107 protein-coding genes, 1 tRNA gene, 3 rRNA genes and 5 pseudogenes (2 of these 116 running past the window's edge) are annotated in these 112,537 nt (G+C 62.2%); 55 read left to right on the forward strand and 61 right to left on the reverse strand.

Annotated elements, in window-relative coordinates; genetic code table 11:
* Positions 1-1,056, forward strand: the 3' portion of a protein-coding gene (locus AArcSl_RS14205) for an ATP-binding protein (RefSeq protein WP_193588473.1). Its footprint begins 834 nt before the window's first position; only the last 1,056 of its 1,890 coding nucleotides appear in the window; its start codon lies off the left edge, out of view; its stop codon occupies positions 1,054-1,056.
* A 90-nt stretch (positions 1,057-1,146) separates the two neighbouring features.
* Positions 1,147-1,575 carry a universal stress protein gene (locus tag AArcSl_RS14210; RefSeq protein ID WP_119820701.1) on the forward strand — a complete coding sequence of 143 codons (429 nt, stop codon included), beginning with the start codon at positions 1,147-1,149 and terminating at the stop codon, positions 1,573-1,575.
* A gap of 18 nt (positions 1,576-1,593) precedes the next feature.
* On the opposite strand, the gene AArcSl_RS14215 is transcribed toward AArcSl_RS14210, so the two are convergent.
* A complete protein-coding gene (locus AArcSl_RS14215; protein WP_161945976.1) occupies positions 1,594-2,715 on the reverse strand; it encodes a mechanosensitive ion channel family protein in 1,122 nt (373 codons plus the stop codon).
* A gap of 210 nt (positions 2,716-2,925) precedes the next feature.
* Between AArcSl_RS14215 and AArcSl_RS14220 the strand changes: the two genes are divergently transcribed.
* On the forward strand, positions 2,926-4,059 hold the full coding sequence (locus AArcSl_RS14220; RefSeq protein WP_119820704.1) for a hypothetical protein: 1,134 nt from the start codon (positions 2,926-2,928) through the stop codon (positions 4,057-4,059).
* 24 nt (positions 4,060-4,083) lie between these two features.
* Here the strand turns inward: AArcSl_RS14220 and AArcSl_RS14225 are convergent, their stop codons facing one another.
* On the reverse strand, positions 4,084-5,244 hold the full coding sequence (locus AArcSl_RS14225; RefSeq protein WP_119820707.1) for an NAD(P)/FAD-dependent oxidoreductase: 1,161 nt from the start codon (positions 5,242-5,244) through the stop codon (positions 4,084-4,086).
* Between the two features lie 107 nt (positions 5,245-5,351).
* Here AArcSl_RS14225 and AArcSl_RS14230 point away from each other — a divergent pair, with 107 nt between their 5' ends.
* Positions 5,352-6,350 carry an ornithine cyclodeaminase family protein gene (locus AArcSl_RS14230; protein ID WP_119820710.1) on the forward strand — a complete coding sequence of 333 codons (999 nt, stop codon included), beginning with the start codon at positions 5,352-5,354 and terminating at the stop codon, positions 6,348-6,350.
* A 67-nt stretch (positions 6,351-6,417) separates the two neighbouring features.
* The gene (locus AArcSl_RS14235; protein WP_119820713.1) at positions 6,418-6,927 is read left to right on the forward strand and encodes a universal stress protein; all 510 of its coding nucleotides are present in this window, start codon (positions 6,418-6,420) and stop codon (positions 6,925-6,927) included.
* A 236-nt stretch (positions 6,928-7,163) separates the two neighbouring features.
* On the opposite strand, the gene AArcSl_RS17820 is transcribed toward AArcSl_RS14235, so the two are convergent.
* From AArcSl_RS17820 to AArcSl_RS14260, 6 genes and pseudogenes are all read right to left on the reverse strand, one after another.
* A complete protein-coding gene (locus tag AArcSl_RS17820; RefSeq protein ID WP_217563461.1) occupies positions 7,164-7,436 on the reverse strand; it encodes a zinc ribbon domain-containing protein in 273 nt (90 codons plus the stop codon).
* Positions 7,437-7,466: 30 nt separating this feature from the next.
* Positions 7,467-8,153: a transposase gene (locus AArcSl_RS17255; RefSeq protein ID WP_217563462.1), complete on the reverse strand. Its 687-nt coding sequence runs from the start codon at positions 8,151-8,153 to the stop codon at positions 7,467-7,469.
* Complete coding sequence (locus AArcSl_RS14245; RefSeq protein WP_119820730.1) at positions 8,150-8,692, reverse strand: DDE-type integrase/transposase/recombinase; 543 nt, start codon at positions 8,690-8,692, stop codon at positions 8,150-8,152. Before AArcSl_RS14245 ends, AArcSl_RS17255 begins: the two co-directional genes overlap by 4 nt.
* 3 nt (positions 8,693-8,695) lie before the next feature.
* A pseudogene (locus tag AArcSl_RS14250) lies at positions 8,696-9,053 on the reverse strand (zinc ribbon domain-containing protein); the annotation flags it as partial.
* A 97-nt stretch (positions 9,054-9,150) separates the two neighbouring features.
* Positions 9,151-10,383 (reverse strand): CaiB/BaiF CoA transferase family protein, encoded by a 1,233-nt coding sequence (locus AArcSl_RS14255; protein ID WP_119820733.1) that lies wholly within the window; start codon positions 10,381-10,383, stop codon positions 9,151-9,153.
* Positions 10,384-10,387: 4 nt separating this feature from the next.
* A complete protein-coding gene (locus tag AArcSl_RS14260; protein ID WP_119820736.1) occupies positions 10,388-11,551 on the reverse strand; it encodes an acyl-CoA dehydrogenase family protein in 1,164 nt (387 codons plus the stop codon).
* 513 nt (positions 11,552-12,064) lie between these two features.
* On the opposite strand from AArcSl_RS14260, the gene AArcSl_RS14265 reads away from it, so the two are divergent.
* Positions 12,065-12,835 carry an IclR family transcriptional regulator gene (locus AArcSl_RS14265; protein WP_119820739.1) on the forward strand — a complete coding sequence of 257 codons (771 nt, stop codon included), beginning with the start codon at positions 12,065-12,067 and terminating at the stop codon, positions 12,833-12,835.
* Between the two features lie 120 nt (positions 12,836-12,955).
* Here AArcSl_RS14265 and AArcSl_RS14270 read toward each other — a convergent pair whose 3' ends face one another.
* The 3 genes from AArcSl_RS14270 to AArcSl_RS16870 are packed head-to-tail and all read right to left on the reverse strand — an operon-like array spanning position 12,956 to position 15,541.
* Positions 12,956-14,128, reverse strand: coding sequence for a CaiB/BaiF CoA transferase family protein (locus tag AArcSl_RS14270; RefSeq protein ID WP_119820742.1), 1,173 nt, complete (start codon positions 14,126-14,128; stop codon positions 12,956-12,958).
* 8 nt (positions 14,129-14,136) lie between these two features.
* The gene (locus AArcSl_RS14275) at positions 14,137-15,354 is read right to left on the reverse strand and encodes a mandelate racemase/muconate lactonizing enzyme family protein (RefSeq protein ID WP_119820745.1); all 1,218 of its coding nucleotides are present in this window, start codon (positions 15,352-15,354) and stop codon (positions 14,137-14,139) included.
* Positions 15,355-15,367: 13 nt separating this feature from the next.
* Entirely contained in the window at positions 15,368-15,541 is a 174-nt protein-coding gene (locus tag AArcSl_RS16870; protein ID WP_154670822.1) for a hypothetical protein, read from the reverse strand.
* Positions 15,542-15,919: 378 nt separating this feature from the next.
* Between AArcSl_RS16870 and AArcSl_RS14280 the strand changes: the two genes are divergently transcribed.
* Complete coding sequence (locus tag AArcSl_RS14280; RefSeq protein ID WP_119820748.1) at positions 15,920-17,221, forward strand: DUF362 domain-containing protein; 1,302 nt, start codon at positions 15,920-15,922, stop codon at positions 17,219-17,221.
* A gap of 437 nt (positions 17,222-17,658) precedes the next feature.
* On the opposite strand, the pseudogene AArcSl_RS14290 reads toward AArcSl_RS14280, so the two are convergent.
* Positions 17,659-18,247: pseudogene (locus AArcSl_RS14290) on the reverse strand (IS6 family transposase).
* A gap of 107 nt (positions 18,248-18,354) precedes the next feature.
* On the opposite strand from AArcSl_RS14290, the gene AArcSl_RS14295 reads away from it, so the two are divergent.
* Complete coding sequence (locus tag AArcSl_RS14295; RefSeq protein ID WP_119820753.1) at positions 18,355-18,888, forward strand: Rrf2 family transcriptional regulator; 534 nt, start codon at positions 18,355-18,357, stop codon at positions 18,886-18,888.
* A gap of 40 nt (positions 18,889-18,928) precedes the next feature.
* Here the strand turns inward: AArcSl_RS14295 and AArcSl_RS14300 are convergent, their stop codons facing one another.
* The 3 genes from AArcSl_RS14300 to AArcSl_RS14310 all read right to left on the reverse strand — a co-directional run bounded on the left by AArcSl_RS14300 (position 18,929) and on the right by AArcSl_RS14310 (position 21,954).
* On the reverse strand, positions 18,929-20,113 hold the full coding sequence (locus AArcSl_RS14300) for an NAD(P)/FAD-dependent oxidoreductase (RefSeq protein WP_119820756.1): 1,185 nt from the start codon (positions 20,111-20,113) through the stop codon (positions 18,929-18,931).
* 72 nt (positions 20,114-20,185) lie between these two features.
* Positions 20,186-21,403 carry a proteasome-activating nucleotidase Pan1 gene (gene pan1 / locus AArcSl_RS14305; RefSeq protein WP_119820759.1) on the reverse strand — a complete coding sequence of 406 codons (1,218 nt, stop codon included), beginning with the start codon at positions 21,401-21,403 and terminating at the stop codon, positions 20,186-20,188.
* A gap of 122 nt (positions 21,404-21,525) precedes the next feature.
* Positions 21,526-21,954, reverse strand: a complete 429-nt coding sequence (locus AArcSl_RS14310) for a universal stress protein (protein WP_119820761.1) — start codon at positions 21,952-21,954, stop codon at positions 21,526-21,528.
* Positions 21,955-22,229: 275 nt separating this feature from the next.
* Here AArcSl_RS14310 and AArcSl_RS14315 point away from each other — a divergent pair, with 275 nt between their 5' ends.
* On the forward strand, positions 22,230-22,493 hold the full coding sequence (locus AArcSl_RS14315; protein ID WP_119820764.1) for a MarR family transcriptional regulator: 264 nt from the start codon (positions 22,230-22,232) through the stop codon (positions 22,491-22,493).
* A gap of 117 nt (positions 22,494-22,610) precedes the next feature.
* Positions 22,611-23,342 carry an archaeal proteasome endopeptidase complex subunit beta gene (gene psmB, locus AArcSl_RS14320; RefSeq protein WP_119820767.1) on the forward strand — a complete coding sequence of 244 codons (732 nt, stop codon included), beginning with the start codon at positions 22,611-22,613 and terminating at the stop codon, positions 23,340-23,342.
* Positions 23,343-23,389: 47 nt separating this feature from the next.
* Here psmB and AArcSl_RS14325 read toward each other — a convergent pair whose 3' ends face one another.
* Complete coding sequence (locus AArcSl_RS14325) at positions 23,390-23,818, reverse strand: universal stress protein (protein WP_119820770.1); 429 nt, start codon at positions 23,816-23,818, stop codon at positions 23,390-23,392.
* A 106-nt stretch (positions 23,819-23,924) separates the two neighbouring features.
* On the opposite strand from AArcSl_RS14325, the gene AArcSl_RS14330 reads away from it, so the two are divergent.
* Complete coding sequence (locus tag AArcSl_RS14330) at positions 23,925-24,476, forward strand: hypothetical protein (RefSeq protein WP_193588474.1); 552 nt, start codon at positions 23,925-23,927, stop codon at positions 24,474-24,476.
* A 121-nt stretch (positions 24,477-24,597) separates the two neighbouring features.
* Here the strand turns inward: AArcSl_RS14330 and AArcSl_RS14335 are convergent, their stop codons facing one another.
* Entirely contained in the window at positions 24,598-25,866 is a 1,269-nt protein-coding gene (locus AArcSl_RS14335) for a GNAT family N-acetyltransferase (RefSeq protein WP_119820773.1), read from the reverse strand.
* Between the two features lie 95 nt (positions 25,867-25,961).
* On the opposite strand from AArcSl_RS14335, the gene cmk reads away from it, so the two are divergent.
* The 3 genes from cmk to AArcSl_RS14350 are packed head-to-tail and all read left to right on the forward strand — an operon-like array spanning position 25,962 to position 28,295.
* The gene (gene cmk, locus AArcSl_RS14340) at positions 25,962-26,540 is read left to right on the forward strand and encodes a (d)CMP kinase (protein ID WP_119820776.1); all 579 of its coding nucleotides are present in this window, start codon (positions 25,962-25,964) and stop codon (positions 26,538-26,540) included.
* 2 nt (positions 26,541-26,542) lie between these two features.
* On the forward strand, positions 26,543-27,511 hold the full coding sequence (locus AArcSl_RS14345) for an RNA-guided pseudouridylation complex pseudouridine synthase subunit Cbf5 (protein WP_119820779.1): 969 nt from the start codon (positions 26,543-26,545) through the stop codon (positions 27,509-27,511).
* 58 nt (positions 27,512-27,569) lie between these two features.
* Positions 27,570-28,295: a nucleoside phosphorylase gene (locus tag AArcSl_RS14350; protein ID WP_119820782.1), complete on the forward strand. Its 726-nt coding sequence runs from the start codon at positions 27,570-27,572 to the stop codon at positions 28,293-28,295.
* Here the strand turns inward: AArcSl_RS14350 and AArcSl_RS14355 are convergent, their stop codons facing one another.
* Positions 28,296-29,480 (reverse strand): NAD-binding protein, encoded by a 1,185-nt coding sequence (locus AArcSl_RS14355; protein WP_119820785.1) that lies wholly within the window; start codon positions 29,478-29,480, stop codon positions 28,296-28,298.
* Between the two features lie 161 nt (positions 29,481-29,641).
* On the opposite strand from AArcSl_RS14355, the gene AArcSl_RS14360 reads away from it, so the two are divergent.
* Positions 29,642-30,061: an S-layer protein gene (locus tag AArcSl_RS14360; protein ID WP_119820788.1), complete on the forward strand. Its 420-nt coding sequence runs from the start codon at positions 29,642-29,644 to the stop codon at positions 30,059-30,061.
* 24 nt (positions 30,062-30,085) lie between these two features.
* Here AArcSl_RS14360 and AArcSl_RS14365 read toward each other — a convergent pair whose 3' ends face one another.
* From AArcSl_RS14365 to AArcSl_RS14375, 3 genes are all read right to left on the reverse strand, one after another.
* Positions 30,086-31,891, reverse strand: coding sequence for a DNA mismatch repair protein (locus AArcSl_RS14365; protein WP_119820791.1), 1,806 nt, complete (start codon positions 31,889-31,891; stop codon positions 30,086-30,088).
* A 69-nt stretch (positions 31,892-31,960) separates the two neighbouring features.
* Complete coding sequence (locus tag AArcSl_RS14370) at positions 31,961-33,853, reverse strand: DEAD/DEAH box helicase (RefSeq protein WP_119820793.1); 1,893 nt, start codon at positions 33,851-33,853, stop codon at positions 31,961-31,963.
* Between the two features lie 76 nt (positions 33,854-33,929).
* Positions 33,930-34,571 carry a hypothetical protein gene (locus AArcSl_RS14375; RefSeq protein WP_119820796.1) on the reverse strand — a complete coding sequence of 214 codons (642 nt, stop codon included), beginning with the start codon at positions 34,569-34,571 and terminating at the stop codon, positions 33,930-33,932.
* Between the two features lie 200 nt (positions 34,572-34,771).
* Here AArcSl_RS14375 and AArcSl_RS14380 point away from each other — a divergent pair, with 200 nt between their 5' ends.
* The 5 genes from AArcSl_RS14380 (at position 34,772) to idsA3 (ending at position 43,471) form a co-directional block, all read left to right on the forward strand.
* Entirely contained in the window at positions 34,772-36,691 is a 1,920-nt protein-coding gene (locus AArcSl_RS14380) for a COG1361 family protein (RefSeq protein WP_119820800.1), read from the forward strand.
* A gap of 3 nt (positions 36,692-36,694) precedes the next feature.
* The gene (locus tag AArcSl_RS14385; protein WP_119820803.1) at positions 36,695-39,163 is read left to right on the forward strand and encodes an efflux RND transporter permease subunit; all 2,469 of its coding nucleotides are present in this window, start codon (positions 36,695-36,697) and stop codon (positions 39,161-39,163) included.
* A 75-nt stretch (positions 39,164-39,238) separates the two neighbouring features.
* Entirely contained in the window at positions 39,239-40,816 is a 1,578-nt protein-coding gene (gpmI, locus tag AArcSl_RS14390) for a 2,3-bisphosphoglycerate-independent phosphoglycerate mutase (protein WP_119820806.1), read from the forward strand.
* 220 nt (positions 40,817-41,036) lie between these two features.
* On the forward strand, positions 41,037-42,383 hold the full coding sequence (locus AArcSl_RS14395; protein ID WP_119820809.1) for a ribonuclease J: 1,347 nt from the start codon (positions 41,037-41,039) through the stop codon (positions 42,381-42,383).
* On the forward strand, positions 42,380-43,471 hold the full coding sequence (idsA3, locus tag AArcSl_RS14400) for a geranylfarnesyl diphosphate synthase (protein ID WP_119820812.1): 1,092 nt from the start codon (positions 42,380-42,382) through the stop codon (positions 43,469-43,471). The genes AArcSl_RS14395 and idsA3 overlap by 4 nt, the downstream gene beginning before the upstream one ends.
* Before the next feature lie 31 nt (positions 43,472-43,502).
* On the opposite strand, the gene AArcSl_RS14405 is transcribed toward idsA3, so the two are convergent.
* Positions 43,503-45,731, reverse strand: coding sequence for a DUF7527 domain-containing protein (locus AArcSl_RS14405; RefSeq protein WP_119820815.1), 2,229 nt, complete (start codon positions 45,729-45,731; stop codon positions 43,503-43,505).
* A gap of 140 nt (positions 45,732-45,871) precedes the next feature.
* On the opposite strand from AArcSl_RS14405, the gene AArcSl_RS14410 reads away from it, so the two are divergent.
* Positions 45,872-46,687: a prephenate dehydrogenase/arogenate dehydrogenase family protein gene (locus AArcSl_RS14410; protein ID WP_119820819.1), complete on the forward strand. Its 816-nt coding sequence runs from the start codon at positions 45,872-45,874 to the stop codon at positions 46,685-46,687.
* On the forward strand, positions 46,687-48,204 hold the full coding sequence (locus AArcSl_RS14415; RefSeq protein WP_119820822.1) for a small ribosomal subunit Rsm22 family protein: 1,518 nt from the start codon (positions 46,687-46,689) through the stop codon (positions 48,202-48,204). The genes AArcSl_RS14410 and AArcSl_RS14415 overlap by 1 nt, the downstream gene beginning before the upstream one ends.
* Before the next feature lie 12 nt (positions 48,205-48,216).
* Here the strand turns inward: AArcSl_RS14415 and AArcSl_RS14420 are convergent, their stop codons facing one another.
* From AArcSl_RS14420 to AArcSl_RS14430, 3 genes are all read right to left on the reverse strand, one after another.
* A complete protein-coding gene (locus AArcSl_RS14420; protein ID WP_119822018.1) occupies positions 48,217-49,377 on the reverse strand; it encodes an MFS transporter in 1,161 nt (386 codons plus the stop codon).
* Positions 49,378-49,535: 158 nt separating this feature from the next.
* Positions 49,536-49,802: an elongation factor 1-beta gene (locus AArcSl_RS14425; RefSeq protein WP_119820825.1), complete on the reverse strand. Its 267-nt coding sequence runs from the start codon at positions 49,800-49,802 to the stop codon at positions 49,536-49,538.
* Positions 49,803-49,804: 2 nt separating this feature from the next.
* The gene (locus AArcSl_RS14430; RefSeq protein WP_119820828.1) at positions 49,805-49,984 is read right to left on the reverse strand and encodes an HVO_2753 family zinc finger protein; all 180 of its coding nucleotides are present in this window, start codon (positions 49,982-49,984) and stop codon (positions 49,805-49,807) included.
* A 120-nt stretch (positions 49,985-50,104) separates the two neighbouring features.
* On the opposite strand from AArcSl_RS14430, the gene AArcSl_RS14435 reads away from it, so the two are divergent.
* Entirely contained in the window at positions 50,105-50,650 is a 546-nt protein-coding gene (locus AArcSl_RS14435) for a winged helix-turn-helix transcriptional regulator (protein ID WP_119820831.1), read from the forward strand.
* 58 nt (positions 50,651-50,708) lie between these two features.
* Entirely contained in the window at positions 50,709-52,925 is a 2,217-nt protein-coding gene (locus AArcSl_RS14440) for an AAA family ATPase (RefSeq protein ID WP_119820834.1), read from the forward strand.
* A 36-nt stretch (positions 52,926-52,961) separates the two neighbouring features.
* Here AArcSl_RS14440 and AArcSl_RS14445 read toward each other — a convergent pair whose 3' ends face one another.
* The 6 genes from AArcSl_RS14445 to AArcSl_RS17825 all read right to left on the reverse strand — a co-directional run bounded on the left by AArcSl_RS14445 (position 52,962) and on the right by AArcSl_RS17825 (position 57,680).
* A complete protein-coding gene (locus AArcSl_RS14445; RefSeq protein ID WP_119820836.1) occupies positions 52,962-54,140 on the reverse strand; it encodes a redox-regulated ATPase YchF in 1,179 nt (392 codons plus the stop codon).
* Positions 54,137-54,334 carry a DUF5800 family protein gene (locus tag AArcSl_RS14450; RefSeq protein WP_119820838.1) on the reverse strand — a complete coding sequence of 66 codons (198 nt, stop codon included), beginning with the start codon at positions 54,332-54,334 and terminating at the stop codon, positions 54,137-54,139. The genes AArcSl_RS14445 and AArcSl_RS14450 overlap by 4 nt, the downstream gene beginning before the upstream one ends.
* A gap of 9 nt (positions 54,335-54,343) precedes the next feature.
* On the reverse strand, positions 54,344-55,255 hold the full coding sequence (locus AArcSl_RS14455; RefSeq protein ID WP_119820840.1) for an ATPase: 912 nt from the start codon (positions 55,253-55,255) through the stop codon (positions 54,344-54,346).
* Between the two features lie 27 nt (positions 55,256-55,282).
* A complete protein-coding gene (locus AArcSl_RS14460) occupies positions 55,283-55,594 on the reverse strand; it encodes a DUF5827 family protein (protein WP_119820842.1) in 312 nt (103 codons plus the stop codon).
* Positions 55,595-55,718: 124 nt separating this feature from the next.
* Positions 55,719-56,321 (reverse strand): superoxide dismutase, encoded by a 603-nt coding sequence (gene sod, locus AArcSl_RS14465; RefSeq protein ID WP_119820845.1) that lies wholly within the window; start codon positions 56,319-56,321, stop codon positions 55,719-55,721.
* Positions 56,322-56,492: 171 nt separating this feature from the next.
* Positions 56,493-57,680 carry a ubiquitin-like small modifier protein 1 gene (locus AArcSl_RS17825; RefSeq protein ID WP_394337308.1) on the reverse strand — a complete coding sequence of 396 codons (1,188 nt, stop codon included), beginning with the start codon at positions 57,678-57,680 and terminating at the stop codon, positions 56,493-56,495.
* Between AArcSl_RS17825 and AArcSl_RS14475 the strand changes: the two genes are divergently transcribed.
* Entirely contained in the window at positions 57,594-58,109 is a 516-nt protein-coding gene (locus AArcSl_RS14475) for a CinA family protein (RefSeq protein ID WP_119820847.1), read from the forward strand. The two genes, AArcSl_RS17825 and AArcSl_RS14475, sit on opposite strands and share 87 nt — an antisense overlap.
* A 15-nt stretch (positions 58,110-58,124) precedes the next feature.
* Here AArcSl_RS14475 and AArcSl_RS14480 read toward each other — a convergent pair whose 3' ends face one another.
* The 6 genes from AArcSl_RS14480 to AArcSl_RS14505 all read right to left on the reverse strand — a co-directional run bounded on the left by AArcSl_RS14480 (position 58,125) and on the right by AArcSl_RS14505 (position 65,473).
* Positions 58,125-59,090, reverse strand: coding sequence for a DUF7504 family protein (locus AArcSl_RS14480; protein ID WP_119820849.1), 966 nt, complete (start codon positions 59,088-59,090; stop codon positions 58,125-58,127).
* A gap of 267 nt (positions 59,091-59,357) precedes the next feature.
* A 5S ribosomal RNA gene (rrf, locus tag AArcSl_RS14485) occupies positions 59,358-59,479 on the reverse strand.
* A gap of 138 nt (positions 59,480-59,617) precedes the next feature.
* Positions 59,618-62,532 (reverse strand): 23S ribosomal RNA (locus AArcSl_RS14490).
* Between the two features lie 209 nt (positions 62,533-62,741).
* Positions 62,742-62,813, reverse strand: a tRNA-Ala gene (locus tag AArcSl_RS14495).
* Between the two features lie 178 nt (positions 62,814-62,991).
* A 16S ribosomal RNA gene (locus AArcSl_RS14500) occupies positions 62,992-64,463 on the reverse strand.
* The 16S, 23S and 5S rRNA genes sit together here with 1 tRNA gene alongside, the layout of an rRNA operon.
* A 701-nt stretch (positions 64,464-65,164) precedes the next feature.
* Positions 65,165-65,473 (reverse strand): non-histone chromosomal MC1 family protein, encoded by a 309-nt coding sequence (locus AArcSl_RS14505; protein WP_119822021.1) that lies wholly within the window; start codon positions 65,471-65,473, stop codon positions 65,165-65,167.
* Positions 65,474-65,834: 361 nt separating this feature from the next.
* Here AArcSl_RS14505 and AArcSl_RS14510 point away from each other — a divergent pair, with 361 nt between their 5' ends.
* Both AArcSl_RS14510 and AArcSl_RS14515 read left to right on the forward strand, forming a co-directional pair.
* A complete protein-coding gene (locus tag AArcSl_RS14510) occupies positions 65,835-66,032 on the forward strand; it encodes a SymE family type I addiction module toxin (RefSeq protein WP_119820851.1) in 198 nt (65 codons plus the stop codon).
* Between the two features lie 62 nt (positions 66,033-66,094).
* On the forward strand, positions 66,095-67,150 hold the full coding sequence (locus AArcSl_RS14515; protein WP_119820853.1) for a quinone-dependent dihydroorotate dehydrogenase: 1,056 nt from the start codon (positions 66,095-66,097) through the stop codon (positions 67,148-67,150).
* Between the two features lie 87 nt (positions 67,151-67,237).
* On the opposite strand, the gene AArcSl_RS14520 is transcribed toward AArcSl_RS14515, so the two are convergent.
* Positions 67,238-69,883, reverse strand: coding sequence for a valine--tRNA ligase (locus tag AArcSl_RS14520; RefSeq protein WP_119820855.1), 2,646 nt, complete (start codon positions 69,881-69,883; stop codon positions 67,238-67,240).
* Positions 69,884-70,010: 127 nt separating this feature from the next.
* Between AArcSl_RS14520 and AArcSl_RS14525 the strand changes: the two genes are divergently transcribed.
* Positions 70,011-70,235 carry a DUF7569 family protein gene (locus tag AArcSl_RS14525; RefSeq protein WP_119820857.1) on the forward strand — a complete coding sequence of 75 codons (225 nt, stop codon included), beginning with the start codon at positions 70,011-70,013 and terminating at the stop codon, positions 70,233-70,235.
* A 288-nt stretch (positions 70,236-70,523) separates the two neighbouring features.
* Here the strand turns inward: AArcSl_RS14525 and AArcSl_RS14535 are convergent, their stop codons facing one another.
* The 4 genes and pseudogenes from AArcSl_RS14535 to AArcSl_RS14550 form a co-directional block, all read right to left on the reverse strand.
* Positions 70,524-71,024: an ACT domain-containing protein gene (locus AArcSl_RS14535; RefSeq protein ID WP_119820861.1), complete on the reverse strand. Its 501-nt coding sequence runs from the start codon at positions 71,022-71,024 to the stop codon at positions 70,524-70,526.
* Between the two features lie 70 nt (positions 71,025-71,094).
* Positions 71,095-71,328, reverse strand: coding sequence for a hypothetical protein (locus AArcSl_RS14540; protein ID WP_119820864.1), 234 nt, complete (start codon positions 71,326-71,328; stop codon positions 71,095-71,097).
* A 195-nt stretch (positions 71,329-71,523) separates the two neighbouring features.
* Positions 71,524-71,805, reverse strand: a pseudogene (locus tag AArcSl_RS14545) (hypothetical protein); the annotation flags it as partial.
* 10 nt (positions 71,806-71,815) lie between these two features.
* Complete coding sequence (locus AArcSl_RS14550; RefSeq protein ID WP_119820866.1) at positions 71,816-72,652, reverse strand: Rieske (2Fe-2S) protein; 837 nt, start codon at positions 72,650-72,652, stop codon at positions 71,816-71,818.
* A 130-nt stretch (positions 72,653-72,782) separates the two neighbouring features.
* Here AArcSl_RS14550 and ppc point away from each other — a divergent pair, with 130 nt between their 5' ends.
* Positions 72,783-75,488, forward strand: coding sequence for a phosphoenolpyruvate carboxylase (ppc, locus tag AArcSl_RS14555; protein ID WP_119820868.1), 2,706 nt, complete (start codon positions 72,783-72,785; stop codon positions 75,486-75,488).
* A 59-nt stretch (positions 75,489-75,547) separates the two neighbouring features.
* Here ppc and AArcSl_RS14560 read toward each other — a convergent pair whose 3' ends face one another.
* Entirely contained in the window at positions 75,548-75,823 is a 276-nt protein-coding gene (locus AArcSl_RS14560; RefSeq protein ID WP_245883274.1) for a hypothetical protein, read from the reverse strand.
* Positions 75,823-76,218, reverse strand: a complete 396-nt coding sequence (locus AArcSl_RS14565) for a Rid family detoxifying hydrolase (protein WP_119820870.1) — start codon at positions 76,216-76,218, stop codon at positions 75,823-75,825. The genes AArcSl_RS14560 and AArcSl_RS14565 overlap by 1 nt, the downstream gene beginning before the upstream one ends.
* A gap of 136 nt (positions 76,219-76,354) precedes the next feature.
* On the opposite strand from AArcSl_RS14565, the gene AArcSl_RS14570 reads away from it, so the two are divergent.
* Positions 76,355-77,017, forward strand: a complete 663-nt coding sequence (locus AArcSl_RS14570; RefSeq protein ID WP_119820872.1) for a riboflavin synthase — start codon at positions 76,355-76,357, stop codon at positions 77,015-77,017.
* Positions 77,018-77,080: 63 nt separating this feature from the next.
* Here the strand turns inward: AArcSl_RS14570 and AArcSl_RS14575 are convergent, their stop codons facing one another.
* The gene (locus AArcSl_RS14575; protein WP_119820874.1) at positions 77,081-77,983 is read right to left on the reverse strand and encodes a DUF7351 domain-containing protein; all 903 of its coding nucleotides are present in this window, start codon (positions 77,981-77,983) and stop codon (positions 77,081-77,083) included.
* A gap of 577 nt (positions 77,984-78,560) precedes the next feature.
* Between AArcSl_RS14575 and AArcSl_RS14580 the strand changes: the two genes are divergently transcribed.
* Positions 78,561-79,151 carry a 50S ribosomal protein L15e gene (locus tag AArcSl_RS14580; protein ID WP_119820876.1) on the forward strand — a complete coding sequence of 197 codons (591 nt, stop codon included), beginning with the start codon at positions 78,561-78,563 and terminating at the stop codon, positions 79,149-79,151.
* A gap of 252 nt (positions 79,152-79,403) precedes the next feature.
* On the opposite strand, the gene AArcSl_RS14585 is transcribed toward AArcSl_RS14580, so the two are convergent.
* The gene (locus AArcSl_RS14585; protein ID WP_119820878.1) at positions 79,404-79,727 is read right to left on the reverse strand and encodes a DsrE family protein; all 324 of its coding nucleotides are present in this window, start codon (positions 79,725-79,727) and stop codon (positions 79,404-79,406) included.
* Between the two features lie 138 nt (positions 79,728-79,865).
* Here AArcSl_RS14585 and AArcSl_RS14590 point away from each other — a divergent pair, with 138 nt between their 5' ends.
* From AArcSl_RS14590 to AArcSl_RS14605, 4 genes are all read left to right on the forward strand, one after another.
* On the forward strand, positions 79,866-80,975 hold the full coding sequence (locus tag AArcSl_RS14590) for a cysteine desulfurase family protein (protein ID WP_217563463.1): 1,110 nt from the start codon (positions 79,866-79,868) through the stop codon (positions 80,973-80,975).
* Between the two features lie 163 nt (positions 80,976-81,138).
* Entirely contained in the window at positions 81,139-81,717 is a 579-nt protein-coding gene (locus AArcSl_RS14595) for a hypothetical protein (protein WP_119820882.1), read from the forward strand.
* Complete coding sequence (locus AArcSl_RS14600) at positions 81,714-82,133, forward strand: universal stress protein (RefSeq protein WP_119820884.1); 420 nt, start codon at positions 81,714-81,716, stop codon at positions 82,131-82,133. The genes AArcSl_RS14595 and AArcSl_RS14600 overlap by 4 nt, the downstream gene beginning before the upstream one ends.
* 116 nt (positions 82,134-82,249) lie before the next feature.
* Positions 82,250-83,950: a 2-oxo acid dehydrogenase subunit E2 gene (locus AArcSl_RS14605; protein WP_119820886.1), complete on the forward strand. Its 1,701-nt coding sequence runs from the start codon at positions 82,250-82,252 to the stop codon at positions 83,948-83,950.
* A 17-nt stretch (positions 83,951-83,967) separates the two neighbouring features.
* Here the strand turns inward: AArcSl_RS14605 and AArcSl_RS14610 are convergent, their stop codons facing one another.
* The 4 genes from AArcSl_RS14610 to AArcSl_RS14625 form a co-directional block, all read right to left on the reverse strand.
* Complete coding sequence (locus AArcSl_RS14610) at positions 83,968-85,023, reverse strand: NAD(+)/NADH kinase (RefSeq protein WP_119820889.1); 1,056 nt, start codon at positions 85,021-85,023, stop codon at positions 83,968-83,970.
* Positions 85,024-85,061: 38 nt separating this feature from the next.
* Positions 85,062-86,063, reverse strand: coding sequence for an alpha-ketoacid dehydrogenase subunit beta (locus AArcSl_RS14615; RefSeq protein ID WP_119820891.1), 1,002 nt, complete (start codon positions 86,061-86,063; stop codon positions 85,062-85,064).
* On the reverse strand, positions 86,060-87,094 hold the full coding sequence (locus tag AArcSl_RS14620) for a thiamine pyrophosphate-dependent dehydrogenase E1 component subunit alpha (protein ID WP_119820893.1): 1,035 nt from the start codon (positions 87,092-87,094) through the stop codon (positions 86,060-86,062). Before AArcSl_RS14620 ends, AArcSl_RS14615 begins: the two co-directional genes overlap by 4 nt.
* 206 nt (positions 87,095-87,300) lie before the next feature.
* On the reverse strand, positions 87,301-88,287 hold the full coding sequence (locus AArcSl_RS14625; protein WP_119820895.1) for a GDP-mannose 4,6-dehydratase: 987 nt from the start codon (positions 88,285-88,287) through the stop codon (positions 87,301-87,303).
* Between AArcSl_RS14625 and AArcSl_RS16875 the strand changes: the two genes are divergently transcribed.
* From AArcSl_RS16875 to AArcSl_RS14640, 4 genes are all read left to right on the forward strand, one after another.
* Positions 88,287-88,427, forward strand: a complete 141-nt coding sequence (locus tag AArcSl_RS16875) for a hypothetical protein (protein WP_154670823.1) — start codon at positions 88,287-88,289, stop codon at positions 88,425-88,427. The genes AArcSl_RS14625 and AArcSl_RS16875 overlap by 1 nt on opposite strands.
* A 103-nt stretch (positions 88,428-88,530) precedes the next feature.
* Positions 88,531-89,001, forward strand: coding sequence for a pyridoxamine 5'-phosphate oxidase family protein (locus tag AArcSl_RS14630; protein ID WP_161945980.1), 471 nt, complete (start codon positions 88,531-88,533; stop codon positions 88,999-89,001).
* Positions 89,002-89,162: 161 nt separating this feature from the next.
* Complete coding sequence (locus AArcSl_RS14635) at positions 89,163-89,627, forward strand: type IV pilin (RefSeq protein WP_119822025.1); 465 nt, start codon at positions 89,163-89,165, stop codon at positions 89,625-89,627.
* 177 nt (positions 89,628-89,804) lie between these two features.
* On the forward strand, positions 89,805-90,122 hold the full coding sequence (locus AArcSl_RS14640; RefSeq protein WP_217563464.1) for an outer membrane protein assembly factor BamB family protein: 318 nt from the start codon (positions 89,805-89,807) through the stop codon (positions 90,120-90,122).
* Positions 90,123-90,178: 56 nt separating this feature from the next.
* Here the strand turns inward: AArcSl_RS14640 and AArcSl_RS14645 are convergent, their stop codons facing one another.
* Both AArcSl_RS14645 and AArcSl_RS14650 read right to left on the reverse strand, forming a co-directional pair.
* Complete coding sequence (locus tag AArcSl_RS14645; protein WP_119820901.1) at positions 90,179-90,421, reverse strand: amphi-Trp domain-containing protein; 243 nt, start codon at positions 90,419-90,421, stop codon at positions 90,179-90,181.
* Positions 90,422-90,514: 93 nt separating this feature from the next.
* Entirely contained in the window at positions 90,515-90,787 is a 273-nt protein-coding gene (locus tag AArcSl_RS14650) for a nucleotidyltransferase domain-containing protein (RefSeq protein ID WP_119820903.1), read from the reverse strand.
* A 331-nt stretch (positions 90,788-91,118) separates the two neighbouring features.
* On the opposite strand from AArcSl_RS14650, the gene AArcSl_RS14655 reads away from it, so the two are divergent.
* Together AArcSl_RS14655 and AArcSl_RS14660 are read left to right on the forward strand one after the other, a co-directional pair.
* Positions 91,119-91,313 (forward strand): hypothetical protein, encoded by a 195-nt coding sequence (locus AArcSl_RS14655; RefSeq protein ID WP_119822026.1) that lies wholly within the window; start codon positions 91,119-91,121, stop codon positions 91,311-91,313.
* A complete protein-coding gene (locus AArcSl_RS14660; RefSeq protein WP_119820905.1) occupies positions 91,306-91,605 on the forward strand; it encodes a type II toxin-antitoxin system RelE family toxin in 300 nt (99 codons plus the stop codon). Before AArcSl_RS14655 ends, AArcSl_RS14660 begins: the two co-directional genes overlap by 8 nt.
* Before the next feature lie 202 nt (positions 91,606-91,807).
* Here AArcSl_RS14660 and AArcSl_RS14665 read toward each other — a convergent pair whose 3' ends face one another.
* From AArcSl_RS14665 to mntA, 5 genes are all read right to left on the reverse strand, one after another.
* On the reverse strand, positions 91,808-92,038 hold the full coding sequence (locus AArcSl_RS14665) for a UPF0175 family protein (RefSeq protein ID WP_245883275.1): 231 nt from the start codon (positions 92,036-92,038) through the stop codon (positions 91,808-91,810).
* Between the two features lie 453 nt (positions 92,039-92,491).
* Entirely contained in the window at positions 92,492-93,907 is a 1,416-nt protein-coding gene (locus AArcSl_RS14670) for an ATP-binding protein (RefSeq protein WP_119820907.1), read from the reverse strand.
* A 219-nt stretch (positions 93,908-94,126) separates the two neighbouring features.
* Positions 94,127-94,276 carry a hypothetical protein gene (locus AArcSl_RS17150; RefSeq protein WP_154670824.1) on the reverse strand — a complete coding sequence of 50 codons (150 nt, stop codon included), beginning with the start codon at positions 94,274-94,276 and terminating at the stop codon, positions 94,127-94,129.
* Positions 94,277-94,315: 39 nt separating this feature from the next.
* Complete coding sequence (locus tag AArcSl_RS14680) at positions 94,316-94,675, reverse strand: MarR family transcriptional regulator (RefSeq protein ID WP_119820911.1); 360 nt, start codon at positions 94,673-94,675, stop codon at positions 94,316-94,318.
* A 235-nt stretch (positions 94,676-94,910) separates the two neighbouring features.
* Positions 94,911-95,351, reverse strand: a complete 441-nt coding sequence (gene mntA, locus AArcSl_RS14685; RefSeq protein ID WP_119820913.1) for a type VII toxin-antitoxin system MntA family adenylyltransferase antitoxin — start codon at positions 95,349-95,351, stop codon at positions 94,911-94,913.
* A 109-nt stretch (positions 95,352-95,460) separates the two neighbouring features.
* On the opposite strand from mntA, the gene AArcSl_RS14690 reads away from it, so the two are divergent.
* Positions 95,461-95,688, forward strand: a complete 228-nt coding sequence (locus tag AArcSl_RS14690) for a hypothetical protein (protein ID WP_119820915.1) — start codon at positions 95,461-95,463, stop codon at positions 95,686-95,688.
* 32 nt (positions 95,689-95,720) lie between these two features.
* On the opposite strand, the gene AArcSl_RS14695 is transcribed toward AArcSl_RS14690, so the two are convergent.
* The 3 genes from AArcSl_RS14695 to AArcSl_RS14705 all read right to left on the reverse strand — a co-directional run bounded on the left by AArcSl_RS14695 (position 95,721) and on the right by AArcSl_RS14705 (position 98,552).
* The gene (locus tag AArcSl_RS14695; protein WP_119820917.1) at positions 95,721-96,917 is read right to left on the reverse strand and encodes a Cdc6/Cdc18 family protein; all 1,197 of its coding nucleotides are present in this window, start codon (positions 96,915-96,917) and stop codon (positions 95,721-95,723) included.
* Positions 96,918-97,267: 350 nt separating this feature from the next.
* Positions 97,268-98,164, reverse strand: coding sequence for a glycosyltransferase (locus tag AArcSl_RS14700; RefSeq protein WP_119820919.1), 897 nt, complete (start codon positions 98,162-98,164; stop codon positions 97,268-97,270).
* A gap of 178 nt (positions 98,165-98,342) precedes the next feature.
* A complete protein-coding gene (locus AArcSl_RS14705) occupies positions 98,343-98,552 on the reverse strand; it encodes a hypothetical protein (protein ID WP_119820921.1) in 210 nt (69 codons plus the stop codon).
* A 101-nt stretch (positions 98,553-98,653) separates the two neighbouring features.
* Here AArcSl_RS14705 and AArcSl_RS17500 point away from each other — a divergent pair.
* Both AArcSl_RS17500 and AArcSl_RS14710 read left to right on the forward strand, forming a co-directional pair.
* Positions 98,654-98,843 (forward strand): annotated as a pseudogene (locus tag AArcSl_RS17500) (IS5/IS1182 family transposase); the annotation flags it as partial.
* 105 nt (positions 98,844-98,948) lie between these two features.
* Positions 98,949-100,052, forward strand: coding sequence for an AGE family epimerase/isomerase (locus AArcSl_RS14710; protein WP_119820923.1), 1,104 nt, complete (start codon positions 98,949-98,951; stop codon positions 100,050-100,052).
* A 29-nt stretch (positions 100,053-100,081) separates the two neighbouring features.
* On the opposite strand, the gene AArcSl_RS14715 is transcribed toward AArcSl_RS14710, so the two are convergent.
* Positions 100,082-101,557, reverse strand: coding sequence for a sulfatase-like hydrolase/transferase (locus tag AArcSl_RS14715; protein WP_119820925.1), 1,476 nt, complete (start codon positions 101,555-101,557; stop codon positions 100,082-100,084).
* Between the two features lie 308 nt (positions 101,558-101,865).
* Here AArcSl_RS14715 and AArcSl_RS17505 point away from each other — a divergent pair, with 308 nt between their 5' ends.
* The 11 genes and pseudogenes from AArcSl_RS17505 to AArcSl_RS14770 all read left to right on the forward strand — a co-directional run.
* Positions 101,866-102,591, forward strand: a complete 726-nt coding sequence (locus AArcSl_RS17505; protein WP_133412174.1) for a ParB N-terminal domain-containing protein — start codon at positions 101,866-101,868, stop codon at positions 102,589-102,591.
* A gap of 16 nt (positions 102,592-102,607) precedes the next feature.
* Positions 102,608-103,408 (forward strand): ParB N-terminal domain-containing protein, encoded by an 801-nt coding sequence (locus AArcSl_RS14730; protein ID WP_119820931.1) that lies wholly within the window; start codon positions 102,608-102,610, stop codon positions 103,406-103,408.
* 68 nt (positions 103,409-103,476) lie between these two features.
* Positions 103,477-104,937, forward strand: a complete 1,461-nt coding sequence (locus tag AArcSl_RS14735) for an oligosaccharide flippase family protein (RefSeq protein ID WP_119820933.1) — start codon at positions 103,477-103,479, stop codon at positions 104,935-104,937.
* Positions 104,938-105,269: 332 nt separating this feature from the next.
* A complete protein-coding gene (locus tag AArcSl_RS16690; RefSeq protein WP_133412175.1) occupies positions 105,270-106,415 on the forward strand; it encodes a hypothetical protein in 1,146 nt (381 codons plus the stop codon).
* A 48-nt stretch (positions 106,416-106,463) separates the two neighbouring features.
* Complete coding sequence (locus AArcSl_RS14740) at positions 106,464-107,240, forward strand: carboxylesterase family protein (RefSeq protein WP_119820935.1); 777 nt, start codon at positions 106,464-106,466, stop codon at positions 107,238-107,240.
* 89 nt (positions 107,241-107,329) lie between these two features.
* Positions 107,330-109,114: a GDSL-type esterase/lipase family protein gene (locus AArcSl_RS14745; protein WP_119820937.1), complete on the forward strand. Its 1,785-nt coding sequence runs from the start codon at positions 107,330-107,332 to the stop codon at positions 109,112-109,114.
* A 2-nt stretch (positions 109,115-109,116) separates the two neighbouring features.
* A complete protein-coding gene (locus tag AArcSl_RS14750) occupies positions 109,117-110,205 on the forward strand; it encodes a polysaccharide pyruvyl transferase family protein (protein WP_119820939.1) in 1,089 nt (362 codons plus the stop codon).
* Positions 110,202-111,107: a glycosyltransferase gene (locus AArcSl_RS14755; RefSeq protein WP_119820941.1), complete on the forward strand. Its 906-nt coding sequence runs from the start codon at positions 110,202-110,204 to the stop codon at positions 111,105-111,107. The genes AArcSl_RS14750 and AArcSl_RS14755 overlap by 4 nt, the downstream gene beginning before the upstream one ends.
* Positions 111,108-111,244: 137 nt before the next feature.
* Complete coding sequence (locus AArcSl_RS14760; protein ID WP_119820943.1) at positions 111,245-112,147, forward strand: glycosyltransferase; 903 nt, start codon at positions 111,245-111,247, stop codon at positions 112,145-112,147.
* Positions 112,101-112,325 carry a hypothetical protein gene (locus AArcSl_RS17270; RefSeq protein ID WP_217563465.1) on the forward strand — a complete coding sequence of 75 codons (225 nt, stop codon included), beginning with the start codon at positions 112,101-112,103 and terminating at the stop codon, positions 112,323-112,325. Before AArcSl_RS14760 ends, AArcSl_RS17270 begins: the two co-directional genes overlap by 47 nt.
* Before the next feature lie 102 nt (positions 112,326-112,427).
* A pseudogene (locus AArcSl_RS14770) lies at positions 112,428-112,537 on the forward strand (hypothetical protein) (it continues 702 nt past the right edge of the window).

Consider the following 112,537-nt stretch of genomic DNA (forward strand, 5'->3'; position numbering starts at 1 on the left):
GAGGACAGGCGATACCCGATGGACGACGGTCGACGGGTGGCTCCGGCGCTGGTGCAGTTCGACCCGCAAGACGAGTACGCCCAGATGCACGACGACAACCCCGAGATGGACGACGCGTTCCGGCGGCGGCTCGACAGGGAGGGAGTCGATTACGGCGGATACGACGACACGGTCGCGTTGATCCCGACCGAGGCGGGCGTCGAGTACGGCGGCGGCACTCACCGCGCCGAACAGCTCCGGTTTACGATCCCGTTTTCGATCGTCGACGAGTACGACATGCCGTGGCTGGTCGCGGGCGCGTCGCTCAACGACAACCAGTACGGGGCACTCACGCACCTGCTCTCGCGGTTCTTCCGACAGACAGGTGGCGCGGGAACCTATCGGGAGTTCTGTACCTTCCTGGACGACCCCGCGCTGAAGGAGGAACTCGACGAAACTGGACGGGTTCACGAGGCGACCTTCGACGCCGTGAAGCGTCGCGTTCACGGAGTGCCCTCGGGCGTGTTCGACGGCGACGCGGCGCCGATAACCGACCTCGATCACGAACTCGTCCGTCCCGGAGGGCTGTCGGTCGTGCCGACGTATCACCTCTCCTCGAGCCGGGCGAAAGAGCTCGTCGTGCTCGCGGTCTCGACGATGCTCGTGGACGACAAGCTCTCGAACAGCCCGAACAGCGAGCGCATCAAGCGGACGCCGATGATCCTCGGGATGGACGAGGCCCACAACTTCCTTTCGGAGGCCGACAACGTCCAGGCCCGGAAGGTTGTCCAGAAGTTCACCGAGGCGGCAAAGCAGGGCCGAAAGGAGCGGCTCGGCCTGTTTCTCATCACCCAGGACCCCCAGGACGTCGCCGAACCGGTGTTCAAGCAGGTGAACACGAAGGTCGTGCTCAACCTCGGCGACGAGGACGCCATCCAGAGCGTGAACATTCCGGCGAACCTCCAGCAGAAGGTGCCGTACATGGAGAAAGGCCAGATGGTCGTGTACTCGCCGGACAACTCTGACCCCGTCGAACTCATCGGGCTTTCGACGTGTCTGACCCGCCACGGGGATTGATCCGTCGTCGGGATGCGCGTGCGGCGATTTTCTCGCCACTTATTTTAAAATCCCCACCCGTTTTTGTAGCCGGACGGCGAACTGCCACACATGGTAGAACACGTGGTGATCGGGGTCGACGAGTCCGCGAAATCGAGAGCTGCAGTCCAGTTCGTCGTCGACGAGTGGGACGAGCTGAAAGTGACTCTCGTTCACGTGCTCAATCCCGGCGAGGCGGCAAGCGGCGGGAGCGTCGGTGGGTTCCCGTCGGGCGCCGAAGACTGGTACGAGGACGCAAACGAACGTGGACACCGGTATCTCTCGGACGCTGCTGAGACGATTCCCGACGGGTTCGAGGTGGACACCCGGGTCGAACTCGGCTCGCCGGCCGAACGGATCGTCGCCGTCGCCGAAGAGGAGGGCGCCGATCACATAGTCCTCGGGAGCCACGGTCGAAGCGGGGTTTCGCGGTTGCTGCTCGGGAGCGTCGCCGAACGGGTCGTTCGAACCTCGCCGGTTCCGGTGACGGTGATCAGGTAACTCCAACCGGACGCCAGCCTACTCTTCTTCGCGTGTTGCTTCCGTTTTCGGGCGGCTCGATCGCCGATCTCGGTGATCTGTATCGTGATCTCCGTGACCCTCCCTGTAGCTGAGCTCACGCTGTGGGTACGGGATGTCGATCCCCTCCTCGGAAAAGCGGTCGCTGATCGCGGCGATCAGTTCGCCGCGAGCCCTGGCCATCTCCCGGGGTGTGGGTTCCTCGACCCAGAGTCGAACGACGAACACCACTGCCGAGTCGTCGAACCGATCGATCACGACCTCCGGGGACGAGCCCGGAAACTCCTCGACGTCGACGAGGTCGCGTGCGACCGACAGCGCGACCTCCCGTGCGTGCTCGATGTCAACGCCGTAGTCAATCCCGACCTCGACTTCCGTCCGGAGCCGACCGTTCCGGGATCGGTTGGCGAGGATCTCGTTGCCGATGACGTCGTTCGGGACGACGACGTATTCCCCGTCGAACGCCTGGATTCGCGTACTCATCATCGTGATGTCGGTGACGATCCCCTCGTCGCCGTCGACGGCGACCCAGTCGCCGATCTCGAACGGGCGAGAGAACATGAGGACGAAGCCGGCGATCATCGATCCGAACGTCTTCCGCGCTGCCAGCCCGACCACGATCCCCAGGAACCCTGCGCCGACGAGTAGCCCGGCGATGTCGACGTTCCAGACGCCGAGTATCACGATGATCCCTCCGCCCCACAGTGTGAGCTGTGTCACGCGGAGGCTCACCTCGCGCTGGTGCCGGGTCAGCGCGTCGCTTTCGTCGGTAATATCATCGAGCAGTCGACCGGCGATCCCGGTGAACACCTGGACTGCGATCAGGACGATTATCGTGACGATCAGCTGGGGGGCGCGATCGTCGAGCCGGAGCACGCCGAACTGATCGAGAAGCGCCTCCGTCTGTCCCCAGATGTCCGCTAATGCAAGCGCCGTGAGGATCACGAGTCCGACGATCACCGCCGAACTCACCAGATCGACGCCAACAGGATGGAGTCGGCGGATGACCCGGCGACGTATGCTGCGAACCAGATACGCAAGGGCAATCGCCACCATCGGCACTATCACGGTGGCGAGCAGCTTCAGTTCCCAGGACGGGAATAGTTCCTGTAGTCCGAACATTCGATCGTGAGTTCCTGTCTTCGACGTCGTCTCTCGAAACCGCTGGCGGGGACTGTTCGCGTGGCGAAGGGAGTGGATTCGGGAGTACTCGGCCGTGAGTACACATGTATCCTCCGATATCGATGGACGAAAAGGCGGTGTCACCTGGCGTGAATCGACCCGGCGACTGAGAACAGTAGGTTTGAGTAGTTGCCTCGGGTTCTCCAGGGTATGGAGACGCACGGAACGACCGATCCCGACGATGGGGAAGTCGACTCCGGCGAACCGCTCCCCCGTCGGATCGCCGGACGGATCGCCGGGAGCGGGCGCGTTCCGACCTCGCTGCGGGCGGCGCTGGACCACTACGCCGACACGGGACGGCCCGCAATCGGGTCGATCCGAGCCCATCGCCGGGCCGAAGACCGGGTCGACGAAATCGTCGACGAGGCGTTCGGCGACGTCGAGCGAGCGATCGCGGCGGAGTTCGACCGGGGGGCCGAGGAGGTGACGTTCGACTACGGCACCAAACTCACGATGCCGGTCGAGTTGACGCTCGCACACGTATACGCCGATCGGGACGAACGCGGAGACGCCACCGTCGAAACCGCGGAGGCGGTCACGGAACTCGTGGTCGTGGCGCTGCTCGACGGCGACGTTCGGGACGCCCTGAACGACGGCGAGTACGATGATTTCCGGGTCAACTTCCCGCTGGAGGGCGAGACGGATCGTCGCCGACTCGCGGAGGTGGTCCAGGCGACGCTCCAGGCCGACGTCGACGCCCGGTTCGATGCGTTCGACGACGAGGTAAAAGCCGCATATGATCGCGCAGTAGAACTGTCTGAGGCTCACCAGGACAGGGATCCCCACTTCCGACAGCTCTTCGTGGACGCCAAGGAGGGCGAGGCGGAAGCACTCGACTCGATTCGCGAGGAGTACAAGTTCGCGGAGTTCGACGATCCGCCAGCGCTACTCTCGGAACTCCCAGTCGATCTGCCCTACTTCAAAACGCAGTACGGCCGTGTCGGCGTCATCTACGACGGGATGATCGACATGTACCGCGCCGCCGGAATCGACATCGACCCCGCCTTCGAACTGTCGATCGTGCTGTCGATCATCGGCGCACAGGTCTGGCTCGACGACGTCGACGACTATCGACGGGATCTCGCCGACGATCAACTGACTCCCGTCACCGCGGAATATCTGCTCGCCGAGTCGGACGCACAAGCGTACGACCGGATCGTCTCGATCACCGAGGCGTACCTCGACGCCGCGAAGCGCCGCGCCCTGGCGGCGGATTCGGACCTCGTCAGCATCGGCTCCCGGTACATCTACTACTCGGGTGACCCCGACGTTTTGCCGCGGTGAGGGGCTCGTTTCCTCTGGGTCACGTCAGGCGACGTTCCGCTCGACGTGGGTGAGGCCGGTTTCGAACCGGTCGCTCGCGAGCCCTGAGACGTCTATCGTCGACGCCTCGCCGTCGACGTACAGTTCGGCGACGACGGTGCCGGTCGCCGGGGCGTGCTGGAATCCATGGCCCGAATAGCCGACGGCGTTGATAAATCCGGGGACAGTCTCCTCGAGTATCGGGTGGTTGTCCGGGGTGACAGCGTACAGGCCGGCCCAACCGCGCCTGATCCGGGTTTCGGGACCGAAGTACGAGGCAACGTCGGCCGCCCGCTCGATCGCCGTCGCGGCCCACTCGAGGTCCGTTTTCTCGTCGTACCTGTCGGGATCCTGTTCCGGATCTTCGCCGCCGAATTCGCCACCGACGATCGCTGCCCCCTCCCGTTCGGGCCGGAAGTAGACGCCGACGTCGAGGTCGATCGAAAGCGGCGCGTCCTCGGGCACTGGCGTCGTGGGGTCCACCACGAGCGCCTGTCGCCGACGCGGCGAAACCGGCAGGTCAACCTCGGCCATCGCCGCCACTTCGCCCGCCCAGGGTCCAGCCGCGTTCACGACGGCGTCGGCGTCGACCTGTTCTCCGTCGGCAACCACGCCGGACACGGGGGCGTCTTCGTCGGACCCGTCCCGGAGCACGTCGGTCACCGGCGAGTGGGTGTGGATCGTCGCGCCTTCCTCGCGAGCGGCGGCGGCGTATCCCTGCAACGCGAGGTACGGGTCCGCAAACCCGTCACAGTCGGCGTAGGTACCGCCCTCGAACGCTTCGGCGTGGAGGTTCGGATACCGATCCCGGAGCTCTTCGGGTGCGAGAAACTCCACGGGGACGCCGAACTCCCGCTGCATGGCGACGTTTTCCCGGAACGTCGCCGCCGTTTTCTCCTCGCGGGCCAAGAAGAGATAGCCGACCTGTCGAAAGCCGATGTCGACGCCGAACTCTTCCTCGAAGGACTCCCAGACCGGAAGCGACGCCCGCGAGAGTTCGACGTTCACCGGAGTCGAGAACTGCGACCGGACGCCCCCCGCAGATCGGGCGGTGCTCCCGCCGCCGATCGATCCCGACTCGTACACGTCGACGTCGACGCCTCTCGAGGCGAGTTCGTACGCACAGGCCGCGCCGACGATCCCACACCCGACAACCACGACAGTCATACACTCACGTTCGTGCCGGCACGCAAAACCGTTGCGACGGCGGCGACGTCCACCGGACACGATCCAGCGGACGCAAACTCCTTGTCCTGGCGCGTCGTTTTCCCCCCATGCGCGTACTCTCCGACCACGACGTGAGCGCGGTTCTGGACCTTTCGGCGCTGCTTCCCGAGATCGCAGCGGCGTTTCGAAAGGACGCGGCCGGCGAGGTAGAGCGTCCCGAACGGCCTCACGTGCCGATCGGCGCGGGACTCGACGGCGACCGTCGAACCGATATGGATCCGCAGTCGATCGATGAACCGCTCGGGACTGGGCTCGTGATGCCGGCGTACATCCACGGATCGCCGTACTTCGTGGTCAAACTCGCGAACGTCCACGAGGGGAACCTAAAGCGGGGATATCCCACCGTGAACGCCACGATCTCACTTATTGCCGCCGATACTGGGCTTCCCGTCGGCTATCTGGCGGGCACTCGGATTACTAACGCGCGGACCGGCTGTATCGGCGGGCTCGCCGCGCGGGAACTCGCTGTCGACGGCCCGATCACGGTGGGAGTGATCGGCGCGGGTGCGCAGGCTCGATGGCAGGTCCGTGCGATCGCCGCCTCGAGGGAGCTCGAGGAAGTGTTCGTCTACTCGCCGAGCGACTCCCGGGACGTCTGTGCGTCCGATCTGCGGGACCGCGGGATCCCCGCCCGAGCAGTCGATACGACGGATGCCGCAGTCGAGGAAGGGGACGTCGTCGTCACGGCGACAACTGCGACCCGTCCGGTGTTCGACGGCGAGTCGCTCTCTCCGGGCACGCTCGTCGTCGCAGTCGGTGCCTACGAGGAATCGATGCGGGAGTTGGACGACCGGACGGTCGATCGCGCCGATCGACTGTTCGCCGACGTGCCGGAAGAGGTGGCAGAGACCGGCGACTTTCCACACCAGGAACCGGCGGATCTCACGCCGTTTTCTGCGGCGCTCTCCGGGGAGTCTGGCAGAACCGACGACGAGGAAATCATCGTGGTCGGCTCCGTCGGCACCGCCGTTCTCGATGCGGCCGCCGCCGCGTTCGTCTACGATCGTGCGGTCGACGCCGGCGTCGGCACGACAGTCGACCTGTGAACCGGCAATCTGTTCCGGGAGGAAAGATTAAGTCGTTCGGCCCGAAGATTGAGACGAGTTCACCCGAATGTACAGCCGTATCTTGATTCCGACGGACGGTTCGGCGGAAGTCGAACGCGCCGTCGACCACGCGCTCGACCTCGCCGAGGCCCACGGTGCGACAGTTCACGCGCTGTACGTCGTAAACACTGCAAGCTACGCGGGTCTACCGATGGAAACCGCCTGGGAGGGGGTCGACGAGCTGCTCCGGTCGGACGCAGAGGAGGCTGTCGAGACGGTTCGAGAGCGAGCCGAGGACCGTTCGATCCCGGTCGAAACGTCGATCGTGGAAGGGACGCCGAGCCGTTGTATCGTTCGGGAGGCCGAAGAGACCGGCTGTGATCTCATCGTGATGGGGACCCACGGTCGCGGGGGGATCGACCGTCTGCTGCTCGGCTCCGTCGCCGAGAAGGTCGTTCGTGCGTCTTCACTTCCCGTACTGACAGTCAGCGTCTCCCCGAGGGAAGACGATGCGATCGCCGAACGCCAGCCCGCGGAGAGTCGACCGTCCGACGCCGAAGCCGATCAGTCGTCTTGAGTTCCTCTCCGCGTGAAGGGCGAAGATTCCTCCGTGGGTAATCCACCCAGTCGATTACCCCGGCTGTGAACTTGCGGGTTCGCTGATGCTGGGTTGGTCAACTGAACCCGACTGTTCCCCAACCTCGGCGGGTCTCCAGTCGTGTTCGTTCCACTGCCAGTACGCTCCTTCACACTCATAATGATTATTGTAGCGATTTACCGGTCGATCGGCCACCCGGTGGGCCGATCGTCCGGTTACGGCCGAGAATAATCATTATCAGGGGAGTTCTCGGATGCGTCCCTGTCGCGTCCAGCAGACAGGCCAGCAGGCCGAGCCATCGGCCCCACTTCAGACTGCAACAGGTTCCACGCGCCTGCCACGTCACTGTGTGCCTCCAGCGCACAGTCGTGACAGCGGAATGAATCGCCACGCCGCGTCACCGTCTCACTCCCGTACGACGGGCACTCGCTGCTCGAGTCGGCTTCGCTCACCGCCTCGATTGCGATCCCACCGTCACCGAACGTCACTCGAATCCGGTCGAGCAGTTGGCGATGCGATCAGAACGCATGCGTCTTCTCGTTCACATCCGCCGGCCAGTGCGTCTCCAGTACATCAGTCAACTCGCCGACGTAGACGGTATCGACGTTGCGTGCAAGCAGCCACTCGGCGGCGTGTTTGATCGCCCCGTCCCGGCTGTGGTCCCGTGTGCGCGACCGCTGATCGTACAGGCGCTGGATCAACTGGCTCGTACACTGCTCGTCAGGGAGTGCTGACTGCAGTGTGGCAATTCGCTCGGTGTACTCCTGGAACCGTTCGAACTCGGGTCGGGCGTGGTAGACGGCCCTCTCACCCGTGTCGGTGACGATCGCGAGCGTGTTGTTCGTCCCGACGTCGATCGCGGCTGACTGCGTCGTGTTCTCTGAATCGAGTGTGCTCGTGGTCTCCTCCCAGTCGAAGCTGTACAGGTCGTTGCGGACGAGCCCGTGCAACTGGTAGCCGTCCTCCCGGGTGCCCCAGTATCCCGGTGGCGCTGGCTTTTCTGTGACTCTGGTGTCGGACGCGTCGTGGTAGGTCTCGAGCAACGAGAAGTGACTCCGCCAGGCCTCGCTGTTTTTGCGCGCGAGTTGCTGGCACGTCGCTTTCCCGAGGACCGGCGCGTACTCGTCGTAGAGGTCGGTGTATTCGGCATCCCACACGTCGCCGTTCTCAGCGAAGTACTGTTGCCGGCGTCGATAGGTAATCACGTTTCTGCGGTAGGTGGGTCGACGTGACTGAAACAGTTTGAAAACAAATGATTTCGTCGTTCTACTTCTCTAAATACATGTTCGACGGCGTTTCTGAAGCCGTGTTGTTCGACGCGATAGCTGTAGCCTTCACGGCGGAGCCCACCGATCAGATCGTCGGCGACATCGACGAGAAATACAGCATTTTCGATGTCGTGTTTCTCAGCTAATTCAGTAAGAAATTCTCGTGCGATCGAAATCGTATACGTCGGAAACAGCCCTGAGGGAAGGATCCTGTTCGTCTGTGGGTCGACAGCAGCGTACAGCCAGTACTGCTCGTCATTGAACCGGATCGCCTTTTGATCAACCGCAACGCGATCCGGATTATCACCGTCAGCTGGCTGTATATCGGCTTTTTGGATTCTGTTGTAAACAGCGACACGACTCCAGTCCACACCCAAATAATCAAGAAGAATAACTGTATTCGAGAGTGATAGTCCACCAAGATGGTGGCGAATACCCTTTTCAATGATCTTGCGGGGTGTCCGTTCTCGCTCCACAAATTAGTCGGACACGCCTCGGATACCATCGGGAAGATGCCCTCGGGCGGTATCAGAGGCCACGGTCGGGCCGTCCACAGGCCCCGATGCCTGCCGTCGCAACTCCCACTTCTGAACCTGCGGAAGTGTGTCGAGAGCAGGCACGGCAGTTGAACCGCTTTCCTCGCCGGTTCGCCCGTTCTGTGTGTCCGCAGACCGGGCACCGTTGACTGGTGGACTCAGAGTCAATATCGTCTGAAGGACTCCCCTGCCACGCCGCTTTGTACGTGATAACTCGCATATCTTTGAGGTCTTCAAAGACAATGACGGGTCGCCCGAACTGCTGTATCCACTCGACAACGCGCCGTGATACCGTGTGTAAGAGCAAGGACTCACAACCCCCGAGGTGGTGGTCGACGACCGAAGACTGCATAGCCACACGGTCAGGACCGGAACAACCACCACCGACCCGTCGCTGATCAGACGACTCCGTCCTCTTTCAGCCGTGCGACCTCGTCGTCGGAGTATCCGAGTTCGGCGAGCAGTTCGTCAGTGTGCTCGCCGAGTTCTGGCGGGTGTTTTCGGATCGATGTAGGTGTGCCGGAGAGATGCATCGGACATCCAGCCATCTCGATCGATCCGACCGACGGGTGATCGACCTGTCGGTGCATGTTCCGGGCTTCGACCTGGGGGTGGTCGAAAACGTCCGCCATGTCGTGAACTGCCCGCGCGGGCACGTCGTGGTCCTCGAACACCGCGAGGAGGTCATCAGTCTCGTAATCGGCCAGTTCTGCCTCGAGGAGGTCCTCGAGTGCCTCCCTGTGTTCCACCCGGTCGGCGTTCGTCAGGAACCGGTCGTCCTCGAGGAGATCCGGTCGCTCGAGGGCCTCACAGAAGTTCTCCCAGAGGTTCTCGGAGGCAGCCGCGACGACGACGTAGCCATCCCGAGTCGGAAAGGCCTGGTAGGGCGCGATAGTCGGGTGTTTGCTCCCCATTCGCTCGGGGGATTCGCCCGTCGCGAAGTAGTAGCTGGCCATGTAGGACATCCAGGCTACCTGGCCGTCGAAGAGGCTGACGTCCACCTTCTGACCGCCGGCGTCATGGAGTTCGCGGTGGAACAGCGCCGCGAGGATCGCCTGCGTTGCGTACATCCCCGCCCCGATGTCGGCGATCGCGACGCCGACCCGGACTGGCGTCTCGTCCGGATGGCCGGTGATGCTCATCAGCCCTCCTTCGGCCTGCATGATCAGATCGTATGCGGGCCGATCGGCGTAGGGTCCCCACTCCCCGTAGCCCGAAAGGGAACAGTAGACCAGATCGGGATTCTCGGCGGCGAGGTCCTCGTAGCCGAGACCCCACTCCTCGAGCGTTCCGACTCGGAAGTTCTCGACGAAGACGTCAGCCTCCCTGGCGAGATCACGTAGGATGTCACGTCCGCGTTCCGTCTTGAGGTTGAGGGTTACCGATCGCTTGTTGCGGTTCACACTCGCGTAGTAGGCGCTGACCGCGTTCTCACTCTCACCGAACTGCGGCGGATACCACCCGCGTGTCTGGTCGCCACCATCCGGCCGTTCGATCTTGATCACGTCGGCACCGAGGTCGCCGAGTTGCATCGTACAGAACGGCCCGACGAGGACCTGTGACGCGTCGACGACGGTGATTCCCTCGAGCGGCCCCGTCGTCCCTTCCGGTTTGCGTGCTTCGCCAACCATCGTCCTACTGGTAGGCCGGGATTCCGGTGAGGTCTTCACCGAGGATCAGCGTGTGGATGTCGTGGGTTCCCTCGTACGTGTAGACTGTCTCCATATTGGCCATGTGACGCATTGGGGAGTAGTCGGTAGTGATACCGTTGCCCCCGATGATCTCCCGGGCGACGCGGGCCTGGTCGCGGGCCATCCGGACGTTGTTGCGTTTTGCCATCGAGACGTGTTGGGGACGGAGGTCACCGCGTTCCTTGAGATCGGCCAGCCGGTAGACCAGCAACTGCCCGAGCGTAATCTGGGTGGCCATCTCCGCGAGTTTCTCCTGCTGGAGTTGGAACCGGGCGATCGGACCGCCGAACTGGTCCCGATCGAGCGCGTACTGGCGGGCTTGTTCGAAACAATCCCTCGCCGCCCCGACGGCCCCCCAGGCGATGCCATAGCGGGCCTGCGTCAGGCAGGACAGTGGACCTTTCATCCCTGTTACACCCGGGAGAACGTTCTCCTCGGGGACGATGACGTCGTTGAGGCCGATCTCACCTGTGATCGACGCCCGGAGGGAGATCTTGTCGGTGATCTTGTTGGTGGTGACCCCGTCGCGATCTGTCTCGACGAGAAAGCCCCGGACCGGCTGATCGTCGACTGAGCGGTCGCGGGCCCAGACGATCGCCACGTCCGATATCGGCGAGTTAGTGATCCAGGTTTTCGATCCGTTGAGAACGTAGTCGTTGCCGTCACGCTCGGCGGAGGTGTTCATCGCGGAGGGGTTCGAGCCGTGTTCCGGTTCGGTTAGGCCGAAGCAACCGACGGCCTCTCCCTGGCCGAGTTTCGGGAGCCACTCCGTTTTCTGCTCCTCACTCCCGTACGCGTGGATCGGGTACATCACGAGCGCACCCTGGACGGACACCATCGAGCGAAAGCCCGAGTCGCCCGCTTCCAGTTCCTGCATCAAGAGCCCGTAGGCCGTCTCGGAGACGTTCGGCGAGCCGTATCCCTCGAGGTTCGGGGCGTAGAATCCCAATTCACCCATCTTCGGGATCAGTTCCGTCGGAAACGTCCCCTCCTCGAAGTTGTCGCCGATGTCTGGTTTGACGTGTTCGTCGACGAACTCCCGGGCGGTGTCCCGGATCATTCGCTCCTCCTGGTCGAGGTCCGCCTCTAGAGAGACATAGTCTAACATTACAGGTGGAGATTCAAATACCAGCGCAATAATCTTTTTCGTCGGTCCGATCCAGTGCTGTTTTCGCCTCCGACGAAAGGCGATTGACGTGGTGATCGCCGCATCGTCCACGATCGCGAGGACCGCCGCCAGAACCCGAGAATGTCGACGGGACACCTCGAGGCCGGGGGGCCTGCCGTTTCACTGCTGGCGAAACTGGACTCCAGTTCGATGGTGGGACATCTCAAATCTGGGCTCAACTCCGTGACCGTGGCCACAGCGGTTCATGTTGTAGTGTTCATGTTGTAGTCTGGAGTGTTTCGGTATTGCCGAAATAAGACCGCTCCGGGTCTGGTTCTGTACTCCCGTTTTCCTCACCCCTCCCCGCCCACGTCCCCTTGTGAGAGACATATCTATTACAACCATAGATGCGTGATGTCCAACGACTTCGTTCAGGCGGAAACAGGTAACCAGTTCTAGGGGGTCATGACATAGAAACTACTATACGCCAAGTGCGGATACGATAGTACACCAATGGCCGACGAATCGGGTACAGGAACGGGGATCGGGGCGACGAAGACGACGTTCGCCATCGTCAAAACTCTCCACGAACTCCAGTACGCGCGACTGACAGAACTCGCCGAACGCGTCGGAATCGCGAACAGTACCGCACACAGCCACCTCGAAACGTTACAGGAACTGGATTACGTGATCAAAAAGGACGGGACGTACCGATTGGGGCTGAAGTTTCTCGGTGACGGGGTCCGTGCCAGACAGAACTACCAGGACCTCACGGAGGTTTCCCGACCGGTGCTCGAACAGTTGATCGAGCACACAGACGAAGCGGTGAATCTGCTCGTCGAAGAGTGTGGGTACGCAGTGTATCTGGATCGACTGACCGGCGATCGTGGCGTTCCGACCAACTCCTGGATGGGTCAACGAAAGAAGCTCCACACCCTCGCCGGGGGGAAGGCCATACTGGCCCACCTCCCCGACGAAACAGTCGACGAAATCGTCGAAACTCGCGGGCTCGCCCCGGTTACCGATCGGACGATAACGACCCGGGACCGGTTGCAGGAGGAACTCGAATCGGTCATCGACGACGGGGTCGCCTTCAACGACTGCGAGTCTCACGACAGCATCCGCGCCGTTGCTTCCCCGGTCATCCTCGAGGGAGAGGTCCAGGGCTCGGTTTCCATAGCAGGTCCCGCAAAACGACTGACTGGCACGTACTACCGGCGTGAAATACCGGACCTGTTGCTGGGCGCGGTCAACGAAATCGAGCTGAAACTATCCAACCGCTGACGGACTCGTTCGGGGCGTCCGGATCGGTGCTCACGTTCGCTATTCGGGGGTATGCTGCCGGATGACGAAATGGGTGCGGGGAACATCGGTTTCGGGTTGACGCGCCGACTGGCCAAGGCGTCACTCGCCTTGCTGGAGGAGTGCCGTCACGGTCTCTATAGGCAGTACTTCAGAGAGGACGGAATCCGTGTGCTCGCCGAGCCGTGGCTGTCCGTGACCCGACCGCTTCGTCGCGCCGGAGAATTCGATCGGGCAGACCGGAAACGGAAGGTCGACGCCGTCGATTTCGAGATCCGCAAGCGTCCCACTCGCCCGGAGGTGGTCGTCCTCGAACACTTCGATCGTGTTCCTCACCGGCGCGCCGGGAAGCCCATGATCGCGGAACAGTTCGAACCACTCCGCGGCCGTTTTCCGTTCGAAGATCCCCTCGAGTTCCGCAGCGAGAGCGTCTCGGTTTGCGACGCGGTCGTCGTTCGTCTCGAAGCGATCGTCAGTCATCAGGTCGGGACGGGCGATCGCGTCACAGAGTTCCCGCCAGGTACCCTCACTGCCGATCGCGACCGCGAACCAGCCGTCCGCTGTTTCGAATGCGCGGTATGGGGCCAGTGTCGGGTGGACCGTCCCCAGTCGGGGGTACGGTTCGTCGGTCACGAACGTCCGAGCCGCACGCTCGGTGAGCCAGGAAACGAGCCCCTCGAACATCGGGACCTCGACGCGACGACCGCCGCCTGAGTACAGCGCAGTCGTGATCCCAACGACGGCGTAAGTCCCGGCGCAGATGTCCCCGATCGGGATCCCCGGCCGCGCCGGTGGTCCATCAGGCTGGCCAGTGATGCTCATGCTGCCGGCGAGTGCCTGGACGACCATGTCGAACGCCGGGAGGTCCCGGTGCGGTCCGTTGAGAAAGCCCGTGATCGAACAGTAAATGAGATCCTCGTTGACCGATCGGAGGTCATCGTATCCGAGACCCCAGCCGGCCATCGTCCCGGGGCGGTAGTTCTCGACGAGAACGTCGGCCGTCTCTGCCAGCGACTCGAGTGCAGCGGCACCCTCTCCAGTGGACAGGTCCAGTTCGACGCTACGTTTACCCCTGTTCAGCGACGCGAAGTAGGCGCTGATCCCAGAATCGCCGATCTCGGGTCCGACGTTTCGCGTGATGTCTCCCTGGCCCGGCCGTTCGACTTTGATCACGTCCGCGCCGAGGTCAGCGAGCAACTGCGTCGCGAACGGCCCGGAGAGCATCTGGGTGCAGTCAATTACGGTGATGTCGTCGAGGGGTGGTGTTCCAGTCATGGTGGTGGTTAGAACGTCGTGGTCCCCTCGAGCGCATGTTCCGCGACGACGTCGCGATCGAGTTCGACGCCGATCCCCGGCGCTTCCGGTACCTCGACGTACCCGTCCTGGATGACTGGTTCGTCGCGAGCGAGTAGATCGTCCCACCACTCGACGTCCAAGGCGTGGTATTCCAGGACGTCGAAGTTGGGTATGGCGGCGCCAAGGTGCACGCAGGCCATCGTTCCGACAGGGGTGCAGACGTTGTGCGGAGAAATCGGAATGTAGTTCTCCTCGGCGCGATCGGCGATCCGCATCGTCTCGCCGAGGCCGCCGACGGTGGTCGGGTCCGGCGTCACGATATCGACCCCGTGCTCGTAGATCAGCTTCGAGAGTTCGTGGACGCGAAACCGGTTCTCGCCGGTCGCGACGGGGGTTCTGGTCGCCTTCGATACCTCGATCTGCGCGTCGATGTTCTCCGGCGGGATCAGGTCCTCCAGCCACATCAGGTCGTAGGGCTCCAGTTCTGTGCCGAGGCGTTTCGCGCTCTCGACGGTGTAGTCCCAGTGACAGTCGAAGGCAAGGTCAACCTCGTCGCCGATCTCGTCGCGGACGGCCCCGACGATCTGCCGTTTGTGCTCGATGGCCGCGTTCGAGAGCCGACCGTTGAACGGGTCCGGGTCGTTGTCCATCTCGAGGTCGAGGTCGAACTTGAGCGCGGTAAAGCCCATGTCGACGACGCGACGGGCCTCGTTGGCGTATGCCGCCGGCGAGTAGGCGTCGGCGTCGGCGTACTCGGTGTAGCCGTCCTCGACGGCGTAGGCTTCGCCGGCATGACAATCACAGTAAATACGGACCTCGTCGCGAAATTTTCCTCCCAATAGCTGGTAGACGGGCACGTCCAGTATCTTGCCCGCCACATCCCACAGCGCGATTTCGATTCCGGAGGCCGCTGTGACGACCTTTCCGGTCGTGCCGCCGTGACCTGACATCTCCTGGATGATTCGCCGGTAGAGTCGCTGGACGTCGAGGGGATTTTCGCCGATAAGGAATCGTTTCGTGTATTCGACCAGTTCGGGAATTCCGCCACCACGGTAGGCTTCGCCGATACCGATGACGCCCGCGTCGGTCTCGATTTCGATCAGGTTCCACTCGAAATTTCCCTCGACGACGCAGGTCCGGATGTCCGTGATCTTGACCTCGCGTCGCTCAGTTCGGTTCGTTATCTGGTTGGAGAAATCTTTCATTGGCGTAACGTCCTCAGTGGTCGGTCCTAAATCGGTCGATCGAGTCCCCGTCTATGGCCACACCGTCTCCCGGGTCGTCGGAGAGCGGCATCGTCCCGACGTCGGGCAAAAGGGGATCCTCGTCGACGAGCAGCGACACGATCGGCGGCTCGAACGTCTCGCCGAGTGGGTGTGCCCTTGTAGCCAAGCGTGTAGCCGATGTACTCACAGCAGCCGTCGGTCCGGGCTGACGAGATCGCGTGATCGCGATTGGTCAGCGTCCCCTTCGAGAACGAGGCAGGCCCCTCGAACGGTATCGCTACCGGTACGCTTTCGATCGTTGTGATCTCCACACCACTAGCAGGGCGGACTACTGCCAAAAGGGTTTACCCCTCGTCAAACGTTCGCACGGCAAACCACCGCCGTCGGAATTGTCCACCTCCTTCTCCGCTCCCTCTCCCCACTCCTTTCCACCGCCCCCATCTCCCCTCTCTCGCCTCATCGAACTCGGATCCTGATTTCGTGTGTCGCATTAGGCAGGTTCGAGAGTTCATACTATATACGTCGAGCCTCGATATATTTCAGTATGGAATTTCCCGATCGTTCCGAGATCGTCGATCTCATCGATCCCATATCTCATCCATCGTTCGTCAGGGTCAACTACGAACCGTCCACGATCAGCCTCGAGGACCCGCTCGCAGCGACGCGAGCGGAACTGGCGACCCTCCCGCTCGGCGACCTCGAGACTGGCGCAACGATCGCCATCGGCGTCGGCAGCAGGGGGATCCACAAAATCGACGACATCGTCGCCGAGACAGTCTCATTTCTCGACGATCGGGGATTCGAATCGGTCCTCGTTCCGGCTATGGGCAGCCACGGAGGCGCAACGGCTGCGGGCCAGCGCGAGGTACTCGAGGCGCTCGAAATCACGGAAGAACGCGTGGGAGCACCGATTGATGCGCGGATGGAGGGCGAACAGATCGGTACCGTTGATGTCGGCGGGTCGGAGACGGCAGTACATATCGCCGTCGCTGCCCTCGAAGCAGACGCGGTGATGGTGATCAACCGAGTGAAGCCACATACGAACTTCACCGGTCGAATCGAGAGCGGACTCTGCAAAATGCTCGCGGTCGGCCTCGGCAAACAGGCCGGGGCACGGATCTTTCATTCGACGGCCATCGAGCAGGGGTACGTCCCGACGATCGAATCGATGGTCGAAAGAATCCGCGAATCGGTACCGCTGCTTGGCGGACTCGCGATTGTCGAGAACTTCCACGAGGAAACGGGCCACGTCGAAGCGATCCCCGCGGATTGCCTCGAGGAGCGCGAGGAGGAACTGCTCGAATTGGCCCGCGAGGAAATGGCGACGTTGCCGTTCGAAGATCTCGACCTCCTCGTGGTCGACGAAGTCGGTAAAGAGATCTCCGGGGCGGGGATGGACACGAACGTGATCGGCCGTTACCGCGTCCTCAACGCGCCCGACCCAGCATCGCCAGACATCTCCCTGATATACGCCCGCAGCCTGACCGAAGGGACGAAAGGCAACGGAAACGGAATCGGGCTGGCCGACGTCACCCGACAGGCGGCGATCGAACAACTCGACCTGCAGAAAACCTACGCGAACGCGCTGACGAGCGGTTCTCTCGCAAAGTCGAAACTCCCTATCGTCGCGCCGGATGACGAACTGGCCCTGCGGATCGCGCTCAATGCACTCGGCAGGTACGACTCCGAGACGGTCCGGGTGGCCTGGATCGAGAACACGACCCATCTCAATGAGTTCCGCGTCTCCGAAGCGCTGCTCGAGGACCTGCCGGCCGACGCCGTCATCCGCGAGCACGAACGTCTCGCCTTCGGAAACGGGACCGCGACGTTCGAATCGGTCGAGTGAGTGAGGACCGAAGGCGGGCCGTCACGGACCGAGCCGCGTCGCGCTCGCGGACGGACTCGCGTTCCTACCCCGCGGACAGACAGTGGAGGTGGATCTGTAGGTGGCGGTGTATCCTCCGTTCGGGGTGATCGACGTGATCCGCGATCATCCAGAGCCAGGCAGGCCCGAACTCCCGGAGCCCCTGGACGATCACGAAGTTCGTTTTCGTATTCCGAATGCTTTGTAACCCCCTCTTCCGTTCGGAGTTAACATCACCGTTCGTTCGGTTCATATGATTATTGTAGCGATTTACCGGTCGGTCGGCCACCCGGCCCGCCGATCGTCCGGTTACGGCCGAGAATAATCATTATGATTCGCACCTTGTTCGTGCCGTATGATTCCACCCTGTTGGATTTGATTGTCGAAACGCAAACCGGCGGTGTTCAGATGAGCTGATTTCACGCAAAACTGAATGATCTGAACCAGCCGGCAGCAGATTTTTGCTTCGGCGTTTCTGAAGAAGTTTGCAAACAGGTAGGTACGTTATTTTACTATTTAGTAGATATGTTCGACGCTGTTGTGATCTTCGTGGCGTTCGACGCGGAGATCAAGGCCGTGTCGAGTGCATGCGTCTTTCAGAGAAAGCGAGCCGTCGGTGAGAAAGACAGCGTCGTCAACGTCGTGTTTCTCGCGGTGTTGTGCGAGAAACTGTTGAACGAGAACGCTGTTTGTTGTCGGCTCAAGCTGTGTATAGAGCAATTTGTTTGTTTGAGGACCGACAGCGGCGTACAGCCAGCATTGCTCGTCGTTGAGTCCGATCACAGTCTCATCAACCGCAACGTGATCCGGACTCAGTCCGTTCTCGTGCTGTAGATCTGCTTTGTGAACCCAATTATGGACCGTCGAACGAGCCCGTTTTATACCAAATATATCAAAAAGAGAAATAATATTCAAAAGAAATAATTCAGCAAGGTACAACTGAATACCGAGCTTCATCAGAAATCGCGGTGTCGCTTCGCGTTCATAAACGCAACCGTCCATATGCATGATTGCAACCTTCGACGCGTCAGCCCCCGACTGAGGCCCGCCAACCCCCTTTATGAAGCGATATATTGATCCACCGCTTTTAAGCAATCCCCACCCGAATCAGTGGTATGGCAGACATCGAACTCACAACCAGCCAGAAAACTATTCTCTCGGCACTCGTGAACCTCTATGGGGAATCGGAAGACGCCGTCAAGGGGGAGGAGATCGCCGAAGAAGTCGACAGGAACCCGGGCACGATTCGCAACCAGATGCAGAGCCTCAAAGCCCTCCAGCTCGTGGAGGGAGTCCCGGGGCCGAAAGGCGGGTACAAGCCGACCGCGACCGCCTACGACGCGCTGGAGATCCAGCGAATGGACGAACCCGCCTCGGTACCGCTGCAACACAACGGGGAGACGGTCGAAAACGCAAACGTCGAGGAGATCAACCTCTCTTCTGTCCACCATCCGGAGCTGTGCCGTGCCGAGGTCCACCTCCAGGGATCGATCCGTGAGTTCCACGAGGGCGACTCGGTGAGAGTCGGACCGACGCCGCTTTCGAAACTCGTCATCGAGGGGACCATCGACGGAAAAGACGACACCGCGAACGTGCTCGTCCTGCGGATCGACGACATGCGGGCCCCCGTGGCAGACCCAGTTCGCTGAGAAACCGACGACTATTCGACTACTTCTGGCGAGTGCAACGCTACATGTCCGGCCAGGCGTCCACGCTCCGCTTCGCCGAGGCGACGGTGTAGATCCACCTGGCGGCGATTGCCTTTTTCAACACTTTCGCCGGAAGGCCGCCGAACGTCGACACCGGGACACCCTGAACGTCGTGAGCGACCGCCTTCTCGCCGACGGAAACGACGGTCCCTTTGTCAGTGTGTGTCCATGTTTGCAGGGGTTCGCCACGGACGACACGCGCGAGGTTCTCCCCGGCGACCTCGGCTGCCTGCCAGGCCGCCTGTGCCGTCGGCGGGGCAAACTCTCGGTCGCCCTGGTCGACCAGTGCCGCGTCCCCGATCGCGAACACCCGGTCGTCGCTGGTGCGGAAATCCGACTCGGCGTACACCCGCCGGGATCGATCGTCCTTCTCGACGTTCACGTCGGCCATCTCTTCCTGGCCGGTTATCCCGCCGGTCCACACGAGCACGTCGTACGGGATAGGTTCGCCGTCAGCGTCCTCGCTTTGCCCATCGAGCGTAAGCGTGCCCTCGTCGACCTCGGAGACGAACTTCCCCGTACGGATCTCGATGTCGAGCGCTTCGAGACGGTTCCGGAGCGCCTCCTGGACTGCCGGATCCTTTCCGGGGAACACCTCGTCGAGCCCCTCCACGAGGGTGACCTCGATCGGGAGCTGCTTGTCGTCGCGGTAGGTCGCGATCTCACCGGCCGTCTGTATCCCCGAAAGGCCCGCACCGCCGACGACTACCCTGGCAGGCTCCGAGCGCGTTGCGTTCTTTCCTGCCTCAGTCACCTCGCTGTGGATCCGCTGGGCGTCCTCGAGCCCATTCAAGGTGACTGAGTGTTCCTCGAGGCCGTCGATTCCGTAAAACGCCGTCGTGGAGCCGATCCCGACGAGCAGGTAATCGTACGCGACCTCGCGACCGTCCGAAAGCGAGACGGTCCGCTCGTCGGTGTCGATCCCGGTGACGCGGCCGTGCAGGAAATCGGTGGCGTCGGACTTGATCTCCGACACCGGGATGGTGATCTTCGACGCGACATCGGGATCGCGGATGACGCGGTGGACCTCGTGTAACACGAGGTGATACTCGCGGTCCGAGATCCAGGTCAGTTCGGCTTCGCCGTCGCGAATGGCATCCTCGAAGGCCGTTACGGTCCCGGCACCGGCGTATCCGGAACCGACGACCACTACCTGGGCACCCATAGCAAGCGATGGGAAGCGATCGGATAAATGGCCTTTGAAACACCGTCGTGTGACGGCAAAAAATCGTGAAGATTAGGCGAACGCCAGCGCCTCGTCGGGATCGTCGTCGCCGGTCTGTGAGATCTTCTCGTAGGCGTCGAGGAAGTCCTGCATGTAGACTTCGGTCCGGTCGTCGCGGATCGCGAACATCCCCGCCTCCGTGCACATCGCCTTGATGTCCGCCCCGGAGGCCTCCCCGGTGAGATCGGCGAGCTCGGCGAAGTCGACGTCGACGTCGACGTTCATCTTCCGGGTGTGGATCTGGAAGATGACTTCGCGTCCCTCCTCGTCGGGCTTGGGGATCTCGATGAGCCGATCGAACCGACCGGGCCGCAGGATCGCCTCGTCGAGCATGTCGAAGCGGTTGGTGGCGGCGATGATCCGCACCTCCCCACGGTCCTCGAAGCCGTCCATCTCCGAGAGCAGTTGCATCATCGTCCGCTGGACCTCCGCGTCGCCGGAGGTCTTCGAGTCCGTCCGCTTCGAGGCGATCGCGTCGATCTCGTCGATGAAAAGCACAGCCGGCTCGTTTTCCCTCGCCACCTCGAACAGGTCGCGAACGAGCTTCGCGCCCTCGCCGATGAACTTGTGGACGAGCTCGGAGCCGGCCATCTTGATGAACGTCGCGTCCGTCTGGTTCGCGACCGCCTTCGCGAGCATCGTTTTGCCCGTCCCGGGCGGGCCGTACAGCAGGACGCCCGATGGCGGCTGGATTCCGACCTGTTCGAACATCTCCGGGCGATCCAGCGGCATCTCGACGGTTTCGCGGACCTCCTGCATCTGCTCTTCGAGGCCGCCGATGTCGGCGTAGGTGACGTCGGGGCTGTGTTCGACCTGCATCACGCGTGCCCGGACGTCGGTTTCGTTGTCCAGCCGCTTGACGATCGAAAGCGAGTTGTTGACCGCGACGCGCGAGTCCGGCTCGAGTTCCTCGCGCATCTCCTCGGTGACCTCGGTGAGCGCCTCCTGGTTGTTGCCGTGCTGTTTGATGACGACGCCCTCGTCGGCGATCTCCTGGACCGTCGCGACGAACAGCGGCGACTGCTTGAGCTTCTTGTTCTCGTGGGTCAGCCGCTCGAGTTTCTGCTGATATTTGTTGTTCTCCGCGTTCGCGTCGAGGAGTTGATCCCGCATCTCCTCGTTTTGTGACTCGAGGACCTCGAGCCGTTCACGAAGCGCCGATATCTTCTCCTGTTCGGACGAAACGTCTTCGTCGTACGGGAGATCTACGTCCTCAACCGTATCGCTCATTGGGGCTGGGTAAGGCCGTTGTGAATAAGAGGCTTCGGGTCACGACCCACCTCGCCGGTGACGAAACGGTTGCGTCCATGCGAAACGGTTCGCCAATCCGATCCCGTATCGCGGGACGGACGTCACCGGACGACTGTTACCGGGACCGGTGCACGCCGGACCACCGTTTCGGCGACGCTGCCGAGAAGGATCCTGGCGGTGCCGTCGCGACCGTGGCTTCCCATGACGATCGCGTCGAAGTCGTGGTCCTCCGCGTACTCGATGATCTCCTGGGACGGCTTGCCTTCGGCGGTCTCGGTCTCCAGTTCGCCCTCGTAGCCGGCTTCGCTCGCGATCTCGCCAGCCTGTTCGAACAGCTGTTCGGCGTGGCCGTACGCCCCCTCCAGCATCGGCTCCTCGAACGTGATCACCGACCCCTTGCCCGGGAGCGGTTCGAGGTGGATCACGTACAAGACTGTGATCTCCGCGTCGGGGTGGGTGTCGATCGCGTACTGCAGTGCTTTCTCCGCCACCGGCGATTCGTCCATCGGAACGAGGATCTGCTGTGTCATGGTTGCGTTGAGTCTGATTCCGTCTCTGTCGGTTCGTCGGCGAACTCGATACCTCTAATTCATAGTACACATACCCCGGTAATAACTGTACAGGTGTGTTGGACTCGAGCGAGAAAACGTTCACGTGGACAGAACCCGTGGGACCACGGTGAAACAACAACCATCGTTGGGTTCTCCCGCATGGAGCGGCTGCATCAATGCACCAATATATTACTATAAGACATATATAGAGATAGTAAATATTATCACACGGCATCTCATACGGGCTGGTACAGATGAGCGTAACCGAAGCCGTCCCGGCGGAAGAGGACAATAGAGATCGGTGGCAGGACGTCCGCGATCTCCCCCCGAGCGCGAAACTCGTCGCAAAAGTACTCGACTACAACGGCACTCTCACGCAGAGTCAACTGGCCGAAGAGACGCTGTTGCCGCCCCGTACGGTGCGGTACGCCCTCTCCCGGCTCGAGGAGGAGAACGTCGTCGAGTCCCGATTTTCCTTTTCGGACGCGCGCAAACGTCTATACTCACTTCAAGTGTGATTACTCGCACCGAGTGAGATCACTGAGGCAGTCTTTGGACTGTGATCCCTCGGAGGACCAGATCCGAAAGCAACCCGAAAGGTTGCCTTTATCAGCGTTCCGCCGCAACGACCGACCATGCGAAATCCGACCAGCGAGACAGGAGCGTTGGACCTCGGCGTCGACGAGTCGTCCGTCTTCGGCCCGGAGCTCGGTGAGTTCTCCGACTCCGAACGGCGGGCGGCCGAGATGGCCGAAGACAAGGAACTGAAGACGGGGACGACGACAGTCGGCCTGCGAACCGACGACGGAGTCGTCCTCGCGACGGACATGCGCGCGAGCATGGGACGGATGGTCTCCTCGAAGGACGTCCAGAAGGTCGAGCAGATCCATCCCACCGCCGCCTTGACGATCGCCGGCGGCGTCTCCGCCGCACAGTCGCTGATCTCTACCCTCCGCGCCGAGACGAACCTCTACGAGGCCCGCCGCGGAAAGCACATGTCGATGCAGGCGCTGTCGACACTCACCGGGAACCTGCTCCGGACCGGCGGGTTCCTCATCGTCCAGCCGATCCTGGGCGGCGTCGACGAGGAGGGCCCTCACGTCTACAGCATCGATCCGCTCGGATCGATCATCGAGGAGGAGTACACCGTAACTGGCTCCGGCAGCCAGTTCGCGCTGGGCGTTCTCGAACAGGAGTACGACGACGCGTTGTCCCTCGATGAGGCGAAACACGTGGCCGCAAAGGCGATCAAAAGCGCCCTCGAACGCGACACCGCCACCGGTAACGGCATCAACGTCGCCATCGTCACCGAAGACGGCGTCGAGGTATCCCGGCACAAGGACATCGACGAACTACTCGAAGACTGATTCTCTCGAACGACCGGACCTCACCGCGAAAGAAAGTCGACCGGGTTTCAGCAAGGTACGGAAACGACGGTCGTGTCCGCGGATCTGATCACCCGTTCGGTCGTACTTCCCAGCATGTCGGACGCGGCAGCACTCAACCCACGTTTGCCGAGCACGATCGCGTCTGCGTCGATCGATTCGGCGTAGTCGACGATCTCCCGTGAGGGAACTCCCTCGAGAATGGCGGTCTCGCAGTCGATTCCCGCTTCGTCCGCCAGGGTCGATGCCCGCTCGATCGCCGCTTCGGCACGGTCGTGTCGTTCCGGATCCCCCTCGTCGAACTTTCCGGCCTTGCCCGAGCGCCTGTACATCGGCAACTCCTCGATGACGAATAGCGCGTGGAGAACACCGTCGGCAGCCACGAGTTCGACGGCCTCCTCCGCTGCGCTATACGACTCGTCGCTACCGTCGATCGGAACGAGGATGGTGTCGTACATCGTTTTAAAATACACCCGGGGGGAAATTGTGCTTTTCGGCGGAACGGCTCGACACACGTGCGGCGGGACCGAAGTCGTTTTCGGCGGCGCAATCGATCGGTTCCGCATGGACGGGCCGATCGACGGAAATCAACTGGAGGAGTTCGTCGCCGAGAACCTCGACCGGTACGGCGAGACCCAGGGTGTGTTGCCCGACCGTCTCGACGAGTTCGGCACATTGTACCGCGAGCAGGGGCATCTCACCCGCGAACAGCTGTACGAGATCGCCTACGAGTCCTCGACACGGAGTGCATATCACGTCGAGCGAAACCCCGGGGACCGCTGCCGTGAGGTGACCGAAAACGCGCGCAGGGTCGATGGAGACTTCTCCACGATCCAGTTGCTGACCGGGCTGTACGGCTTCAAGGCGCCGACCGCCTCGTGTGTGCTCGCTGCGCTGGACCCGGATCGACACGCCGTCGTCGATACCCGCGTGTGGGCGTCGCTCGAGCGGCTCGGCTACCTCGAGGGGCCCAAGGAGTCGTTCGACGCCGACGACTACGTCACGATGATCGATCCGATCCGCGATATCGCCGCTGAAACCGGCTACACTGCAGCCGAGGTCGGCTACGCGCTGTTCGCGTACGACATCGAAGTCAGGGACGGTACGCTTCACTAGTCAAAAGAACACGTTGAACAGCCACAGGACGAGCGGGAAGAAGGTGCCCGATACCAGGCTGAACAGCTGACTGTTGTCGATGGGCTAGACCGGCGCCTGCGAGCGGATCCGCCACCCCGAGTCAGAAGAACTCTCTGAGACACACCCGCTGGGAAGGGAACGCTGCGGTCAACACTTCCCGCACGTCCGGTTCCCGGATCGTACAGTCGCCGACGCGTTCGGCAACCGGTACGTCGACGCTTCCCAGGTAGAGTCGAGAGAGCGTTCCGACGTCGAGTGACACGTCCGGCGTCACGTCGGCCGATGTGTCTCCGGCGGCCGATGTGTCTCCGGCGGCCGATGTGTTGCCGGAGGGCGCAGGTTCCACCGTCGCCGAGCCGTCGGAGACCCGAACCGCGAACCCACGGTCGTTGCGCTCCAGAAGTGGATCGTCGACGGCCAGGGAGAATCCGACGTCGACGCCGTCGGGCCATCCGTACCCCTCCAGGGCGGCCGCGACGTCGACGAGGCGGGCCATCGGCCCGACCCGAACGGTGCACTCCACGTCTCCGGGATCGTGGACCCGGTCGAGCAGTTCGGTCTCCGCCGCCCGGGGGAGTCGGACCGACGCCACCTGGGAGTCGTGGTCGGAAAGGAACGCGAGCAGCCCCAGGTATGCGTCGTCGTCGACGTGCGCGAGGTCCATCACCCGGAGCGTTCGATCGCCGTCTTCGGCGCGATCGACCGTGTACAGGACGTACCCACGGAGCTCGCCGCCGCGTTCGTAGCCGTACACGTACGGCTCGTTCCGTCCACTCCACGCCGACAACGTCCGATCCTGCCACCAGCGTTTCGAGCGGCGCATCGACAGCGCGGTTCCGGAGCCGAACGCGACCTCCACGGACCTGAGCCGCCCCCAGTCGTCTGGATCGAGCCGGTGGACCGTTCCCGCCGCCCCCCGGGCGAAGCGTAGCTGCTCGGGAGGGAGTTCGTAGACGGTGTACTTGTTCGCGATTCCCCAGCCAAGCTGCCGGTAGAAGGGTACTGAAAAGGGCCACAGCGTCACGACGTCGACGCCGACGTCCCGATACTCCGCGAGGGCCTCGGAAAGCAGCTGTCGGACGTACCCCTGTCTGCGGTGTTCGGGGGGCGTGGCGACGGCGCCGAGACCGCCGACAGTCGTGAACCCGTCGTGGAGATACGCGTCGAAATAGTACAGCTTGCAGACGCTGACGAGTTCCCCGTCGTCGAACAGCCCCCGGGGATCGAACAGCTCCGGCGGCCAGTCGTCCGTCTCCGGACCCGGGTCGTCCTCGTCGGCGCCGGGGCCCGCCTCGATATCGAAGGCGTGCTGGAGGACCGCCCAGTACTTCGCCGTTTGATCCGCCTCGATCGGGCGAAATTCGACCATGGAATACGATCCGGAGGGGACGACAAGAATCTGTCTCACCGCTCGTCCCGCGTGCGAACGACAACGCCTTTTACCGCGAGGGGCGCACGACCGGTATGTTACTGACCGTCTCCGGTCCGCCGGGCAGCGGGAAAAGCACCACCGCCGCCGCCCTGGCGGACGCGTTCGATCTCGAGCACGTCTCCGGGGGAGACATCTTCCGGGAGATGGCCGCCGAACGGGGGATGTCACCCGTCGAGTTCAACGAGCACGCCGAGGACGACGACACCATCGACCGCGAACTGGATCGCCGGCTGCGATCGATCGCGATCGAACGCGACGACGTCCTGCTGGAGTCGCGGCTCGCCGGCTGGCTCGCCGGCGAACACGCCGATCTCAAGGTGTGGCTCGACGCCCCCCTCACGGTACGGGCCGAGCGGATCGCCGACCGGGAGGACAAAGACGTCGAACTCGCACGGGTCGAGACCGCCCGCCGCGAGAAAAGCGAGGCGAAGCGGTACGAGGAGTACTACAGCATCGACATCCACGATCTCACGATCTATGACATCGCCTACAACACCGCCCGGTGGAGTCCCGAAGGGGTACTCGGCATGTTGACGACCGCGATCGACTCCTACGACCCCGACAGCGACGAGGGAAAGGCACCGGTCGAGGGCGTCAGCTACGACTTTTGAGTATGACAGACCCGACCGAAACCAGTGGTGCGCTCCGTCCGCCCCCGGACCAGCGAAGCCTCCCGGAACTGCTCCAGTTCGGCGTCGTCAACCTGGACAAACCACCGGGACCGTCGGCACACCAGGTCGCCGCCTGGGTCCGGGACCTCGCGGACGACGCGGTTCGGGAGCTGTCGGAGGGCACATCCGGGGAGACGGACGGCGTCTCCGAGGCCGCCCACGCCGGCACCCTCGACCCGAAGGTGACCGGCTGCCTGCCGGTGTTGACCGGCGCTGCCACCAGGCTGGCGCAGGCGTTCCTCGAAGGGGAAAAAGAGTACGTCACCGTCCTCGAACTCCACCGTCCCGCCCCCGCCGACCTGGAGTCGGTGCTCGACTCCTTCGAGGCGCCCCTGTACCAGAAGCCGCCCCGGAAAAGCGCCGTCTCCCGTCGGCTCCGGATCAGAGAGATCTACGAACTGGAGGCGCTCGAAACGCAGGAACGCCGGGTGCTCCTCCGGATCCGGTGTGAATCGGGGACGTACGTGCGGAAGCTGTGTCACGACCTCGGGCTCGCGCTGGGAACAGGCGCGCACATGGGCGACCTCCGGCGGACCGCGACGACCCCGTTCGACGACGCCACGCTCGTGACCCTTCACGACCTCGTCGACGCGCTGGAGTGGGCTATGGACGGTCACACGGAACAGCTCAGAACTGTCGTTCAGCCGGCCGAGCGAGCGATCTCGCATCTCCCCGCGGTGACGATCGCCGAGTCTGCAGCGAGGGAGGTCGCCAACGGCGCACCGGTGTACGCGCCGGGGGTGATCGCTGCCGACGACGACATCTACGCGGCGCTGGATGCCGATCCCGACGACGCTCCCCTCGTGGCGTGTTTCACGCCGGAGGGAACCGCAGTGTGTCTCGGTCGTCCCGTCGGCGACCCCGACGCGGACCAGGGGACTGTCGTCGATCTCGATCGCGTCCTTGTGTGAACCGGAGACGTCATCACAGATCGTACGGGTTTTTGGTCCACACCGACGAGTTCGGGATATGGCCAAACAGCCGCACCTGCTCGTCGAGGAGGGCGACGTAACCGACATCGCGATCATCCCGGGAGATCCGGGGCGCGTCGATCGAATCGCCGCCCAGTGTGAGAACGTCGAGGAGGTTTCACAGAATCGGGAGTACAAGGTCGTCAACGCCACCTACGACGGCCGCCCGGTGACGATCTGTTCGACCGGGATCGGCTGCCCCTCGGCGGCGATCGCCCTCGAGGAGCTCTCCCGCGTCGGCGTCGAGACGTTCCTGCGGTGTGGCACCACCGGCGCCCTCCAGGAGGGCATCGAGATCGGCGACATGGTGGTCGCCACTGGCGCTGCCAAAGAAGAGGGAACCAGCAAGCGCTACGAGCCCGAGGTGTACCCGGCGGTGCCCGACTACGGGGCGCTGTCTGCACTCGTCGACGCCGCCGAGGAGAACGACGAGGATGTCCACGTCGGACCGATCGTCTCAGACGACGCCTACTACAACGAATCCGACGAGTACATCGTCGACTGGGAGGACGCCGGACTGCTCGCGATCGAGATGGAGGCGGCGGCGGTGTTCTCGCTGGGCCGCCGGAAGGGGCTGGCCGCCAGCGCGATCTGTACCGTCGACGGCAATCTCGTCGAGGGCACTCAAAAGGGTGCGACCGACGACGAGGAACTCCCCGAAAAGGCCAAGAACAACGTCGAACGTGCGATCGCGATCACGCTCGAGGCAGCGACTGAATTGTAGTCAGTCTTCGTCGTCGGGGTCGGGAGAATCACCCAGGATGTCGGCGACCAGTCGGTCGGTGTCGTCGGTGTCGTCGGTGCCGAGCGCAGACTCGACGAGCAGGTGACCGCCGATCGCGGCTGGGCTCACCACCTCGTCTGCGCCGGCCCGGCGGAGCTTGTTCACGTTTTCCCGCTGGGTCGCGGCGGCGACGATCCGGACGTCGGGGTTGAGCTGCCGGGCGGTGAGGATCGCCAGCGCGTCCTGTGCGTCGTTGTTCGTCGCAACGAGCACCGCCCTGGCAGTGCCGATCCGAGCCTGCTGTAACGGCTCCACGTCGCTCGGATCCGCCGTCAACACCGGGATCTCCCGACTGGAGAGCTGCCGGGTAATGTTCTCTTCGGACGTGACGACGACGAATTCGATGTCGTCAGCCGCGGCGAGTTCTTCGAGTATCGGTTCCGTCAGTTCCCCGTACCCGAGCACGAGGACGTGGTCTTCCAGGAGTTCGAACTGTGTTTCTGTCATTCTTCCGAGTGCTTTCGAGAGCTGCGCTTCGATGGCAGGCGTGATCAGGACCCCGAGCGCGACCGCAAACGCAGCGACGTTCAAGATCAGCACCGAGAGGCTGAACAGCCGGCTGATCTCTGTCGTCGCGTGGACGTCACCGTAGCCGACGGTGCTCGCGGTGACGACCGTGTAGTAGAACGCGTCGGTGATGGTGACGATGCCCTCGAACTCATCGCGCAATGCATACGAGCCTAATGTGCCATACAGAAGCGCCGTCACGAGGGCCGTCCCAGCCGCCAGTTGCGTTGGCGAAGGGGAAACCGGGCGTCTGAACCGACGGCGGTTGATCACGAGTGCCGGGACAGCAAGCCCCGACAGCACGACCAGGGGATACGCGAACGGCGACGTCTGCAGGAGACCCTGGGCGGCCGTCACCGGGAGCAACACGATCGTCGCGTACCAGCCGAGGCGGTAGCCGCGCGCGAGGGCGAACGCGCCAAGCAGCATCACGAAGCCGGTGATGGTGCCGGTGAAGCCCACCGTCTGGCGGACGATCGGGGGGACAAACTCCACGAGCGGTCCCTCGACGCCGCCGGTGGCGATGTGGACGAGCCCGACGACGATCGACAGCACGCCCACGAGAAACGTGAGCACCACTGCCGCCCGCGCGGAAACCCACTCGCGGCTCCACTCCATGGCCGGCACCTCGGCGTCGGAGATATAAATGGCTGCGCTTCCCTCTCGGGAACGAGGCCAATCGCGATGATTGTTCACAAACGTCCACTGGGTACAGTTATCACCGTACAATATACAGAAATATCTGAAAATTCATCCGTGTGGGTTGGTTCGGTCACAACATGGGACGACAATCCCTTACCCGCCGACGCTTCGGTACAGGTCTCGCTGCCCTCACTGTTGTCGGTCTTGCCGGCTGTACGGGCGAGGATAACGGCGAAGAGACGGGGGACGAACAGGAGTTCGACCTCGATAACCCCGGAGATCTCACCATCCACCTCGAAAACGAGGACGGTGAACCGGTATCCTCCGGCGTGGTCGTGACGATCGAAAGCGTCGAGGAAGACTTCAGCGCCAACTTCCAGACCGCCATCCAGGACGGGGAACTCTCCGGTGCGAGCCTCATCTACGAGGGCGAGTACCGCATCACGGTCGAGAGCACCGAAGACGAGTTCGATCCCGTCGAGGAAACCGTCACGCTGGAGGAAGACGAAGACGAAACCGTGACGATCGTACTCGAGGGTGCAACCGGCGACGAATAGCGTCGAGCGACTCCGCGTTCCGTTTTATCTCTCCCATCGCGCGTCCGACAGCGTCCGCTGAACCGCCTCCTCGCCGACTGCCTCCGCCAACTTCTCGAACCCCTGTCGTGCGGCCCGGTCCCGGGCGTTCGCGACCAGCCGGGAGACGATGAACTCCGGGGTCGACTTGCCGATCGTTCCGAACCGGGGCTGGTAATCTACCTCGAGTTCGAGGTCCTGTGTGAGTCCCTCCGCGAAGATCCCGTCCACGCGGGCGGAATCGGGAAGCGGACTGAGATCGTCTGCGAGGTGGGTGACGTACACGCCGAGCGCGTCGCGGGAAACCGTAAGTTCGACGAGCCCGTTCAACAGGTCCGCCGCCCGGCCGGGTTCGGTGATCGCCTCGAACTCGTCGACCAGCATCAGCGTCCGGTCCTCGTCCGACAGCGGTGGCACGATACTTTTCAGTGTCGACTCCAGCACGCCGGCGTTGAAGGAAGCGTGACGTCGGTGAAAGACCACGGTGTCGAAGCGCCCGACAGTCGCCCGGTCGGCCGGCACCGGCAGCCCCATGTCGGCGAGCAAGGTCACCTGACACAGCGTCTCCAGGAGAGTCGTCTTCCCGCCGGAGTTGGCGCCGGTGAGGACCGCGACGCGATCGCCCGAGGGCGGCGCGGGTTCGCCTCCGTTCGAGGTGCCGGCGAGATCGTGCTCCCCCACCGCGTACGTCACCGGCTGGACCTCCCCCGAGAGGAAAAGGTTCCGCGCGTTCGAGACTGCAAGCACCGCCTCGTCGACCAGCGTCGGCTTCTGTAAGTCGTGAGCTGCGGCGAACCGCCCCAGCGAGAGCGCAAAGGCGATGTCGTCGACCGCAGCGATCGCCGCCTCGACGTCCTCGTCGGCGGTGGCGACGTCTTCCTGTAGCTCCGCGGCGACCTCCCGCTCCCGGTCGGTGACGCGCTCGCGCTGCTCGGCCACCAGTTCCCGGAGCGTCCGGCTGACGTAATCGGAGGCGTCGACTGCGTCGTCGGGCGCCGCCGACCGGATCTCGCCGGTCGAGAGGCCGGTTTCGCTTGCCACGTACTCCACGACGCCGCTTTGAAACGCCTCGAGATCCTGGGCCCCTCGTTCGCGAACCGTCTCGATCACGTCGAAGGCGGCGTTTTCCAGCTCCTCGACTGCCTCCAGCTCCTCCCGCAGCCGGTCGAGGCGACCATCGGTCCCGGACCGAACCGCCAGGTCGTCGGAATCCGCCTCGGCGACAGCGGCGCCCGGCGGGGCAGAATCCGCGAGTCTGACAGCTCCCAGGGCGTCGGCGGCGTCGGAGAGCCCACCCTCGTCGAGGTCGGCAAGCGCCCCGAAGGTCCCGCCCCGAAAGCCGGCCTCCCGGAGCGAAAGCGCAGCCCGCACTGCGGCCCGGTCGGTGGCGCCGGCGTCGTCGTAGGCGGCAAACGCCTCCGTGACCCGTTCGCGGGTCGGTTCCTCGAGGTCAATCCAGGCGTCCCGGGCTGCCGTCACCGTCTCGAGTCGCTCCCGTCTGGCCCCGTCGCTCGACAGGGGGGACATCACCCGAATCCGATCGCCCGCCCGTTCGGTCAGGGCATAGGAGGCCGCAAGCGACAGCAGCTCGTCGTACACGTCTCGGGCGTCGGAGGTACCGAACCGGTCGACGTCGCCGTCGGCGTTCGCGCGCCGCAGGATCCGAACCACGCGCCCCCGGGGGATCCCCGCGTCGACGAGCGCACCGATGTCCGCCGACTCGATCGCCTCGACGGCGCGTTCGGCCCCCAGTTCCGCTTCGAGCCGCTCGCGCGTCTTCGGCCCGACGCCCCAGTACGCTTCCAGTTGCATGTCCGGGGCGACGGGCGGTTTTTACTTATAAGATCGGATGCCGACCCGAGCAGCCCTCAAAAGGGCACCTCAGCCGCTCACGTTCGTCTCCCGCACGCGGATCCCCTTGCCAGCCAGGTGGCGGAGCTGCCGCCGGGCGAACTCCTCCTCGCGGCTCCCGCGGGTGGCGAGTACGAACACCAGCGCCGACCCGGCCGGACGCATCGTCCGACCCGCCCGCTGGGCGCCCTGCCGCCGGGAGCCGCCCAGTCCCGACGCCAGGATCGCCACCTCGGCGTCCGGGAGGTCGATCCCCTCGTCGGCGATCCGGGAGACGACGAGGGTCCGCCGCGTCCCCTCGCGGAGCTCGGAGAACAACTGTTCGCGACGGTAGTGAGGCGTGTCGCCGCTGACGAACGGCACCGATAGGGCCTCGGCGATCTTCTCGCCCTGGTCGAGGTAGTCGACGAACACGAGCGCCTTGCGATCGTCGTGTCTGGCGAGCAGGTACTCTACCTCGTCCAGTTTGGCGGGGTTCTGTGCGGCCAGTCGGTAGCGTTCCCGCCCGTCGGTGCTCGTGTACTCGTTTCTCGCCGTGTCGTCGCGCCATGGAACGTACCGGATCTCGAGTTCGGGCTCCTGGACGAACCCCGCCTCGAACAGCGCGTCCCAGTCGGTGCCGATCGGTGGCCCGATGAGCGTGAAGATCTCCGCCTCGCTTTCGTCCTCCCGGACCGGCGTCGCCGACAGCCCGAGCCGGTGGACCGCCTGGAGGTCGGCGCTGCGGCGGTAGACGTCGCTGGGGACGTGATGGACCTCGTCGTAGACGATCAGCCCCCACTTGCGGGAGTCGAACAGTTGACGATGTCTGTCCATCCCGGCGGTCTGGTAGGTCGCGATCGTGACCGGCCGGATCCGCTTTTCGCCGCCGTGGTAGGCGCCGATCTGCTCGCGAGTGAGGTCCGTGTGCGCGAGCAGTTCCTCCCGCCACTGTTCGGCGAGTTCGCGGGAGGGAACCAGAATCAGGGTCTCGCCGTCGACGGCGGCGATCGTCGCGATTGCGGCGACAGTCTTCCCGCTTCCGGGCGGCCCGACGAACACCCCCGCCTGTTTGTCGAGGAACGACTCGACCCACGACTGCTGGTATTCGCGCAGGTCCGTGGTGAGTTCGACGTCGAGACCGTCGCCGGTCTCCAGTTCGCGGTCGTCGACGACGGGGTAGCCGGCGTCGTACAGCGTCCGCTTGATCCCGGCGATACGGTCGCCGTTGATCCACGCCTCGGTGTCGGAGATCGGTGCCCGGATCGCGTCCTCGTCGAGTTTCTCCTCGGCGACGTTGCCCATCAAGCTCTCGGAGGCTGCCTCGAGCACGACGTAGCCGTCCTCGTGGGTGTACAGACGAAACTGGTGGGCGCGCTCCCACTGGTCTTCCATCCACTCCTCGAGGTGTGAATACCGCCGTGGGAGAGCGGATCGAACGGTCGACAGCAGTTCCTCGAACTCCTCGAACGGCGCGACCCAGACGTCTTCGGGCCGGACCCGGTAGAGGTACCCTCGAGTCCCGGGGTCGGTTCCGGTCGTGTCCACGAGATGGGCGAACTGCGTCAGTTGTGCCCGGGTGTACTGGGTGGGCTGATCGACGACGATCTCCCGCCGGGTCGGAAAGACGACGACACGCTCGCGACGCGCCAGTTTGCGCCACTCCGTGGGGTAGTACACGACTGGGTCAGTCTCCACGTCGACCCGTTCGATCTCTCCTCGCCTTGCGAGGTCGTCGAGCGCGTCCCTGGCCTGTGCCTGGGTACAGTCAAGTCGACGGGCAGCCTGCTGGGCGGTCAGTACGGGACGCTCTTCGCGCTCGACGACGTCGAGGAACCGGGAGAGCTGGATGGGGGTGGCGTCAGCGTCGGGGTCGGAGGGGTTCCCCTCGGTGTCGGTGTCGGGGGCGTTCCCTTCGGCGTCCGAATCGCCTCCGTCGGTCATCGGGGGCCGTATGGGACCAGGCGGGATACGGGTTGCGGCTGCCGGTCGTTTCCCGGATCGGGCTACATGCCCGACATCAGTCCGTGTCTGCCGACAGTTCGATCACTGCCCGCGACTGGGTGGGACGCCGGAGCGTCCCGTCGAAGTACTCGGCGAGTCGCTCCAGGAACGATTCGTCCGTATCGTCGGTGACCGCGAGTTCGATACGCCCGTACCTGGTCACGTCGTGTCCGTGTTCGAGCGCCAGCGAGAACAGTTCCCTGGACGTTATCGGCTGTCCAGTCTCGAGCCGGGCGGCGATCTCTTCGTGGGCCATCTCCACGCTCGTCTCGACGTCGAAACGGACGTCGACATCAACCATCGCCTCGAACTGGTCGGCGGCGTACGCTTCCTCCGCGCTGCGTACGGCCGGAACGAGGGCGTCTTCGAAATCTACACCCTGCTCTTTCAGTCCCAGATACGCGAACGCGATCATCGCCGTCACCCCGTCGAGCAACTGGTCGTCGTCCCCGACCGGCTCGAACACTTGTCGTCGATCCTTCTTCGAGAGCATCTGGACCAGGAGGTCGAAATCGAGAATGGCGTCGGTGACTCGCTGCCGGATGCGTGCCTCGGCGTTTCGCTTCGAGCCCTCGTGAGTCATCTCCCGTCTCCCGAGGAGATACGCCCTGTCTGCCTCCGTAAGGAAACCGCGGTCGCGGTTGATATCCGTGTTCATAATCGGATTTGGATTATCAATAATCCATTCATGAACATACTTAATAGTATAGGTCCCATGATCTGGGCTATCAGAATGCGATTTGACGTTCGTTCGACACGGCCCTGGAGAAAGCGCCTATACAAAACGATTGTTCCTCTCCGTGCGGCGATACCGCGTCGAAGTCGCCGGGGATCGCTCTTTTCGAGGAGTGATCGTCCGTGATCGCCCGCAGGTGGCTGGCGGTCGGGATCTCGGTGGTAGCGATCCTCGCCCTGCTGAGTGTTCCCGTTGCGGGCGAGATATTCACGCGGGGTGAACCCGATATCGACGTGTATCTTCCGGAAAACGAAGTCTCACCCGGCGAGGTCACCACCCTCGAGTTACAGCTCCAGAACGATGGTGATCTCTCGGCCGGAACCCAGCGCGAGGCCGTGACGACCGCCCGGAGCGTCACCGTCGAAGTCAGGGACTCCGGCCCCTTCGAACTCCGAACCGGCACGACCCCTGTGGGAACCATCCAAGACGGTATGACCGTGCCCGCGCCCGTCGGGATTACCGTCCCCGAAGACCTCGAACCCGGCGAGTACGAAATCGACGTCCGGGTCCGGTACTCCTACACACAACAGATTCAGGCGGACGCGAACTTCGCACAGGACCGCACCGCCAGAGACACCCACACGCTGACGGTGAAGGTCCTGCCCGATTCACAGTTCGAAATCGTTTCCGTTACGGGTGACGTCCAGCCCGGCTCCGGCGGCGACGCCACCGTCGAGATCCGCAACGTCGGCTCGGAAACCGCCCAGCAGGCCCGGGCGACGATCGTCGGCGGCGGCGGACTCGTCTTCGATGACGGCACCGCCGAAACCTTCCTCGGCGACCTCGAACCCAACGAATCAACCACCGTCGACGTCGACGCGTCGCTGGCGCCGGACGCAACCCAGTCGCCGAAACCCGTCTCGGCCACCATCCAGTACCGCGACGGCGACGGCCGAGATCTCGAAGCCCCCGCACGCAACGGGAGCCTCGCCCCCATCGCCGCCCAGGAGTTCGACGTCCGCGATCTCGACAGCGCGCTATCGGTCGGCTACGGCGGAGAAATCACCGCCACCGTCGTCAACGAAGGCCCCCGGACGGTCTCGGGTGCGACCGTCGCGCTCGAGGCGGACTCCCCCGCCGTAACGCTTGAAGAACCGCGTGCGCCGATCGGCACGCTCGATCCCGGCGAATCGACGACCGTCCGGTTCGACGCGGGCGTCGCCTCCGACATCGATCCCGGCCTCCGGGAAGTATCGTTCGTCGTCGAGTACGACGACGAGGCCCAAGACGACCTGCGCTCCGATCGGATGAAACGCGTCGTCGCCATCGAGGATCGCCAGTTCGAAGTGGTGGATCTGGCGGACACGCTGTCGGTGGGCTACGACGGGGAAATCACGGGGACACTGGTCAACGACGGGCCGGTGCCGATCGAGGACGGCGTGTTGACGATCGAACCGGCGACGGAGTCGTTGTTCGTCGAGGAGCGACGGTTCGCGTTGCCGCACCTCGAGCCGGGCGAGTCGGCCGCGTTTGCGTTCCCCACCGACGTCAGTGGACAGGCGGATGCGGGGCCTCGACAGGTGAGCTTCACCGTCGAGTACCGGAGCGCGACGGACAAGCGGGTGCAGTCCGAGACGATTACCCGACGGGTTATGGTAGAACCCAAGCGTCCGGAGTTTGCGCTGTCGAGTCCTGACGCTCGGGTGGATGCCGGCGGCGAGACGACATTGGAGATCGAAATCACGAACGAGCGACCGGAAACGCTGTCGAACATCGACGCGCGACTGTACGCGGAAAGCCCGTTCGACTCGACGAGCGACGAAGCGTTCGTTTCGACGTTGGAGTCGGGCGAAAGCGCAACGCTACAGTTCCACCTGTCGGCGGACCAGGGGACAATGGCAAAAACCTACCCCGTCGAACTGGACTTCCAGTACGACACCGAACGCGGTGACACCGTCCTCTCCGATACGTATCAGTATCCCGTCGAGGTGATTGAACCCGAGGACGGCGACGATGGCTGGGAGACACTCCTGCTTGTGATCGGAGCGGTGCTCGTGATAGCCGGGATCGTCGGTGGGGTTCTCCTCTTCCGGCGGCGTTGAGAGATGTCCAACAACGACCCGATTACCCGAGGGATAAACCGGCTCATCGTGGGCCATCCCTGGAAGGTGGTAGTGGGGTTTCTACTGGCAACAGTGGTGCTCGCCGGCGGGCTCGGCGCCGTCGAACAGGAGGCTGGCGGCGGGCAATACACCGCCGGACTCGAAGAGGAGCAGGCACTCGAGGATATGGAGGCGGAATTCGAGGCTGGGATCCGGTCGGGCGGCGGGGCAAGCGCGGTGATCGTGATCAGCGACGAGCGGAACGTCCTCTCGAAGTCGTCCCTGGAGCGTATGCTGTTGCTACAGTATCGGCTCGAAACGCGCGACAGGCTACGGATCAGCTCCACGACCAGCCCCGCCGACGCCGTCGCCATGGCGCTCGATCCGGACGCAAGAACCGTAGAAGGTCGGCTGCGTGCCGTGACTAGCGCTACCCAGCAGCAAGTACAGCACGCCGTTCGAGCCGCGGCGGCGGATGACGGGCTGGGAGCGGTCAGCGAAGACTTCTCGGAAGGATCCGCGAGCGCATCCGTAGTGCAGATGGGCGTCTCCTACGACCTTCCGCCGTCCGCAGACGATGACGATGCATTGGCCCTCCAGCAACGTACTCAAGGGGTCGTCGACGGGGTAGACGGCTACGACGAAGGGGAAAACGCGATCGTGTTCAGCACCGAGTTGACCGATCAGGAGGTGGTCGGGGTGCTCGGCGATACCGCGATTATCGTGTTCCCTGCCGCCATCCTGTTGATCTCGTTTTTCCTCCTCCTGGCGTATCGCGACCCGATTGATCTAGCCGGGGGCGTACTCACGCTCGCGATGACGCTGGTATGGGTGTTCGGCCTGATGGGATATCTCGGGATACCGTTCTCGGATGCCTTGACGCCCATCTTGCCGCTGTTGCTCGCAGTCGGGATCGACTTCGGGATCCACATCATCAACAGATACCGGGAGGAGCGCGACAACGGAAAGCCGATCGGGGAGGCGATGGAGATCACCGGTTCGCAGCTCTCGGCGGCGTTCCTCATCGTCGCCGCGACGACCGTCGCCAGCCTGGCGGCGAACCTCGCGAGTCCGTTCGATGCCCTCCAGGAATTCGGTATCGTCGCCTCCATCGGGCTCGTGTTCACGTTCCTCCTGTTTGCCGTCTTTCTCCCTGCTGGCAAGGTGGCCACCGATAGATTCCGGGAACGATTCGGCATCCCGACGTTTGGGACGGCTCCGCTGGGTCACGAGAACTCTTTCATTGGGCGGACCCTCCCAGTGAGTGTTCGGTTCGCCAAGGTCGCACCCGTCGTTATCGTTCTCGTCGTCGCAGTCGCCACCGGTGGGATCGCGTACTACGGAACCGGTATCGATACGGAGTTCTCTCAGGACGCGTTCTTCCCGGAAGAGGATCGGGTCGAACGATATCAGGAGGTACTGCCGGATCCGATCGCCCCCGGTGACTACTCGTTTATCAAGGTAAACCGCGTTCTCGAAGACGATTTCGACCAGGGGGTGATCGGGTCAGTCACCGTCTTTATCGACGACATCGACATCCGGTCTGACGGCGCCCTCCGGGACCTCGACAGGGCTCATCGGAACCCACCGGAGACGTTTGCGACGACCGACCGTCGGGCGGAAGCAAACAGCGTGGTGTCGATCATGAGAGCGCAGGCGGACACCGATTCCGAGGTGAACAACGCCGTGAGGCGAAACGACCGCACCGGCGACGGCGTGCCGGATCGGAACGTCGAGGAGGTGTACGACGCTCTGTTCGAAGCCGACGAGGAAACGGGGGTGTACCTGACCGAGGACCGAACCGCGACGCGGATCGAGTACCAACTGACGTCCGACGCCGACGCATCGACGGCCACAGCAAACGCCCGCGAGATCGCAAAACAGCTCGAACTAGATGCGACCGCGACAGGGGAGCTCGTCGTCAATCAGGCAGTCATCGAACTGCTGACCGAGTCCTCGATCAGATCGCTCGGCGTGGCGTTCCTGCTTACGACCATCGTCCTCGTCGCGAGCTATCGGCTGCTCGAAGGGAGAGGCGTGTACGGACTGCTCAACCTGTTTCCCGTGCTCGTCGGGGTCGCCGTCCTCGCCGGCTCGATGCGGCTGTTCGGCATTCCACTGACCCCGATCAACGCGCCGATATTCGCCCTCTCGATCGGTCTCGGGGTCGACTATACCGTCCATCTCATGCATCGCTACGTCGACGAGCGGGAAACGACAGACGACCCGGTGGAAGCGCTCGTTATCTCCATACGCGGGACGGGCGGCGCATTGACCGGGAGCATGCTCACGACCGTCAGCGGAATCGGCATCCTGTATCTGGCGTTGATTCCGGTGATCTCGGAGTACGGAATATTGATCGCGTTGGGTGTGCTGTACGCGTATCTCGCCGCTATTCTCGTCTTGCCCCCGACGATCCTTGCCTGGGAGCGGGTGAGAACGATCCGACGCTCACAGGAACACGTGCCTTGACTGTCTTCCGTCGCCTCGAACGGAAACCCGCGTCAAAGAGGAACGGACTTAAAACGCCCTCCCTACGGGGGAGACATGGACGTTGCGCTCGTGATTCTCGACGGCTGGGGGCTGGGCGATCACGACCGGCTCGACGCGGTGAAAGCTTCCGACACGCCGACATTCGACGCCTGCGCCGACGCAGGCGCGGACGGAACCCTCGAGGTGTCGGGTCGCCGCGTGGGCCTCCCGGCCGGACAGATGGGAAACAGCGAGGTGGGACATCTCAATATCGGCGCCGGACGGGTGGTAAAACAGGCGTACACCCGGATCAACGACGCGATAGCCGACGGGAGCTTCCGCGAGAACGACGCGATCCGGTCCGCCCTGTCGTACGCCGACGAGAATGACGGTTCGGTCCACCTGATGGGGCTGGTCTCGGACGGCGGCGTCCACTCGGATCTCCGGCACTTCGAGGCGCTCGTCGAACTGTGCGCTGACGCGGACGTGCCTGCCGTCATCCACGCGTTTACGGACGGGCGCGACACCGACCCCTACGGCGGAGCGGAGTTCCTCTCGCGGCTCGAATCGGCGATCGACGACGCCGGGACCGGCCACGTCGCCACCGTCTCGGGGCGCTATTACGCGATGGACAGGGACCACAACTGGGAACGCACGAAACGGGCCTACGACGCGATCGTCCACCGGGAGGCGGATCACGAGGCCCCTTCGGCTGTCGACGCGGTCGAGTCCTCCTACGATCGGGGAGATACCGACGAGTTCGTCGAGCCGACGGTCGTCCGTTCCCGAAACCCGGACCGCCGTGAGGAGGACTGGCAGCTCGCGGACGGCGATGCGGTCGTCTTCGTCAACTTCCGCGGGGACCGTGCGCGACAGCTCGTCCGGATGCTCTCGGACACCCAACCGGAGTGGCCCTTCGAGACGGACCCCCCGGAGACGCAGCTCGTGACGATGACCGAGTACGACCGGACATTCGAGTTCCCGGTGGCGTTTCCACCCGAGGAACCGACGGAGACGCTCGGAGAGGTTTTCGCGAACGCGGGGCACAGTCAGTTGCGGATCGCCGAATCCGAGAAGTACGCCCACGTGACGTACTTCCTCAACGGCGGACGGGAGGTCGAGTTCGACGGGGAGATCCGCCGAATCGTCGAGAGCCCCGACGTTCCCACCTACGATCTGCAGCCGGAGATGTCCGCCGCCGGCGTGACCGACGCGGCGATCGGCGTGATCGAGACCGCCGATCCCGACCTGGTGGTGCTCAACTACGCGAACCCGGACATGGTCGGTCACACCGGCGACTTCGGGGCGGCCGTCGAGGCCGTCGAGGCCGTCGACGAGCAGCTGGGGCGGCTACTCGCGGCGATCGACGCGGCCGGCGGGCACGCGATCGTCACTGCCGATCACGGGAACGCAGACGACATGGGGACTCCCGAAGAGCCGCACACTGCACACACCTGCAACCCCGTACCGTTCGTGTACCTGGCACCGACCGGCGGCGACGGGGTCGAGGAATCCGGCTCGACCGCGACGGATCGCTCCGGCGGCTACCGCGTTCGTGAGGGGGGCTCGCTTTGTGACATCGCTCCGACAGTGCTCGACCTTGTGGGGCTCGACCGGCCGGACGCGATGACGGGAACGGCGCTGCTGGAGTGAAGCGTATCCGTACAGCGTTCTCACGCGGTCGTGTCGGCAGACCCACGAATCCACGCCTTTTTATTACCAGCGTGATATGGTCCCTGTACCGACTCCCGCGGGACACTGGCCGCCGACGTCGATGCCGAGGTCGGCGGGCCAGAGCGGGGACCAGCGACCGACGTGTTGGAACGCGCCGGGGCCGTTGCCCCCACAGCGGGTACGATACTTGGAGGAAACTATGGAAATAGAAATCGCAACAATCGGCGGATTCGAAGAGGTCGGGCGCCAGATGACGGCGGTCCGTGCGGGCGAGGACGTCGTCGTCTTCGACATGGGCCTGAACCTCTCGCAGGTACTGATCCACGACAACGTGGAGACCGAACAGATGCACAGTCTCGATCTGATAGACATGGGCGCGATCCCGGACGACCGGGTGATGTCCGACCTCGAGGGGGACGTACAGGCGATCGTGCCGACACACGGCCACCTCGACCACATCGGCGCCATCTCGAAGCTCGCTCACCGGTACAACGCGCCGGTGGTGGCAACACCCTACACGATCGAGCTGGTGAAACAGCAGGTAAAAGGCGAAAACAAGTTCTCCGTCGACAACGACCTCGTAAAGATGGATGCCGGCGGGACGATGTCGATCGGACCGCAGTGCGAACTCGAATTCGTCAACGTCAGCCACTCGGTAATCGACGCCATCAATCCGGTGCTCCACACGCCGGAAGGGTCGGTCGTCTACGGGCTCGACAAGCGCATCGACCACAACCCGGTGATCGGCGACCCGATCGACATGGAGCGGTTCCGCGAGATCGGCCGCGAGGACAACGGCGTGCTCTGTTACATCGAAGACTGCACCAACGCCGGACACAAGGGTCGGACGCCGAGCGAATCGGTCGCCAGGACCCACCTGAAGGACACGCTCCAGTCCATCGAGGACTACGACGGCGGCATCGTGGCGACGACGTTCTCGAGTCACATCGCCCGGGTGAAGTCGCTCGTCGAGTTCGCCGAGGAAATCGGCCGCAAACCCGTGCTGCTCGGTCGATCGATGGAGAAGTACTCCGGCACCGCAGAACGGCTGGACTTCGTCGAGTTCCCCGGCGATCTCGGGATGTACGGTCACCGCAAGAGCGTCGACCGGACGTTCAAGCGGATCATGAAGGAGGGCAAAGAGAAGTTCCTCCCCGTGGTGACCGGACACCAGGGAGAGCCGCGCGCGATGCTCACCCGGATGGCCCGCGGCGAGACACCCTTCGAGCTCGACGACGGCGACAAGGTCATCTTCTCGGCGCGGGTAATCCCCGAGCCGACCAACGAGGGACAGCGCTACCAGGCCGAACGCCTGCTGAAGATGCAGGGTGCCCGGATCTACGACGAGATCCACGTCTCGGGACACCTTCGAGAGGAGGGTCACTACCAGATGCTCGACGCCCTCCAGCCCCAGCACGTCATCCCCGGCCACCAGGACCTCCAGGGCTTTGCTCCCTACGTGGACCTGGCGGAGTCACAGGGGTACGCGGTCGGCCGTGACCTTCACGTGACCAGAAACGGGAACATGATCACACTGGTGGAATGACACAGACCGCCGAGGAACGCGTCCTGGAAGCGATCCGGAAGCGACGCGAACTGGTGAACGGGTCCATCGACGAGGAGTTGCCGATCGGCAAGCCCGAGCGGCTCTACGAGGCCTCGCGGTACATCCTCGAGGCCGGCGGCAAGCGCCTCCGGCCGACGGTGACGCTGCTCGCAGCGGAGTCGCTGTCGGACATCGAACCGTTCTCACAGGAGTATCGGTCGTTCCCGACGCCCAGTTCCGACCGCGCCGGTCCGAACGCTATCGAGGGGACGACCACGGACGGCGCCGACCGGATCGACGTCCTCCGTGCGGCCGTCGCGATCGAGATCGTCCAGTCGTTCACGCTTATCCACGACGACATCATGGACGACGACGATCTCAGGCGCGGAGTTCCGGCGGTACACAAGCAGTACGACACCTCGACGGCGATCCTCGCGGGCGATACCCTCTACTCGAAGGCGTTCGAGTTGATGACCGACACCGGGGCGACACCGCACAACGGCCTGGAGACGATGCGGCTGCTCGCGACCACCTGCACGAAGATCTGCGAGGGACAGGCGCTGGACGTCGCCTTCGAGAGCCGAAACGACATCCTCCCCGACGAGTACCTCGAGATGGTGGAACTCAAGACGGCGGTCCTCTACGGGGCCGCCGCGTCGACGCCGGCGGTGCTTTTCGGCACGGACTCGGACGTCTCCGAGGCGCTGTACCGGTACGGGATCGACTCGGGACGCGCGTTCCAGATCCAGGACGACGTCCTGGATCTCACCGTCCCGAGCGAGAAACTCGGCAAGCAGCGTGGCTCCGACCTCGTCGAGAACAAGGAGACGCTCATCACGCTTCACGCCCGTCAACAGGGGATCGACGTCGACGACCTGGTCGAGACGGAGGACGTGGACGCAGTGACGGAAGCGGAGATCGACGACGCCGTAGAGGCCCTCGAAGCGGCCGGAAGCATCGACTGGGCCCGCGAGAAGGCCCGCGACCTCACCGAGCGGAGCAAAGACCACCTCTCGGTCCTGCCGGACAACGACGCGCGGCAGCTCCTCGAGGAGCTTGCGGACTACCTCATCACTCGCGGATACTGAACCCCCGTTCCGACGGTCCCGCCGCGCCGGTTCAAAGCTCCGGCACGTTGAGGTGGAACCCACCTTCGCGGGTTTCGACCAGACAGAGGTGGAAGCCGTTTTTCCGGGAGAGTTTCACGAAGCTCGCCCGCTTGCTGCGGTTGAGCAGCCCGCCGCCGGTCGCATCGGCCACGGCGTCGAGCGCGCCGGGGTCGAAGAAGCTCGCAGTGACCGAAAGCGCTGCCGCGAGTCCGTCGTGTTTCCCCGCGACGGAGACGGCATCGGAGACCAGCGTGTCGACCATCGGCTGGGTTGTCGGCTCCCTGGAGTCGTTCAGGTTCGCGACGAACAGCGGATCGCCCATCCGGTCGCGGAACACGACATCGAACTCGAACGCCTCGTTTTCCCGCTGTCCGTCCTCGCCGGTGCTCGAAACCGCGACGGTGCCGTCGAACTCGACGCGATCGATTTCGGGAATCGCGTCGTACAGGTCGCGGAGCCTGTCGACGTTGCCGGTTTCGCGGATCTCGAAGGGGAGCTGTTGGACGACCCAACGGCAGAACGTGTATTCGACCGTGTCCCGGAGGAACTCCCGATAGGCAACCCCATCGACGAGGAGATCCTCCTCCTCGAAGGTGGTGTGATGCTCCAGTTTGAGGTTCGATGAAAGCTCCTCGCGGGTCGCCTCCCCCGCATGGACAGCGTCGAGCGTCGGCTTCCCCTTGGACTCGTAGCGAACGAACAGGTTTGTCCCGGAGATCGCCGCCTCGGGCTCCATCGTCCGGTCGCCCTCGGGGACGTCGCCGGCCGTCGCCGACAGTTCGTCCCGGAGTCGTTCGATCTCCGTCTCCAGTTCCTCGACCCGGTCTTCGAGTTTCGAGGCCCGTTCCCGGAAACGGTCGCGTTCGGTTGTGAGCTCCTCGCGCCGCTCTTCGAGCGCCTCTTTCCTGTTTCGTTCCTCCTCGAGGGCGGCTTCGAGCTCCTCGATCCGGCTTTTCAGCGCGTCCGTGGCTTCGTCGGTCGCCTGTGGGTCGGCCGTGCCGGACGCCGCCCTGGACCCGTCACCGGACCGCCGACCGGCCGCGTCTCGGGTCGGTTCGACCTCCTCGCGTTCCCGCGAGCTCCGTCCGGATCGGCGTTCGACCGCGTTTCGACGGCCAGAGCGGTCCTGGGGACTCCGTCCCGGGCCCGTTTCGTCCCGAAGACGGGCAGTTTCCTCGGGATCCAGCGCCGGAATCGTCTGTGCCTGACGCCAGGCAGCCTCCTCGGAAAAGACGCCATCGGCTCCGTCAGTCCCCGATCGGTCGGTTTCCGATCGGGATCTTCTCTCCGGCGAGTTCGGCTGTCGCGGTGGTTCGGCCCCGTCGGATTCGTCCGGAGAGGCACCACCCTCGACCGATTCCGTGCTCGTAGCGTCCGTCCCCGCGTCCGACCCGGCGTCAACAACGATTTCCGCGTCGGCGTCCTGGTCGGCCGCTTCGTCGTCCTCTCTTTCGGTCGCTTCGTCGTCCTCTCTTTCGGCCGCTTCGTCGTCCTCTCTTTCGACCTCTTTTTTGCTCTCCGCGGAGGAAGGCCCCGAATCGGAGCCGACCCGTTCGACCGACTCCGGTTCGCCGGGATCCGTCTCGTCGGCGGTCGCCTGGTCCGGAGACGTGTCCCCTGTCGTCGCGTCCTCACTCCGCGACCCCTCTACCGACTTGCTCTGTGAATCCGAGACGGCTGTCGATTCCTCCGGTTCCGCCGGCTCCGGGAGTTCGACGATATCGAGATTGACGTCGTAAACCTCGTAGATCCCCACCTCGTCGTCTGCGCGCTCGAAGGCTTCCTCGCCAGTGTAGAGGGTTTCGTTGTTGCCGACGAAAGCGACTCCGGTCGACTTCCCTCCGGAGTAGACGACGTAGTAATCCCCCGAGAGCACGTTCTCGGAGAGTTCGACGTACCCGGTGAATCCCCCCTCAGAGAGGGTTTCGTCGACGGTGGAGATCGGAGTCTCTTCGGTGTAATACTGTGCCCTGGACTCGCCGCTTTTCTCCTGCATTGCGAAAAGCAACGCGAGTGACGGGTCCGGCGCCACGTAGGCGGTCCCGTCGGCGTCCTCGAACGCCGAGAGGTCCCCCCCGTAGACGCCCACGATTCGTCCGTTGACGAGCACCGCCCACGCCGCGCCCTCAGTGACCGCGCCGGAGAAGCCGCGGTCGACGAGCGAGCGCAGGCCGTCGTAGCCGCCGTCGAACGGTCGCGTCTCCCACTCGGTCATCCGCTCTGTCCGCTCGGGTTTCATTGACCTTATTTCCCGAGAGCCGAGGCAAATACTTTCCGGAGCGGTCCGTCCCGTCGAAACGGAGGCCGAGCCGTCGAGACCCCCGCCGGTCGTGAACGTATCCGAACCCCTTAACCGATCCCCGCGACATGGGTGAACTGATGCGCCTGCTCGTGGTCGGTGCGGGGGAGATGGGCCGGTGGGTCGCCGACGCGATCGCGGCGTCCCCGGACGCCTTCGACGGCGACGTCTCGGTTACGTTCGCGGACGCGGACCGCGAGGTAGCAGAAGACGCCGCCGCCACCCGCGATGCTGCGGTGTACCCGTCCGACGCCGAACCGGGATCGGAGGGGCCGTTCGACGCAGTCTGTCTCGCCGTGCCGATCCCGGCTGTCGAGCCGGCGATCGCCGAGTGGGCACCGGCCGCCGACGGTGCCCTGTTCGACGTCGCCGGAACGATGGGGCTACCGCTTTCCGCCATGCGGTCGGCCGCGGCTGAAGCCGACGGTACCGTCCGCGAGTACGGCAGCTTCCACCCGCTTTTTGCACCCCCACGGACGCCAGGCACAGTCGCGTTCGTCCCCGGCGAGGACGGGCCGCTGCTTTCGGGCGTCCGCGAGGCGATCCGCGCGGGCGGAAACGAGGTGTTCGAAACGACCGCGGCCGAACACGACGCCGCCATGGAGACCGTTCAGGCGAGCGCCCACGCCGCCATCCTCGCGTACGGACTCGTCGCCGCCGACGCCGACGTCCGCGAGGAGTTTCACACCCCGGTGTCCGAGCGTCTCGAAGGGCTCGTAGAGACGGTCACCGAGGGATCACCGGACGTGTACGCCGACATCCAGCTCGCGTTCGACGGGGCCGAATCCGTCGCAGCGGCCGCAAGCCGGATCGCCGACGCGAGAGGGGACAGGGAGGCGTTCCGGACGCTGTACCGCGAGGCCGGGACCGCTCGGCGGAGGGAGAGACACGAGTAATGATCGACAGAACCGCCGTCGTGAACAACGCGAAGTATCTGCGGAACGTCCGCCCGATCGATCCCGACGAACTGGTCGATTACCTCGAGGAGAGCGCCCATCCGGGCGTCGTCAGGCGTATCCTCCGAGAGGAGGCGTTCGACCTCGGACTGTTCGAGCGCCCGGACGGCACGTTCGTTCCCGTCGCGGACGAACCCGTCCACCCACGGGGCTGGGAGCCCGAGTCGTTTCCGGAGCCGTACGCGTTCGCGTTCGAGGAACTGCTCGTGGAACAGTACGGCCCGGACTGGCACACGGGAGCGACTGGGGATCGCCTGCGGACGACGATCGACCGCCTGAAAGCCGACTACTTCCACGGCAACGACGTCACCTACGACGAAGACGCCGCCTTCGGCTACGCAATATACCACCTCCCGGACTACTACGCAGTGATGGGATACGTGCTGGAAGAACTCGCGGAGCCCGGACACCTCCCTCGACGGCTCCGCGTTTTGGATGTCGGCGCAGGGACCGGCGGTCCGGCGCTGGGACTGTGTGATTACCTGTTCGGACGCCCGGACGCCGACCCGCCGAACTCCCCGGAGGCGACGTCCGCCCCCGAATCGGCGACAGACAGTTCCGACGCCACAGGTCCGATCGTCGACTACCACGCCGTCGAACCGAGCGCAAACGCCGACGTTCTCGAAGCACTCCTCGAGGAAACCGACCGCAACTTCCGAACCGAGATCCACCGCGAGCGGATCGAAGCGGTCGACCCGGCGTCGCTCGTCTCCGGTGACGGCTCGAAAGGTTGGGATCTCGTCGTCTTCGGCAACGTCCTCTCGGAACTCGAGGAGCCACAACGCGAGGTCGAACGCGGCCTCGACGCGCTGGCCGAGTCGGGATCGCTCGTCGCACTCGCGCCGGCCGACCTGGAGACGTCGACGGGTCTCAGAGCCGTCGAACGGGCCCTCGCACGCGACCGGGAGGACGTCACCGTCTACGCCCCTGAGCTTCGTCTGTGGCCCGGCGCGGAGCCGTCCGATCGCGGGTGGTCGTTCGCGGTCGCTCCCGACCTCGAGGTGCCGTCGTTCCAGCGACTGCTCGACGAGGCCGCCCCTCGCGGTCCCGAGGACGAGCCGGGACGATACGTGAACGTCGACGTGCAGTATTCGTACTCGATTCTCCGGCGGGACGGACGGAGACGGTTCCCGATCCGGGCGAATACGAACCGACACGCCCGGATGGCAGAAAGCGACCGCCACGTGACCCGGCGGATCGACCTGCTCGCGGTGAAGCTGAGCGAGAACCTCGCCGACGGGGACGCGAACCCGCTGTTCAGGATCGGCGACGGGAGCCAACAGTTCGACCATTATGCGGTTCTCACCCGGGAGTCGGGCCTCAATCGGGCGCTCCGTGAAGCGCCGTACGGGGCGGTACTCGAATTTCAAAACGCCCTGCTGCTGTGGAACGACGACGAGGGCGCGTACAACCTGGTCGTCGACGGGGAAACGACAGTCGACATCGCGGCGGCGTGACGCTCGCGTCGGTCATCCGCCGACCGTCGGGACGCCCACGTCGGTCTCCGGGGAGATGCGCCGAACGGCCCGGGCGGCGACGATCGCGATCGCGACCTCGAGCCCGCCGACGAGCAGGAACGCCTCGAGGTACCCGATCACGTCGGCCGTGATCCCGCCGACGAGAAAGCCCGCGAGGAACCCGAGCGAGCCGAACACGTTGAATCCGCCCATCGCGGCTCCGCGCTCGTCGACGGCTGCGACGTCGGTGACGAGCGCGAGCGTCGCCGGGGAGACGAGACCGCCACAGATTCCGACGAACACCATTCCCAGCGCCGCGATCGCGTAGGTCGGCGACAGGCCGACGAACGCGATCGCGATCCCGTAACCGATCGAACCGACGACCACCGGGAGAAACCGACCGATCCGGTCGGAGAGAACGCCAAACGGGTACTGCAACAGCGCGAACGGGACGAAAAACAGCGCCAGTGTGAGTCCGGCGCCGAACGCGTCGAGTCCGAAGATGTCACGAAAGTAGTACACTCCAACGAGTGAGAAGAAGCCGGCGGTGAGCCGGTCGACGAAGCCGAAGGCGTATGGGACCGACAGCTGTGGCCGGCTGGAAAGCCCAGAGAGCACCTCTCCGACGGGAATCGCGCCGCCGGAGGCCCGGTCCGGGACGGTCGCCGCAAGCAACGCGACGGCAACCAGGGCGACCGCCCCGCCGTAGACGGGCGCGAGCGGATCGATCGTCGCGAGCCCCCCACCGACGACGGCACCAAGGCCCGCCCCCGCTCCGATGGCGATCCCGGCGGCGCCCATGTTCCGACCGTGCCCCCCGGACAGATCCATCAGCATCGTGATCGAAAGGGAGAAAGCGCCGATCGTGAGCGCGCCGCCGAGCACGCGGACGAACAGGACGCCGCCGAATCCGACCTCCAGCGACGGAAGCGTTACCAACAACAGGTACGCGACCGCACCCCCCAGGGCGCCGGCCACGACGAGGGGGACCCGCCGCCCGAGCGCGTCGCTCGCGGCGCCCCACACCGTCGCGAACGCGACGAACGCGGCGAACTCCGCGACGAGGAACCACATCCCGGCGCGGATCCCCGGCGGTCCGCCGAGCGCCGCGATGACGTCCTCGACACCCGGATAAAGCATGACCTGTGAGACCAACACGCCCCACACGACCATCGCGAGTTTCGCGCGCTCGCCCGGGAACTGCTCCCCTCCGACTGCATCGGCAGTGACCACGGTATCTTCCTCTGTTAGGGAGGGCTACATAAAGGTAGTTTCGTCGGCGCTTCCGAACGATCCTCGAACGGTCGATCGACGATCGTCGACCGGCTCGCTCAGATGCGCCCGACGTTCTCGACGGAGACGGATTCGACGTCGTCGACGCCCGCGAACGCCTCCTCGACGGCTTCGGTGCCGCCAGCGTCGTCGGGGACGATCACTGTCGGGAGCAACGCGACCAGGCCGAACGCGACGTCGTCGCGTTCGAACCCCTTGATCTTTGCACCCTCCGGAAGCGCGGCCTCGAGTCGCTCCTGGAGCGAATCGAGATCGACCTCCGGGCTCTGCGGCATGACCTTGAGTTTGGCTGCGACCTTCCCCATGGTCAGGGCCCCCTGAACTCACAGTCGGGACACTCGTAGAGGTTGCTCTGTTTTCGACATTTCGCACACCGGCTGACCTCGGTGCCGCAGACCGGACAGTCGAACGTGGCCGCGTTCTTGCCGGACACGCGGATGCCACAGGAAACGCAGTGTCGCGCTTCCCGTTGGTGGCTCTGGCTCATACAGGTGTAAACCCGCGCGCTGCTTTTAACGGTTGTCTTTGGCAGCGACGACGAAGTCCGAGCCCCATACCGCAACCCGTGGTCATATAACTACGCGGCCCTGACTGATCGGTAACGCGAATGAGCCAGGTGAGGCGACGCATCGCCGAGTACGTGCGTTCGAACCCCGGCGTCCACTTCAGCGCCATCGTCCGGGAGCTGGATCTCGCCACCGGACAGACGCAGTACCATCTGCGGAAGCTCCTGCGTCGGGGCGAGGTCACGGCCGAGGAGCGACACGGGCAGACCCACTACTTCGATGACGGATACGACGACTGGGAGCGGGCCGCGATCACGCTGCTGCGCAGGGAGACCGACCGGGCGATCGTCGCGCTCGTGCTCGAAGCGGAGTCGATCGCCCCGGACGCGATCGCGACGCGACTCGACGTCGCCAGAAGCACCGTCGAGTGGCACCTCGACCGACTGACCGAAGAGCGCGTGCTCGAGAAACGGTACGACTCGAAGGGTCGAGTCACGGTCGTCGCCGTCGACCCCGAGAGGACCCGAACGTTGCTTTCGACGCTCGACCCCGGCGTCGCCGACCGGCTCGTCGATCGGTTCACGCGGCTGGTCGACGGGGCGATGACCGTAGACGATGTCGACTCCGGACACCTCGACTCCGAGTGAACGGGCGAGGAAAAACGCGACGGCAAGCGTTTAGCCCGGCGAGAACCAACCGAATGCCATGAGCGAGGAGTTCCTGGAACTCACCGTCCGGGGCGCACAGAAGCGCGACGCCGGGCGGGGGATCGCCCGGCTCCCGGAGTCGGCACGCCGGGCGCTGGGCGTCTTGAGCGGCGACACGGTGGTCGTCGAGGGGGAGCAAACCGCGGTCGCGAAGGTGTGGCCGGGCGGGGCGAACGTCGACGACGGCGAGGTCCGGATCGACGCCGACACCCGTGCGAACGCCGGCGCGAAGATCGGCGAGACGGTCCGGCTGTCTACCGTGTCGGTGACGAACGCGAAACGCGTCGTCCTCGACGCGCCGGCGGAACTGGCCTCCGTCGACGTGACCAGGGAGGCGATCGAGCGCGCGCTCGCCAGGGAACTTCGCGACCGACCGCTCCGAACGGGCGAACAGGTCCACGTCGAACGGCTCGGCGGGATCCGGTTTCTCGTCAGCGAGACGGTTCCCTCCGGGACCGTCCGGGTCGCCGACTCCACCGATGTCGAACTCGAATACCGCCAGCCGGACGCCGAAGCGTCGAAACAGGGAAGCCGGAGCGAACGAAGCTCGGAGGCGGGCGTCGCCGACCGAACCGGCGAGGGGGACGACACCGGAGGCCGGATAACGCCGACACCGCCGCCGACGACTGGGGTCACCTACGAAGACATCGGCGGGCTCGACGAGGAGCTCGACCTGGTCCGGGAGATGATCGAACTCCCGCTGTCGGAGCCGGAGGTGTTCGCCAGACTCGGCGTCGAACCGCCAAAGGGCGTCCTCTTGCACGGCCCGCCAGGAACCGGAAAGACGCTGATCGCCCGCGCGGTGGCAAACGAGGTGGACGCCACGTTTATCACGATCGACGGCCCGGAGATCATGTCGAAGTACAAGGGCGAAAGCGAAGAGCGGCTCCGGGAGGTGTTCCAGGAGGCGGAGGCGGAGGCGCCCGCGATCGTCTTCTTCGACGAACTCGACTCGATCGCCGGGAAACGCGACGACGGCGGCGACGTCGAAAACCGGGTGGTCGGCCAGCTCCTCTCGCTGATGGACGGGCTCGACGCCAGGGGCGACGTGATCGTCATCGGCGCGACCAACCGGGTGGACACACTGGATCCCGCCCTCCGGCGCGGCGGACGGTTCGACAGGGAGATCCAGATCGGCGTCCCCGGGGAGGCGGGCCGCCGGGAGATCCTCGACGTCCACACCCGTCGGATGCCGCTCGCCGATGACGTCGACGTCGACAGGCTCGCCGCCCGGACCCACGGGTTCGTCGGCGCCGACCTCGAGAGCCTGGTCAAAGAGGCGGCGATGACGGCGCTGCGCCGGGCCCGGGACGCGAGCAGATCGCTGACGGACGTGAAGGTGGAAAAGCGGGACTTCGAGGCCGCGATGGCGGCCGTCGAACCCAGCGCCATGCGGGAACACGTCGCCGAGACCCCCTCGACGGGGTTCGACGATGTCGGCGGCCTCGAGGACGCCAAACGCAAGCTCGAACGCGCGGTGACCTGGCCGCTCACGTACGCGCCGCTTTTCGAGGCCGCGAACACGACACCCCCGACGGGAATCCTGCTGTACGGCCCGCCCGGGACCGGAAAGACCCTGCTTGCGCGGGCGATCGCCGGCGAAAGCGAGGTGAACTTCATTCGGGTCGACGGTCCCGAACTGCTCGATCGATACGTCGGGGAGTCCGAAAAGGCCGTCCGGGAGGTGTTCGAACGCGCCAGGCAGGCCGCACCGAGCATCCTCTTTTTCGACGAGATCGACGCCGTCGCCGGCGACCGTGACGCGCTCGGCTCCGACTCCGGGGTGGGCGAACGCGTCGTCTCCCAGCTCCTGACCGAGCTCGATCGCACCGCCGACAACCCCAATCTGGTGGTGCTGGCGGCGACGAACCGCCGGGACGTGCTCGACGAGGCCCTGCTCCGGCCGGGACGTCTCGAAACCCACGTCGAGGTTCCGAACCCGGACAGGGACGCGAGACATGCGATCCTCGAGGTGCACACCCGCGGGAAGCCGCTCGCCGAGGACGTCGATCTGGGCGAGATCGCCGAGGAAACCGACGGCTACTCCGGCGCGGATCTCACGGCCGTCTGTCGGGAGGCTGCGCTGCTCGCGATCCAGAAGATCGCCGACAGCTACGAGGGTACCGAGGCGAACGAACACGCCGAGGAGCTGCTACTCACGGCCGACCACTTCCAGGTCGCACTCGAGGCCGTGGGACCGTTTGACGCCGAATAACGCGGTGAGACCCTCTACTGCAGCTAACGACCGGTTTCAATTCGTGCTGACGATTTTGACGACGTCGCCCTCCGAGAGCTCGTATTCGTCGGAGATCCGTCGCTCAGACTTCGCGTCGACGGCGTGGAGGTAGCTCTCGCCGATGTCGGTGTGGATCTCGAAGGCGAGATCCCGGGGGGTCGAGCCCCGCGGGAGCAGGTGGGCGTCCGGGAGCACGTTCCCCTGTGCGTCGGTCCACTTGCCGGCGTCCTGGACGGGATACACGGTGATCACGTCCAGCAGATCGTAGACGGCGGTGTTCAGTGCTTCCTGCACGCCGGTACCGCCGTACTCGTCGATCAGTTCGCGAACGGTTTCTAGTCCGGCACGCTGGGCGTCGGTGAGCTCTCCGGTGAGCTCGAAGGAGTCGTCGCCCGGGTCGTACTCGACGGCACTCGCCCGTGAGGCCCGGCGCAACGCGAGTTCGCCCTCCGCAGACGCCGGCATCACCGGTCGGTTCGCCTCGAGAAGCCGCGTTAGGTTCTCCTCCGGGGCGATGTCGGCTTTGTTCGCCACCAGCACCAGCGGTTTCGTCTGTCGGCGGACCGCCCGGGCAAGCGTCTCCCGGTGGTCGTCCGTCCAGTTTTTGGGGTCGTCGGGGTAGTCGAACTCACGGAGGACGGCGCCGACGTCGGCCTCGGTTGCGCCGAACCCGGTGAGCATCTCGGTCAGCGCCTCGTCGATGTCGAAGTTCGGCGACCGGGACTTTCGCTCGACCGACTCCCAGTTGCGATCGACGATTCCGACGAGCCACCGGTCCATCTCCTCTTCGATGAAGTCGACCTCATCCAGTGGGTCGTACGTACCGATGTCGACGGGTTCCCCTTCGGCGTTCGTGCCGCCGGAGGCGTCGACGACGTTGAGGATGACGTCGGCGTTGGTAAGTTGATCGAGGAACTGGTTTCCGAGCCCTTTCCCCTCGTGGGCGCCGGGGACGAGCCCGGCGACGTCGACGAGTTCGACCGGGACGTAGCGCTTGCCGTTTCGACACCGCTCGTTCCCGCATCCGGAGTCGAGATCGAGACACGGGCACTCCGTCCGGACGTGTGCGATCCCGCGGTTGGCATCGATCGTCGTAAATGGGTAGTTGCCGACGTCGACGTCTGCCATCGTCGCCGCCGTGAAGAACGTGGACTTGCCGGCGTTGGGCTTGCCCGCGAGTGCGACCGTGATCATCGGATGATGTCCGTCACGCGCCGGGGTTCCCCGGACAGCTCCGGTTCGGGCTCGACCAGCTTGATGACCTCGTGATCGGTGACGTCGGGCCAATCTTTCCCCGTCGCCTCCTCAATCATCTCCTTGTCGAGCCTGAACTCCGTCCCCTCGTACACGACGTCGACGCCGTCCTCGTCGAAGGAGAGAATCGTCATAGCAGTCCCTTATCGCCGATCCGGTTTAACCTGTTCGAGAACCGCCTCGTAGGCGTCGGCGTACGCCTCGGCTATCCCGCCCGGGTCCGCGCGAACCCCGGACGGGAGCGCAGGGAGCTCCCGGGTCGCGACCGGCTCGACCATCTCCGCGACGCGCCCGGTGCGTTCCTCGAGGCGACCCTCCCGTGGACTCCCGCTCGCGACCGACCGGGCTCGAAGCCACCGATCGCCGCGGTACACGCGCAGCCGCGTCGGCGCCACCGCCGCGACAACGTCGAGTTCGAGGACCTCCCGCAGGTTTTCGAGGGGAACAGCGATGTCTCCATACGACTCGATGACGACCGGCCGGGTTCCGGCCGCCTTTCTGATCCGTTCAGCCAGCCGTTCGAACGCCGGGAGATGCAACTCCCGCATGGCCGCGTTGAACTCGACGACCGACCCCACCCGCCGGGCGTCCGCGAGGGGCAATCGCTCGGAGATTGGAGCTGGAATCAGTCCGTCCGCCTCGGCGGCGCCGTTGACCAGATACCTCGTCTCCCCGTCGGGCGTCACGCGGTCGACGAGCGCGGTGCGGTCCGCCTCCCCCAGAGTCCCGGTCCGACCGGGAGTCGGACGCCACAGGCGATGAACCGGGTTGAGACGTTCGATCGCTCCGGGCCCTCCGGGCGATTCGGTTGTACCTGAGACGTCGGCCAAACGTGCCGCGTCCTTGCCGTAGAGCCGCCGTTCGTCGGTTGCGGCGCGGACGTCGTCGTGGTCGAACCAGTAGTCGTTGCCCGCTCGGGGTTTGAATCCGATGGGCGACGGATCCGCCTCGGCTACTGTCCTCCCGAGACGGTCGAGCAGCCCGACCGAAAACGTCGTCTTGCCGGCGTCGACTCTCGCGTCGCCCACGACCAGTACCGTCGGCTGTGAACTCATCGGAGACAGTTCCTCGACGTGGATCGTTCAGTCGTCGTCCCCGGACCGCTCGGCGAACCGCTCGCGGTCGGCGTCGGTCTTGAGGCCGTAGTAGCCCGGTTCACCCTCGTCGCCGGGTTCGGCGACCACGAGGTCGTCGGCGTGGACCATCACCCACGGGATCGCCCAGTCGAGCAACACCCCCTCGGTGGCGTCGTCGAGCTCCGCGTCCGGCTCCAGCTCCTGGAGGAGCCGTGCGATCTCCGGAACCGTATACAGTTCGTCGGGGTCGAGAAGCTCCTCTGGGGTGTAGAAGTCGCAGGGATACAGACGGTCGGTTTCGGACTTCGGCTTCGGCATGCGACCGGCTATGGGTCGTGGACCGATAAAAATGCGAGGTCGCTGTGTCGTCGCAGCGTCGACGATCGGAGTCGATCACCGACGATCGGAGTCGATCGCCGACGACCAGCGGTCGGCTACCGACTCACTCGAACAGCTCGACGGCCTCTTCACAGCGCCGGGCCGGCTCCTCCCAGTCGACGACCTCGAAGAAGTTCTCGATGAACTCTCCGCGGGCCGGACCGTAGTCGTGATAGTAGGAGTGCTCCCAGACGTCCAGCGCCAGGATCGGGTGGCCGCCCCAGATCGCGCCCTGGTCGTGCTTGTCGACGACGACGTTTCGAAGCTGGTTCGAGAACGTATCGTACACCAGAAGCGCCCAGCCGGAGGCGCCCTTCGCGGCCGCCTCGAACTCGCCGCGCCACGCCTCGTAGGAGCCGAAGTCCTCCTCGATTCGCTCGCGGAGCGCGCCCGTCGGCTCGTCGCCGCCGTCGGGGCTCATGTTCTGCCAGAACAGGTCGTGCAGGATGTGCCCCGAAGAGTTGTGCGTGACCGAACGGATCGCGCCCGCGGACGACGAGAAGTCGCCCGCCTCGCGGTTCGCCTCCAGCTCTTCTTCGGCGCTGTTCCAGCCGTTCACGTAGCTTTGATGGTGGGTGTCGTGGTGCCACTTCAGCACCTGTTCGGAGAGGTGCGGTTCGAGTGCGTCGTAGTCGTACGGTAACGGATCGAGTTCGTAATCAGTCATACTGTCTCACCGAGTGTGTACACGGACGGAATCCTGTTAAATATTGAGGATAGGGATGTTACCACACAACAGAGAGGAGTAACTGATTGCGGTTACATCAAAGCGGCCATTGACGCAACGAGTTACGGTTCCCCGGCCCGAATAAACTGGCACTCTCGATTACATCAGCGATCAGTCAAACTCCGACTCGTCACGCCCGCCTGTGGCGTCGGTCCCGGCCGTCCGGACGACGTCGAACCGCCGGTCGTACTCGATTACCGTCGCGATCCGGTCGGCGACGTCGGGGTCGGCGACGTCGGTGTCGGCGACGTCGGGGTCGGCGATCCGTTCGACGAGGTACAGCGCGAGATCGAGCCCGGAGGTGACCCCACCGGCAGTGAGCAGGTCGCCGTCGTCGACGACCCGAGCGTCCCGCACGTCTGCGCCGGTCTCCCGGAGTTCCTCCAGGGCACTGGCGTGTGTCACCGCCGGTCGATCGTCGGTAAGTCCGGCGGTCGCGAGCAGCAATCCCCCAGTACAGACCCCTGCCACGCGTGCACCGGCCCGGTGGTGGGCCGAGAGCGCACGTGGGACATCCCCGCGCTGAGCCTCTACCCACGCGGAGGCCTCCCCGTCGCGCGAACTCCAGCCACCCCCTGGAACCACGAGCAGATCGGGTGCGTCCGAAGCCCCCGGTTCGGGGAGCGTCCCGTCCGGGAGGATCCGCGTCCCGTGGCTGGCGGTGACCTGTTCTACGGGCTCGAGCGTCCGGTAGCTGGGATCGATCCCGACACCGAACTCCCGGGCGTAGTCGAACACCTCGTAGGGACCGATCGCGTCGAGTTCGTCGAATCCGTCATAAAGCAGGATGTGGACGGACGTGGTGTCGCTGCCGCCGTACACCGACGGCACCGCACGGACGACGTCACCGTCTTCGACCGGCGTCTCCAGCCCGTCGAGATGGCGGACGTCCGTCCCGTTTTTCGTGACCACCGTGTCGCCGGCGAGGTCCGTTCCCTCGGCGTCGAGCAGTTCCCCCTCCAGTTCCGGATGACGTCCCTCGAGTTCCCCGAGGAGTTCGCGATACGTGTTCGCGTCGGTCTCGACGGCGAGTTGGTTCGTACCGGCGGCGTCGCGGAACGGTCCAAAGAGGCGGAATTCGACGTTCACACGCGCTGTGAGGGCCCGATCCTCTTGTAGTCGACGGTCGCGTTCCCACGTCCTCACAACACCACGTCCCGGAGGCGATCCCGTCCCCGAGGCTTCTTTTGACGGGCACCCCCCAGTGGACGTATGGATCGAATCGAACGCCGCGCCGGAACGCTGTTGCGCGAGCGCGAGGAGACCGTCGCCGTCGCGGAATCGCTCACTGGAGGACACATTTCGGATCTGCTCACGGACGTTCCCGGATCGAGCGACTACTTCGATCGGGGGATCGTCACGTACGCCTACGACGCCAAACGGGGGGAACTCGCCGTACCGCGGGAGGCGCTCGACGAGCACGGGGCGGTGAGCGAACCCGTCGCCCGCGCGATGGCCCGCGGCGTTCGAGACGTCGCCGACGTGAGCTGGGGAGTCGCCGCCACCGGGATCGCGGGCCCGTCCGGCGGCACCGAGGAAAAGCCAGTCGGACTCGTGTATCTCGGCGTCGCGTACGCCGCCCCGTGGGGTACAGGGGAGTCGTTCGCCCGGGTGAAACGGGAGGTGTTCGACGGCGAGCGTGCGGAGATCAAGGACGCGAGCGCTCGCGGCGCGCTGTCGTTGCTGGTGGAGACGATCGAATCGACGCCAGTTCCCGACGGGACGTAGCTCGAAAAGGAACCGTCACTCGTCCTCGAGGATCCGGCCGATCGCCTCCAGCCGTTCGCCGTCGTAGGTGGTGAGATTGTACCGCGTGGCGCTTACTGTCTCTCCCCACCGATCGATGACGTCGAACTCGACGAGCGCCCCCAGCGCGGCACCCAGCGTCCGGGGCGTCGTCGTCGGCTCCTCCAGCGACGCGTGGATCTGCCTGGCCTGCGGATAGTTCCGCCCGCACGTTTCGATCCCGCGTTTGGCCTCCCGCCAGTGCTGTCGGAGATATCCGTACTTGGTCGGCTCCTCGCACCGGAACCGGTCGATCGTCGCCTGCAGGTCGTCGACGGCTTGCGCTTCGCCCGCTCCGACGACCGCGTCGAATGACGCCCGAAGTCGCTGGAACGAGGAGTCCTCGAACTCCTCGGGGTCACAGTACGCGTACAGCGTTGCGTCGGCCGCGGAAACCGACTCCGAAAGCGTCTCGAGCGCGTCGATGGCTCCGTCGACGTCGTCGTCGCCGAGCAGTCCCGACAGGGAATCGACGAAAACGACCGGAGCGTACCCCTCCGCTCCCCAGCCGTCGACATAGCTCCGTGCGGGTCCGAGAATCTCGGCCGCGCGGACGGGCCGAGACAGCGTCGTCAACGCGACGTCACCGTCACAGGTGACGCGCGTGTCCGGGATCGACGGCACCGTCGGCTGTGGATCCGACTGAAGCCCGTCGGGCGCGGCGGTCGGCCCGTCCGATCCCCCCTCGACCGCGGTTCCGGCGCTTCCCCTCGCGACGTCGTGGACGTCGACGTACGCCTCTCGTTCGGGCGCCCAACTGGTCTCCCGTCGCCAGCGACGACGCCAGCCCTCCGCGTCGTGGTCGAACAGTACCGCGAGAGCGCGATCGGCCCCCGTCGCTGTCGGCGGGACGACTCCCCCGGGACCGTCGCAAACGAGCGTCGTCGTTCCGGATTCGGCGAGCACGCGGCGATCGGGGATCATCTCAAGTTATATACAACCCGGTTCCGTGCTGGTATAAGTATATCGGTGAGAAAAGTTATCGGCTCGAGTGCGGATGTCCAGGCGTTGCCGCTCTCGGAACGTCCAGGCGTTGCCGCTCTCGGAACGTCCAGGCGTTGCCACTCTCGGTGTGACTTCGTTATATGTCGCTCTGTGGCTCAAAACAACCCAGTGATCCCTCTCTTCGGCTTGTTAGACGGAACGGAGAAAGATCCCTCTCCGCTCTAACGTGTCTCTGCTGTATGAATGGCGAGGCGGCGATCCGGATTTTCCAGAGGTTCGCACACTCCAGTACTCCCCGCAACGCTGGCGGGCTTAACTTCCGTGTTCGGTATGGGTACGGGTGTTCCCCCGCCGCTCTGGCCGCCTCAACACCGACCGACGGACTCGAACCGTCGTCTCTCACCTGTGTCGGCCGCTCACACCTCGCGTCCGTCTCGCTTTGACGCCTTTGTGTCCGTGCAATCCAGCTTCCGCCTGAACCCGCCTCCCGGCGTGGTCGTATACGATGACTGTGGCTCGGTCTGTTAGTTCTCGTGGGCTCAACACCTCGTTCCCTCGGTGCGTACACCCCGAGTCTATCTACCTCCTCTTCTAGGAGGGACCTCTACGGTACCTCTTTTGCGTGTGGGTTTCGAGCTTAGATGCGTTCAGCTCTTACCCCGTGTCGCGTAGCTACCCGGCATCTGCCCTTCCGGACAACCGGTACACCAGTGGCGACCACTCGCAGTTCCTCTCGTACTATGCGAGCGTTCACGGCAGGTACCTCACACCCCCAATAGATAGCAGCCGACCTGTCTCACGACGGTCTAAACCCAGCTCACGACCTCCTTTAATAGGCGAACAACCTCACCCTTGCCCGCTTCTGCACGGGCAGGATGGAGGGAACCGACATCGAGGTAGCAAGCCACTCGGTCGATATGTGCTCTTGCGAGTGACGACTCTGTTATCCCTAAGGTAGCTTTTCTGTCGTACCCCGGGTCCATTGAGGACCCTGGACCGTTCGCTAAACCACGCTCTCGCGTCAGCGTCTCGTGTTAGGAAAGACACTGTCAGGCCACCTTCTGCTCTTGCGCTCTTCTCCGGGGCTCTGACCCGGATGAGGTGACCATTGGGCGCGCTCGATATCTTTTCGAGCACGTACCGCCCCAGTCAAACTGCCCGGCTACCGGTGTTCTCCTCCCGGAGTGAGGGTCGCAGTCACTGACGGGTAGTATTTCACGCTTGCCTCGGTGACGTGCTGGCGCACGTACCTGTGTCTCGGCTCCTACCTATCCTGCACATCAGCGACCACGTCCCAGCGACAGCCTGCAGTAAAGCTCTATAGGGTCTTCGCTTCCCCTTGGGGGTCTCCAGACTCCGCACTGGAACGTACAGTTCACCGGGTCCAGCGTTGGGACAGTGGCACTCTCGTTGATCCATTCATGCAAGCCGCTACTGAAGCGGCAAGGTACTACGCTACCTTAAGAGGGTCATAGTTACCCCCGCCGTTGACGGGTCCTTCGTCCTGTTGTACCAGGTGTTCAGATACCCGCACTGGGCAGGATTCAGTGACCGTACGCGTCCTTGCGGATTTGCGGTCACCTGTGTTGTTACTAGACAGTCGGAGCGCCCGAGTCACTGCGACCTGCTCTCTGCAAAGCAGGCATCCCTTCTTCCGAAGGTACGGGACTAACTTGCCGAATTCCCTAACGCCGGTTCTCCCGACAGGCCTTGCCTTTCTCTGGCCGAGCACCTGTGTCGGATCTCGGTACGATCACTCCACTCGCCTTTTCACGGGCCCCAGGTACCGTCGAGTTTCCCTCTCCCGGGCTTCGATCGCTTCTTGCCATGACGGCGTCCACGACCTTCCCCGGTTCGACTGGGCGATTGCCCAGCTCGACGTTTCCTCGGGCGTCGGCTTTCTCTGTGGAGCGGCACTGGAATATTAACCAGTTTCCCCTTCGTCTCCCGCGTCTTACGAGGAGACTTAGGATCGGCTAACCCTCGGCTGACTGACAGTGCCGAGGAACCCTTGCTCTTCAGGCCGTCGGGGTTCTCACCCGACTTTCGCTGCTACTGTGACCAGGATTTTCGTTCCCGACCGGTCCATACGAACCCTCGTCCGTACTTCCACCCGATCGCGACGCCGACCTACTGGATCACCACTATGGGTGCCGCCAGGTCTCGCAAGTGGACTTGAGCCCCGATCATTTTCGGCGCCTCGAACCTCGGCCGGTAAGCTGTTACGCTTTTCTTGGAGGGTAGCTGCTTCTAAGCTCACCTCCCGGCTGTCTGGGGCTCGAGACCACCTTCGATCGCACTTAGTCCACATTTTGGGTCCTTAACCTAGCGCTGGGTTGTCTCCCTTACGGTGCACAGGCTTACCCCGCACACCGGACTCCCCGCGTCCACGGCGCCCGTAGGTTCGGAGTTCGACAGGATGGCCGACACCTCTCGGTGGCGGGTCATCCAATCGGTCGCTCTACCCCACGAGCTACCTCGACGGAGGTCATGCTTCGACATGTTTCGGTCGGAACCAGCTGTTGCCAGGTTCGATGGGCCTTTCACCCCTACACACGGGTCACGAGAGGGTATTGTAAGACACCAACTCTAACGGGCCTCCACGTGGCTTTCGCCACGCTTCACCCTGCCCCTGCGTAGATCACCTGGTTTCGGGTCGTACCCGCTTGACTCCCCGCGCTTGAACACGGCGGCCCTCGCACGTCGAAACGCGCTGCGGCCCTGTCGGTTTCCCTTCGCCTTCCCCGATTCTCGGGTTAGACTCGCCAAGCAAGTACAGTCCCTGGTTCGTTTTTCAAAACGTACGACGCAACACCGGCTCCGATCGATTCCTACTGGAGGATCGCCCCTCGGTCGTTTCTCGATCGGCCTTTCGTGCCACGTCGCTCTATCGCCATCTGATTTCAAGCCCTTTGCACCGCCCTTCTCGGGGTGCTTTTCAGCGTTCGCTGAGGCAACTTGTTCGCTATCGGTCTCGAGGAGTGTTTAGTCTTCCCAGTCGATGCCTGGGTCCTTCACAGAGGATATCCAACCCCTGCTACTCTGGTACCGGTCCGCGGGAGTTTTGACACGATACGGGGCTGTCACCCTGTCTCGCGCTTCGTTCCAGAAGACTTCTCGCGTCGCCGCTCCCGGTTGTGACCAGCCCGTACACCACATTGCCCGAAGGCTTCGGTTTGGACTGTGTCGCGTTTACTCGCCGTTACTGACGACATCGCTGTTGCGTTCTGTTCCTGCTCCTACTGAGATGTTTCAATTCGGAGCGTTCCCCATTGCGCAAGGCAATTGCTGTGGGGATTCCCATTCGGAAATCTCCGGTTCTTCGCCTTCTTGCGGCTCCCCGGAGCATATCGCTGCTTGACACGTCCGTCATCGGCTCTCGAGCCGAGCTATTCACCAGATGGCACAGTAGCCATTCTGTAATTGTATACGTCCACGACCCGCAAAGCGGGTTCAGTGGGCGTCTGGATTGCACGTACACACGGCGTCATCGATGCCGCCCGGGTGTGAACGGGCAGCGATCTCGAACCCTTCCCATCCTCGCTCTCGCGGCATGGTGCATCGGTCGTCCATCCCACCGTTCCCGATCCGCCCCCATAAGGGGACTGATTCGTAACGGCGGGGCGGGCATGGACCCGCTGGGATTCGAACCCAGGGCATCCTCCTTGCAAAGGAGGCACTCTACCACTGAGCTACGGGCCCTCCCCCCACTCGCCAGGGACCATCCCTGGCGAGTGGGGTCTGTGTGAGCCGCGATCGTTCGTTAGTGCCCCAAATGTCGAATGGGCGAACCGTGGAGCTTCCTCCACCTCGGTGGGTTCCGAACGGAACCCGTACAGCGAATGGGCGCTGTGGAGTGATCCACAGCGTCCCGGTCTGTAGGAGGTGATCCAGCCGCAGATTCCCCTACGGCTACCTTGTTACGACTTAAGCCCCCTTGCAAAGCCCAGATTCGACTCGCGTGAACGAGCCTCATCCGGACCTCACTCGGGTGCTTTGACGGGCGGTGTGTGCAAGGAGCAGGGACGTATTCACCGCGCGCTAATGACACGCGATTACTACCGAATCCAGCTTCATGAGGGCGAGTTTCAGCCCTCAATCCGAACTACGACCAGGTTTGTGAGATTACCTCTCCCTTTCGGGGTCGGAACCCATTGTCCTGGCCATTGTAGCCCGCGTGTTGCCCAGCCCATTCGGGGCATACTGACCTACCGTTGCCCGTTCCTTCCTCCGCCTTGGCGGCGGCAGTCTCCGTAATGTACCCATCGACCCAGGGGTCATGCTGGCAATTACGGACGCGGGTCTCGCTCGTTGCCTGACTTAACAGGACGCCTCACGGTACGAGCTGACGGCGGCCATGCACCTCCTCTCTGCAGCTCGTGGCTAGGTCATCAACCTGACCGTCATTACTGCAGTCGGGGCTGGTGAGATGTCCGGCGTTGAGTCCAATTAAACCGCAGGCTCCTCCGGTTGTAGTGCTCCCCCGCCAATTCCTTTAAGTTTCATCCTTGCGGACGTACTTCCCAGGCGGCTCGCTTAGCGGCTTCCCTACGGCACAGCACCCGCTCGTAGCGGGAGCCACACCTAGCGAGCATCGTTTACGGCTAGGACTACCCGGGTATCTAATCCGGTTCGAGACCCTAGCTTTCGTCCCTCACCGTCGGATCCGTCTTCCCAGCGTGCTTTCGCCATCGGCGGTCCGTTCGGGATTACAGGATTTCACTCCTACCCCGGACGTACCCGCTGGGTCTTCCGGTCCCAAGCCGAGCAGGTTCCGCCGGACGCCCACGCGTTGAGCGCGTGGATTTCCCGACGGACTTGCTCGGCCGGCTACGGACGCTTTAGGCCCAATAAAATCGGCCATCACTCGGGCTGCCGGTATTACCGCGGCGGCTGGCACCGGTCTTGCCCAGCCCTTGTTCGTACACCTCCCTACGGTGTACAAAAGCGAGGACGATATGCCCTCGCACTCGGGGTCCCCTTATCGCACTGGCGTGCAGTGTAAAGGTTTCGCGCCTGCTGCGCCCCGTAGGGCCCGGAATCTTGTCTCAGATTCCGTCTCCGGGTTCTTGCTCTCACAACCCGTACCGATTATCGGCACGGTGGGCCGTTACCCCACCGTCTACCTAATCGGCCGCAGCCACATCCTTCGGCGCCGGAGCGTTTCGCCCTGGCGTCATTCCAGACGTCCAGGAGTATGCGGGATTAGCCTCAGTTTCCCGAGAGTATCCCCCTCCGAAGGGTAGTTTGGCCACGTGTTACGGAGCTATTCGCCACGGGTCTGAACCCGTGCGACTAGCATGGCTAAATCGGACCCCGATAGCAATGGCCTCCGGCAGGATCAACCGGAATGTCCCTGAATCGGGAATGCCGAGTCAGGGGGGTGGCGGGAATAGACACCGAAGTGTCTACTCACCATTGCAAGGTCCACGTTCGCTGCCACCGACATCGGGGGTGACACCGAACGATCGCGGCTCACATCAGAACGCGCCTTACGGCGGACCGCAGGGACGCAATCCTCATCTCTTACGGATCATATCGTACTTCATCCGTGGGCTTAAACCCATCGGATCGGTTCCGATTCGATCCCCGCGACCCCGAACCGTAATCGGCCGGGGGCGCGGTTTCGTTCGCATCACGATCCGAGTGCCCTCGTACTGATAAGGCCATCGGATCGGACGCGGTCGACCGCTCCGATCCGGAGCGGTCGGACCCCAGGTCGCCCCGGGGCGTTCGCATTCCAAGCGAGGAGAGTCGACCACTTAACCCCGTCGTTCCGTCGCCGCCTCGTCACTCGATTACACGGGATGAACTCGCAGGGCAAGGCGACGAAAGCCCGGGACTCTCGAGGGCGCGAGCGCGGTGAAAACTGTCGCGCGGATGGAGGCCGGTCGATCATCCGTCCGCTCGTACGGGTCGTCCCGCCGGGCGTGCGCCGCGCATACGACTAACTGGTCGTCACGCGAATAAAAGAGTCGGATTCGACTGCGTCGTCGGCGACCAGGTCCTCGCGTCCGTCCGGCCGGGCGTCAACTGTCCGCGGCTACCGGCGGTTACTCTTCGAGGTGTTCGATGCCCTCTTTGGAGACATTGGCCTCGGTGATCTCCTCGGGCATCCAGTCTGGACTGTTGTCCGGCGCCTCCTCTTCCCAGGCCCAGCCTTCGTAGATGTGGACTTTGTCGGTCCCTTTCTCGCGGAGCCTGAGTTCCTCGGGATCGGCATCACTCTCGCTGGGCGCCGGCTCGAGTCGGCGGGCAGCCTTGAGTGCCGCCTGTCGCGGCGTGTTACCGGAGAACACGCTCGGTTCTTCTCCACCCTCTTCTCGAAGTGCGAAATTGCGCTTACCATCTTCACGTACCATGGTTTTACCCTCCATGGCAACCGAACACATGATACATTATAAAAATACCGGGGAATTCGGCCGGGGAGACAGAAAGTATTTAAGTATCGATCTCGGTCCACCGGAACGAACGGCGAAAAAAGTGGTTACGAGGGCGATAACGGGGTGAAATCACGGGGTTCAGGGGGGAGTCGACGCTCGCGCGCGGTCGAAAACCGCCTCACGGATGCCCTTCTCGGGGGTCGAAACACCCTCTCGAGGGTCGGGATGTGCCGCGGAAAGACGAAAGAACGCTCTCGCGGGTTCCGCGGGTTCCTCTACGCGAGAGCACGAAACAACACTTATGTATAGGCTACTCCGAAGTTAGGGGTAGATAGGTTCGATGGTCCGGAAAAAGAAGCTCAGCCCGAGTGGGGCCAAGGACGACGACGGGCAGTACCACAACGCCCACGTGAACCTCCACGAAGACGAACTCGCCGTCGCGGGAATGGAGATCGGCGACGAGGTGTTCGTCAGGGTACGGGACGGCAAGATCGTCATCCAGAAAGCGGATTCGGACGAGGTCGAACACGACTTCTAACGACAGTTGACGCCTCGCGGAAGCCGGCGGCTTCTTGTCGCCGGAGGGATTTTGTCCGGACGATGAGGGCGTACGATCTCCTGAAGCGAGGACTGTTCCTGTTACCTCCCGAGACAGCACACGGGCTCGCGGTGAACGCGTTACAGTTCGTCCAGCGGACCCCGACAGCGGGGGCGATCGAGCGACACTGCCGCGTGGACGACCCCCGTCTCGAGTCGGACGTGTTCGGCCTGACGTTCCCCAACCCCGTCGGCGTCGCCGCCGGCTTCGACAAGAACGCGGAGGTGCCGGTGGCGCTTGCGGCGCTGGGGTTCGGCCACCTCGAGGTCGGTGCCGTCACTGCCCAGCCGCAGGAAGGCAATCCCCGCCCCCGAGCGTTCAGGCTGCCGGAGGATCGGGCACTGATAAACCGGATGGGGTTCAACAACGAGGGAGCCGACGCGATCGGACGGCGCCTCGACCGCGGCCCCCTGCCGGACGTTCCGATCGGCGTCAACATCGGCAAAACGACCGCAACGCCCCTCGCGGAGGCGGCCGACGACTACCGGTACACCTACGAGCGGGTCGCCGAGGCCGGTGACTTCTTCGTGGTGAACGTCTCCTGTCCCAACACCCCCGAACTCCGCGAACTGCAGGACCGGGACGCACTCGAGGAGATCCTCGCCGAACTGCGGTCGGTCGGTGCCTCGCCGCTTCTGGTGAAGCTCTCGCCCGACCTGCCGGGGGGCGCACTCGAGGAGGCGCTTGCAGTCGTCGACGAGATGGACCTCGACGGGGTCGTCACCACGAACACGACGACCGAACGTCCGAACACCCTGCAGCATCCGAACCGTGCCCAGCGCGGTGGCCTCTCGGGGAAGCCGATCGAGGACCGCGCGACTGATCTGGTGCGGTACACCGCCCGACGGGTCGACGTTCCCGTGATCGGCGTGGGCGGAGTTTCGGACGCCGAGGGGGCGTACGCGAAGATCCGGGCGGGTGCGAGCCTGGTGCAGTTGTACACCGGACTGATCTACGAAGGACCGACGATCGCGCGCGACATCAACAGGGGACTGCTGGAACTGCTCGAGCGGGACGGGTTCGAGTCGATCGAGGACGCCGTCGGCGCCGATCGCTAGGTCGTCTCGATCGGCGCCGACCGCTAGGTCGTCTCGGTCGGCGCGGTCCCTGGATCACCTCGACCGATCGCCGGCTGTCGCTGCCGGTCAGTCGTCGACGCTCACGATGACGACGACGCCGTCGGCGTCGAGATACGTCCCGTCGCCGGTGTACTGCCGTTCGGTCTCGATTTCGAACATCTCCGGTTCGAGCGTCTCCCCGGCGGCGTGGAGCCGGTCGTCCTCGATTTCGTAGTTTCCGGACTCGATCGCCGCCTCGATCTCGGGGACCCCCCCGCCGAACTCCGGCCCGACCAGCGAGTAGTCGAGGTCGATCCCCGTGACGACCGTCTCGACGGGCGGTTCGGTCTCGGGCAACACCGCGAGTTCCTCGACGTGCATCACACCGGTGACGTCCGCCTCGAAGTCGGCCACGTCGGCGTACACCTCGACGCGGTCCAGCGTCGCGTTCAGGGGAAGCTGGTGTTCGCTTTTGTACTTTCGGAGCGCGCCGACGACCGCCATCGCGGCCCCCCCGGCCTCCCGGTCTGCCTCGATCCCGAGCGGTTCGGGCCACGCCTCGAGGTGGATGCTCTCCGCGGTTGCGGAGGCGTCGTACATCTCCTGCCAGATCTCCTCGGTGGCGTGGGCGAGAAGTGGCGCAAACAGCTTCAGGAACCGCCGGTGGGCGACCTCGAGCGCGTACTGCGCGGAGGCTTCGTCCTGTTCCTCGCGGATCCGCTGTTTGGCGATCTCGAGGTAGTCGTCACAGAACGTCCCCCAGAAAAACGACCGTAGCCGGTCGCGCGCCTTGGAGAACTCTCGGTGTTCGAACTGCTCGGTGAGCGTCTCGATCTCGTCGTCGAGTCGGGCGAGCAGCCACCGATCGAGCGCCCGCAGCTCCGCGGGGCGATCGACCGGCTCGTCGGGCGTCAGCGAGTCGACGAGTTTCGAGGCGTTCCACAGCTTCCGGAGCAGCTTCTCGCCGGCGCGAAGCCCCTTCTCCTGGTAGGGGAGATCGTCGCCGACGGCGCTGCCGGCCGCCCAGAAGCGCGCGGCGTCGACGGGGTACTTCTCGAGCACCTCGTCGGGCGCGACGATGTTCCCCTTCGACTTCGACATCTTCTCGCGGTTCTCGTCGAGCACCATCCCGTTGATCATCGTCGAGTCGAACGGCACCTCACCGGTGTGTTCGTAACACTTGATGACGGTGTGGAACAGCCAAAAGGAGATGATGTCGTGGCCCTGCGGCCGGACGTCCATCGGGTAGATCTCCGGTCGGTCCATCGTGAACGACTCCGTCTCGGGGTCCCAATCCCAGCCGGCGTTGATCAGGGGAGTAAGCGATGAGGTCGCCCACGTGTCGAAGACGTCCTCTTCCGGCTCGAACGACCCATCCCCACAGTCGGGACACGCCTCTACCGGCGGGTCGTCCGAGAGCGGATCCACCGGGAGGTCGTCCTTCTCGGCGAGGATTTCTGTCCCGCAGGAGTCGCAGTACCACACTGGGAACGGGATTCCCGACGAGCGCTGCCGGGAGATACACCAGTCCCACTGGAGCCCCTCCACCCAGTGTTCGTACCGGGTGAACATCTTCTCGGGGAACCACTCCATCTCCCGGCCCGCCTCGAGGTACTCGTCGGTCCGGTCGAGCACTTCGACGTACCACTGTTCGGTGACGAGGAACTCGACCCCGGTTCCGCACCGTTCGTGGACGTTGACCGTGTGGGTGATCTCCCACCGGTCGAGCAGTGCCCCGACCTCCTCGAGGTCCTCGACGATCTCTTCGCGCGCGTCCGTCGCGTACAGCCCGGCGTACCCGTCGGCGACGTCGGTGAGGTGGCCCGACTCGTCGATCGCGATCCGCAGCGGGAGGTCGTGGGCGCGGTACCACTCGATGTCGGTCTGGTCGCCGAACGTACAGCACATCACGATCCCCGAACCGGTTTCCATGTCGACGCGGTCGTCCTCGAGGATCGGCACCTCCTGGCCGAAGATCGGGATCCGGGCGGTGTTGCCCACCAGGTTTGCGTTCTCCTCGTCGTCAGGATGCACGAACACCGCAACGCAGGCCGGAAGCAACTCGGGACGGGTTGTCGAGATGGTGAACGTGTCGGGGAGATCCACCGATTCCGCTGCCTCCACGATCTCGAAGGCGATGTCGTGGAAGTGCGAATCCCGCTCGTCGTCTTCGGTTTCCACCTGCGAGATCGCCGTCTCGCATTCTGGACACCAGATCGCCGGCGCCTCCTCGCGGTATTCGCGTCCATGCTCGTAGAGGTCGATAAACGACAGCTGGGAGACCCGCTGCACCTGCGGGGAGATCGTCCGGTAGGTGTTGTTCCAGTCGATCGAGATGCCCATCGACTGCATCTTCTCGGTGAACTCCGCCTCGTACTCCCGGCACACCTCCCGACACTTCTGCTGGAACTCCCGGCGGTCGAAGTCCTGATGGCGGATGTCCAGTTCCCGTTCGGTGAGTCGTTCGCTCGCGATCCCGTTGTCGTCGTAGCCGAACGGGAAGAAGACGTCGCGCCCGCGCATTCGGTGAAAGCGGGCGACGACGTCCTGGAGGATCGACCCATATACGTGACCCCAGTGGAGGCTCCCAGATACGGTCGGCGGCGGCGTGTCGATCGCGAAGGCTGTGTCCGGGTCGGCTTCGGCGTCCGGATACGAATACGTCTCGTCGTCGACCCAGCGCTGCTGCCATTTGGGCTCGACAGCGTCCGGGTCGTAGTCTCCACTGGGCATTGCTACGGCGAGTATAGCCCGCCATCACATGTTAAACGGCACGATTGTATGGCGATACGTGGCGGACGGCCCGGGCGGGGCGACTGCGGGGACAAACCCTTTATCGTCTCCGCCGGGACTGAGCCCCATGAGCGACGGAGAGGAGGACGATCCCTGCCACGCCTGCGGCGAATCGACGACCGACGCGCTGTCGCGGACGGTCCGGCTGAGCGTCGACCGGTCGACGATCGACACCCAGCGGCTCTGCCCGGAGTGTTTCGCCGAGTGGATCGCCCGCTACGAGGAGGAGATGAAAAACGAACGCGCCGCCGGAATCGACGACGACCCGGACTCGGAGATCATCGTCGACTGAGACAACAGTCGTCCCGCAGCCGAACCCGCGGCGTATCCCGACGGCGACCACTCGCAGGCCGCGCCGTCAGTGAGACCGGCCTCGTCGATGTGACTCCGGAGACACGCGTAGTTGCAGAAGGCGCCCGCGTCCGTCCGTTCGAGCCCCTCACGGACGAACACTGGATCGTGACGTTCGACGTCCGAACCGCAGTAGCGACACTCGATCAGAGTGGATCAGCGAGAGTCACGCGTCCCCGAGAGAAAAATCCTTCCCGGACTGGCAGTGATCCAACACCGCACGCGCGCCTCAAAACTCCACGCGCCGGACGTACGGCAGTTCGCGGATCTCCACGAGCAGATCACCCGGCAGCGGGTCGTCGGTGATGAGGTACAGCTTCGGCTCGTCGGTAAACTCCGGATCGTCGGAAAGCACCTGGCGGATCGAGATCCCCCGGTCGGCGATCAGGCCGGTGATTTCGGCGACGATGCCGGCCTCGTCGGCCGCGCCGACCTCGACGGTGAGCACCGACAGGTCCAGCACCGGCGCGAGGTCCATCAGGCTCGGGATCGAGGAGATGTTGCCGAAGATCTCACGGAGTTCGGGATCCTCGAGGATCGCGTCGGTGGTCGAGTCCACGACCCGTCGGTCGATCTCGAGCTCCCGCGCGATCCCAGTGTAGGGGATCTCGATCCCGCCGGAAACCACCCGGCCGTCCTCGTTTACGGAGAACCCCCGCTCGAGCAGCAGCCGGATCACCGCCTGCTGGCTCGGCGACCCCTCGAACTTGCCCATTATTTCGTCGAACATCCGTTGCCGGTGTTGTCGACGGCGCGAGGTTAATCCTTGTGGGTTCCCGGCCGCTCCGCCCGGTCGACGTTCACTCGTTGGGGGACTCCTCTCCGTCGTCGAAAAGACCCATGTCGTCTGCGACGAGATCCGCGATGTGTTCGGCGATGGCGGGATCGACCTCGGCGACGTCCTCGCCGTCGTGGAGGCGCTCGTTGTGTCGCTCGACGGTGTCGGCCACCTCCTCGATCGGGACGCGGGATCTCGTCTCGCAGGCCGGACAGACGATCGGCACTCGCGGCTCCTCCTCGTCGTCGGTTGACATCGGCTTGGGCTACGCGACAGGGATACAAAAAGCAACGCGACGCGGTCTCGGGTCGGACGGTCACGCGTTGTCGGTGTCGTCTGGATCGGGATCTTCGCCGGAATCGGGATCTTCGCCGGAATCGGGATCTTCATCGGAATCGGGATCTTCGTCGGGGTCCCCGGAGTCAGCGGCGGCCGCAAGCGCGTCCGGATCGATCTCGTCGACCGCGCCCGCGAGGGAGGCGGCGTCGCTGGCGACCGTCGTGTGATCGACGCCAGCCTCGTCGGCGACGAGACGGACGTGAGCCGCAAGCAGCGACAGCGCCTGCAGTCCCTCTTCCCGGGGGGAGTCGGCACGCTGGGCGAACGTGGTGTCGACCTCCTCGCCGTCCCGGACGACGCCGACGATGGCGGCGGTGACGCCGTCGTCGTCGAGCAGTTGCCGGGCGTACTCGAGTTCGTGCGCGAACTGATCTTCTTCGGTGTGGGATGTCACAAGTCGGACCTCACTGTGGGCGCGGACGGGCGATGAACAGCGTCCGGACGATGTTGAACGGGTCGTACACCGACTGGTGACACTGACAGTACACCTTGTCTTCGGCGTCGTACCGGACGGAGTCGGGCGTCCGTTTGTAGCCGGGGACACAACAGAAGTGCGTACAGACGTTGAGATACGCCATGAACCCCTCCTCAGTCGATGCCTGGAGCCACTCGCTTTCCTGTGCGGCCTCCTCGATCTGCGTCGACCGGATCACGTTGACCGGAAGCACTTCGTCGGCCCCCTCCGACCGCCACCGGCAGGTAGCGGGCTTGCCGACGCCTGCGGCCCCGATCTCGTTTCCCCACTCCTGGTAATCGTCGAAGTGGTCGATGTGGAGACGGTCGCCCTCGTCATACACATCGTTTTGCCAGTCGTATCCCGGACTGCCGGTGACGTGGAAGTAGTTGTCCGAGTCGAAGTCGGGCTGAATCCCGGCTGCACCCTCGTAGCCGCAGTACTGGAACCACTCGCCGGAGTAGGTCTCGCTGCCGAGGTCCATCCGCGCGACCTCGACTTCGATTCCCTCGATGACCTCCGTCTGGGTATCCGGCCAGATTCCGCGGAGATACCCCTCATCGTCGATCTCGAGAGGGATCTGGGGCATCCCCCGTGGGGCTGGACCCCCGGTGCGTTCGATGGCCATCGCCTCAGTCTGGCCGCCGCCCGCACCGGTCTGTGTCGTGAGGGTGTTGATCGACGCGATGCCCGCCGCGCCGACGCCCGAGAGCGCGGCGCCGCCGACGACACCCTTCACGAACCGCCGACGCCCGGATTCGGAGGGGTACTTGTCCTCTTCGGTCATATCGCACCCTACGGCCCTGCAGTAAAAAGCATGACGACCGAGGGGCTCCACGAAGGCAGACGCCGGTGGGAGAAAGGCAAAAATTCGGGGGACTAATGGTTTTTACCGCCCGGGAACTAACGACGTTGCCATGGAGTTACACGACAGGAGCGTCCGCCGCGACGTACGCGAGCTCGGGGCACTCCTGGGTGACGTACTGGAGGCGCAGACATCGACCGAATCGTTCGAAACCGTCGAGGAACTCCGCACGAACGCGATATCCTACCGGGAGGGGGAACTCGACTCCCGGAGTCCGCTTCGGGAGCGAATCGCCGAGCTGTCACCGGACGAGGCGAGTGTCATCGCGCGCGCGTTCACCGTCTACTTCGAACTGATAAACCTCGCCGAGGAACGCGAACGGGTTCGCACCGTCCGGCACGCCCGCCAGGAGCAGACCCTCGAGGACACCTTCGAGGGGACGGTGTCGGAGCTGATCGAACAGGGCGTAACCGAGGCGGAACTGGAGGAACTCCTCGACGACGTGTTGATCGAACCGACGTTCACCGCCCACCCGACCGAGGCGCGACGCGGAACCGTGAAGGCGAAACTGCGGTCGATCGCCGACCGGATCGAGGAACTCGACGAGAGACGTCTGACCGACCGGGAGCGAACGGCGCTGTGGCGAAAGATCGACGCCGAGGTGAACAGCCTGTGGGGAACCCGACAGGTTCGAAACCGCCGCCCGGAGCCGGCCGACGAGGCGCTGAACGTCCAGTGGTATCTCGAGAACACGCTGTTCGACGTGATCGGCGAGACGTACCGCGAACTGGAGTCGGTCGTCGACAAGGAGTTCGATGACGTCGACGTTCCGAAGCTGTTCGAGTTCCGATCGTGGGCCGGCAGCGACCGCGACGGAAACCCGTTCGTCACGCCGGAGGTGACGACCGAGACACTCTCCCGCCAGCGGTCCGTCGTCGTCGAGAAGTATCGCGACGAACTGAAGGTGCTGTCGGCGGCGCTCAGCCAGGACGGTACCCGGTACGACACCGGAGCTGCGTTCACCGAGCGGCTCGAGGCCGACAGGAACCGGTTCCCCGGGCTCGCCCCGGAGATCGAAACCAGGTATCCCGACGAGCCGTACCGGCAGAAGCTGCGGTTCATGCGCGAGCGACTCGACCGCGTCGACGACGTTCGTCCCGGGGAGTACAACGGCCCCGAGGCGTTCCTCGAGGACCTCGACGCGATTCACCAGAGCCTCGTCGACAACGGCGGGCAGGCCGTCGCCGCGGAGTTCGTCGAGCCGCTCCGTCGGCAGGCCTCGACGTTCGGCTTCGCGCTGGCGTCACTGGACGTTCGGGACCACCAGGAGAACCACACCGAGGCGGTCGCGGAGGCGCTGGAACGCCAGGAGATCGACTACCGCGATCTCGACGAGGAGGGACGCATCGAACTGCTCACCGAGGCGATCCTCCAGGACGAACCGGTGATCGACCCCGGCGATCCGGGGCTGATCTCCGAAACCGCAAAGCGGGTGCTTTCCCGGTTCGACAAACTGGCGGACTGGCAGGAGGAGTATGGCATCCAGGCGATCGACACCTACTGCATCTCGATGACAGAGGAGTCCAGCCACGTGCTCGAGGTGCTGTTCCTGGCAGACCAGGCCGGCGTGGTTGCGTTGCCCGACCACTGCGGGCTCGATGTCGTCCCCTTGCTCGAGACGGAGTACGCGCTCGACGGCGCCGAGCGTATCATGGGCCGGCTGTTCGAAAACGAGGCGTACGCGCAGGCGCTCGCCTTGCGGGGTAACACCCAGGAAGTGATGCTGGGCTACTCCGACTCCAACAAGGAGAACGGCTTCCTGGCGGCGAACTGGTCGCTGTACCGCAACCAGAAGCGGCTCGCGGCGATCACCGACGCCTACGATGTCGACCTGCGGCTGTTCCACGGCCGGGGTGGATCGATCTCGCGTGGCGGCGGGCCGATGAACGAGGCGCTGTTGGCGCTGCCAAACGAGACCGTCACTGGCGAGGTGAAGTTCACCGAACAGGGCGAAGCGATCGCCGAAAAGTACGGCAACCCCGATATCGCCGAGCGCAACCTCGAGCAGATGCTCGACGCACAGGTACGGTCGCGCCACCGGGCGCTCGAAGAGCCCGTCGAGCCGGTAGAAGACGGGTGGCGCAAGGCGATGCAGACGATGGCCGACGCCGCCGGAGAGGCGTACCGCGACCTGCTCGAAGCCGAGGGGTTCGTCCAGTACTTCGAGCAGGCCACCCCGATCACGGTGATCGAGGACCTCAACCTCGGCTCCCGGCCGGCATCCCGGACCGACGAGCGCACCGTCGAGGACCTCCGGGCGATCCCGTGGGTGTTCTCCTGGACGCAGTCGCGGTGTATCCTCCCGGGCTGGTACTCGCTTGCCTCGGGAATCGACGCGTATCTCGAGGACGCTGACGACGAGGAGGCCGCGATCGAGACGCTCCAGGAGATGCACGACGAGTGGCCGTTCTTCCGGACGACGCTCGACAACGCCGCCGTCGCGCTCGCCCGAACGGACATGGAGATTGCCACGGAGTACGCCGATCTGGCCGATCCGGAACTCCGCGAGGAGTTCTTCCCGCATCTTCGGGACGAGTACGAACGGGCGAGCGATCTCGTCGGCACCATCACCGGCCGCGAGTCGCTGGAGCGCCGCGAATGGCTCGAGGGGAGCCTCGAACGCCGCAACCCGTACGTCGATCCGCTGAACCTGCTGCAAGTGGATCTGCTCGACCGGACCCACCGCACGCCCGAGGAGGAGCGTACCCTCCGCTTGACCGTCAACGGGATCGCTGCCGGGATGAAAAATACGGGATAACGTAACGGGTAGCCTGAATCCGGGAGCACTGCTTCCGAATCGGCTGTCTGCTGATTTTCCTATCGGCCCCACTGCAGGAGACGGTGTTCGAACAGGTACGACGTCACGCCGAGGGCGGCTCCGATCGCGCCCGCAAGGGGGAACAGTCCCGCGTAGCCGAACGACAAGTCGCCGCCCAGCAGAAGGTATCCCTGCGCGACGACGAGAAACGCGAGCGCGCCGATCACGCCCCACAGTAGCGCCGACTTCCGGCGATCGCGCGGGTGGATACCGGCGGAACTCTCGATCCCGCCGACGTCGGTCGGACCGTCGGTACCGTCACCGCCGTCCGTCATCACTCCGGGATCGCGTCCGGAACGACGGCGACCGCCTCGACCTCGACGCCGACACCCTTGGGGAGTGCCCCGGCCTGGACCGCCGACCGTGCGGGCGGCTCCTCGTCGAAGTAGGAGGCGTAGGTCTCGTTCATCTCCTCGAAGTCGTCGATGTCCGCGAGGAATACCGTCGTCTTCAACACGTCCTCGGGGGTAGCGCCAGCCTCCTTGAGGACCGCAAACAGGTTGTCGAGCGCCAGTTCGGTCTGTTCGGCGATCGGAGCGTCGTCCAGCAGTTCGCCGTCGGTCGTCAGCGGGATCTGTCCGGCCGTGAACACGAGTTCGCCGGTCGACGTCGCCTGGCTGTACGCGCCAACTGCCGCCGGTGCCTCGTCAGTGTTGATGATCTGCTTCATGCGATTTGCCTTCGTCGCTCGGGGCTCTTTAAAGGTTCTTTCCTGCGATACGTCGTCCGGATCGGTCCCGGGCGAGAGACGGACCGTCCGGAGCGAGATCGACAGCGCCTAAACCGGGCCCCGAGTAGTCTCACCTATGTTCACCGGCATCGTCGAGCGGACCGGGGAGATCGTGGGGGTCGAACGGACTGCCGACGGACGACGGCTCGCGATCGCCGCCCCCGAGATCGCGGACGTCCACCACGGGCAGTCGATCGCGATCAGCGGCGTCTGTCTCACCGTCGAGCGATACGGCGAGGACGTCGACATCGTCGAGGCAGTCCCGGAACTTGCGGAGGGTACCGGAGGCAGCGAACCGGATGCAGGCAGCGTGTTCGAGGTGTTCCTGGCGAGCGAGACCGTCGAGAAGACGTACCTCGGGGAGCTGGGGGTGGGCGATGAGGTGAACCTCGAGCGCGCGCTCGCGGCCGACGGCCGGTTCGACGGGCACCTCGTGCAAGGGCACGTGGACACGGTGACCACGGTGACGGGGATCGAACGTGTCGGTGAGGACTGGCTGTTTTCCTTTGCAGTGCCCGAGGCGTTCGACCAGTACGTGGTTCACAAGGGGTCAGTCGCACTGGACGGCATCTCGTTGACGGTGGCCGAGCGACACGATGACGAGATGGACGTCGCCATCATCCCGACGACCTACGAGCTCACGACACTGTCGGACAAAGAGATCGGCGACCCCGTCCACCTGGAGGTCGACGTCGTCGCCAAGTACGTCGAGTCCATCGCGGAAGGGTATCTGGAGTAAAGCGGGATCCGCCGTCGGGACGGGTCCGCCGTCGGGCACGAATCCGCACTGGGCACAGGTCCGCTATGGTCGTTCGTACTCGATTACCTGCAGTTCCCCGTCGAGGAGAAACCGGAGCGGCTCATCGTCGACCGTCACAGTGACCTCTACTTGGACGGGATCGTCGTCCACGATAAACTCGGCGGACTCGACTGAATCGGGTCGCCGCCAGAGCGCGACGTCACGGTAGTCGTAGCCCGCCTCGTACAAGAGGGAGACGACTGCAGGGTGATCGAGGAGGAGCGAAACCGCCGACGTGTGAGATACCTGCCCACATTCCCGGCATTGGTGAGTTATTTTGACGCGATCGTCTTCGGGGGCCTCCCCATCCAGGTGTGCTCGGGCCACTCGTGTGTCGATCGGGCCGTTACAGAGCGGACAGAACCCGCGAATCGTCTTCTGGATCTCCGAGAGCGTGTACTGCTGCAGCGTGTCCGGGTTCGATTCGATGTCGTGTGCTCCGATCAGAATCGGGGGCGCGTGCATGACGATTCGAACGTCGCAGCCGTCACACGCGACGGTCACGTGGCCGTCCTCGTAGCTCGCCTCGAGCGTTCCGTCACAGTCCGGCACCCCGCAGTCGCCCACAGCCGTCGGGTCGAGTTCCGTGTCGGTTTCGGTGTACACCCCCGAGACGGCGGCGCCGACGATCCGGGCCCCCGTATGTGTCAACGCGTAGCCGTCCTCGCGGTGCTGGACGAACCGCGGAACGAGCTCCGAGAGGTGGTAGTTGAATCGGCCCGAGTCCTGGACGCCGACCCGCTCCCGGAGTTCCGAAAACGGGACCGGGTCGCGCTCGGGACCCTCGATCTCCGCGGGCGTTTCGGTGTGGGCATCCCACAGCGCCTGCAGGATCGAAAACCGAGTCTCGTTGGCGACGATACCGCAGACATCGTCGAAATCCGAGGTCGGACGACCGTCGGTCATAGGCGATACTGTTGCTGGGTTGTTATTATCTTGTCGGCAGAATGAGCAGGCTCGGGTCCTGTGGGCGAGAGGCGCCACCCAAAAGAAGCAGTCGCCCGATCGTTTCAGCAGTCAGACCCCACCCCCGCGATGATGGAGATCGTCCTCTCGAGGCGGGACCCCCGAAAAGAAGACAACAACCGAGGCGATGATCAGTAACACTCCAACGATCATACTGCCGATCGACCACATTGCAATCGACCCTACTGCAAGAGGATAACCGACGAAAAGGAGTCCGATAACGGTACCAATAACAGCAGTAATTTGATTGCTCGAGAGTGTACTGTTCACATACTACACAGTATACCGATCACGTATAAACTCGGTGGCGTCCGGGCCAGCCGACGTTTCGAAGCCCTTAACCCGATTCTCGAAGTAGCAACGGTAACTCGCTGGCGGACGGGCGACCAGTGGGCACCCGAACCGTCGACGGTCGGCCGCGAGCCGGCTCGTCGGCGACGGGACGAAATGTGGCTCGGGGTGGCGCCGATCGGTGCCATCGCCGCGGCTGAATCGCAAGCGCCCGTGGTGAACACCCATGGCACGAAGCTTCTACTCACACATCAAGGAAGCCTGGCGGGACCCCAGCGACGGGAAGCTCGCCGAGCTGCAGTGGCAACGAAAACAGGACTGGCGCGAACAGGGCGCCATCGAGCGGATCGACCGCCCCACGCGGCTGGACAAGGCGCGCGAACTGGGCTACAAGGCCAAGCAGGGCATCGTAGTCGTCCGCGTTTCCGTCCGGAAGGGCGGCGCGCGCAAGCAGCGCTTCACGGCCGGCCGGCGGACGAAGCGACAGGGCATCAACCGGGTCTCGCGGCGCAAGTCGATCCAGCGCATCGCCGAGGAGCGCGCCAGCCGGAAGTACCCCAACCTCCGCACGCTGGCGTCCTACTGGGTGGGCGAGGACGGTACCCAGAAGTGGCACGAGGTCATCATGATCGACCCGAACCACCCCGCGATCGAGAACGACGACGAACTCAACTGGATCTGCGACGACTCCCACAAGGGTCGCGCCTTCCGCGGGCTGACCAACGCCGGCAAATCGAACCGCGGGCTCAACCGCCGCGGCAAGGGCGCCGAGAAGGTCCGCCCGAGCACGACGAAAAACGAGCGGAAGGGTAACTAACCACCTTTTTTAACGGGGGCATCGCGCGCTCTCCGAGCGCGCTCAACCCCCGCCAAAAAATCTGGACCAAAAAAGCCGATGGCTCGGCCCTCCGGGCCTCGCCATCGGTACAATATCTCGCGTTCCGAGCTTTTTCAACGAGTGGTGCGCGACCGAAGGGAGCGCACCCGAGGCAGAAAAAGCTCGACCAAAAATCGATAACTCGGGCCTTCGGCCCTCGCTATCGGTGAACAGCCTCGCATTCGAACCGTATTATCCGATCGTGAGCACCTTGTCGGCGTTCTCGACGACCCGAAGACAGTCATCCATCGTCGATCGTGGTCGGAGATCACTCGGTTCGAGATTCCGTGAATCGAGACACGTCCCGCAGGCGAACAATTCCCCACCGTTCTGGGTGTACTTGCGGATCACCCCGCGCGGATTGAACTTCGGATGCTCCAGGTCCGGCGCCTCCACGCCATCCCCGAGCAGGAAGACCTCGACGGTGTGGCCCGCCTCGAGTGCGGTGTTTGCGAGTCGGAACGCGTTCCAGATCCGTTCGGCGTCGTTCGTCTCGACAATGTATCCGAGATCCATACGGTGAACTCACCGACGGCTTCCTTAAGAGTCTGGCTCGTTCTTCCTGGTGGGCAATCAAAGCCACAGCTTTTGGTTCGGGCTCGCGTACGCTTCGGCAATGCAGTGTCGCTGCAATTCGCACCAGCCATGATTTACATGGACCACGCTGCGACGACGGCGCCGCACGAGGCGGTCGTCGAATCGATGAAGCGAGCGCTCGAAACGTATCATTGCAATCCGTCGGCAGTGTATGCGACAACCGAAGCCGACGCAGTGCAGGCGGCCCGGGAGTCGGTGGCAGAACTGCTCGGTGCGTCACCACAACAGCTCGTCTTCACTGGCGGGGGAAGCGAAGCTGACAACCTCGCGCTCAAGGGCGTCGTGGACGCGACCGACGGCGACCACGTCGTCACCACAACGATCGAACACTCGGCAGTGATCGAGACCTGCAACTGGCTCGAAAAGCGTGGCGTCGAGGTCTCGCGGGTGTCCCCCGGTCGGGACGGCCGCGTCGACCCGGCCGACATCGCCGAGGCGATTCGAGACGACACCGCGGTCGTGTCGGTGATGCACGCGAACAACGAAACCGGCGTCATCCAGCCGCTGGACGCGATCGGAACTATTGCGGCCGAACACGACGTGGTGTTTCACTCCGACACCGTCCAGTCGGCCGGCAAGATCCCGATTGACGTCGACAACATCGGGCTCGATCTGGCCAGCCTCAGCGCACACAAGTTCTACGGGCCGAAGGGCGTGGGGGCGCTGTACGTCCGGGAGGGCGTCGACCTCGAACCGATCATTCACGGCGGCGGCCAGGAGTGGGGTCTGCGAAGCGGCACGGAAAACGTTCCGGGCATCGTCGGCATGGGTACCGCCGCCGAGGAGGCACTGGCGGACATGGACGACCGGAGCGACCGATTGTCCGACCTCAGGGCAGAACTCGTGTCGACGCTCGAGGGAATGGTCGACTGTTCACTGCTTGGGGATCCCGACTGTCGGCTGCCGGGCTATGCGATGCTGGGGTTTCCCGGCCACTCAGGGGCGGCACTCGTCCAGGGGTTTGCAGACCGCGGGGTGGCCGTCTCCAGTGGCTCCGCCTGCCACTCGAGCGATGAATCGCCCTCGCGAGTCCTCGTGGAGATGGGGGTCGATGCTGAACTCGCGGTGGGGGCGGTGCGCTTCTCGCTGGGTCGGGAGACGACCGCCGCCGACGTCGACGCCGTCGAAGCACAGTGCCGGGAGCTGTTCGACGACGCCGACGGCTGAGCTGGGTCTGCGTTGGGGGTGCGCTGAGATGAAGCGAGCGATCGGAACAGGACATATTATCCGTTCGGGGACTCCACATAGACGTAATGAATCAGGACCTGCATCGAAACCGCGAGTGCGTCGATCGACCCGAACAACCCGTGCGACCGAGGGGGGAGCGTCGATGAAGCCGGGACGCGTCGACTTCTTCGTCGATCTCGCGTACGGGCTGTTGATCTTCCTCGCGGTGGTGTTCATCTTTACGGGTGAGACCACCATCGGAATCGCGTTCGGACTTGGAGCGCTCGTCTCGTATGCGATCCACGTGACCTGGAAAATGGCCCGGTTCGATCCCGATTGGATGACCAAGGAAATGACAGAGAACATCGAGGAGACGCTGACCGAAGAAATGACCGAGAACGTCGGCGAAATGGTCACCGAAGAGGTCGGCGATATGGTCACCGAGGAGGTCGGCGAGAAGGTCACCGAGGAGGTCGGCGAGAAGGTCACCGAGGAGGTCGGCGAGAAGGTCACCGAGGAAGTCGCGGCCGAGGTGACCGAAACAGTCGAGGAGAAAGTCACCGAAACAGTCGAGGAGAAAGTCACCGAAACCGTCGACGAAAAAGTCACCGAGGGAGTCACCCAGGAAGTCACCGAAAGCGTCGAACGGGCGATGTCGTCGGAGATCGACTCGATCATCCAGCAGCTCGAAGCGGTCAACGAGCGCATCGACAGACGGGCCACAGAGGGTGACCCCGAATGATCGATCGGGTGCTGGTGGCGATGGACGACTCCGAACTGGGCGAGCACGCCCTCGAATACGCCATCGAGGCGCATCCCGACGCCGAAATAACCGTACTGCACGTTGTCGGGGGCCCATCCGCGATGCTCGGGGGCGCGGCCGAAATCGCGCTGGCGGACGACATCCAGGAGGCCGCCGAAGAGCGGGCGGAGGACGTCCTCAATCGCGCACGGGAGATCGCCGACGAGTACGGCATCGAGATCGACACCGCAGTCGAGATAGGCCGGCCGGCGCGGGCGATCGTCCGGCGAGCGGAAGCGTTCGACACCGTGGTGGTCGGGAGTCACGGCGGTAGCCTCGCCGACAGACTGTTCGTCGGTGACGTCGCGAAGACGGTGTTCCAGCGGTCGCCGGTTCCGGTGACCGTCGTGCGGTGAAATCCCGGACGTCGGTCTCACAACCGCCCAGAAGCGAACGAACCCATCCCGAAACGGGAACAGGTTCCATTCGTGTGGCGGGCGATTTTATGACACGTGAGACACAATCTCGTAGTATGGGATACCTCGTCAAGATGCCGAAACTCGGCATGGAGATGTCGGAAGGAACAGTCGTGGAGTGGCTGTTCGAAGAGGGTGACAGCGTCGAGGCGGACGAGCCGATCGCGGAGATCGAATCCGAGAAGACGAGCGCCGAAATCGAAGCCCGCGAGGACGGCGTACTCAGGCAGATCCTCCTCGCGGAAGGGGAGACCTGCGAGCCGGGAGATCCGATCGGGATCGTGGCCGGGCCGGACGAGGACATCTCCGATCTCGAGGCGGCAGTCGAGGGGGGAGAACCGACACCGGAAGCCGAACCCACAGCGGAACCTACCGGGGAAGCCGAACCGGAGGAGACCACAGCAGAGGAATCCGGGGACGCCGCCGACTCGGCTGCGGACGTGAAGGCGACCCCGCGAGCCCGCAAGCGGGCCGAGGAACTCGGCGTCGACCTCGTCGGGATCGAGGGGACCGGCCCCAGCGGCGCAGTGAGTGCCGACGACGTCGAGGCTGCCGCCGAGGCCGCCACCGAAAGGCAGGCCGAGGCCGACGAGGAGCCAGTCGAGAGCGCTGCGGGGACAGCCGGCCTCACGGTCAGCGAAGAGCGCACCTTCGGGCAGATGCGACAGACGATCGCGAACCGGCTCGGGGAGAGCTACCGCGAAGCCGTCCACGTCACCGAGCACCGCCACGCCGACGCCGAGGCGCTGCTGTCGGCGGCCGACGTCGCCGACGCCGAGCTCGAGGTCGACGTCTCCATCCCGGACATCCTGCTCGTCGCGCTGTCGGCCGCCCTCGAGGAGCACCCCGAGTTCAACGCCACCTTCGAGGAGGACACCCACCGGCTCTACGAGGAGCACAACGTCGGCATCGCAGTCGACGTCGAGCAGGGGCTGCTCACGCCGGTGTTGCGCGACGTCGGTTCGCTGTCGCTGGATGAGATCGCAAAACGGCGCCGCGAGATCACCACCCGCGTGCTCGAGGGCGACTACGACATGTCTGACCTCCAGGGCGGGACGTTCACGGTGACGAACCTGGGAATGTTCGGCGTCGAGCAGTTCGATCCGATCATCAACCCCCCACAGATCGCGATTCTGGGAGTCAACGCGATCGACGAGCAGCCGGTGCGCGGCGACGACGGGGTGACGTTCCGCCGACAGCTTCCCCTCTCGCTGTCGTTCGACCATCGAGTCGTCGACGGCGCCGACGCGGCGCGGTTCCTCGGAACGCTCGTCGAACATCTCGAGGAGCCCTGGCCGCTGTTGCCCGACGCGGTGTCTGCAGCCGCCGACGTGGCGGCTTCCGACGAGGAGGTCGAACTCCCGGAGCGAACCGTGACGACCCACCTCCGAGAGGATCTCTCGGGGTGGATCGAGGCGGGCTCCTTCGAGTGGGAGTTCGACGTCACGGAGAAGTTCGGCGGCAGCGGCGGCCCGACGCCGGTCGATTATTACCTGGGCGCGCTGTCGTCGTGTCTGGCCTCCAGCATCGGCATCCAGGCGGATATCCGTGACGTGGAACTGTCGGAGCTCTCCGTCGAGGCCGAGGCCACCCCCGAGGAGGGGTCAGTCGAGTCGCTCGCCGCACAGGTGACGATCGACGGCGACGCCGACGATGAAACGCTCGAACGGCTCGTCGAGAACGGCGAACGCACCTGCCACGTCGCGGAGTTGCTCCGGGAGGACGTGCCCCTCGAACTGGACTGGGAGCGCCCCTGAACCGCCCCTGACGATCGCTACAGGTCGGTCACGAATTCGCCAACGCGTGCCGCAGCCTCGAGCGTCTCCGCCATCCGGATCAACCGCGGGCCGTCGGCCCGCGCCGCGAGATCGACGGTCGCGTCCGTCAGTTCGAGGTCGCGCTCGCCGTCGACTGCGAGAACGCCCTCCTCGATCGTCGTCGACAGCGTCTCGCCCGGTTCGAGCCGGCAACGCTCCTGGATTCGTATCCGTTCGACCACGCCCGGAGCGACGATCCCCCGGACGACGCGATCTGTGCGCCCCTCGGCTGTCGCGACCGTGTCGTCGGCAAAGCGCAGCCCGATCCCGCCGGGATCGTCGGGACCGTGATCGCCCAGCGCGCCGGCGATCCCCGAGAGCCCGATCTCGCCGGGGGACGCCCGCGAGACGACGCCGACCCGGTAGGCCGTGGCGTCGAGGATCGCCCGCGTGCCGACGAACGGCTCCTCGAGAACGCCGGCGGTTGCGAGTCCACGCCGGGTCCGGTCTGTGTCCCCGCGCACGCTCGCCTCGATCCAGCAGTGGCGATACGTCACCGTGTCGGGATTCACGCGTCCGGTCGCGACCAGTCCGGCCGCGATCCCGGCGACAGTTCCGTCGACCGAGTCGGGGACCACGTTGTTCGTGCCCGTCGAGATCGCCGCGACCGGAACCTCGCCGATCCGGAACCCGACGTCGGCGGTGGTGCCGTCCCCGCCGAGGACGATCGCCGCGTCGGCGATTTCGGCGAGTCGCTCGGCTGCGCGGTGGGTGTCCTCCCGGTGGCCGGTCGCGAGGGTGTCGAGCGTCCGGACGGGAAGTCCCTCGACGTTGTCGACGATCCGGTCGGCGATCGAGCTGACCGTCGGCATCACGCGCGCCTCGATCGGCTCCTCGAGGGACGCGAGTCCGGCGAGGGCGCACTCGGCGGTCCGGCGCTTCGCGTAGTTGTCGCTGACGGCGGCACCCCCGACCAGTCGACGGATGTCGCGACCGGCCGCGGGGTTGACGACCAGCCCGACGGTGGCTGGCTCCCCGGTGGTCGGTTGTCGAGTCGTCGGTTCCCCGTTCACGGTCGATGGTCGATCGCGTGATTGGGTGTGGTGACCACTCAGATCACCTGATCGACCGCCTCGCGGACGTCATCGCCGGTGGGGATCACCTCGTCTTCGAGGTCCGGGCTGAACGGGATGTGCGTGTCGGCGACTCCGACCCGCTGGATCGGCGCGTCGAGGCTGAAGAACTCCTCCTCGACGATGCGGGCGACGACCTCGGCGTGGGTGCCGTACGACAACGGGCTCTCGTCGGCGACGACCAGCCGACCGGTCTTCCGGACGCTCTCGGCGATCGTTTCGGTGTCCAGCGGATACAGCGACCGGGGGTCGATCACCTCGAGATCGGCCTCGTCGGCCATATCCTCGGCGAGTTCGAGCGTCTCGCCGACGAGTCGCTGGGTCGCGACGACGGTGACGTCCTCGCCTTCGCGTTCGACGCTGGCTTCGCCCAGCGGGATCGTGAAGTCGGGGTCGGTCGGGACCTCACCCTCCTGCTCGTAGATCACTTTGTTCTCGAAGACCATCACCGGGTCATTCGACCGGATCGCCGACTTGAGCAGCCCCTTTGCGGCCGCCGGCGTGCCGGGGGCGACCGCCTTGATTCCCGGGAAGTGCGCGAACCAGGTATGGACGGTGCCGGAGTGCTGGCTCGCGGCGCGCTGGCCGCCGCCCTCGGTGGTGCGGATCGTGACCGGCATCTCCGTCTTCCCGCCGAACATGTACCGCATCTTCGCCATCTGGTTCGTGATCTGTTCCATCGAGACGCCGAGGAAGTCCGAGAACATCACCTCGACGACCGGCCGGGAGCCGGTGGCTGCGGCGCCGACCCCGGCGCCGACGAAGCCGGCCTCGCTGATCGGCGTATCGCGGATCCGCTCTTCGCCGAACTCCTCGACTAGATCGCCGGTGACCTGGAAGACGCCGCCGAACGTGCCGACGTCCTCACCCATCACGAACACGTCCTCGTCGCGCCGAAGTTCCTCGCGCATCGCCTCCCGGAGCGCCTCCCGGACGGTCATCGTCTCGGTCTCGCCGGCGGTCTCGAGTTCGGTGCTCATCGGCGATCACCCCCGTCGGCGCGGGGCAGTTCGGCGAATTGTGCGATCTCGGGTGCGGGTTCTGCGAACATGTCCTCGTAGGCCTCGTGTGGTTCGGGCGGGTCGGCTTGCTGTGCGCTCTCGATCGCCGCGTCGATCTCGGCGTCGATCTCCTCGCGGATCGATTCGAACTCGTCTTCGGTGAGTTCGCCGCGGTCGATCAGCCGTTGTTTGAACTGGTCGATCGGGTCCTTCTCGCGCCAGGCCTCGATTTCCTCCTCGTCGCGGTACGGCTGGTGGTCGCCCTCGAAGTGGCCCTCGTAGCGGTAGGTGTCCGCCTCGATGAACGTCGGCCCGTCGCCCGCGAGCGCCCGTTTTCGGGCCTCGGTGACGGCCTCCTCGACGGCGGTCACGTCCATGCCGTCGATCGTGAAGCCGGGGATGTTGTACGCCTCGGCTGTCTCGCTGAGGTTCTCGACGTTGTGCTGCTTCTCCATCGGCGTTCCCTCGCCGTACTGGTTGTTCTCGACGAGGAAGATCGCCGGCAGGCCCCAGGTCGCCGCGAGGTTGACCGCCTCGTGTACCTGTCCCTGTGCGACCGCCCCGTCGCCGAAGAACGCCAGCGCCACCCGGTCGTCGTCGTTGCGGTGGGCGGTCAGCGCTGCACCCGTCGCGAGCGGCGGGCCCGCCCCGACGATGCCGTTGGCGCCGAGCATCCCCGCCTCCACGTCGGCGATGTGCATCGACCCACCTTTGCCGTTGCAGTAGCCGTTGGCTTTGCCGTACAGTTCGGCCATCATCTTCTCCGTGTCGAGCCCCTTCGCGATGCAGTGGCCGTGGCCCCGATGGGTGCTCGTGATGTAGTCGTCCGGCTCGAGCGCGGCGGCGGCCCCGACGCCGACCGCCTCCTCGCCTTTGTACAGGTGAACGAATCCGGGGAGTTCGCCGTCGGCGAACAGATCCCCCGCAGCGTCCTCGAATGCGCGGATGCGATACATCCGTCGCAGCGCCTCGATGCGCCCCTCCTCAGTACCCATGTCTATCGGTGGCATGCAGTAGTACCTTCACCCCCGGAGGTTAAGATAATTATGTAAATATTCAATACATTCTCGTTTGAAGCACGATACGCGAAAACACGCTCGAGAATCTCTACGGACCGGCTATTTAATTGATGTCCTCAAAAATGAGGGATTTATTATAATAGGTCGGAGGTCGGTTCGGAGGTTCGCGGGAGCCTACAAGCGGACCGCCTCGGGCGTCAGGAGTTCCGCACCAGCGGATCGTACCAGTCCTCGTTTGCGCGGTACCAGTCGATGAACTGTCGGACGCCCTCGCGGATGTCGACGGTGGGTTCGTACTCGAGCAGCTCGGTGGCCTTCGAGACGTCGGCGTGGGTGTGTTCGGCATCGCCCTCCCGGGGGTCGTCGTAAACGATCTCCAGTTCTGGATCGATCTCGTCGCGGACCACCTCCGCGAGCGTCCGGATGTCGATGTTGTCGGTGGAGCCGACGTTGAGAATCTCCCCGTCGGCGCGGTCGTCGGTGAGCAGCTGTTCGTTGACCCGGCGGACGTCGGTGACGTACGTGAAATCGCGGGTCTGGGTGCCGTCGCCGTAGATCACTGGCGGTTCGCCGTGCAGACACCGGGAGACGAAGTTCGTCATCGCCATGTTGGGACGCATCCGGGGGCCGTAGACGGTGAAGTAGCGCAACGAAACCGTCGGGAGGCCGTAGCGCTCGTAGTAGACCCGGGCGTACTGCTCGGTGGCGAGTTTGGAGACGCCGTACGGCGAGACTGGGGTGGTGGGGTGATCCTCATCGTACGGGAGGTACTGGGGTTTGCCGTACACCGACGAGGAGGAGGCGACGACGACCCGGTCGAGGTCGTGTTTCCGGGCGGCCTCCAGGATCTCTATCGTGCCGTCGACGTTGTAGCGGTTGACTTTTTTGGGCTCCTCGACGCTCTTGCGGACCCCCGCCTGGGCCGCCTGGTGGTACAGGATCTCGGTGTCTGCGACGTGTTCGTCGACGGTTTCCTCGTCCGTGATCGACTCCCTGACGAGCTCGTAGGAGCCGTCACCCTCCTGGGCGGCCCGTCTGGCCGCCTCGACGTTGTGTTCCTTGATTCCGAGATCGTAGTACGGCTCGAAGTTGTCGACGACGGTGACGTCGTGGCCCTGGCCGGCGAGCTGCTGTGCGACGTGGCCGCCGATGAAGCCGGCCCCTCCGGTGACGAGGACTCGCATTGACTGGTGGTGCGTGGGTGACGTACAAAAAGCGGGCGCTTTTTCGACCGGGGCGCGGCGTATTCGCGCCCGTCGGAACTGCTGCTCTCGACGTTCGCGTCGACGGTCCCCCGGAGTCGGCGTTTGTCTCGGACTCGTGATCGGCGGCGACACCGGCCTCGGAGTCGTCCGGGGGGCGGGGTGTGAATCTCGGACAACACGCCTGTGACAACCCCTAAGCACCTAGAAACCATGGATTCGTCAATGACTGATCGTCCACCGAGTGTCGGCAACGAGATGAGTGAGTCGGACGCACGCTCGTTGCTCGACCACTCTTTCACCGGCGTGTTGAGTATGGCCGCCGGGAGTCAGGGATACGGGTTGCCGATGTCGTACCAATACGATCGGGAAGAGAATCGGATCGTCGTGGGGTTCGTCAACGGTCCCGGGAGCAAGAAGGAGGCGTTCGTGAAGGCGGGGGCGGAGGTGACGATGACGGTGTACAACTACGAGGACGTCGACGTCTGGGAGAGCGCCGTCGCGACCGGGACGCTCTCCCCCATCAACGGGAACGCCATCCCCGAGGAGTTCGTACCGGTGTTTTTCACGCGGGATCCGGAATCGGCAGACGAGAAACAATGGAGTGACCTCGACGACTGGGAGCGGGAGTGGTACGAGATCCGGGTGACCGACGTCTCCGGGCGACACAGCGGGCGGGCGCCGCGTCGGGACTAGCGCGCGGGGAGGCAACTGTTCCGGTCGTGGAACGCAGGACGCCGATCTTATAAGCGGGGCGAGGGAACCACGAGGTAGCCACCGCAATCGGGGGGGAGGACGCCGCATCGACGATCGTGGCATTCGAAGCGTTCCCGGTCGGTGGGATGGAACCACAACAGATGCAACTGAAATCGTTTGTGACGGAAAAGCGAGCAGTATCGCCGGTTATCGGCGTCATTCTCATGGTCGCGATCACCGTGATCCTGGCGGCCGTGATCGGAACGTTCGTGCTCGGGCTGGGCGACCAGATCGGGGACACGGCGCCGAACGCGAACTTCGACGTCGACGTCGACGACGAAGAACAAAATGTGACCTTCACGCATGCTGGTGGAGATCAAGTGGACGTGAATACGCTGAAGTTTACGACGTCGGGGGATGTTGACTTCAAAGAGAGTGGGGACCTCAGCGCCAGTTCCCACCACGATGAGAACGGTGCCCTCTTCGTAGAAAATGTCAGCTTCGATCAGATGTCTGCGGGCGACAGACTGACTGCTGAATTGGGCGACAACAACGGAACCGTCAGTCTCGTCTGGGAATCCGGCGACCGGTCGTCGATCCTCCGGTCGGTCGACGTGGCCTTCTGAAATTAGCTGGAATTTCTGTTCGAGATTTTTCTCGACGTCTACGCAACGGAGCCGAGCGTGTAAAACGCGAAATCCCGACTGGCGAACTCGGCTCGGACGAGTCAACACACGCCACGTCCCTCAAACGGCCATTGTACCTTACGACAACTCCTTTTAAACGCGCCCGGTAGGAGTGCTGTGAACCGACGGACGTTCCTCGCGACGGTCGGGGTCGGTGGGGTCGCCCTGACGAGTGGCTGCCAGGGGCTCGCCGGCGCCGACAGACTCGAGTGGCGATTCGAAACCGGCGGCAGCGTGACCTCGATCCCTGCCGTCGACGACGGGATCGTTTATACCGGAAGCCGCGACGGGTCGGTGTACGCGATCGACGCCGCGTCGGGAGAATCAGACTGGCAGTTCGACGCCGACGGGACCGTTCACGATTCACCCACGGTCGCAGACGGGACGCTGTACGTCGGGAGCAACGACGGGTATCTGTATGCGCTGTCGATCTGAATCGAAGCGGCGGCGGGTCGGTACCGTCGCCGAGGACCGGAAAAAGCCGTCCGAATTCACCGCGTCCAGCGGATCTCGTATTCCAGTTCGTAGCGTTCCTCCCCGGTTTCCGAGTCGGTGAGGCGTTCGAGTTCGACCTCGAACAGTGGGGTGTCGGGGATCTCGACGTCCGTCGCGTCCCCATCGGCGTCCAGGTGGACGGTCCCGGCCTCGATCTCCTCGGCGGCGGCGACCAGCGTCTCGGCGATCTCGGCTCTGGATCTCGGTTCCTCGGTCTTGAAAAGTACTTCTTCGGGCATCACTCGAGGAGACGTCCCGGGAGCTGATATAATTGTTGTACAGTTGTCATTCTGAGAGGATTGCGACGTCGGGCGGAGCTCGTCCCGAACGTGTCACTGTCGACGGTTTCCGAAACAGACGTGGTCGACTTCGTCAGTTCCCAGTTCTCGGGTCGGATCGACGATTACGTCGAGTCGTGCCCGCCGTCTCTCGTCGGGTGAGAGCTCCGCGTCGAATTCGTCGGCGACGTCGACGTCCCTGTGGGCGTGGGTCGATCCAGACGCCTGCGAGCCGAAGAGAACGCCGAGCCGGATCGGGTGCTCCTCGAGTACACCCCGGATCGCATCGATGTCGGTCGCATCCGTATCGTCGGCGGTGCCGGCCATACGAGTGGATAGCTTCGCATCGCGGATATCGAATGGCTCGCGTCGGCGGATCAAGTGCGGAGGATGAACCATCACACCTCGTACCGAGTGACGAACGCGAAACTGACGATCAGCTGACTCGGTGGCAGCAGCCCGGTTGGTGCGTTGCCGAGCGGAAGCGTCTTCCCTTGCCCCGTCACGCTAGCGTCTTCCGATCGCTGTCGTCGCCGGAGGGCGGTTCGGACTGTTCGACGAGCAGCTTCTCGAGGGACTCCAGCATTGCACAGGAGGCATCTTCGCGAGTATAGAGTAACTGTTAATACTGATAGGACTGTAAGTCCGTACAGTGACGATGTCGGCAGATAAACGAATTCCGGTGACCGAAGAAACGCACAAAGAGCTCCACGACCTGAAGGACCCCGGTCAGACGTACGACGAACTCCTGACGGACCTCGCTCAGTTGCGACGTCGCCAGGAGTTGGAGCAGCGCTTCCAGGAGTTGGCGGACGCAGATCGTGACGAATTGACGCCACTCGAAGATGCCTGAGTCCGAGTACGCCGTTTTACTCGGTGACGAGGCTCGCGAGTTTCTCGAGGTCGCCGACGAGAAGACCGAACGGATCTGCAAAGAGAAGTTGGGCTACCTTGCCGAGAACCCGTATCCGGGACGTGGTCGAGGCGACAAAGAGAATCTTCCCGTCGACGGCCGCCGGGACCGCTACCGGATGCATATCTCTCGAACCTACACGGCGCTTTACACTGTCCTCGAAGACGAAAACGAGGTGCGCGTTCTGGAAATCGTTCCGATCGACGAGGCGCACAAACGCTACGGGTTTTAGCTGATTGCGGGCGGGAAGCCTCTCGTTCTCAAGGCAACGCAGGCCGAAGGCTAAGTAGCGCGGTAGGCCGGGGATACACCGCCGTCATCGTCTTCCATATACTCACAAGCCGAGCGTCATGGTGAGACGCGATCGCGAGACACCGTGCATCAGTCACGGACAGTGCGTGATCACTGATATCGTCCGCCAGCTCGAGTTCGGCTCACCCGGTGAACCTCTCCAGCCGGTCCCTCCGCTGAGCGTCAGAAAGAAAGCCGGTATCCCGGTCGATCCCCCGGTCTGCGAGTTCGTCCCTGAAGGCCGCCGCCGAGACGCCGGTCAGTTCGGCCGCCCGATCGAGGCTCACGTTGCCGGTCCGGTATTTCTCGACCGCGAGAGACAGTCGAAGCTCCGGACCCCGACGCAACAGCTCACGAACGGCCTCTTCGATCACGGCGTCGGTGTCGTCGTAGCCGCCCGCGGCCGGGATCGCATCGAGATCCTCTGGGAGACCCGACAGACGAGTTCGTCCGTCCGAATCACGGATAAATACTCTGCCCCATCCGAGTGTATATACGGCGACGAGTTCGCGAGTTCGCGTCGAAAGTCGTCGACGTCGGTCTGGACGAACGATTCCTCGAGTCACCCGGTTCGGACGTATTCGTCGTATTCGGAAGCTGCCGAGCCGTATTCGAACGACGTCTCCCGGGATTCGGACGTCTAGAAGGTCGTCCAGTCGACGACGGAGACGCCGAAATCGGCGTCGAAGCTCAGCACCGAGCCGACGTCGTGACGACGGACGGGGCGCGACCGCCTGGATGGCCTCATTATGATTATTGTAGCGATTTACCGGTCGATCGGCCCATCGGGTGGCCGATCGTCCGGTTACGGCCGAGAATAATCAGTCTCAAGCGGGACTCGACCGGTGAAGCGCGTCGACCACGTCCGTGAGATCGAAGAGCGCGAGGTCGGAGCGCTCGGCCGCCGCTTCACGAACGGATCGTGTAAAGCCGTTCCTGGCGAACAGCGCATAGCTGTACTCCGGATCACCACCGGTTGGTGGCGTCCAGTCGACGTGGGCTGTGTCGTCTTCGAGACGTGCAAGGATGTCGTAGCCGACGGGTTGGCTCGTGAATTTACACTCGCCAACCAGGAGCGTTCCGTCGCTCGTCGGGGCGACGACGTCGATCTCGCGGCCGTCATACCACCATGCACCGGGTACTCTCGTCGGATCGTCGTTCGGATACAGGCCAGGGAGGGCAGCTCGGCAGAGTTGTTCGAACGTGTCGCTGACGAAATCCGGGAGTTCGGGGGCGACGAGGTCGGCGTACGCGTCCTCGCCGTAGAGTTCGTATCGCCCCGCCTGTCCGTAGATAAAGCGGAACCAGAAGCGAAACAGCGGATCCCGGATCCGAAAGCGGGTTCGGCGCGTCCTGGTCGGATCGACGGTAACGGGATGATGCCGTTCGATCAGGTCGAGCGTTTCCAGTCGATCGAAGTAGTAGCTCGTATCGCGGCTCTGCAGCCCGGCCCCCTGGGCGATTTCGTTTCGCTCGCGATTGCCCCGCGCCATGGATTCGAGCAACGAAAAGTATCGGTTGACCTCGTCGAGTTCCATCTGCAACACCGTCTCAGGTTCGTCGTGGAGCGGCCCCTCCGGTGCCAGCAGCGTGCGAGCGACGTTTTCACCGACGGTCAGGTCGTCGTCAATCGGGCGCAAGTACCGGGGTGTCCCCCCAAAGATCCCGAACGTAAACACCTGCTGTTCGTCGTCGTAGTCGGGCACGAACTCCATCGCTGCATCGAACGGGAGCTGGGTGAGTTCGATCCGTCCACTGGGCGTCTGTGAGAGCCGCCCGTACAGGGGGGCCCCACCGTCCAGGACGTGTTCGTGGACCATACCGATCGACGAGCCGGTCAACACCAGCGTCGCGCTGCTGTCGGCGACGTCGTGATCGACGATCCGCTGAATCTCCGACGGGAGGCTCGGCGTGGTATCGACGAGGTACGGAAACTCGTCGATCACCACGATCGCGTCGGTGCCGAGGAGATGCCGCAAGAGCGCATCCCACTCCCGCTTGACGTCCTCGATACCCGGAACGACCGTCGTAGCGTCGTCGACGAACCGATCGAGCTGTGTCGCCGGCGTCGTCTGGGTCGCCTGGTGGTACACGGCCCCCTCGCGCTCCCGGAGGGATTCGAGGACGAGTTCGGTCTTCCCGATCCGGCGACGCCCGTAGACGACCGCGAACTCGAATTCGTCGCTGTCGTACAGCGTGTGGAGCCGCTCGAGTTCGTCCGCCCGATCGACGAAGGTGGTCATGCGTGCCCTCCGTCCGCCGCCCACGTAAGTGCTGTGGTTAGTATAGTATGATTTCGCAGAATTGTATTTCTGCGAAGTGAATTTATACAAACTACCCCGCTACGGACGGTACACCGTCCACGAGGACGAAAACGAGGTGCGGGTTCTCGAAATCGTCCCGATCAACGAGGCGCACAAACGCTACGGGTTTTAGCGGGGAATAGCCTCCATCCGACCGTATCAATCCCCGTTGGGTGGTTCAAGATAGGTTTCGAGTGCGTCGACGACGGTCTGGACGAACGATTCCTCGAGTCGGCCTTGCCGCCGAACGAGCGCGGCGTGTTTCGGTGACGCGAGCGCCCACGGTGACGCGTAGCTCCGCCGATGCATTCCCCCTTGGACCCCAGACGACGTCGCCTCGCCGATAGCTCATTCAGTGTCCTCGTCGTCGACGGCGTGCTCCAACCACTCGTCTACGTCCTCCTCGCCGAAGCGGTCGTTCGCGGCCCGGGTACTTTCGAGCAAGCCGATATACGCGGCGACATCGTCGGCTTCACCGAGTGCCCAGTAGTTGCCTTTGTGGCGGACGAGACCCCGATCTTCGAGGCGCGAGAGGACGACGCTGATGCTTCCGGCTTTCACGTCGGTCGCGTCGCGAATCTCACTCTGGGTGAACGCCTTGTCGGGGTTCGCAGCGAGGAACCGCATGACTCGGTCGGCGTTCGTCTCTCCGCTGTGTTGCAGTCGATCCCCGGAGGAGGATTCGAACGTCTCGATGTCGATGGGCATATGTATTTCTATGTCATCTAATGTATTAGATGTATCGGCGTACTACCAACCGGCCCAGTCGATAGATATTCACCGGGAATCCGGGGCGGCCACGAGGGGTCGAGGACTTCGACGACGACCTCGGGCGACTGGAGCAAGCTGGTGGACGCGGTCGCTCCCGTCGTCGTGTCCGCCCCCGGTTTGGTCGGGTTTCGACGGCGTCGAGAATCCGTTCGAGCTCGTCCGTCCCGATCCGTCAAGCGAGGTGGTCGTCGATGGCGGCAAGCGCGTCGTCGAAGCGTTCAGCGGGCGATCGGTGATCGGCTTCCGCATCGGAATCATCGAGGAGCGCCTCCCGGAGGCGACCTGCGTCGTCTGTGCTCCCGACGAGGCGGTCGCCGTCTCGAAAGACCGCGCGAACGAGTGACGGTGACGCTGCCTGGAGATCGACCACGTCAACGACGTCAGTTCCAAGTGCGAGCGCGAGATCGGCACCAAGTCTCAGGTGCGCGTCCACATGGCCCGGCTCTCCAGGATCGGTGTCCTCGAAGGCGACGGCCACGTCGACATCACTCCGGTCGTGCACCTCGCCGCGAGCCCGCGATCCGAACAGGAAGCCGACACTGACTGGGTGGTCTGCCAGCGTCGCCGCAACGGTCTCCCGGATCGAGCGGTCGTCGCGGCGGGGTGAGTCCATACTGACCGGTACGTGTATATTCGGTAAAAACGTTCTGTGGCGGCGACCGTTCAATGGTCTCGAAACACCCGGTTCGGACGTAGTCGTCGACGGTGACCGCACTGATCGCGTGGCGCCCCTCGTCGGCCTCTTCGATCAGCTCGTCGACGACATCGGTGCCGTCCTCTTCAGCATACCGCTTGACGAGCTCAGACGTATCGAAAAACAGCATTCACAGCCGTTCCTCACGGGCGTCGTCGACGATGTCCGGCGGCCGGAGCACGGAGTCGTTTCGTCCGTTTCGTTTGTTTCCCTAGCTCCGGTTGTTTACGTAGCAGTGAGAGAGGAGATTTCGTGAGTTCTTCCGAGTACACGGATCACGTCGGGAACTCACGGCCGATCGTCCTCGATGCGTTCTCGGACGTCGACGATCGCGGCGGCATCGTGTTCGACTTCGTAGGTGTAGTACGAACCACCGGCGCGACCGTCGTTGTGTTCGTGTCGGGTGAGGAATCCGAGCATGTGGAGATCCGAAAGGTGGTTCTGGACGCTCTTGAGCGACGACAGGGGGTCATGTCCCCACTCTTCGGCGATCGTGGTGTAGGCGTCGTAGATGGTTTTCGATCGGACGGGAGCGTGGCCGTCCTCCTGGAGTCGGGCGACCGTCTCGAGGACGAGCTGGGCGTGGATCGTCTGGTCGCGCACGTGTTTCAGCACCCGTCCGCGGCGCACGCGTTCCTCGGCGTCGCTCACGTGCTCGTCCGTGACTGCGTCGTCGCCACGTTCTTCCGCGATGTCCCCGGCGTTGAGCAGGAGATCGAGCGCCTGTCTGGCGTTGCCGGTGTCCCGGGCCGCAAGGGCGGCACACAGCCCGATGGCCGAGGGGTCGTAGCCGTCGTCTCGAAACGCCATCGACGCCCGATGTTCGAGGATCGTCCGGAGCTCGTCGGCCGAATAGGGAGCAAACGAAATCTCCCGTTCCATCAGCGTGTCCTTGACCTTGGGTGAGAGACTCTCGCGGAAGGCGTAGTTGTTGCTGATCCCGACGACCCCGAGTTGGGCGTCGTCGACGTGATCGTTTGCCCGCGCTCGCGGGAGCTCATACAGGAGCGTGTCCGATTCCTTGAGATGGTCGATCTCGTCGAGGACGAGGAGGAACGTGCCGCCGCGGCGGTCGAGGAGGTCGTAAAACCGCTCCAGCGCCTCCGGCAAGGAGTATCCGCGGCGAGGAAACGGATCTTCGGCAGCCGGCTTGAGGTCGTTGATGAATGCCCGGGCGGTCGAGTAGGGCGTCTCCCCGTTGCAGTTGTGCCACAGGACGGTGAGGTCGTCAGCCTCGGGCCTGCCGTCGACTTCCTCCTGAAGCGCGTCGAGGATGTACCTCGTCACGGCTGTCTTTCCGACGCCGGTCTTGCCGTAAATGAAGACGTTCGGCGGTGGATGGCCGAAGAGAACGTCTTTGAAGGCGTTGCGATACAGTTCGATCTCCGCTTCACGTTCGAGAATCGTCTCCGGTTGATAGCCCTCCGAGAGCACCTCCTTGTCGGCGAAGATCGTTCGCGACACGTCGCTGAATGGCCCGCTCATCCTGTCGGGAGATGAGCACCAGGGATGATAAAGGTAACTACTTTAGTTTCTTCTGTTACGTTAGTTTCGTGAGTAATCGATTACTTAAGTTGCAGAGAGAGGAGGTTTCGTGAGTTCCTACGAGTGCCCATCGACGAAGTACCGGGAACGTCGACGAAGTGCCGGAGAGGTCAGTCGAGAAGCTGGGACCGTCTGCGCGCAGAACTCGCGAAATCACCTCTCTCTTTCGGAGTTCGCCACCTGTCGATCGGATCGAGTGGCGGAATCGAATCGGCGATGGGCGACAAGAGCAACGAACACCTCGAAAGCCCCTCCAATGGGGAAGGAATCTCTCCACTCCCGGGACGAAGTCACAGCCGAGGCGGCCCGTTCAGGGCGGGATCCGCACCGGTGTCGGTGGGCCTTGCGAGTTCGCGGGCGTAGCCGGACGCGCGGGCGGCCGTGAGGAACCGCGAGAGGGCGCCGAAGGCGAGGCGGTCTCGGGTTGGGAGGTCGCGATCGGGGCGCTTGATCCCGCTGGGTCGCGGGGGGATCCCGGGCCGACCGTAGCGGTCGGGGTAGAGGCGCTGGAGCTGGGCGAGTCCGCGGCCAACCCGGACATCCTTCTTGACGAGGGATCGGAGGGTGTTGCGGGTTGGATGAAAGACGGTTGCGTCGTCGGCGAATTCCATCCGGTAGCCCGCGTCGTGGACCCGGTTGCCGAACTCCTTGTCGCCGCCGGAGGCGAGGCGGGGATCGAAGAGGCCGACGTCCCGGAAGACCTCCCGGCGGACGAACAGACAGCACGTCGGGGCGAAGTGCTGGCGTTCGAGATATTGTTCGACGGGGAAGCCGGTGTGGCGGTCGTATCGGGCAGCAAGGGAGGGGGTTTCGGGGAGGGTGAGTTCGACGTCGCAAGCGAGGTAGTCGGCGTCGGTGGCGTGGAACGTGTCGAGGGCGTTTTCGAGCCAGGAATCGGAGACGGTCATGTCGGCGTCGAGGAAGGCGAGAATGTTGGTCTCGGCGTTTCGAATGCCCGTGTTTCGGGCGGCGTAAGAGGACTGGATGTCGGTTTCGTGGAGGAGGGTGATCCGGTCGTCGTCGTAGGATCGGACGACGTCGGGAGTGCGGTCGGTGGAGGCGTTGTCGACGACGAGGACGTGGAAGTCGTGTTCTGTAGACTGTGTGAGGAGAGAGTCGAGGGTCGTGGAGATGCCAGCAGGATCGTTGTAGACGGGGACGATAACCGACACGACAGGGTCATCCATCCTATCGAAGAGATGGTGATTAGGATCAAAAGTTCGTCGGTGCCAATGCGCGCTTTAGGTATTCGAGGGGGTGTGTCAGAGGAGCCATCTCAGAGCGCGAGTTCTCAGGTTACTGATCGTTTTCTCGTTCGGAGTTAGTGGTTGGAACGGCGAGCCGTAGACCGAGCGCAACAACACACTAGTCGGCGAGAACGTCGAGGGTTGCCCAGGCAACGAGCAGACCGATGAGAATGCCGAGTAGGATGCCAACAGGAGTCGGCCAGAGGTAGCCATCTATTCCAACCATTACGAAAATCCACGTTCCCACGATCCATGCTACAATTGTAGTGAGTTTTTCGTCGACATCTAACTCGAGAAACGTGTCGAGTGTCCGCGTAAGTGTGGTCATAGTGTTAGATCTTGCCCGATACGACTACCGTCGGACATAAAAATCTCACCGATGAAGATTGTCAATTGCTGATCAGGTAAGTGTGTGGGCCAATAACTGGCCTACCGGAGACGTACAAACACTGGACAGAAGTCGAACGAACCAACGACGCAGCCAAGGGCTGCGGCCTCGGCGAATGTCTGCACCCGAGACCGTGACCATGCGCAAGCACAGGTGCCCCTCGCACTGTGTCTTCGGTTGGTCGTAGTCACAACCACCTACGAACGTAGAGACAATCCAGGATGTCCGTGATCACGGTGTGAGAACTCTTCTATGATGCCCTGATTCGAGGACCAAGGAGACACAATCCAAGCCAAACCGGACGATACATGACGCCCCCTCAAGTAGAACCGCACGATGCCGTCGCTCGAAGAGATTATCGTCGACAGCGCGACAGCGGGTCTTGATCTCCAAGCTGAAACTGGAGCGATGCCCGCAGGACACAACGGGCCTTACCACGATCCGGAGACGCCGGTCCGGAACACAGCCCATTGGCTCGTGACCTTCCTTTCGGCCCACGAGCACACGGGCGATGATCGATTCTGGGACGCAGCCGACCGCGCGCTGTCGTACCTGCTCGGTGAGGAAGCTAGACCGGACGACTGGAGTTTCTCCCACCGGACAGGCGACGACAAAGATCAGTGTAACGGGTTGATTGGGCAGGCGTGGACCATCGAGGCGTTAGCCGAAGCAGTCGACGCCGGTCTCAGGCCCCAAGAGGCATGCAACGTAGCCACCGAGGTCTTCCTGGCACACCCCTTCGATGAGGCCCTGGCACTCTGGAAACGGGTCGAGCCAGACGGGAGCGTGTTACCGTACGATCGGACGTTCAACCATCAGGTGTGGTTCGCAGCTGCAGGAGGGTTATTGATCGATGGCGCCGGCCGTGATGCTGTCCCCTCAGTCGAGAGTCAGGTCCAACGGTTCCTCGAGCGACTTCCAGAGCTCATGCGGTTGTATGATGACGGGGTTGTTTACCATCCACTTCGTCCGGAGTGGACCGGGGGAGAACGTTTATCGCTACTCCGGCCCGGAAAATGGCGACTTTTGAAGAACGACTGCTTCGCGTTGGTTCGGCCACCGAGCAGTCGGCGTCGCCTACGGAAAAAGGCCATCGGCTACCATTCCTTCAACCTTTACGGCCTGGCACTGCTGAAACTGAGCTATCCGGACCACGAGGTGTGGAATCACGTCAAAATCGAGAGAGCACTTGCTGTCTTGCAGACCAAGTCGTATCAGTCGCAAATTAGCGACAACCCCTACGGATATCCGTACAACCCCCCTGGATTCGAGAACGCCCTGGCATTACAGGTGTTCGGCGACCGAGATCGAATTGCGTCGGAATGGGTCGATAGACAACTTCAGACCTGCTATGATCCGGAGAGCTATTTGATGACAAAGTGTTCGGAGGACGAAAACACGGCTGCCGCCCGATTGTATGAGGCGACGCGAATTATTTGATTATCGAATTTTCGAGTGATGTTTTCCCACTAGACGTAGCCGAGACTTTCGAGGTGAGTGAGTGTCCCTTCGTCAATATCCCCTTGTCGCTTTGCAACTCCAGCGTCAGTATAACCACTAAATGCTTTCCTGACATTTTCATGAGGGTCTTCTTGCTTAACGGTTGCAGCAGTTTGAGCATCTTCTATTTCGATTGTCACTCCGTCATCATCCCATACAAGATATTTTCGTATTATTCCGTCCTTTCGTCGATAAACTGCACGTATAGTCCCGCCGTACTTGCTAATATCATCACAGTATCGGCCAGCACGCTGTTGACTTTTTAATTTATTGTCAACTGTCGAAGCAGATGCCACAACCGAGCTCTCCGGTACGAATTCGTCGCCACTCCAGTTGTCTTTCAGGACAGCCTTGACTGTGTCTGGGAAACGTCGAAGTGTTGCTAACTCAGTAACCCGCTGGCTGTTCGATTGTCCTGGATATGATACTAGTAATGGTACGTGGAGAAGTGATTCGTGGAGTCCAACAATATGGCCAGCAATCCGGAAGTCTGGTTTCACCCGACTATATTCTCCGAATCCTTCGCCGTGATCAGAGGTGATTACGACCAGCGTATCTTCAAATATGTTTCGCTCTTTTAGCTCTTGAATAAGAGACTGGAGATACGCGTCTGCCTGACGAATCGTTCCATCATACAAATCTTCTAAGCCGATCCACTCGTTCCAAGAGATTTCTCCACCATATACTTTCCAGGATGTTGGATCTATCGCTGCTTGCGTGCGTTGTTTCTTTTTTCCACCCCAAATATCGTATTCATTTGATGGATAAAAGGGAAGATGAGTGTCCATCAAATTAATACACGCTGCCCATGAACCTTCAGCTGCATCAATCCACGAGTAAAATGGCTTGAGAAATCGGTCTGCAGAGTGGTCTAGCTTTTGTTCTAGCGTAGCAGAGGCAAAAGTTCGACTTAATTGCTTTGCGGCGCCGTTTGCAAGGCTCTTGATCGGCGTGCTATCGTCTATACAATGTAGGAGGTATTCAATATGCTTTGATCGATCGCTATCGCTTTGGAGATATTCTGGACTGTTAAAGAAAATATCTGGATCAGTTGCATCTGGAAACAACCTTCCGCGTCGCCCGACGACCTGATTGAATGCAGTTTTCAACGATCCGTCTCCTGTCAGATTAACATTATCTGAGAAGACACCGGTTTCGTAGTCGTAGTCCTCGGCGAGTGTATGCCAAATTGTACTTTCTGGATCTAGGCTATGTGACACAAGATCGTGGATTCTGTGTTCTTCCACTTCAAGACCCGTGAACATACTTGTATGACTTGGAAGACTCGTCATACCGGGTGCTCGAGCTTGCGTATATACAGTGGCCTCTCTCGCAAACTGTTCAAAAAATGGAGTTGTTTTTCGATTGTAACCGTGAATACTCGTGTTTTTTGCTTTCACGCTATCCAACACGATAAGCAATATATGTGGCCGCTCAACTGACATTATCCGTAATCAATGTGTTTTGTAGGGCCTTTAATGTGATCATGAGATATACCATTAGGAAGATGAGATCTTTAGTACATATAGCCGGTTATCTCATACTAGCTAATTTATCATACTTTTCCTTTCAACCTGAAAGACATCGTTATCTCACTCGAGCGTACTTTCTTCGAGGGACTAATGACGCATAAGTAGTCAACTGTTTATAGATGCAGAAACTCGTACGAAGGGCAACGAAAGTTTATCGAGAGGAGGGACTTGGCCCAACGATACGGAAATCGGCCCAGTTTATCCCTCGATACGTACGGCATGTGGCCGGTGCCAACGGACTATATTGTACTCCCTACTATCGCCGATTCCTGATCCGGTGGAACTCAAGAGGTTACGCAACCATTGCAGACCCGTTCAAGATAATCACGATCAATCCGAATAAGATCACACGAGTTACTGGGCGAGGGCCCAATCCGGGACGGTTCCAGTGGCAAGATATTGGAAAAATACAGGATAGTGATTGGGATCAAAATGATGAACGTGTTGAGAATCTCCCAGTCGTTCGGGCCCTCCGTCAACGCTTCGAACATGGAGAAGACTGGAAAGAGATTGACTTCATTGACCATGTCCTCCAAGAGATCACCCGTGGAAACGTTATTTGGCGAGAGTGTGCAAGCGAACAAGACGTGTGGGCTGAATGTTCGCGGATCGACGACCTTTATAAAAATATTCGCGAATCAGGATATCGTTCTCAACAGAAACTCGTCGAGGAAGGCAAAAAATCACCGGACAAATACTGTGATGGTGATCGCTTCAATTGTTATGATGAAGTGGCTGTAGATATTGGTCGAGAGGGAGAATTTCTCTTCGTCGATGGACGCCACCGACTGGCAATCGCGAAAATCTTGGACCTCGACGAAATTCCGGTGAGGGTGTCTGCCCGCCACGAGGCATGGCAGCAAGTCAGGGAACGAACGGCGGATACTGCTTCCAATAACCTCGAATCTCGCTTGAATCACCCTGACTTAGTAGATATCTCTCCATAGAGAGCATTCATAAATAATGCATGACAAAATCAGAGAAGGAATAGCTGTGTTACGAACAGAGGGTTTGTTAGCCTTTCTTGCATCTTTCCTTCGAGTTGTAGGGGCCAACTACCAGGGATATTACTATTACCTCAAGTACAAGATCCGGAGTTTCGTACGTTCTGCCCCCACCTCTGATCCGCTTTCGGTTATTAAAGTCCGACCGGATCAGGTTCGACATCGCGCCACCAGACATGTTGATAAATGGGAAGATATAGGTCAGGTGTGGGATGGCGACTGGGATCGTGATCTCCCACCCGTAGATAGTTCGATCAAGTATCGAAGCGTGGTAGAACGGTTTCGAAATGACACTCCATGGCAGGAAACCGAAGTATATCAAACTGCTCTCAAGAAAATCGAATCGGGAGAGTCATACTGGAATGGCTGCCGTTCTCGGGATGAACTCAAGAAGCGCACAAGCACTGTGGACGAACTCTACCGAGATATCCGTGATTCAGGTTTCAAATCGCAGTCGGAAATTCACGGGAAAAGTGTCAAAGAAATCCTTCTCAGCGGCTCGTTCGACCGATCAAAAACGGACGTGACTGTAGCTATCGGTCGGGACGGGGAAATCCTGTTTGTCGATGGGAATCACCGTTTCGCTATCGCACACGTCCTCGGTCTTGATGAACTACCCGTGAGAGTTGTCGTCAGGCACGCACAGTGGCACAAGATCCGGGAAAGCATACGGGATTCGGACGACCCAGATTCACTTCCCGAAACGTACAGGCAGTATCTCGATCATCCTGACATCGAGTCAGTCCTCTCCAACACCTGAAGCGGTTGTTTTCATCAACAGTTATACCCCACGGCCGCCCGACTTACATCAACCTCGTATCGCTATCTATGCGCCTGGGTCAAACCTCCCTCATCTACTTCGTCGCCAAGATCATCGGTTCCGCACTGGGATTTCTGGCGACAATCTACTTCGCCCGAGTTCTCGGCGAGGTCGTACTCGGATACTACGCACTCGCACTCGCACTCGTGAGCTGGCTCGCCCTGGGCGGTCGGATCGGCCTCTCGCAGGCGATCACCAAGCGAATCAGCGAAGAAACCGAATCCGAGTCGTACGCAACTGCTGGCGTGCTGTTGATCGGGACGTTCGGCCTCATCATGGCTGTTGGTGTCTATCTCTTTCGTGGACATGTAGAGGCGTACATCGGCCAACCGGTCGCCGTCCTCGTAATTTTGATGCTGTTCGCATCACTGTTCAAGGGATTCATCAACGCCGCACTCAAGGGCTATCACTTCGTCCACATCTATGCGATACTTTCGACGACCAAAATCGGGCTCCGGAGCCTCATTCAGGTCGCTCTGGTGGTCGTCGGGTACAGTCTCGTCGGGCTCCTGGTTGGTTACGTCGCTGGTGCCGTGATCGTTGGCTTCATCGGCCTCGCCGTGCTTCAATTCCGTCCAACCCGCCCACGAAAGGAACACTTTAAAAGCCTCTTCGACTTCGCGAAGTTCTCTTGGCTCGGGAGCATCCGCCACCGCGCATTCAACGAAGTCGACATCGTCGTCCTCGGATTTTTCGTCCAGACTGGACTCATCGGCGTCTACTCGGTCGCATGGGCACTGTCAAAGTTCCTGGACATCTTCGGGGAATCCGTCAGCAACACGCTCTTCCCCGAGATGAGCAAGATCGCGACCGCCGAGGATCGAAAGGCCGTCTCCGGGCTTACCGAGGACGCGCTCGCTTTCGCCGGCCTGATCGCCATCCCCGGATTCGTCGGCGGGACGGTCCTCGCGGACCGCCTGATGGCGATCTACGGCGAGGGGTTCGTCGTCGGCCAGGTGGTGCTGCCGATCCTCATTGGGGCGCTGTTGATCTACGCGTTCACCCGGCAGTTCCTCAACACCCTCAACGCGATCGACCGTCCGGACCTGGCGTTTCGCGCAAACGGGGCGTTTATCCTCTCGAACGTGACCCTGAACGTGCTCTTGATCTGGCGGTACGGCTGGGTCGGGGCCGCGGTCGCGACGGCGGTCTCGGCAGCGATCGGCCTGGTGGTCGCCTACTACTACCTCCGGCCGCAGGTCCCGTTCGAGGTGCCCCTGGGCGAGATCGGCCGCCAATGGATCGCAGCGATCGGAATGGGCGCCGTGGTCTACGCCGCCCGTCGGCTTGGAGAAACCCACCCGGCAGCAGAGACGCTCGTCGCCTACAACGCCGCCTTCGTCGTCGTGCTCGTCGGGATCGGCGCTGCCGTCTACTTCCTGCTGTTGCTCGCCATCTCCGGGCAGTTCCGCCGCACGGTCGACGACAACCTCCCAATAGGCGTTCCCAAGAACTCGGGGAGAGGGTGATCTGGCACCAGCGACAAAAGAGTCCTTAATCGTCCACGATTCTCCCAGACACCATTTACTGAGTTCCGAACTTCCAAATGAAAACGCCTTAACAGATGAGACAAATATATTCTGTATGATTTCCCCAACATGATGAGAACTTCCATTCATTACATTTTGAAGCGAAAGACGCCATGTTGAATATCATCGAAATTAGACGACGGGTTGGAAAATACATAGTAGCCATCGTTTAAGGCGAAGGATAAGAAAAGCTCAATACAAATGATGAGGATATCCAACACAAGTACTACCACACCATTTATTAGTTTAACGTTTTTATTTTGATTAATTGAATGTCTGAGTGCGAGTCAGGTGAAGTAGAGTTTGTCACGATTCATGAACTGCTGGAACGGAGTGCGGAATCCGCTCTCGAACTCCAGCGCAACGACGGATCGTTTCCTCCCGGGAATAATGGCCCATATCAAGACGATAGCACTCCTGTTCGAAACACAGCAAACTGGCTGAAAATCCTCTCATTCGTGTATGAACAAACGGGTAAAAGAAAATTCAAACAAGCTTCGAATTCAGCGGTAGAATACCTGAAACAGGATGAACTCCGCCCGTACGGTTATACGTATATTTGTAGGAGATCAAACAAAAAAGATTCATGCAACGGTGTTGTGGGCCAAGCCAACGTAATTGAAGCAATGGGAAGAGCTGGGAATTATTTAGATAAACCTGAATTATATGACTTTGCCGCCCAAATATACAACTTACATCCTTTTAATAAAAACATAGGTGTTTGGAACCGAAGAGAGATTGATGGGACAATATTAACAACGGACCGAACATTTAATCATCAGCTGATTTTTGCTACAGCGAGTAGTTTGATTTCCGATCTGAACGACAGAAATGAGATGCATAGAGAGATATCAGTATTCCTCAACAATTTGTCTCAAAACATGGGTTATGATTCATCAGGACTTATTATTCACCGTCTTAGACCCACAATTGGCTTATTTGACATTGTATCCATACTCCGCGATAAATCTCCAGAGCTTTTTCTTAATCAGATTTTGCATACGAAGCGACGGATCCTTCAGGACAAAGATGTAAAAAGTAAGGAACAGGGCTATCAATCTGTTAATCTGTACTGGTTGGCAAATTTAAAAAGACGAAGGCCAGAACACGATATTTGGTCTGATCTTCCTATAAATAAATTAATCAACGTAACTAGAACGACCGAGTATAGATCTCAAGCAAAGCAAAGTGTAAATTGGTTCAGTAATATGCCACCTGGATTTGAAATAGCACATGCATTAAACACATTTGATCAGGACCCGGATTACAATGAAATGAGGTATTGGATAGAAATGGCTCTTAACAACCATTATGATAAAAAAACAAACCAATTTGTGAAAAATTGTGATGACCCAGACACACTGAATGCTCTGTTATACAAGTTAATTGACTTGCCCAATCTGAGCGTAAGACTGTAATTCCTGAACAAATGGAAGGGGCTGCCGTTGATTTCAAACTTTAATAAGATGGTTGGAAAAAGAGATATATTTGACAGGGTGCGAGATAGTGATTCAATCCAGAGAGGAGTATCATTAATATTTAATCGTCGATTCCAATCAGGAAAGAAAAACGGTTCTGTGGAACTTCCGTATAGACTCTACCTCCCGAACTGCTACAACAAACACGATGAAAAACGGTATCCGATCGTTTTGACTTTTCATGGAGCGGGTAAACGAGGGAGAGACAACCGAAGACAGATTTATAGTAGTGCTGTATTTTTTTCAAGTAATCGTGTTCAACGGAGAGAGCCCTGTTTTGTTCTCGCACCACAATGTCCGCCGGGAAATTCATGGGTGAATTTGAAATCATGGAGTGAAGGTACTCATCCATTACGAGAAATAACCCCGGCACTCCAGACATCAATACAGCTACTTGATGATTTACTTGACGAGTATCGAATTGATCGCGGAAGACAATTCGTAACAGGATTTTCGATGGGAGGATACGGTACTTGGGATGCAATAACACGTTTTCCAAACAGGTTTGAAGCCGCGATACCTATTTCAGGTGGTGGAACGCCGGGAGCAGCGGACCGGTTAGATAGAGTTAAAGTCTGGGCGTTTCACGGCGCAGAGGACGACACAGTACCAGTGAGTGGGACACGAAGAATGATCGAAGCGATGCGAAATGAAGGGCTTGATCCCCGATACACTGAATTCGAAGCACTTGGTCACTCTTCAAGACCAGTCTTCAGACAAGAGGGGTTAATAGAGTGGTTATTCGACCCTAATACAGGCGAATAAAACACACGTCCCTCTGTCCAAACGCGGGGAGCTTTCTACTACTAAGAGCGAAAACGATATCCATCGGTAGCCCAACCAAGTTAGTAATTATGAAAGACGACTGTGAAATTCTCTTTTTTGGCGATGAAATCACCGAGAACACGGTCCCATTATTTGAATCAGAACTCCTGAACCGATACTCCCGAGACGATTTTGAGATCTCCACTGAAATTCTATCTGATGGAACTTCCGACGAAGCGAAAGCACACTTTGATTCGATCGATTTATCGGCTTTTGATGTGCTTGTTCTTGACTTTGGTTTCTACGACTGGAAAAAGGATATCTCATCGTCTCTATTCCGCCAGAACCTCTCCGAAATCGTTTCGAAATCTCGGAATCAAGATCTTCGAGTTATCGTGAGTACTATTCACCCTGTTGAGAACTCGATTCTTTTAGGAACTACGGCGATTGATCGCGAGTACAACGAGGTGATCCGTGAACTGGCTGAGGAATACGGAGTCCAAGTAGCGGACGTATATCAGTGGTGGGAAGAAAAGATACTGCTCACTAGACGTTATTTGAAAAACAGTGAAAAACCGAATCCGAAAGGTCGACAATTAATAGCTGAGTCATTTTCTCACGTCGTTCCACAATCACATAAAGTCATTTTATGGCAGTTCAACGGTCGAGCGAACGCTAATTGTAACTACGACTGTCCGTATTGTTATTATCCCACAGACAACGAGAATTTCTCTTTTGGTTCTCCTTCCGAGTGGAAAGAAGTTTTCAAAAACACATTCGGTGAGCAAGATCTTATTTTCTATTTCACGTTTGCGGAACCAACAATTGCAAGAGAGTTTTTTGATTATGTTGAAATGATCGGATCTGTCGAGAATTGGGAGCTGCGTATTACTACGAATCTCTCCCTCCCAGAGAAGTCACTCAAAAAGCTAGCTAATACCAAACTAGCGAATGAAGACCGACTCCACATTAATGCGTCTTTCCATCCCTCCCAAACAAGTATTGATGGGTTTATTGAAAGGCACCAAGTTCTACGCGAGAACGGTATCGAAGCCCCCGTTATTTATGTAATGTATCCGCCTCAAATTGACGTGTTTAAAGACCATTTCGAAAGATTTGACGAGCGGAACATTCTCGTTCATGTGAGGCCATATCAAGGTGAAGGTTACCCAAACGCGTATACAGATCACCAGCGCAAGCAGATCGCACGATATACCGATACAGCCACGATACGGTATGTGCTAAACCGGAAACCGCCGTTTGATCGTCATACTTATGCAGGTCTTCACTTCTATATCGTCGATGCGGCCGGCAATATTGGTTATGACTCTAACAGTTTCCAGTGGCATACACGGTACAGAACGATGTATGGAAATCTAATCCAATATAACTCTTTAGATCTTCCAACAATTCCTCCAAAATATCCTAAAGGAGATTATCCAAAAACCGTCGATGGTGTTAGTAATCTGCTTGAAGTCGATTATAAACAGCTGGAGGGCAACAATGTCCTTTCATACGCTGAACAGGGCGGCGTATATCGAACTGAAGACGGTGTAGTTTACGAAAATATGGAAAAGGACTTTCAAGATAGCTCTGTGAGGGCGCAGTACTACTTTCCGAGCCGGAACGTGCGAGATGCATTCCACAAATTCTGGTTGTTCGGGATCAAAAATTCCCTCAAATACATCTGGTTGAAATACGTCGAGAACCGAATACATCTATATTTCAAACACACCCAACAAACCTATGAAACGGACGGGATTAGAGGTGTTCTAAAGCAAGCCTACCTTCATTTAAAAGAAGGGCTGCCTGGAAGCGAGGAAATGGAGCGTGAAGTCGTGAAAAGTCCTCTTGAAGAGTCGGATGATCGGTAATCATGGCGGATAAGGTTGGATACGCTGGTTGGATCGGTCACAATAATATTGGGGATGAGGCCCTGTTAGCGGCGAATAGACGCCTTTTCAGTGATATAGAATTTATTGACTTCCGATACTGGAATGGATACGATTCGCTTTTCCTTGGCGGTGGAACTATTTTACCGCAATTTCTTGTCGGAGGGGAACCGGAAGTCGGGCGCAGTAATCATTTTACCGCTGCAATTGGAGTAGGTATTCGAGATTCCGATTTCTGGAATCAGCAGCTGGCTCCGATAGATATTCGGTATCTTGCAGGACGAATAGGACTCTCGGGAGTTATTAGAAACAAATACATTGAATACCTTCTTGAGCCTGCTGAATACCTTTCCTCTAACATATTAGCTACTGGATATTATTTTTCCGATGAAGATTATCGTGCGATTGGCGAGTATGAGTTTGACCATTTAGGCGTTCGAGGGCCGTTATCTCAGGAAATACTCTCTAAGTACGATATCGACTGTGAACTGGTGGGCGACACAGCATTAGTGCTTGAGCCGTCATCTACAGAGATCCAGCGGGAAAAAAAGATAGCGGTCTGTCTCCAGCACGATAAGCTAAAATGGGCTAGAAACGAGGATTACCTACACCACGTCGTCGAATTTCTTTCCGAATTGTCCTCAGAATATAGAATCGTGTTTCTTCCTTTTCAAAAGGAAGACATATCGATGCATATTGACCTCAGCAATAATCTAGATAGCGCTGAGTTCAAGAATTATTGTTCCCCAATGGATGTGCAAGGAGCAATCAACGAAATCGCGTCCTGTGAATACATGATCGGTGAGAAGCTTCACGCAAACATATTGAGCGCATGTAGTTACACTCCGTTTATTTCACTAGAATATAGACCGAAATGTTTAGACTTCGCTGCTTCTGTTGGAATGACTGACTATAACATTCGTATTGATAAACTCACGAAAGATAAGTTAAAAATCATATACGAAAATATGGTAGATAGTGATTGTGTGGTCGATAAACTGGAGTCAGAGGTAAGCAAGAAACGTGAGAACATACGCCAATTTGCACACAAAGTAGATGCAGATCTAGTATGACTGCGTCTTCGAAACGAACGAGACCTCTTGTATCGATAGTTACCCCAGTCTACGCCGATCCTGAAGGCCTCCAAACTACCCTCCAAAGTTCTGTTGAGCAACGTCATAGTTCGTTTGAAATCGTTGTTGCCGTAACTCCCTCCTCAGGAAAAACACTTGAAGTAGCAGAAGAATATACATCAAAGTACTCAGAACTAATACGTGTTGTCAAAGTTCAAGAGAAGGGGAGAGCTAGAGCTAGGAATGCTGGAATAGAGGAAGCAAACGGTGAGATTATCGCATTTGTCGATGCCGATATCTGGATGGACCCTGACTGGTTGGAGAACGCGATTTTAGATATGAAAACCAAGGGGGCACATTATCTCGCTTGTAGTGTTAGCATTTCTTCCACCACCGACAATGGTGGATTTATTGAAAGATACGATCGGGCTTTGTCGATCCCAGTAAAGCACTATATCGAAGAGTATCACTTCGCTCCGACAGCAGCCCTGTTGCTTACTCGTGGCCTTATCGAGGAAGTAGGAACTTTTGATCCAGAATTGACGTCTGGAGAGGACCGTGAGTTCGGAAATCGTGTATACGAACGAGGATATGAACTCTATGTGAGCGACTGTGAGGTGTATCACCCTCCCCGAAAGAAGGTATCGGACCAAACTCAAAAAGCAATCAGAATCGGGGTTGGAATGGAGCAGCTCCGTCGCCAATACCCAGATAGATATTCGCTTCCGAGTTTGATGTCGCCGCTTTCGTATGCTCCTCCGAATCCCAAACGCCTCAGATCTCGACTTTCGAGTAATAGTTACAAGCCAGACTTCCTCGAATGGATGCTCTTTTATTTATTTAATTACTTTTTGAAATTGTACCAACAACTCGGCCGATGGCAGCACTTTCGTAACCGTTAGTAGGATAGATCATATCTCTGGAAAACAAGCTTCTATTGAATACCATTGATAAATGATTTTTCTCAATATCTCGACGATCCCCTGTTTCAACGCATTCATACCATGATTAGAAGTCACTTACACCCACTGAACTACCGATGATTGACTCATCAGTCGATATCATAACCCCCGTCTACAACGATCCCAACGGAATCACCGAGACCCTCGACTCCCTCCTCGCTCAGTCTACCACACACGACTACCACATCGCTATCGTCGACAACGACTCCACCGATCGCACCCCCGACATCGTCCGTTCGTACGACCACGACCACCTCACTCTCCATCACGAACGCGAGGTCCAGTCCTCTTACGCCGCCCGCAACACGGGCATCCGCAACACCGACAGCGATATCCTCGCATTCGTCGACGCCGATATGTCCGTTCCCGAGAACTGGCTCGAGGACGCTCTCACCGCGTTCCGCGCCGCCGAAGCCGACTACATGGGCTGTCACGTCGAGCTCGAACTCCCGGAGAATCCGACTCTCGCCGCACGCTACGACCACCACACAGGCTTCCCAGTCGAGGGCTACATCGAACGACAGCAGTTCGCCCCGACCTGCTGTCTGTTCGTCCGCCGCGAGGTGTTTGCGGACGTCGGCCTGTTCGATCACCGCCTCGAGTCCGGCGGCGACAAGGAGTTCGGAAACCGCGTTCACGACGCGGGCTACGACCAGCACTTCGCGAGCGATGTCACGATGACGCACCCGACCAGGAACTCGATCCCCCAACTCGTCTCGAAGGACCGCCGCGTCGGCCGCGGCCTCTGCCAGCTCCAGCGGTACCACCCCGACCGCTACGGTACGCCCGGCGTCCCGCCGCGTCCGACCGGGATCAAGCGCCCCGATCGCGATCTCCCGACGCGTGATCGCCTCGCGTTCGGCACACTCTCGACGTTCCTCACGGGCGTCCGGGGACTCGGCTACTACCAGGAGTACCTGACTGGCGACCGACGTGACGACGGCGACGGAATCCCGCAGCTTCCGGCTGCCGATCGATAACGTCGATCCTACGGCGATCGTCGAGGTGAACGGTACGCCGCCCATCGAGGACCTCTTCCGCAACAACCTCGCGGACGTCGCCAATCGACAGCAGGAGGACCGCGTCGATTCCGCGTTCATCGTCGAAGAGTCCCCCTGCTCGCCGGCGGTGGGTGATGGTTCAGCAGCGACGGAATAGCCCCAGGCCCCCAGCGCCACAGACCCTCGACTGCGAACCGCACAGCGATCCTCGATCCGGAGAGTGACAGGATTTTTGCGAGTCCCTTCGAACACCCCCACCATGTCGTCGCCCTCCACCAGCCCCTCCAGGAGTCCGCCATCGCTCGATCAACTCCTCACCCGCACGCTCGCGCATCTCGATCGCCTGCTCGTGCTGGCAGCCGTCCCGCT

It is taken from the genome of Halalkaliarchaeum desulfuricum, assembly GCF_002952775.1.
Lineage (GTDB): Archaea > Halobacteriota > Halobacteria > Halobacteriales > Haloferacaceae > Halalkaliarchaeum > Halalkaliarchaeum desulfuricum.

Bases quoted from the DNA above. Each gene is read 5' to 3' on its own strand.
- AArcSl_RS14215 (WP_161945976.1), bottom strand. From the start codon at position 2,715: ATGTTCGGACTACAGGAACTATTCCCGTCCTGGGAACTGAAGCTGCTC.
- AArcSl_RS14510 (WP_119820851.1), top strand. From the start codon at position 65,835: ATGGTCCGGAAAAAGAAGCTCAGCCCGAGTGGGGCCAAGGACGACGAC.
- AArcSl_RS14575 (WP_119820874.1), bottom strand. From the start codon at position 77,983: ATGACCGACGGTCGTCCGACCTCGGATTTCGACGATGTCTGCGGTATC.
- AArcSl_RS14430 (WP_119820828.1), bottom strand. From the start codon at position 49,984: ATGAGCCAGAGCCACCAACGGGAAGCGCGACACTGCGTTTCCTGTGGC.
- AArcSl_RS14230 (WP_119820710.1), top strand. From the start codon at position 5,352: ATGCGCGTACTCTCCGACCACGACGTGAGCGCGGTTCTGGACCTTTCG.
- AArcSl_RS14730 (WP_119820931.1), top strand. From the start codon at position 102,608: ATGCATGACAAAATCAGAGAAGGAATAGCTGTGTTACGAACAGAGGGT.
- AArcSl_RS14330 (WP_193588474.1), top strand. From the start codon at position 23,925: ATGGACGGGCCGATCGACGGAAATCAACTGGAGGAGTTCGTCGCCGAG.
- AArcSl_RS14325 (WP_119820770.1), bottom strand. From the start codon at position 23,818: ATGTACGACACCATCCTCGTTCCGATCGACGGTAGCGACGAGTCGTAT.
- AArcSl_RS14760 (WP_119820943.1), top strand. From the start codon at position 111,245: ATGATTGACTCATCAGTCGATATCATAACCCCCGTCTACAACGATCCC.
- AArcSl_RS14280 (WP_119820748.1), top strand. From the start codon at position 15,920: ATGGAATTTCCCGATCGTTCCGAGATCGTCGATCTCATCGATCCCATA.
- AArcSl_RS14410 (WP_119820819.1), top strand. From the start codon at position 45,872: ATGCGCCTGCTCGTGGTCGGTGCGGGGGAGATGGGCCGGTGGGTCGCC.
- AArcSl_RS14335 (WP_119820773.1), bottom strand. From the start codon at position 25,866: ATGGTCGAATTTCGCCCGATCGAGGCGGATCAAACGGCGAAGTACTGG.
- AArcSl_RS14350 (WP_119820782.1), top strand. From the start codon at position 27,570: ATGGCCAAACAGCCGCACCTGCTCGTCGAGGAGGGCGACGTAACCGAC.
- AArcSl_RS14655 (WP_119822026.1), top strand. From the start codon at position 91,119: ATGTCGGCAGATAAACGAATTCCGGTGACCGAAGAAACGCACAAAGAG.
- AArcSl_RS14235 (WP_119820713.1), top strand. From the start codon at position 6,418: ATGTACAGCCGTATCTTGATTCCGACGGACGGTTCGGCGGAAGTCGAA.
- AArcSl_RS14645 (WP_119820901.1), bottom strand. From the start codon at position 90,421: ATGCCCGAAGAAGTACTTTTCAAGACCGAGGAACCGAGATCCAGAGCC.
- AArcSl_RS14355 (WP_119820785.1), bottom strand. From the start codon at position 29,480: ATGGAGTGGAGCCGCGAGTGGGTTTCCGCGCGGGCGGCAGTGGTGCTC.
- AArcSl_RS14755 (WP_119820941.1), top strand. From the start codon at position 110,202: ATGACTGCGTCTTCGAAACGAACGAGACCTCTTGTATCGATAGTTACC.
- AArcSl_RS14625 (WP_119820895.1), bottom strand. From the start codon at position 88,287: ATGCGAGTCCTCGTCACCGGAGGGGCCGGCTTCATCGGCGGCCACGTC.
- AArcSl_RS14520 (WP_119820855.1), bottom strand. From the start codon at position 69,883: ATGCCCAGTGGAGACTACGACCCGGACGCTGTCGAGCCCAAATGGCAG.
- AArcSl_RS14595 (WP_119820882.1), top strand. From the start codon at position 81,139: ATGAAGCCGGGACGCGTCGACTTCTTCGTCGATCTCGCGTACGGGCTG.
- sod (WP_119820845.1), bottom strand. From the start codon at position 56,321: ATGACTGATTACGAACTCGATCCGTTACCGTACGACTACGACGCACTC.
- cmk (WP_119820776.1), top strand. From the start codon at position 25,962: ATGTTACTGACCGTCTCCGGTCCGCCGGGCAGCGGGAAAAGCACCACC.
- AArcSl_RS14705 (WP_119820921.1), bottom strand. From the start codon at position 98,552: ATGACCACACTTACGCGGACACTCGACACGTTTCTCGAGTTAGATGTC.
- ppc (WP_119820868.1), top strand. From the start codon at position 72,783: ATGGAGTTACACGACAGGAGCGTCCGCCGCGACGTACGCGAGCTCGGG.
- AArcSl_RS14525 (WP_119820857.1), top strand. From the start codon at position 70,011: ATGAGCGACGGAGAGGAGGACGATCCCTGCCACGCCTGCGGCGAATCG.
- AArcSl_RS14255 (WP_119820733.1), bottom strand. From the start codon at position 10,383: ATGGTTGGCGAAGCACGCAAACCGGAAGGGACGACGGGGCCGCTCGAG.
- gpmI (WP_119820806.1), top strand. From the start codon at position 39,239: ATGGACGTTGCGCTCGTGATTCTCGACGGCTGGGGGCTGGGCGATCAC.
- AArcSl_RS14680 (WP_119820911.1), bottom strand. From the start codon at position 94,675: ATGCCCATCGACATCGAGACGTTCGAATCCTCCTCCGGGGATCGACTG.
- AArcSl_RS14345 (WP_119820779.1), top strand. From the start codon at position 26,543: ATGACAGACCCGACCGAAACCAGTGGTGCGCTCCGTCCGCCCCCGGAC.
- AArcSl_RS14620 (WP_119820893.1), bottom strand. From the start codon at position 87,094: ATGCCACCGATAGACATGGGTACTGAGGAGGGGCGCATCGAGGCGCTG.
- AArcSl_RS14475 (WP_119820847.1), top strand. From the start codon at position 57,594: ATGGATCGAATCGAACGCCGCGCCGGAACGCTGTTGCGCGAGCGCGAG.
- AArcSl_RS14630 (WP_161945980.1), top strand. From the start codon at position 88,531: ATGACTGATCGTCCACCGAGTGTCGGCAACGAGATGAGTGAGTCGGAC.
- AArcSl_RS14650 (WP_119820903.1), bottom strand. From the start codon at position 90,787: ATGGCCGGCACCGCCGACGATACGGATGCGACCGACATCGATGCGATC.
- pan1 (WP_119820759.1), bottom strand. From the start codon at position 21,403: ATGAGCGATACGGTTGAGGACGTAGATCTCCCGTACGACGAAGACGTT.
- AArcSl_RS14445 (WP_119820836.1), bottom strand. From the start codon at position 54,140: ATGATCACGGTCGCACTCGCGGGCAAGCCCAACGCCGGCAAGTCCACG.
- AArcSl_RS14710 (WP_119820923.1), top strand. From the start codon at position 98,949: ATGCCGTCGCTCGAAGAGATTATCGTCGACAGCGCGACAGCGGGTCTT.
- AArcSl_RS14480 (WP_119820849.1), bottom strand. From the start codon at position 59,090: ATGATCCCCGATCGCCGCGTGCTCGCCGAATCCGGAACGACGACGCTC.
- AArcSl_RS14600 (WP_119820884.1), top strand. From the start codon at position 81,714: ATGATCGATCGGGTGCTGGTGGCGATGGACGACTCCGAACTGGGCGAG.
- AArcSl_RS14375 (WP_119820796.1), bottom strand. From the start codon at position 34,571: ATGAACACGGATATCAACCGCGACCGCGGTTTCCTTACGGAGGCAGAC.
- AArcSl_RS14560 (WP_245883274.1), bottom strand. From the start codon at position 75,823: ATGACGGACGGCGGTGACGGTACCGACGGTCCGACCGACGTCGGCGGG.
- AArcSl_RS14615 (WP_119820891.1), bottom strand. From the start codon at position 86,063: ATGAGCACCGAACTCGAGACCGCCGGCGAGACCGAGACGATGACCGTC.
- AArcSl_RS14450 (WP_119820838.1), bottom strand. From the start codon at position 54,334: ATGACGATTCTCTCCTTCGACGAGGACGGCGTCGACGTCGTGTACGAG.
- AArcSl_RS14300 (WP_119820756.1), bottom strand. From the start codon at position 20,113: ATGGGTGCCCAGGTAGTGGTCGTCGGTTCCGGATACGCCGGTGCCGGG.
- AArcSl_RS14260 (WP_119820736.1), bottom strand. From the start codon at position 11,551: ATGTTAGACTATGTCTCTCTAGAGGCGGACCTCGACCAGGAGGAGCGA.
- AArcSl_RS14435 (WP_119820831.1), top strand. From the start codon at position 50,105: ATGAGCCAGGTGAGGCGACGCATCGCCGAGTACGTGCGTTCGAACCCC.
- AArcSl_RS14420 (WP_119822018.1), bottom strand. From the start codon at position 49,377: ATGGTCGTGTGGGGCGTGTTGGTCTCACAGGTCATGCTTTATCCGGGT.
- AArcSl_RS14540 (WP_119820864.1), bottom strand. From the start codon at position 71,328: ATGTCAACCGACGACGAGGAGGAGCCGCGAGTGCCGATCGTCTGTCCG.
- AArcSl_RS14405 (WP_119820815.1), bottom strand. From the start codon at position 45,731: ATGAAACCCGAGCGGACAGAGCGGATGACCGAGTGGGAGACGCGACCG.
- AArcSl_RS14310 (WP_119820761.1), bottom strand. From the start codon at position 21,954: ATGACACAGCAGATCCTCGTTCCGATGGACGAATCGCCGGTGGCGGAG.
- AArcSl_RS16690 (WP_133412175.1), top strand. From the start codon at position 105,270: ATGTCTGAGTGCGAGTCAGGTGAAGTAGAGTTTGTCACGATTCATGAA.
- AArcSl_RS14220 (WP_119820704.1), top strand. From the start codon at position 2,926: ATGGAGACGCACGGAACGACCGATCCCGACGATGGGGAAGTCGACTCC.
- AArcSl_RS14395 (WP_119820809.1), top strand. From the start codon at position 41,037: ATGGAAATAGAAATCGCAACAATCGGCGGATTCGAAGAGGTCGGGCGC.
- AArcSl_RS14425 (WP_119820825.1), bottom strand. From the start codon at position 49,802: ATGGGGAAGGTCGCAGCCAAACTCAAGGTCATGCCGCAGAGCCCGGAG.
- AArcSl_RS14740 (WP_119820935.1), top strand. From the start codon at position 106,464: ATGGTTGGAAAAAGAGATATATTTGACAGGGTGCGAGATAGTGATTCA.
- AArcSl_RS14670 (WP_119820907.1), bottom strand. From the start codon at position 93,907: ATGACCACCTTCGTCGATCGGGCGGACGAACTCGAGCGGCTCCACACG.
- AArcSl_RS14550 (WP_119820866.1), bottom strand. From the start codon at position 72,652: ATGACCGAAGAGGACAAGTACCCCTCCGAATCCGGGCGTCGGCGGTTC.
- AArcSl_RS14580 (WP_119820876.1), top strand. From the start codon at position 78,561: ATGGCACGAAGCTTCTACTCACACATCAAGGAAGCCTGGCGGGACCCC.
- AArcSl_RS14270 (WP_119820742.1), bottom strand. From the start codon at position 14,128: ATGACTGGAACACCACCCCTCGACGACATCACCGTAATTGACTGCACC.
- AArcSl_RS14225 (WP_119820707.1), bottom strand. From the start codon at position 5,244: ATGACTGTCGTGGTTGTCGGGTGTGGGATCGTCGGCGCGGCCTGTGCG.
- AArcSl_RS14745 (WP_119820937.1), top strand. From the start codon at position 107,330: ATGAAAGACGACTGTGAAATTCTCTTTTTTGGCGATGAAATCACCGAG.
- AArcSl_RS14635 (WP_119822025.1), top strand. From the start codon at position 89,163: ATGCAACTGAAATCGTTTGTGACGGAAAAGCGAGCAGTATCGCCGGTT.
- AArcSl_RS14315 (WP_119820764.1), top strand. From the start codon at position 22,230: ATGAGCGTAACCGAAGCCGTCCCGGCGGAAGAGGACAATAGAGATCGG.
- AArcSl_RS14715 (WP_119820925.1), bottom strand. From the start codon at position 101,557: ATGTCAGTTGAGCGGCCACATATATTGCTTATCGTGTTGGATAGCGTG.
- AArcSl_RS14295 (WP_119820753.1), top strand. From the start codon at position 18,355: ATGGCAGACATCGAACTCACAACCAGCCAGAAAACTATTCTCTCGGCA.
- AArcSl_RS14365 (WP_119820791.1), bottom strand. From the start codon at position 31,891: ATGCAACTGGAAGCGTACTGGGGCGTCGGGCCGAAGACGCGCGAGCGG.
- AArcSl_RS14565 (WP_119820870.1), bottom strand. From the start codon at position 76,218: ATGAAGCAGATCATCAACACTGACGAGGCACCGGCGGCAGTTGGCGCG.
- mntA (WP_119820913.1), bottom strand. From the start codon at position 95,351: ATGGACTCACCCCGCCGCGACGACCGCTCGATCCGGGAGACCGTTGCG.
- AArcSl_RS14750 (WP_119820939.1), top strand. From the start codon at position 109,117: ATGGCGGATAAGGTTGGATACGCTGGTTGGATCGGTCACAATAATATT.
- AArcSl_RS14265 (WP_119820739.1), top strand. From the start codon at position 12,065: ATGGCCGACGAATCGGGTACAGGAACGGGGATCGGGGCGACGAAGACG.
- AArcSl_RS14460 (WP_119820842.1), bottom strand. From the start codon at position 55,594: ATGCCGAAGCCGAAGTCCGAAACCGACCGTCTGTATCCCTGCGACTTC.
- AArcSl_RS14360 (WP_119820788.1), top strand. From the start codon at position 29,642: ATGGGACGACAATCCCTTACCCGCCGACGCTTCGGTACAGGTCTCGCT.
- AArcSl_RS14370 (WP_119820793.1), bottom strand. From the start codon at position 33,853: ATGACCGACGGAGGCGATTCGGACGCCGAAGGGAACGCCCCCGACACC.
- AArcSl_RS14660 (WP_119820905.1), top strand. From the start codon at position 91,306: ATGCCTGAGTCCGAGTACGCCGTTTTACTCGGTGACGAGGCTCGCGAG.
- AArcSl_RS14585 (WP_119820878.1), bottom strand. From the start codon at position 79,727: ATGGATCTCGGATACATTGTCGAGACGAACGACGCCGAACGGATCTGG.
- AArcSl_RS14570 (WP_119820872.1), top strand. From the start codon at position 76,355: ATGTTCACCGGCATCGTCGAGCGGACCGGGGAGATCGTGGGGGTCGAA.
- AArcSl_RS17150 (WP_154670824.1), bottom strand. From the start codon at position 94,276: ATGCATCGGCGGAGCTACGCGTCACCGTGGGCGCTCGCGTCACCGAAA.
- AArcSl_RS14440 (WP_119820834.1), top strand. From the start codon at position 50,709: ATGAGCGAGGAGTTCCTGGAACTCACCGTCCGGGGCGCACAGAAGCGC.
- AArcSl_RS14515 (WP_119820853.1), top strand. From the start codon at position 66,095: ATGAGGGCGTACGATCTCCTGAAGCGAGGACTGTTCCTGTTACCTCCC.
- AArcSl_RS14590 (WP_217563463.1), top strand. From the start codon at position 79,866: ATGGACCACGCTGCGACGACGGCGCCGCACGAGGCGGTCGTCGAATCG.
- AArcSl_RS14415 (WP_119820822.1), top strand. From the start codon at position 46,687: ATGATCGACAGAACCGCCGTCGTGAACAACGCGAAGTATCTGCGGAAC.
- AArcSl_RS14505 (WP_119822021.1), bottom strand. From the start codon at position 65,473: ATGGTACGTGAAGATGGTAAGCGCAATTTCGCACTTCGAGAAGAGGGT.
- AArcSl_RS14735 (WP_119820933.1), top strand. From the start codon at position 103,477: ATGCGCCTGGGTCAAACCTCCCTCATCTACTTCGTCGCCAAGATCATC.
- AArcSl_RS14385 (WP_119820803.1), top strand. From the start codon at position 36,695: ATGTCCAACAACGACCCGATTACCCGAGGGATAAACCGGCTCATCGTG.
- AArcSl_RS14605 (WP_119820886.1), top strand. From the start codon at position 82,250: ATGGGATACCTCGTCAAGATGCCGAAACTCGGCATGGAGATGTCGGAA.
- idsA3 (WP_119820812.1), top strand. From the start codon at position 42,380: ATGACACAGACCGCCGAGGAACGCGTCCTGGAAGCGATCCGGAAGCGA.
- AArcSl_RS14275 (WP_119820745.1), bottom strand. From the start codon at position 15,354: ATGAAAGATTTCTCCAACCAGATAACGAACCGAACTGAGCGACGCGAG.
- psmB (WP_119820767.1), top strand. From the start codon at position 22,611: ATGCGAAATCCGACCAGCGAGACAGGAGCGTTGGACCTCGGCGTCGAC.
- AArcSl_RS14210 (WP_119820701.1), top strand. From the start codon at position 1,147: ATGGTAGAACACGTGGTGATCGGGGTCGACGAGTCCGCGAAATCGAGA.
- AArcSl_RS14535 (WP_119820861.1), bottom strand. From the start codon at position 71,024: ATGTTCGACGAAATAATGGGCAAGTTCGAGGGGTCGCCGAGCCAGCAG.
- AArcSl_RS14695 (WP_119820917.1), bottom strand. From the start codon at position 96,917: ATGAGCGGGCCATTCAGCGACGTGTCGCGAACGATCTTCGCCGACAAG.
- AArcSl_RS14700 (WP_119820919.1), bottom strand. From the start codon at position 98,164: ATGGATGACCCTGTCGTGTCGGTTATCGTCCCCGTCTACAACGATCCT.
- AArcSl_RS14455 (WP_119820840.1), bottom strand. From the start codon at position 55,255: ATGAGTTCACAGCCGACGGTACTGGTCGTGGGCGACGCGAGAGTCGAC.